Raw genomic sequence first — 112156 nt, forward strand, 5'->3', positions numbered from 1 at the left:
CTTCGATCACCGGCGCGTCGGCGCCGGGCGCGCCGGCTTGCAGGGCCGGCGCGGCTTCGGGGGCGGAGTGCATGAAGGTTTCCTCGTAAGGGCGGAGGGCGGGCCGGCGCGCGTCAGGGAAGGCGCGCCGGTCCCGGCGAGGCTGTCGGCTACAGCGTGGCGGGGGCGGCCAGCAGGGCGATGCAGTCGCCGGGCTCGACGCCGGCGAAGCTGCGCGCGCACACCACCATGCCGGCGCCGCCGAAATGCAGTTCGCGCGGCGGCTCCCACGGCGCGTAGGGATCGAACAGCCGCCCGGCCAGTTCGCCGGCGGCCACCTGCTGCCCCAGCGTGAAGCAGGGTTCGAACACGCCGTGGCGCGGCGCGAACAGGTAGTGCCGGGTGCCGTCCACGGCGATGAAGCGCGTGTCGTGGCGCGGCGGCGGCGGGTTGTTGCCGCGCGTCAGGCCGGTGGCGTGGAGCACGCGGCGCAGCCCGTCCTCGACGATGGCGAGACCTTCCACATTGCAGCTGCCGAAGCCGCCGAACTCGCCGCACAGGAACAAGGTGCCGTGGCGCTCGGCCGCCGCGCCGTAGGTCCGGTCCTCGCCGAGCAGGTCCATGATCATGGTGTGGGGCGCGGCGAACGCATTGACCAGCTTCAGGTACTCGGCGCGGCGCGCCGGGTCGGGCGGCAGCGCGGCCAGCAGCGTGGGCATGTGGTTGAACGAGGCGCCGCCGGCGTGCAGGTCGAGCACCACGTCGGCGCGCGGAAAGAGCTCGGTGTCCACGTAGTGGGCGATCATCGCCGTGACCGAGCCGTTGCGCTCGCCGGGGAACATTCGGTTCAGGTTGCCGCGGTCGATCGGCGAGGTGCGCGAGCCGTTCAGGAACGCCGGGAAGTTCAGCGCCGGGATCACGATCAGCCGGCCCTCGATCCGCATGGCGGGCATGCGCTGCAGCAGCTTCATCAGCGCCAGCGGGCCTTCGTATTCGTCGCCGTGGTTGCCGCCGGTCAGCAGCACCGTCGGCCCCGTGCCCTGCTTGAGCACGGCGACCGGCGCGGGAATGTGGCCGTAGGCGGAGCGGTCGTGCGAATAGGGGATGCGCAGCACGCCGGTCTGGAAGCCCTCGCGCTCGTAGTCGATCCCGGTCGAGATCAGTGTTTTCCTGGAAGGGGTGTGGTCGTTCGGTCGGCCTGGCATGCCTTGTCTCCGGTGGGGGATCGGGCGCGGCCGGTTGGCGTCTGGAGGGGCGGCCGCGCTGCATGTCATATTGATGACCGCGGCGGTCGACGACAAATGCCGTTTTCTGGCGCAGGCGATGCCTTCCAGGCATCAGCCCGGCGCGGCGCCGGCCTGTCGCATCGCTTCGACGGTCTGGATGAAGCGCGCAAGCGCGGGCGCGGGCGCATCGGCCTTGTGCGCGAACACGAGCGGCATCGGGATCGACAGGTCCGTGAACGCGGCGAAGCGGCACAGCGCGGGCGGGCGGCCGAGGTTGGCCGAATTGACGATGGCCGCGCCGACGCCGGCGCAGACCAGCGACAGCATGGCGGCCTCGGTCGAGACCTCCTGCACCACGTTGAGCGTGATGCCGCACGCCTGGCAGGCGCCGATCAGACGGTCGTAGTAGAGCGGATACGTGGCGCGCGGGAAGGTCACGAACGGCCAGTCCGCGATCTGGCGCAGCGCCACGCCGGGCAGCCCCGGCCGGGCGCGGGCGGTTTCCTGCGCCGGCAGGGGCCAGGCGAGCGGCGCGGCCAGCATGACGTCGTTCGTCGTCAGCGGCAGCGTGCCGAGCGGTTCGGCGAGCGGTCCGTACTGGTAGATGAAGCCGCCGTCGAGCGTGCCCGCGCGGATCTCGTCGAGCTGCAGCGGCGTGTTCATCGGCACCAGCTCGATGCGCACGTCGGGCACCTCTTCCTGGAAGCGGCGGAAGACGTGCGGCACGATGCCGTCCCAGCCGCTGTTCTCGACGAAGCCCAGGCGCAGGTAGCCTTGCACGCCGGCCGAGATGCGCTGCGCGCCGCGCGCGGCCACGTCGAGCTGGTTGAGCGCCGCGCGCGCATCGCGCAGGTAGGCCTGGCCGGCCGAGGTCAGCCTGAGGCCGCGCGGCGTGCGCTCGAATAGCGCGAAGCCGAGCTCTTCCTCCAGGTCGTGGATCTGGCGCGAGATGGCGGGCTGCGTGACGTGGACATGCTCCGCCGCCACGCGAATGCTCTCGTGCTCGGCCACGGCGATGAAATAGCGCAGATGTCGTAGTTCCACAGACTTACCCGTTGTTGAGTTGCGCCGGCGGCGGCCGGTCCACGGCAAACATGCCACAAAGCGCCGGCCCCGGAAAGGCCGGGCCGCGCGGCGCGGCGCATGCCCGGCGGGCATCGGCGGCCGGCGCACGCAGCCTGACGCGGGGCGCGGCCGGCAAGCCGACGACGGAACCGGAGGCATATGGTTGCGTTGCCATGCCGGCGCCGCGTTCAGCGCTGCGCGCCCGCCGCCGCCCGTTCGAGCCGCGGCACGAGGAAGTCGATGAACGCGCGCAGCTTGGGCGGCTGCACGCGCCCGCGCGGGAACACGGCGTGCAGGTCCGGGCAGCGCCCGAGCCAGCCCGGCAGCACCGGCACCACCAGCCCCTGTCCGGCATGCCGCGCCATGATGAGGTCGGTTGCCATCATCAGGCCCGCGCCGTCGAACAGCGGCGCCTTGAGCGCCTCCGGGTCGTCGGCCTCGATCACGGGGCGGATCGGGTAGTCGACGAGCTTTCCGGCCGCGTCCGCGCGGCGCATCGGCCAGGCATGGCCGCCGGCGCGCCGGGCCACGCGCGTGGACAGCGCCGCGTGCTCGCGCAGCGCATCCGGATGGGCCGGCGCGCCGTGCCGCGCGAGATAGGCGGGGCTGGCGTAGATGCGGTTCGGGAAGGTCGCGAGCCGGCGCGCCGCCATCGACGAATCCGGCAGGTCGCCCATGCGCAGGGCGAGGTCGATTTCCTCGCCGACCAGATCGAGCGTGCGGTGGCTGAGCACGAGGTCGATCTGCACGTCTGGGCAGCCGGCGCGGAATTCCGCCAGCAGCGGGCCGAGCAGGCTGACCGACAGCGAATACGACGCCGTGATGCGCAGCGTGCCGCGCGGCGCGCCGTGCAACTGGCCCACCGCGGCATCGGCGTTGGCCAGCATGGCGGGAATGGCGCGGCAGGATTCGTAATAGAGCGTGCCGGCCTCCGTCAGGCCGAGGCGGCGCGTGGTCCGGTGCAGGAGCTGCGCGCCGAGCCGCTGCTCGAGCTCGCGCAGCTTGCGGCTGACCGTGGTCTTGGGCAGGTCCAGCGCGGCCGCGGCGGCGGTGAAGCTCCCGGCTTCCACGACCTTGAGGAAGACCAGGGTGTCGTTCATGTCGGGCATGGTCGGGTCGGCGCGCGGCGTGGCAGGAGCGATGGCGGGTGACGCCGATTATGCCATCGGCGGCACAATGATTGCCGGAAACGACGGCTTATCGCGGTGGCGGACCGTTGTTATCGTTCCATTCATCGCCGATTCGGCACCAATATCAGATCCAGTGCGGCGCCTGACGAAGAGGCCGCCGCACAACCGGAACGAGACCCGCCATGCATTTCTCCCGCTTCCTGCTGCTTGCCACCGCTTCCATGTCCGTCCTCGTCGCCAGCCCCGCCGGCGCCGACGTGGCGCCTTCGCCGGACAAGCCGGCCAGCCCGGGATGGGTGGCGCGCCAGGCCCCCGGTTTCTATCGCTTCGCGCTCGGCGCGTTTCGCGTCACGGTGCTGTCCGACGGCACCGCGCCGCGCGACGTGCCGGCCATCACGAGCGACCCGCAAGCCGTGCGCGCGGCGTTCGCGGCCGCCCACCAGGCCTTGCCGGTCGAGATCTCCGTCAATTGCTTCCTGATCGATACCGGCGAGCGCCGCATCCTCGTCGACACCGGCGCCGGCGAACTGTTCGGGCCGCTGACGGGCCGCCTCGTCGACAACCTGCGCGCCGCCGGCTACGAACCCGGCGACATCGACGACATCCTGCTGACGCACATCCACGGCGACCATTCCGGCGGCCTCAGCATCGGCGGGCGGCGGGTGTTTCCGAATGCCGTGGTGCACGTGGACCAGCGCGACCCGGCCCTGTGGCTCAGCGCCGAGGCCGAGGCCCGCGCGCCGGCGGCGGCCCGCACGACCTTCCGCCAGTCGCACCAGACCGTGGACCCGTACGTGGCGGCTGGCAGGCTGCGCACCTTCGATGGCGCCACCCAGTTGTTTCCGGGTGTGCGTTCGGTGCCGCTGTACGGCCACACGCCCGGCATGAACGGCTATTTCATCGAGAGCCAGGGCCAGCGGCTATTGCTGTGGGGCGACATCATCCACGCCAGCGAGGCGCAGTTCCGCGATCCCGGCATCACCATCGACTACGACGTCGACCGCGCCGGCGCCGCGGCGGCGCGCCGCCGCATCCTGGCCGACGCGGCTAGGGAGGGCTTCATGGTCGGCGGCGCGCACGTGTCATTTCCGGGGATCGGCCATGTACGGGCCGAGCGGAGCGGTTTCAGTTGGGTGCCGGCTCCCTATAGCGTGACGCTCAAGGAGTGACAAAACGGGATCGTCGGCAATGGAGAGCATTGGAAGTAATGTAATGTGCACTTCGTTGCTTTCCTACATACGTACTATCACCTAATGCTGCGTTGCGACATTCCTTTTGCTACAATTAGGGAAAACCCGATGCGGGTTATCCCTTAAGGAGTGAATCATGACCAAGCAATCCGATATCAAGATGACCGACCAACTGGAACGCGAACTGATCGAACGCGAACTCGGCCCGCGCAGCCCCGGCTTCGTCGACGACGTGAAGAGCGCCGTCGCTGCCGTGCAGCGCGTCTTCGGCCGTCTGCAAAGCCAGGCACGCAAGGCAAAGATCGCCTACGCCAACGGCTGATCGCGGCAGTCGCGATCGTCGTCGGGAGCCAGCGGCTGTCGCTGCGCCCGGTAGTTAGTCTGAAGTCTGTTGTTTGCGATCGTCGGCGGTGTGGATAGTCGATCGTCGCTTGATGGCTGAGTTGTCGATCAGCTAGCTTTGTAGTGCTTTGCAGTATCGGTTTGACGGCCATGCGGCCGCGGCTTTGCGGATCGTGCCGAGGCACGGATCAATGCGGGCGCGGGCATCGGCGCCGTCGGACCCGGCGCGGACATTCCGCGCGGCAAGACCGGCCAACGCGTCGCTCGGGTGAGCGCAGCGCTTCTGGCCGGTTTTTTTATTTCGGGCCGCGTTTTATTTTGGGCCGAGTCGGCGCGGACTTCGCCGACCGCTTATATTTGACGCTCATTGCATCGGCAGCATCGCAGGCGGGAGGGCGCCCTGAATGGACAAATCGAAATACGCGGCCTACGAGCCTGCCGCTCCGTACTTCAACCTGGTGCGCGAGGCGCTGGGGGATCTGGTCGAGGGCGAGCACTTTTTCGACGTCATGACGAATGACACCGTCTACGAAGTGCTTTACGACATTCCCGGCTGGCCTCGCGTCATCCGGGGGCGGACCGACCTGATGGCTGCTTTCCGAGGTTACGTCGAACATATCGAACTTCAGTCGGCCGACAAGCTGATCGTGCACAAGGCCGATGACGGCCATGCCGTCGTCATCGAATACGAGGTGCACGGCGTGATCCTCGCGACGGGCGTGAAATACGACAACCGGTTCTGCTCGATCATCGCCATCGAGAATCGGAAGATCGGGCACTGGCGGGACTACATGGATTCCCTGGCGGCCTGGAACGCGCTGACTGCGGCGCGTTGACCGGCCCGGTTTCCCGGGCCGGCGCAGCCGCCGCAATCCTCTACGGCGCGGCCGCTCAGAGGCCGACGCGCGCCTCGCTCAGCGCCCACAGGCGATCCGCCGCGGCCGGGTCGACCGCGTAGGCCATCACGCCGGCGAGCCGCATGGCGTCGCGCATGTCCATGCTTTCGGGCTTCCCGTCCATGATGCTCGCCACTTCGACGTTTTCGCAGTAGACGCCGCCCATGCCGTCGAGCCGCGGGCTGGTCGCGCACCAGACGCTGGTCGCCGCGCCTTGCTCGACGGTCTTCAGTTGCCGCGACGGGTCGCGCACCGGGTTGCCGTTCGCGTCGAGCACACCGGCGGCGATCAGTTGCTCGCGCGAGATGTATTTGCCGAGGCCGGTGTCGACGATGGCGCCCGGGTGCAGCGAGAAGGCGCGGATGCCCTCGCCGCGGTAGCGCGCGTCCAGCGCCACCGCGAACAGGACGTTGGCCGTCTTCGACTGGCCGTAGGCCGACCACGGATCGTAGGGGCGGCGCTCGTAGTCGGGGTCGTCGAACACCACCGGCGAATAACGGTGGCCGAGCGAGGATACCGACACCACGCGCGCGCCCCTGGCCTGGCGCAGCGCGGGCAGCAGCCGCGCGGTGAGCTGGAAGTGGCCGAGGTGGTTGGTGGCGAACTGGGATTCGTAGCCGCGCGCGTCGCGGGTCAGCGTCGGCACGGCCATGATGCCGGCGCTGTTGACGAGGATGTGCAGCGGCTGCCCGGCGGCGAGGAAGCGGGCGGCGAACGCGTCGATCGAGGCCGGATCGAGCAGGTCCATCGGTTCCACTTCGACGTCGATGCCGGACAGCGCCGTCCGCGCCCGTTCCACGTCGCGGGCGGGCACGATGACGCGCGCGCCGGCCGCGCGCAGCACGCGCGCGGTCTCGCGGCCAAGGCCGGAATAGCCGCCGGTCACGATCGCGGTCTTGCCGGCAAGGTCGATGCCGGCGATGACTTCGCTGGCGGTGGAGGCGGCGCCGAAGCCGGAGCCGATCGGTTGTTGCGGGGTAAGCATGGTGTCCTTTCGGGAATGGAGGTGTAGCGGCAGTGTAGGCGTGGCGGCCTGTACGATGAATGCTCTAGAATCCCGAATACTTTCGTATTCGTTCAGAAATAATGACCGACCTGCTTTCCGACATCCTCAAGCTGGCCGACGCGCAGCCCGCCGTGGCCGGCGGTTTCTCCGCGGGCGGGGCGTGGGCGATCCGCTTCCCGCAGCCGGACAAGCTCAAGTTCTTCGCCTTGCTCAAGGGCGGCTGCTGGCTGCGCATCGACGGCGTGGCCGAGCCGGTGCGGGCGGAGCAGGGGGACGTGTTCCTGCTGTCCGGGCAGCGCGCCTTCGTGCTGGCCAGCGACCCGGACCTGGCGCCGCTCGACGCGGTCGGCCTCTTCACCGGCTGCGACAGCAAGACGGCGAAGCTCGGCGACGGCAACGACTGCGTGCAGATCGGCGGCCATGTCCGCCTGGACCCGGTCAACGGCGCGTGGCTGGCCGAGGCGCTGCCGCCGCTGATCCATATCCGGGCCGCGTCGCCGCAGGCGGCGGTGCTGCAATGGCTGCTCGACCAGATGGTGCGGGAGCTGGCGGCGGATCGTCCCGGCAACCGTCTCGCGTCGGCCTATCTGGCGCAACTGATGTTCGTGCAGATGCTGCGCGTGCACCTCGATACCTCCGACCATCTCGACGGCGGCTGGCTGCGCGCCATCGGCGACAGGCGGCTCGCGCCGGTCCTGCAGCTGATGCATGGCGAGCCCGGCCGGGCATGGCGGCTGGAAGAACTGGCCGGCGCGGCGGCGATGTCCCGCACCGCGTTCGCCACGCACTTCAAGGCAGTGGCCGGCACGGCGCCGCTGGCCTGGCTGACCGAATGGCGCATGCGCCTGGCGCGGCGGGCGCTGCGCGACGAGAGCACGCCGATCGCCGTGCTCGCCGCGCGTTTCGGCTACGCATCCGAGAGCGCTTTCAGCAATGCCTTCAAGCGCGTGACCGGCGATTCCCCGCGGCATTACCGGCGCGCGGGCAGGGCGTGTTGAAGGTGGCGAGGGATGGCGCAGAGGCGGCCGCGCGAGTGTGCTGCGCGCGCCGGGCGCGGTCAGGGGAAGCCTGTCGTGGGTCAAGCCGGATTCCGGGACCAGCCATATCCAGCCATTCCAGCCATATCGCCCGGCCGGCCAAAGCGCTGCCTAGTGGGACGATACGTAGCCCGAACCCGGATGCGCCGGCGGCACGGCGAAGCTCGCCTTCATGCGGCGCACTTCCATCGCCGGGGTCAGGCCGAACAGGCGCTTGAACTCGCGGTTGAATTGCGACGTGCTCTCGTAGCCCACCGCGTGGCAGGCGGCCGCGGCGGTCATGCCTTCCCGGACCATCAGCATCCTGGCCTGGTGCAGCCTCGTCGATTTCACGTATTGCATGGGCGAGGTCCGGGTGACGGCCTTGAAATGGCTGTGGAAGGTCGGCACGCTCATGCCGGCTTCCCGCGCCAACTGCGTCAGGTCGAGTTTGCCCGCGTAGCCGGCATGGATGCGCCGCAGCGCCTTGCCGATCTTGCCGAACTGCCCCTGCAACGCCAGCGCCGCGCGCATGGCCTGTCCCTGCGGGCCGGTCAGCACCCGGAAATACACCTCCCGCACCGCAGCCGGACCAAGGACCGCGGCTTCCAGGGGGCGGCTCAACACCGCCAGCAGGCGTTGCAGCGACGCCCGCATGGCTGCGTCCATCGGGCTGGACATCATGCTCCGCGGCGCCTGGGCCGGTTCGGCCAGGCCGGTGCGGTCGATCTGGAGCATCAGTTCGGCCGCGGCCTGGAAATCCAGGTGCATATAGACGGCCAGCAGCGGCCTGGCCGGCGTGGCATCCGTCTGCATGGTGAAGGGCACCGGCACCGAGACCGCCAGGTAATGCTGCTCGTCGTACAGATAGACCTCATCGCCAAAGTAGCCCCGCTTGGTCCCCTGGCAGACGAGGACGAGGCCGGGGTCGTACAAGACCGGAGTGTTCAGCAAGGGCCGGTCCGAGCGCAGGATGCGCACGTCCGGCAGCGCGGTCAGGTTATATCCTTCTTGCGGGGCCAGGGCACGAAGCAAAGGGATCATGCCGGCCCCCGAGGGGGCATGTGTGGCAACGTTCCGGGTCATAGTAATAGGCAATAAAACCAGAAAAACAGACCTGTCGTTGGGAGTCTGATCTGAATATTATGCACTTCTGACTGGATCTTCAGGAGTGCATACCGTGTCATCCCCCAAGACTTTCCTCATCACCGGCGTCAGCAGCGGCTTCGGCCGTGCCCTGGCCCGGGAGGCGCTGTCCGCCGGCCATCGCGTGGTCGGCACCGTCCGCAGCGCCGAAGCGAAGCAATCGTTCGAGGCTCTCGATCCGGCCCGGGCCTTCGGGCGCGTGCTGGACGTGACCGACTTCGACGCCATCGACGGCGTGGTGGCCGGCATCGAGGCGGAGATCGGCCCGATCGACGTGTTGGTCAACAACGCCGGCTACGGCCACGAAGGGGTGATGGAGGAGTCGCCGCTATCCGAAATGCGCCGTCAGTTCGATGTGAACGTGTTCGGCGCCGTGGCCATGATGAAGGCGGTGCTGCCCTGCATGCGGGAACGCCGGCGCGGGCACATCATCAACATCACCTCGATGGGCGGCTTCATCACCATGCCGGGCATTGCCTACTACTGCGGCAGCAAATTCGCCCTGGAAGGCATCTCCGAAGCCGTGGGCAAAGAGGTGAAGGACTTCGGCATCGCCGTGACGGCCGTTGCTCCCGGCTCGTTCCGCACGGACTGGGCCGGCCGCTCCATGATCCGCACGCCCCGGTCCATTCCCGACTATGATGCGCTGTTCGATCCGGTCCGCCAGGCCCGCGAAGAAAAAAGCGGCAAGCAGCTCGGTGATCCCGCCAAGGCAGCGCAAGCCATGCTGCGCATCGTCGATAGCGCGGCGGCGCCGGCCCACCTGCTGCTGGGCAGCGATGCGCTGGGACTGGTACGCCAGAAGCTGGCCGTTATGGCAGCCGGGATGGACGAGTGGGAAACGGTGACGCGCTCGACGGATGCCTGAACGCCGGGCGCTGGCGGCATACCCGCATCGGCATCGCCTAGGGAATCCACAGCGCCGCGCGGCGCAGATTGGACCTTACCACCAGCCGGTGAAAAGGCCGGATGGCCGTCAGGTAAGCGTGGCCCAGCCGATTATGGCAATACACGACCGTCGTCGCCACGAGCTGGTGTCCCTTGCCGCCGGGCAAGGCGCGCAGCAGCAACGACAAGCGAAAGTCCAGGTGGTGGTCGTCCTCCCCCATCACGATCTCGCTCGGGGAGCGCGACTGCACCCGAAAGAAGTCCACATATTCCCCGGGACGCGCCTGAGCCGACTGGCGCAAGGCGAGGGTCGTCTTCAGCCCCAGCCCGCGCACGGCGGTATCGCGCATCGTGAGCAGCGCTGCGATCCAGCGAGGCGGATGGGTCAGGGTCGCGGCGGCCCATCCGTCCAGGTCGAGCGGGCTGCCCGCGGGCAGGGTGACAGCAAAGGCGTCCGCGAGATCGGCCTCGCCGAAGCGCGCCGCCAGCGTGCTCTCTTGCGGCAGCCGGACAGCGGTGACGTGCAGATTGGTTTTCATGGGATCGGATCAATGTGCCGTTGCCATCGGTGTCTTGTCGGACACGACTTCTCGCGGCAACCACGGCTCGAGTTCTACCACGCGGTGATCCGGGAGCCCAGCCTTGATTGTGGGCAGGTGATCCGGTTCGGCGTCGACGGCCCCGGCATCGTTCGCCTCGCGGACCCGCATTGCTGCCGGCGGGTTTGGCCGGAAATGGATTCCCGCAGCCTGCCGCTCCGATTGACGCGGTGAAGTGCAGACCGCGCGGTCTGGCCGCGTTGCCGCCTTTTCGCCTTTTCCCGCCGCGCGGGCCGACCGGCCGTGGCCCGCCGATTGAGGTTGACTCCTGCTTTGTGGAATGTAGTATGTGATATATCAAAAAAATCATTCCATCCATCAGGCAGCGGGAGACGACAGCATGAAAATCTGTATCTATGGCGCCGGCGCGATCGGCGGTTATCTTGGCGCGCAACTCGCGCTGGCGGGCGCGGAGGTCAGCCTGGTGGCGCGCGGGCCGCATCTGGCGGCCATGCAGGCCGGCGGCCTGCGCCTGCGGATCGACGGCGAGGAGCGGGTGGCGCGCGTGCGCTGCACCGGCGATCCCGCCGAACTGGGGCCGCAGGACTACGTGTTCATCACGCTGAAGGCGCACTCGGTACCCGGTGTGGTCGACCTCATGCAGCCGCTGCTGGGGCCGGGCACGGCGATCGTGACCGGCGTCAACGGCATTCCCTACTGGTATTTCCACCGGCACGGCGGGCCACTGGCCGGCACCACGCTGCAGAGCGTGGACCCCGGCGGGCGCCAGTGGCACGGGTTCGGGCCGGAGCGGGCCATCGGCTGCGTGCTCTATCCCGCCGCCGAAATTGTCGCGCCCGGCGTGATCCGCCATGTCTACGGCAAGAAATTCCCGCTCGGCGAGCCCGATGGCAGCCGGTCCGCGCGCGTGGCGCACCTGAGCGAGATGATGGTGGCGGCCGGGCTGGAAGCGCCCATCCGCGACAATATCCGCGACGAGATCTGGCTCAAGCTGTGGGGCAACCTGTGCTTCAACCCGATCAGCGCGCTGACGCATGCCACGCTCGACATCATCACCGCCGACCCGGCCACGCGGGCCTTGTCGCGCGCCATGATGCTGGAAGCCAAGGACATCGCCGAGCGCTTCGGCGTGCATTTCCGCGTCGACGTGGAGCGGCGCATCGACGGCGCCGGCGCGGTCGGCGCGCACAAGACCTCGATGCTGCAGGACCTGGAGGCGGGGCGCGCGATGGAAATCGACCCGCTGCTCACGGTGGTGCAGGAAATGGGGCGGCTGGTCGGCCAGCAAACGCCGATGGTCGACGCCGTGCTGGGCCTCATCAAGCAGCGCGAGCGGATGGCGCAGTCGGCCCTGGCGCAGGCGGCCTAGCGTGGCCGTGCCGCGTGGGCCATGCAAGGTATGAAGACGGGTGGCGGCCATGTGATATACCATATACGCAACTCGGCCGCCGCCGTCCAAATGTGGCTGAATTTATGCCAATTGTGCATTTTTCTATGCATTCCGCGCATGCCATGCGGCTTTTGGTAAGCTAGGCGGCAAGCCGCCGGCGCCGCTTTCCGAGGGCGCCGCGGTGCTGGTATCAATATGAGCCCATCCATGTCTGCGCAAAGCCAATCCGCTGAACAGCCCACCGGGCTGACCCTGTCCCTCCAGCCCATCAACGCGGGCGCCAGCCTGCGCGACCAGGCCTACGCCATGCTGCGCCAGGCCATCGCCGACGCCGACATCTACCAGTCGGACGAGGAAATCCGGCTCGACGAGCGCGTCCTGAGCGAAGCGCTAGGCGTGAGCCGCACGCCGATCCGCGAGGCCATGACGCTGCTGGAACAGGAGGGTTTCCTGCGCACCGTGCCGCGGCGCGGCATCTACATCATGCGCAAGACCAAGCGCGAGATCGTGGAGATGATCCAGGTCTGGGCCGCGCTGGAAAGCATGGCCGCGCGCCTGGCCACGCTGCACGCGAGCGACGCGGAGATCGCCACGCTGCGCCATATGTTCGACAGCTTCCGCGACGCCACGCCGGCCGAGCACATCGAGGAATACTCCGACGCGAACATTGCCTTTCACCAGGCCATCGTGCAGTTGTCGAAGTCGCAGGTCATCATGGACGCGATCAAGAACATCTTCGTCCACGTGCGCGCCATCCGGAAGATGACGATCTCGCAGAGCGACCGCGCCTCGCGCTCGATCGTCGATCACCTGCGCATCATCGAGGCCCTGGAAAAGCGCGACACCGAACTGGCCGAGCGGCTGGTGCGGCAGCACTCGCTGGACCTCGCGGCCTATGTGGAGAAGCACTGCGATTTTCTGGACTGAGGCCGCGGCAGGCGGCTGCTATCCGGGATGGCTACGTTATCCCGGATAGCTTCGTCATTCCCGATATGGTCCGATTTGCCGAGGGTTTGCTCCCCTCGCCCACTTCGCGGGAGAGGGGAGAGAAGCGGCAGTCGTCGCGGGGTGTCGCCAAGCCAGCCGGCGGCGGCATCGCTGCCGACGTCTTCAGTCTTCGGCACTGCCGCCCCCGTCTTCACACGGCTGCCACCGCCATCGCTCACACCGCAGCCGTCACGACGCCCCCATCGCCTCCACCATCGTCTTGCCCAGTTCCGCCGGCGAGCGCGCCACGCGGATGCCGGCCGCGCGCATGGCGTCGATCTTGGCCGCCGCCGTGCCCATGCCGCCCGAGATGATCGCGCCGGCATGTCCCATGCGGCGCCCGGGCGGGGCGGTGGTGCCGGCGATGAAGCCCGCCACCGGCTTGACCTTGCCGCCGCTGCGCGCGTCTAGCAGGAAGCGCGCGGCGTCTTCCTCGGCCGAGCCGCCGATCTCGCCGATCATGATGATGCCTTCGGTGTCGTCGTCGGCCAGGAACATCTCCAGGCAGTCGATGAAGCTGGTGCCGTTGACCGGGTCGCCGCCGATGCCGATGCAGGTGCTCTGGCCCAGCCCGGCGGCGGTGGTCTGCGCCACCGCCTCGTAGGTCAGCGTGCCGGAGCGCGACACCACGCCGATCTTGCCGGGGCGGTGGATGTGGCCCGGCATGATGCCGATCTTGCACTGGCCCGGGGTGATGACGCCGGGGCAGTTGGGGCCGACCAGCCGGCTGCCGGAGCCCGACAGCGCGCGCTTGACGCGCACCATGTCGATGACCGGGATGCCCTCGGTGATGCAGACGATCAGGCCGATGCCGGCATCCACCGCTTCCAGGATGGCGTCGGCGGCGAACGGCGGCGGCACGTAGATGACCGAGGCGTCGGCGCCGGTGCGCGCCACCGCCGCGGCCACGGTGTCGAACACCGGCAGGCCGAGATGGGTCTCGCCGCCCTTGCCGGGCGTCACGCCGCCGACCATGCGCGTGCCGTAGGCCGCGGCCTGTTCGGAATGGAAGGTGCCTTGCGCGCCGGTGAAGCCCTGGCAGATCACCCTGGTGTCTCGATCGATCAGTACGGCCATCTTATTTCCCTCCCTTGGCATGCGCGGCCTGGACCGCGTCGACCACTTTCGCGGCAGCGTCGGCGAGGTGATCCGCCGACACGATGGGCAGGCCCGAGTCGCGCAGGATGGCCTTGCCCTGTTCCACGTTGGTGCCTTCGAGCCGCACCACCAGCGGCACGGTCAGGTCGATCTCGCGCGCGGCCGCCACCACGCCTTCGGCGATCACGTCGCAGCGCATGATGCCGCCGAAGATATTGACCAGGATGCCCTCGACCTTGGGGTCGTCGAGGATCAGCCGGAACGCCGCCGTCACGCGCTCGCGCGTGGCGCCGCCGCCCACGTCGAGGAAGTTGGCCGGCTCGCCGCCGTGCAGCTTGATGATGTCCAGCGTGGCCATCGCCAGCCCGGCGCCGTTGACCATGCAGCCGATGTTGCCGTCGAGCCTGACGTAGTTCAGTCCGTGGCGCGCGGCGGCGGTCTCGGCGGGGTCTTCCTCGGTCTCGTCGCGCAGCGCCTCGATGTCGGGGTGGCGGTAGAGCGCGTTGTCGTCGAAGTTGAACTTGGCGTCGAGCGCGATCACGTCGCCGGCGCGCGTGACCACCAGCGGGTTGATCTCCACCACCGAGGCGTCCAGCTCGACGAAGGCGCGGTACGCCGCCAGGATGAAGCGCGAGGCCGCGCCGACCTGCTTGCCCGACAGGCCCAGGCCGAACGCGAGGCGGCGCGCGTGGAAGGGCTGGATGCCGCTGGCCGGGTCGATCGCCACCTTGATGATCTTCTCCGGCGTGCGCGCGGCGACTTCCTCGATCTCCATGCCGCCCTCGGTGGAGGCCATCACCGTCACGCGCGAGGTGGCGCGGTCGATCAGCATGCCCAGGTACAGCTCGCGGGCGATGTCGCAGCCTTCCTCCACATAGAGGCGGCGCACTTCGCGCCCGGCCTCGCCGGTCTGCTTCGTGACCAGCACGGCGCCGAGCATCTGGCCGGCCTCGGCCCGCACCGCATCGACCGACTTGACCACGCGCACGCCGCCCTTGCCGCCGGGGTCGTTGCGGAAGCGGCCGGCGCCGCGCCCGCCCGCGTGGATCTGGGATTTCACCACCCAGACCGCGCCGCCGAGCTTGCGCGCGGCGCCGGCGGCTTCCTCCGGGGTAAAGGCAACCGCGCCGCGCGGCACGGCCACGTCGAACCGCCGCAGCAGTTCCTTGGCCTGATATTCGTGGATGTTCACGGGTCTCCTCGCTCTTGTGATGGCGCGGGGCCGGGCGCCGCGGATCGGCTGCCGGCCGGATTGCGCTGTGAAATATGGTATGTAATATATCAAAGAGAAACAAGGAAAATGCATCACACGAAAATGCGGCGAAAGAGGCGCGGCATTGCCGGACGGGAAGCGGCCGAGGCCAGCCCGAACCGATCCGAAACCGGCCCGAGGCTAGTTCGAAGCAGGCCGGAAGGGCTGGTGCGGGAATGGAATGAGTCCGCGCGGATTCAGCAATTCCGCTCATCATCCCGCCAATTCCGCTTAAATGCTGCGCCGCGTCGTCGAAACCTGCCGCCTGTACGGCAGATTTCTCTTGAGCTTCATTGATATATCACATACCGTATGTCATCAAGATCCGGCGAAAAGGATCGAGCGCGTCGCAGGGCGGACGCAAGAGGTACGCCGCGGCCGGCCGAGAGGCGGCAGCGCGGCGACAGACGATAGGCGAAAGGGTGTCGCGGCACCGCGCCGGCGGCAGGCGCGTGTCACAGCCAGTCGCAATCCAGTCAACGAGGAGACCAAGACATGTCTGCAGTCGTATCCACGCGGCCCGAGTCCACCACGGCCGAAGACACCCTGAAGCAGAAGACCCGCGACGCCGGCGTGATTTCCGGCGGCCACCTGGTGGCGCGGGCCCTGAAGAACGAAGGCGTCGACACCATCTTCACGCTGTGCGGCGGCCACATCATCGACATCTACGACGGCTGCGTGGACGAGGGCATCCGCATCATCGACGTGCGCCACGAGCAGGTCGCCGCGCACGCGGCCGACGGCTACGCGCGCCAGACCGGCAAGCTCGGCTGCGTCGTCACCACCGCCGGCCCCGGCTGCACCAACGCCGTGACCGGCGTGGCCACCGCGTTCCGCTCCGAAAGCCCGGTGCTCCATATCGGCGGGCAGGGCGCGCTGTCGCAGCACAAGATGGGCTCGCTGCAGGACCTGCCGCACGTGGACATGATGTCGCCCATCACCAAGTTCGCCGCCACCATCCCCAGCACCGAGCGCGTGGCCGACATGATCTCGATGGCCGTGCGCGAATGCTTCAACGGCGCGCCCGGGCCGTCCTACCTGGAGATCCCGCGCGACGTGCTCGACCGCGAGGTCGACCTCGCGCGCGCCGTGATCCCGCGCCCCGGCCACTACCGCGCCTCCACCCGCTCGATCGGCGACCCGAAGGACATCGAGCGCCTGGCCGACATCCTGGTCAACTCGGAGCGCCCGGCCATCCTCTACGGCCAGCAGGTATGGACCGCGCGCGGGCACGGCGAAGCCATCGCGCTGCTCAAGGGCCTGGACATCCCGGGCTATTTCAACGGCGCCAGCCGCGGGCTGCTGCCGCCGGGCGACCCGCACCACTTCGACCGCACCCGCTCGCAGGCCTTCGCCAACGCCGACGTGCTGATCATCGTGGGCACGCCGTTCGACTTCCGCATGGGCTACGGCAAGCGCATCAGCCGCGAGCTGACGCTGGTGCAGATCGACATGGACTACCGCACGGTGGGCAAGAACCGCGAGATCGACCTCGGCCTGGTGGGCGACCCCGGCGCCATCCTCGGCGCGGTGCTGCAGGCCGCCAGCGGCCGCATCAAGAACGACAAGCGCCAGGCGCGCCAGAAGTGGATGGGCCTGCTGACCGAGGCCGAGGCCACCGCCACCGAGAAGCTGATGCCGCTGTTCCGCTCGGACAAGTCGCCGATCCATCCGTACCGCGTGGCCTACGAGCTGAACGAGTTCCTGGGCGACGACACCGTCTACATCGGCGACGGCGGCGACGTCGTGACCATCTCCGCGCAGGCGGTGCGCCCGCGCCGCCCGGGCCAGTGGATGGACCCCGGCGCGCTCGGCTCGCTCGGCGTGGGCACGGGCTTCGCCATCGCCGCCGGGCTGGCCAACCCGGACAAGGAAATCCTCTGCTACTACGGCGACGGCTCGTTCGGCATGACGGCCTTCGACATGGAGACCGCCAACCGTTTCGGCGTGCCCTACCTGGCGGTGATCGGCAACAACTCGGCCATGAACCAGATCCGCTACGGCCAGCTCGCCAAGTACGGCGAGGAGCGCGGCAACGTCGGCAACCTGCTGTCGGACGTGCCGTTCTCGAAGTTCGCCGAGATGCTGGGCGGCTACGGCGAGGAGGTGCGCGACGCCAGCGCCATCGCCGGCGCGCTGCGGCGCGGGCGCGAGGCGGTGCAGCGCACCGGCAAGTCCGCCGTGATCAATATCTGGGTGGACCCGCGCGAATACGCGCCGGGCACCAAGAACCAGACCATGTACAAATAACCACGCGCGAGGAGACAACTCATGGACAAGGCACTGGACGGTGTGCGGATCCTGGACATGACGCATGTGCAGGCCGGCCCGTCGGCGACCCAGTTGATGGCATGGCTGGGCGCCGACGTGATCAAGGTGGAGTTGCCCGGGCGCGGCGACATCACGCGCAGCCAGCTGCGCGACGTGCCCAACGCGGACAGCCTGTACTTCACCATGCTCAACTCCAACAAGCGCAGCCTCACGCTCAACATGAAGACGCCGGAAGGCAAGGCGCTGCTGGAAGACCTGGTGCAGCGCTGCGACGTGCTGGTGGAGAACTTCGGCCCCGGCGTGCTGGACCGCGCCGGCTTCGACTGGGAGCGCCTGCAGACGCTCAACCCGCGCCTGATCTACGCCTCGATCAAGGGTTTCGGCCCGGGGCCGTACGCGGACTGCAAGGCCTACGAGAACGTGGCGCAGTGCATGGGCGGCGCGGCCAGCACCACCGGCACCGCCGAAGGCGCGCCGACCGTGACCGGCGCGCAGATCGGCGACTCCGGCACCGGCGTGCACTGCGTGGTCGGCATCCTGGCGGCGCTGCTGCACCGCGAGCACAGCGGACGCGGCCAGCGCGTGGAGGTGGCCATGCAGGACTCGGTGCTCAACCTGTGCCGGGTCAAGCTGCGCGACCAGCAGCGCCTGGCCGCGGGGCCGATGCGCGAGTACCCCAACAAGGCGTTCGGCGACTTCGTGCCGCGCGCGGGCAACGCCTCGGGCGGCGGCCAGCCGGGCGCGGCCTTGCGCTGCGCGCCGGGCGGCGCCAACGACTACGTCTACGTGATCGTGCAGCCGCAGGGCTGGGAGCCGCTGATGCGCCTGTGCGGGCGCGAGGACCTCATCACCCACGCGCAGTTCGCCACGCCGGAGGCGCGCCTCAAGTGCCTGGACGAGTGCTTCTCCATCATCGAGAAATGGACGCGCACGCGCACCAAGTTCGAAGTGATGGACGCCCTCAACGAGGTCGACGTGCCGTGCGGGCCGATCCTCTCGATGAAAGACCTGATCGAGGACAAGTCGCTCTACGAGCGCGGCTACCTGGTCGAGCTCGACCACCCCGAGCGCGGCCAGTACGTGCAGCTCGGTTGCCCCATCACGCTGTCGGCCTCGCCGGTGGAGGTGGAGCGCTCGCCGCTGCTGGGCGAGCATACCGAGGAAATCCTCGACTGGCTGGGCCGCACGCCCGCGCAGATCGAAGCCTTGCGCGCCGCCGGCGCCGTCTGAGCGCCCGGGTTTCCGGCGCTTCAGACACTTCCCCTGGCAAGTCCGCAAACCGCCCGCCCTCGCGCCCGCCGCGAGGGCGCGGGACGGTGCGTCCCGCTGCAACCCAAGCAACAGAACAGATGGAGACCTGACATGGCACACGACAAAGACGCGGTGCGCAAGATCCTCGCCGCGGTGAGGGCAGCGGGCCGCGATGCCCTCACCGCCCCCGAGGGCAAGCTGGTATGCGATGCCTACGGCATCAGCGTGCCGGGCGAAGGCGTGGCCCGCACGCCGACCGGCGCGGTGGAGCTGGCCGCGAAGATGGGCTACCCGGTGGTGCTGAAGATCGTCTCGCCGGACATCCTGCACAAGACCGAGGCCGGCGGCGTGCTGGTCGGCCTCAAGGACGCCGCCGAAGTGGAGCGCGGCTACCTGACCATCATCGAGAACGCGCGCCGCTACGACGCGCAGGCCGACATCGTCGGTGTGCAGGTGCAGCAGATGATCGCCGGCGGGCAGGAGGTCATCATCGGCGCCGTCACCGACCCGTCGTTCGGCAAGCTGGTGGCGTTCGGCCTGGGCGGCGTGCTGGTCGAGGTGCTCAAGGACATCACCTTCCGCATGGCGCCGGCCAGCGATGAGGACGCGCTGTCGATGCTCGACGGCATCGCCGCGGCCGAGGTGCTCAAGGGCGTGCGCGGCGCCGAGCCGGCCAACCGCGAGGCACTGGCCGGCATGATCCGGCGCGTGTCGGAGCTGGTCAGCGATTTCCCCGAGATCGCCGAGCTCGACCTCAACCCGGTGTTCGCCAGCAAGGACGGCGCGATCGCCGCCGACGTGCGCATCGTGGTCGATTTCTCGCCGCAGCCCGAGCGCTACCGGCCCACGCAGGACGAGATCGTGCGGCAGATGAACCGCATCATGCGGCCCGACGCGGTGGCCGTGATCGGCGCCTCGGCCGAGGACGGCAAGATCGGCAACTCGGTGATGAAGAACCTCATCAACGGCGGCTACCAGGGCAAGATCTACCCGATCCATCCCAAGGGCGGCGAGATCATGGGCATGACGGCCTACAAGAGCGTGCTGGACGTGCCGGGCACGGTGGACGTGGCGGTGTTCGCCATTCCCGCCAAGCTGGTGGCGGGCGCGCTTGAGGAAGTGGGGCGCAAGCAGATCCCCGGCGCGGTGCTGATCCCGTCCGGCTTCGCCGAGACCGGCAACGTGGCGGGCCAGGAAGAGATCGTGGCGATCGCGCGCAAGCACGACATCCGCCTGATGGGGCCGAACATCTACGGTTTCTACTACACGCCCAAGAACCTGTGCGCGACCTTCTGCACGCCGTACGACGTCAAGGGTAAGGCGGCGCTGTCGTCGCAGTCGGGCGGCATCGGCATGGCCATCATCGGCTTCTCGCGCTCGGCCAGGATGGGCGTGTCCGCCATCGTCGGCCTGGGCAACAAGTCCGACATCGACGAGGACGACCTGCTGACCTTCTTCGAGCAGGACGACAACACCGAGATCATTGCCCAGCACTGCGAGGACCTCAAGGACGGCCGCGCGTTCGCCGAGGCCGCGCGCCGCGTCTCGAAGAAAAAGCCGGTGGTGGTGCTCAAGGCCGGGCGCACCAGCCTGGGCGCGCGCGCGGCCAGCTCGCACACCGGCGCGCTGGCCGGCAACGACAAGATCTACGAGGACGTGTTCAGGCAGTGCGGCGTGATCCGCGCGCGCTCGCTGCGCGACCTGCTGGAGTTCGCGCGCGGCATTCCCAAGCTGCCCACGCCCAAGGGCGAGAACGTGGTCATCATCACCGGCGCGGGCGGCTCGGGCGTGCTGCTGTCGGATGCGTGCGTGGACAACAACCTGTCGCTGATGGCCATGCCGGACGACCTCGACGCGGCCTTCCGCAAGTTCATCCCGCCGTTCGGCGCGGCCGGCAACCCGGTCGACATCACCGGCGGCGAGCCGCCCTCCACCTACCAGAACACGCTGCGCCTGGGCATGGAGGACCCGCGCATCCACGCCATCATCCTCGGCTACTGGCACACCATCATCACGCCGCCGATGGTGTTCGCCCGGCTGGTGGTGGAGGTCAAGCAGGAGATGGCCGCGCGCGGCATCGAGAAGCCCATCGTGGCCTCGCTGGCCGGCGACGTGCAGGTGGAGGAGGCCGCCGAGTACCTGTACGAGCACGGCGTGCCGGCCTATGCCTACTCGACCGAGATCCCGGTCGCGGTGCTGGGCGCCAAGTACAAGTGGGCGCGCGGCGCGGGCAAGATCTGACCTGGGGCGGTGGCGCCGCGCCGCGCGGCGCCGCCGCGACGACAATGCGGCACGAAGGCGGGCGGCGGGCAGCCGCGCCCGCCGCAGGGAGTTGGCTGTGCAGACATGGATCCGCTTCCAGACCGGCGACGGCGAGACCGGCTTCGGCCGCATCGAGGGCGAGCGCGTGGTGGCATACGATGGCGCGGGCTACGCGGGCGGGCAGCCGACCGGCGCCACGCTGCCGGGCGAGGGCCTGCGCCTGCTGAGCCCGTGCGAGCCGGGCAAGGTGGTGGCGCTGTGGAACAACTTCCACGCGCTGGCGCGCAAGCTGGAAAAGCCGGTGCCGCGCCACCCGCTGTTCCTGATCAAGCCGGCCAGCTCGCTGGCCGGGCCCGGCGACGCCATCGTGCGCCCGCGCGGCTACGCCGGCAAGATCGTCTACGAGGGCGAGCTCGGCATCGTGATCGGCCGGCGCTGCCGCGACGTGGCGCCCGAGGACGCCGCCGCGCACATCTTCGGCTACACCGTGGTCAACGACGTGACCGCCTCGGAGGTGATCGCCGAGGACCCGAATTTCCCGCAGTGGTGCCGCGCCAAGGGCTTCGATACCTTCGGCTGCATCGGCCCGGCCATCGTCACCGGGTTCGACTGGCGCGCGGCGCGCGTGGTCACGCGGCTCGACGGCACCGAGCGGCAGAACTACCCGCTCGCCGACCTGATCTTCACGCCCGAGCAGCAGGTCAGCCTGATCTCGCAGGACCTCACGCTGATGCCCGGCGACGTGATCGCGTGCGGCACCTCGCTCGGCGTCGGCTCGATGAAGGACGGCGCCGTGGTCGAGGTCGGCATCGACGGCATCGGCGCGCTGGTCAACCACATGCGCGGCTAGCCGCGCCTGGTCAGCACCGCGCGGCCGCGGTGGCCGTGGCGGACTGCGCGCGCCGGCGCAGCCGCGCCAGCGAGCCGCCCTTCATGACCTTGCCGGGCAGGGCGTGGCCGACCAGCCGCTCGGCCAGCTGCGCGGCCTCCACCAGCTTGTCGAGGTCCAGCCCGGTCTCGATGCCCATCTCCTCGCACAGCGCCACCAGGTCCTCGGTGCAGACGTTGCCCACCGCCGGCGGCACGCCGCCGCTGGCGCTGCCGAAACCGGCGAACGGGCAGCCGCCCAGGCCGCCGATGGCCGCGTCGAACTGGCGCACGCCCATCTCCAGCGCCGCCACCGCGTTGGCCAGCGCCGCGCCGCGCGTGTCGTGCAGGTGGAGCTTGATCTCCACCTCGGGCCAGCGCTCGCGCACCGCGCCGACCAGGCGCCGCACGTGCAGCGGATTGGCCCAGCCCATCGTGTCGGCCAGCCGCAGCGCCGCGAGGCGGCTGCCGTTCTCGATCAGCAGCCGGTCGGTCCGCGCGATCAGCCCGATCACGTGCTCCACCGGCACGTCGCCCTCGAAGTTGCAGCCGAACGCCGCCATCACGCCGAGGCTGTCCGGCACCATGCCGGCCGCGCGGTAGGCCTCGATCCAGCGCGGCATGTCGGCGAAGGCGTCCTCGATGCCGCGGTTGGTGTTGCGGCGGATGAAGGTCTCGCTGGCGGTGATCGTCAGGCGGCCTTCCATCGCGATGCGCCGGCTGGCGCGGGCCAGCTCCAGGCCGCGCGTGTTCAGCCACAGCGCGCGCCACGTCATGCCGGCAATCTCGGGCAGCGCGGCGATCACCTCGGGCGAGTTCGCCATCTGCGGCACCGCGTCCGGCTTGACGAACGAGCCGACCTCGATCTCGCGCAGGCCGGCGGCGGCAAGCGCCCCGATGAGCTCGATCTTCTCGGCGACGGTGAGCACCTTCGGCTCGATCTGCAGGCCGTCGCGCGGGCCGACTTCGATGATGTGGACGGAACGGGGGTAGGTCGGGGCGGTCGTCATGCGGGGCTTCGGTGAACATGTGGGAAGGGCGGCGCGGCGAGGGCAATGCGGACGGAGGCAATGCACACAGCGAGCGCGCGATGCCTGCATGCTAGGCATCCGCGCGCGCGCTGGCAATGCGCGCCGCGCCGCGCGGCGCCGATATCCGCCCGCTGATATGTGCGCTGCCCGCCGCCGCGCGGGCGTAAATATCAGCTACGTGATATCGCACCGTGCAGGGCGCCGGATGCTTGCGACGCCCCTTCGCGCTGGCTATTCTGGCCTCCGTACCTGTTCTGCCATGCCCGATGCGCGGCATGGCCCCCCGGAAACGAAACACGATGCCAACTAACCAACCCTTATCCGGCTACACGATCGTCGAGATCGGCCACAGCGTAGCCGCGCCTTATACGGGGCTTATCCTCGCCAACCTCGGCGCCACCGTCATCAAGGTGGAGAACCCCGGCTCCGGCGACCATGCGCGCGGCTGGGGGCCGCCGTTCTTCGACGAGGCCGGCCCGCACTTCGTCGCCATGAACCGCAACAAGCGCAGCGCCGCCATCGACCTGGCCGACGAGACGCAGCGCCAGGCGCTGCGGCGCCTGATCCTGGAAGAGGCGGACGGCGTGATCTGCAACCTGCGCGCCGGCGTGGCCGACCAGTTCGGCGTGGGCCCGGCGTCGCTGCTGGAAGAGAATCCCGCGCTGGTCTATTGCGAGATCGGCGCGTTCGGCAGCGGCGGCCCGATGTCGCACAAGCCCGGCTACGATCCGCTGATGCAGGCCTACGGCGGCATGATGAGCATCACCGGCGAGAGCGCCGAGCGCCCGCCGATCCGCGTCGGCGTGTCGATCATCGACATGGGCGCGGGCCTGTGGGGCGCGGTCGGCATGCTGTCCGCGCTGCTCGAGCGCGAGCGCACCGGCCTCGGCGGCCTGGTCGAGACCTCGCTGTTCGAAACCGCGCTGGCCTGGACCACGGTGCCGGTCACGCGCGCGCTGATGAAAGGCGGCCCGCAGCTGCCGCAGGGTTCGGGCGCCGCCGGCATCGTGCCTTACCAGGCGTTCCGCACCCAGGACGGCTGGCTGGTGATCGGCGCCGGCAACGACAAGCTGTTCGCCAAGCTGGTCGGCGCGCTGGACCTGCCCGCGCTGGCCGAGGACGAACGCTTCCGCACCAACCGCGGCCGCGTGCAGAACAAGGATGCGCTGATCCCCGCGCTCGAGGCGCGCGCGATCACGCACACCAACGCCAGCCTCGGCGCGCTGCTGGACGCCCACGGCGTGCCGAACGCGCCGGTGCAGACCATCGAGCAGATCGTCGACGACCCGCAGACGCAGGCGCTCGGCATGATCCAGGAAGGCCCGGCGGGCTCCATGCCCACGGTCGGCCTGCCGCTGCGCTTCGACGGCAAGCGCAGCGCCTACCGCAGCGCCGCGCCGCGGCTCGGCGCCCATACCGGCGAGGTGCTGGACGCGCCCGCCGGCGACCAAGACAAAGACAAGGACCGCGAGGATCGCGCATGACCGGAACCCACGAATCCTACGAAACCATCGAGACCACGCTGACCGAGAACGGCACGCTGGTGGTCACGCTGAACCGCCCGCAGGCGAGCAACGCCACCAACACCCAGATGGGGCGCGAGATGCGCGACATGTGGGCGCGCGTGGCCGCGCCCGGCAGCGGCGTGCATTGCGTCATCCTGACCGGCGCCGGCCGCACCTTCAGCGCCGGCGGCGACCTCAAGGAACGCAACGGCATGAGCAACGAGCAGTGGCAGCAGCAGCACGCCATCTTCGAAGCCAGCCGGCGCGGCCTGATCGAATGCCCGGTGCCGGTCATCGCGGCGGTCAACGGCCCGGCCTACGCGGGCGGCTGCGAGACCGTGCTGGCCTGCGACTTCGCCTACGCCGTGCGCTCGGCGCGCTTCGCGCTGACCGAGGTCACGCTCGGCATCATGCCCGGTTCGGGCGGCACGCAGTACCTGCCGCGCGTGGTCGGCCAGCCCAGGGCGATGGAGATCATCCTGACCGGGCTGCCGTTCTCGGCCGAGCAGGCGCGCGAGTGGGGCATGGTCAACGCATTGTTCGACGATGCGCAGTCCATGCTGGACGCCGCGCTGGCGACGGCCGCGCGCATCGCGCAGAACGCGCCGCTGTCGATCCGCCAGGCCAAGAAATCGATCCGCACCGGCCTGCAGCTCGACATCCGCAGCGCGTTGCAGTTCGAGGTCGAAGCCTACAATCGGCTGGTCGGCACCGAGGACCGGCGCGAAGGCGTGCGGGCGTTCCAGGAGAAGCGCAAGCCCGTGTTCACGGGGCGCTGAGCCGCGCGGGCCCGCGCGCGAGCCGGGCCGCGGCAAGACAGACACAGAGTTGGCCAGAGAGACAGAGAGAGACAACACGATGCAAGACGTACAGCCGAATCACGATGCCGTCACGCTGGAGCTTGGCGAGGACTACAAGGAAATCCGCGAAGCCGTGCGCCGCGTGTGCGCCGATTTCCCCGACACCTACTGGCGCGAGATCGACGACGCCGAGGCGTACCCGACCGCGTTCATCGACGCGCTCACGGAAGCCGGCTTCCTGGCCGCGCTGATCCCCGAGGAATACGGCGGCACCGGCATGCCGCTGCGCGCGGCCGCGGTCATCATGGAAGAGATCTGCGCCGCCGGCTGCCACGCCGCGGCCGGCCACGCGCAGATGTACATCATGGGCACCATCCTGCGCCACGGCAGCGCCGAGCAGAAGCGCAAGTACCTGCCGCAGATCGCCGCCGGCAAGCTGCGCCTGCAGGCCTTCGGCGTGACCGAGCCGACCACCGGCTCCGACACCACGCAGCTCAAGACGCGCGCCACGCGCACGGCCAACGGCTACGTGCTCAACGGCCAGAAGGTGTGGACCTCGCGCGCTCTGCACTCGGACCTGATGCTGGTGCTGGCGCGCACCACGCCGGCCAGCGAGGTCAAGAACAAGGTGGACGGCATCTCCACGTTCCTGATCGACATCCGCACCTCGCTCGGCAAGGGCCTCGACATCCGCCCGATCCCGACGATGGTCAACCACCACGCCACCGAGGTGTTCTTCCAGGACCTGGAGATCCCGGCCGACAGCCTGGTCGGCGAGGAAGGCAAGGGCTTCCGCTACATCCTCGACGGCATGAACGCGGAGCGCATGATCACCGCCGCCGAGGCGCTCGGCTCCACGCGCTGGTTCGTGCGCACCGCCACCGCCTACGCCAGCGAGCGCAAGGTGTTCAACCGCCCGATCGGCGCCAACCAGGGGATCCAGTTCCCGATCGCGCAGGCGCACATCCAGTCCGAGGCGGCCGACCTGATGATCCGCCGCGCCACCGCGCTGTTCGAGGCCGGGCTGCCGTGCGGCTCGGAGGCCAACATGGCGCGCTACCTCGCCGCGGAAGCGCTGTGGAACGCCGCCGAGGCGTGCATGCAGACCCACGGCGGCTTCGGCTTCGCGCGCGAGTACAACATCGAGCGCAAGTGGCGCGAGGCGCGCCTGGCGCGGATCGCGCCGGTCTCGACCAACCTGATCCTGGCCAACGTCGCCCAGCACGTGCTCGGGCTGCCGCGGTCGTATTGACACGGCGACGCCGCGCCGGCCGGCGGCCGGCGCGGGAGCCGCAAGAGCAAAACCAAGCCAGGAACGGGGACACAGACATGGCAGCGCCTGGGAACCAGGACAAGAAAAAACCGGACGGCACCGGATCGTTCAGCCGCTCGCTCGAGGTGCTGGAGCTGTTCTCGATCGAGCAGCGCCCGCTGACCGTGGGCACCGTGGCGGCGCGGCTCGGCTATCCGCAGTCGAGCACCTCGGTGCTGCTCAACCAGCTCGCGCAGCGCGGCTACCTGACGCACCAGCGGGCCGACCGGACCTATTTCCCGACCGCGCGCGTGATGTTCCTCGGCATGTGGATGCAGCACCATTTCCGGCATGGCGAGAACCTCGGGCGCATGGTCGAGGCGGTGGCCGCGGCCACCGGGCGCATCGTGCGGCTGGGCATGCAGAACGGCCTGCAGGTGCAGTACGTGCGCACCGAGGCCGGGCGCCCGGTCAACCTGGACCTGCTGCCGGGCCAGCTGCGGCCGCTGTGCCGCTCGGCGGTGGGCAAGACGCTGCTGATTCCCAAGACGCGCGACGAGGTGCAGCGGCTGGTGCGCCATATCAACGCGGTGGAGACCGATTATGAGGAACCTGTCGATTTCGAGGCGCTGTGGGCCGAGCTGGAAACCAGCCGGCGCACCGGTTTCGCCGAGAGCGTGGACGGCGTGCTGCGCGGCAATTCCGCGGTGGCGATGCTGATTCCGTCGCAGGGCTGGGACGTGCCCCTGGCCATCAGCGTGGTGCTGCCCACCAGCAAGCTGGAGGCGCTGCGCGGGCCGACGCTGGCGGCGATGCACGACGCGATCCGCCGCTTCCTGTTCGGCAACTGAGCGATAGCGGGGCGGCACCCGAGCGATATCCGGGCCATACCCGAGCGATACCCGAGCGATACCCGATTTTCCCCGGCCTCCGGCCGGTTTTCCCGATCCCGCCGTGCGGACAGCGATGCCCGCGCCGGCCACCCCTTTGTCTTGCCGCTTGCAAGGGCCGTGTCGTCGGAAGCTGAAGAAGCGGCATTAATGGAAGGAGACATCTCATGAAACGCATGCACCTGAACCGGGCCCTTGGCCTCCTGCGGGCCGGCCTCGCCATCGGCGTGGCGCTGCTCGCGCTGCCGGGCGCGGCCAGCGCGCAGGGCGGAGGCTATCCGCGCCAGCCGATCCGGCTGGTGGTGCCCTATCCGCCGGGCGGCGGCGCGGACTCGCTGGCGCGCCTGGTCGCCGCCAAGGTGGGCGAGAACCTGGGCCAGACCATCATCATCGACAACCGCCCCGGCGCCAACACCTCGCTGGCCACCGAGATCGTGGCGCGCCAGCCGGCCGACGGCTACACGCTGCTCTACGTGGCCAGCTCGTTCGCCATCAACCCCAGCCTCTACAAGCTGAACTACTCGACCGAGAAGAACTTCACGCCGGTGGCGTTCGTGGCGCGCGTGCCGCTGATCGTGCTGGCCAACAACGCCTATCCGGTGCGCAACGTGCGCGACATGATCGCCGCGGCCAAGGCCAAGCCCGGCGCCGTGACGTTCGCCTCCTACGGCGCCGGCAGCCCCGCGCACCTGGCCGGCGAGCTGTTCGAGCAGATGACCAACACCGCGATGCTGCACGTGCCCTACAAGGGCAGCTCGCCGGCGCTGACCGACCTCATGGCCGGGCAGGTCAACCTGGCCTTCAGCAGCATCGAGCCCGCGCTGCAGCTGCTGCGCGCCGAGAAGGTGCGCCCGATCGCGGTGACGACCGCCAAGCGCATCCAGGCGCTGCCCGACGTGCCGACCATCGCCGAGTCCGGCGTGACCGGCTTCGAGGCGATCGGCTGGAACGGCATCGTGGCGCCGGCCGGCACGCCGCGCGACATCGTCAAACAGCTCAACGCGGCGGTCAACACCGCGCTGCAGTCGCCGGACCTGAAGGAGAAGTTCGGCACGCAGGGCGTGGAGATCGACCCCAAGACGCCCGAGGCGTTCGGCGCCATGATCCGCAGCGAGAGCGCGAAGTGGGCGGCCGTGGTGAAGAAGGCCGACGTCAAGCTCGACTGAGGCGGGGAGCCATCATGGCATTGACGCTCGAACTCGGCGAATTCGTCGCCGGCGTGGCCGCGCGCGGCGCGCCGGCCACCGCGCACGCGGTGGCCAAGACCGGCTTCATCGACAGCATCGCCACCATGATCGCGGGCCGCGGCGAGGACGCGGTGCGCACCGCGTTCGGCGCGCTCGCGCCGCTGCCGGACGGGCCCGCGCGGCTGTGGTTCGGCGCCACGCGCACCGGCGCCGCCGAGGCCGCGCTGCTCAACGGCATGGCCGCCCACGCGCTGGACTTCGACGACGTATCGCTGCGCGGCCACCCGAGCGCGGTGCTGGTGCCGGCCATCGTGGCGCTGGCGCAGCAGCGCGACGCCTCGGGCCGGGCCATGCTGGACGCCTACGTGGCCGGTTTCGAAGCCTGGGGCGAACTGGTCGACCGCGAATCCGGCATCCACCACATGAAGGGCTGGCACCCGACCGGCGTGTTCGGCGCGGTCGGCGCGGCCGCCGCGTGCGCGTGCCTGATGGGGCTGGACGCGCGCCAGGCCAGCCACGCGCTGGGGCTGGCCGCGTCGCAGAGCGCGGGGCTGATGTCCAACTTCGGCTCGATGGCCAAGCCGTTCCATGCCGGGCGCGCGGCGCAGGCCGGCGTGCTGTCGGCGCGGCTGGCCGCGGCCGGCTTCACCGCCTCGCCCGACGCGCTGGAGCATCCGCAGGGTTTCCTGGCGGCGATTTCCCCGGCCGGCGACGTCGACCGAGAAAGCCCGGCCGACACGCTCGGACGGCAATGGCGCATCGAGGCGCGCGGCCTCAACCTCAAGAAATACCCGACCTGCTACTACACCCACCGCGCCATCGACGCGCTGCTGGCCCTGCTCGCGCGCGCGCCGCTAGACCCAGCCGAGGTGGCGAGCGTCGACGTGACCATGAGCCGCGAGCACGCCACCGTGCTGCGCAACCACCGTCCCGCCGACGCGCTGGCGGCGAAGTTCAGCATCGAGTTCGCCGTGGCCTCGGCGCTGGTGGCGGGCAAGGTCGGCATGGCGCAGCTCGACGACGATTTCGTGCGCAGCGCGCCCGTGCAGGCGCTGTTCGGGCGCGTGCACGTGTCGTTCGCCAGCGCCTACGACCCCGACACGCCCGGCGCCGCCTTCGCCGACCAGGTGGTGGTGCGCATGCGCGACGGCGCCGTGCACGCCAGCGAGCCGGTCCACCACGCGCTCGGCCACGCGCGGCGCCCGCTGCCGCCGGCCATGCTGCGCGAGAAATTCCTCGACTGCCTGCAGGCGGGCGGAGCCGGGGAGGGCGGGGAGGCCTTGTTCGACCAGTTGCTGTCGCTAGAGCGGCAATCCGCCAACGGCCTGCAGGTCCTGAGCGGACTTGCCGGCCCCGGCACCCACCACCACACATCAACGGAGCATCCATGCGGTTCCTGAGCTTCACCCGCGGCGCGGCCGCGGGCTTCGGCGCGCTCGCCGGCGACGGCGTCATCGACCTTTCCGCCCGCCTCGGCGGCCTCGACTTCGGCGAGGCGCTGCGCGTGCACGGCGCCGACGCGCTGCGCGACCTCGCCGCGCGCCACGCCGCCGACTTCCCGCTGGCCGGCGCCGACGGCATCGGCGCCTACCGCCCGGTGGTGGCCGATCCGCGCCAGATCTTCTGCGTCGGCCTCAACTACCACGAGCACCGCGTCGAGGCGGGCCGCGCCGAGACCGCGTTCCCGACCATCTTCCTGCGCCTGGCCGGCTCGCAGACCGGGCACGGCCAGCCGCTGGTGATCCCGCGCGAAAGCGAGCGCTTCGACTACGAAGGCGAGATCGCCATCGTGATCGGGCGCGGCGGGCGGCGCATCGCGCCCGGGCAGGCGTTCTCGCACATCCTCGGCTTCTCCTGCTACAACGATGGCTCGCTGCGCGACTGGCAGGCCCACACCACGCAGTGGGCGCCGGGCAAGAACTTCCCCGACACCGGCGCGTTCGGCCCGTGGCTGGCCGATACCGACGAGATCCGCGAAGGCGACGTGCTGACGCTGGAGACGCGCATCAACGGCGAGGTGCTGCAGCAGGCGGACACCAGCATGCTGATCTTCGCGATCCCGGAGATCATCGCCTATGTGTCGAGCTTCACCGCGCTGCTGCCCGGCGACGTGATCGTCACCGGCACGCCCGGCGGCGTCGGCTTCAAGCGCCAGCCGCCGCGCTTCATGCGCGCGGGCGACGTGGTCGAGGTCGAGGTCGGTGGCATCGGCACGCTGTCCAACCCGGTGCGCCAGGAAGCGTGAGCGGGCCGCGGGATTCGCTGGCCGCGGAGCTGGCCGCGCTGCGGCGCGAGGTGCGGGCGTCCGGCGCGCAGGCGTGGCGCGCCGCGCGTGCCGGGCATGGCGGCGGCGGTCATGGCGACCACGGCGACCACGGCGACCACGGCGACCACGGCGACCACGGCGCGGCGCTGTCGCGCGTGCTGGAAACCTGGATCGCCAACACCAACGCGCGCCAGAAGGTGGTGTGCTTTGCCTGCGCGGCCGAGTTCGGCGTGCTGCTCGACGCCGCCTGCGAGCAGGAATGCATGCGCGTGGCGCGCGGCTCGTCCGCGCTCAACGCGCTGTTCTGGGCGGCCATGCGCCGCGTCGGCCGGATCCGGCGGCGGCGCCCGCCGCGCTGAATTGCCGCCGGCGCGGCCGGCGGCGGAGCGCCTCTAGCGGTCCATCCAGCTGACGTGCGCGGCCACCACGCGCCAGCCCTGCGCCTGCCGCACCCAGGTCTGGGTCTGCCGCCCCACGCGCGCCTCGCCGTCGCGGCGGAAGGTCTGGCTGGCGGTGGCGAACGCGCTGCCGAAGGTGGTGATATGGCGGGACAGCACCTCGCGCGCCAGCCCGGCGGCCGGGCGCGCCGCGCGGAACGCCTCGATCTCGGCGTAGCCGACCAGGTTTTCCCCGGCGCCGTAGCGCAGGGTGCGCGGGTCGTGCCAGAACCACTGGCCGAGCGCGCCGAGGTCGTTGCCGACCAGCGCGCGCTCATAGGCTTCTACGGCCTCGGCGACCTCCGCCATCACGGCGGGGTCGTCGACGCGCATCGGCGCGCGCCGCGACGCGCGCGCCCGGGGGGCCGCGGGCGCCATGCGGCGCCCGTTCTTCTTCGATGGTCTCTTTTGCATGATTTCCGGGAAACCGGCTGTGGAAGGTGCTGGCATACAGCACGGTCCGTACCAGCCGTGCTGCCGGGGCGGCGGCGCGCGCGGTGCCGGCTCGCCGTTTGCGCGGGGACGTTCCCGCCCGGGCCGCCGGCGCGCGGCCTGCGTGGCGCCTTGCGCGTGTTTCCGCGCCGTCCGGCGCGCTTTGACGACTTTCGGCGGCTTTCGGCGCTTCCCGGACGCCCCGCCAACGCCCCTTTCATTCGGCTTTCACGCGCCCGGCGACCCGCCAGCAGGGCGGCACGGAGCCATTTCGCCATTTACGTGGCATACCACTCAATTCACCAAAACGACGCCATCCGCACAGGCGCAGTGCGCGCGCCGGCGCGCCCAATCCACCTTGGTGCCGGCGGCGCGCGGCGGCGGCGCGCCGCGCGGGGGCGCCGGCCAGCCGCCGCGCGAATCCGGCCAAGGGTTGGCGGGCGGCAGGGGGTGCGCGGGGGGATGCCCGGCACGGTATTTGCGGTACACCACGCATTCCCGCGATTACCACCCCCGCACCAACCTACTAAAGCGGAGCGACAAGCATGAAATCGAAGCAAGGCAAGGCAACTTTCCCAGCTTTCCTGATGGCAATGGCCACCGCGGCCGCCGTGTTCGGCCTGGGCGCCGGCAGCGCATGGGCGCAGGCCGCGCCGACCCTGGCGGCGGGCACGCTCAAGGTCGGCATGCAAGCGACTTATCCGCCATTCGAATACTACGAGGGCGACAAGATCGTCGGCGCCGACGCCGAACTGGCGCGCGCGCTGGCCAAGCAGCTCGGCGCCGAGGCCAGCTTCGCCGACACGCCGCTGTCGCAGCTCATCCTGGGCCTGAACGCCAGCCGCTACGACATCATCATGTCGGCCATGTACGTGACGCCCGAGCGCAGCGCGCAGGCCGCGGCGATTCCCTACGCCCAGACCGGCTCGGCCATCATGGTGGCCGCCGCGACCGGCCTCAAGCCGCGCACCATGCAGGACCTGTGCGGCATGCACCTGGGCATCGTGCAGGGCACGGCCTGGGTGGGGCAGCTGCACGCGGTCTCCGACAGCTACTGCAAGCCCAACGGCAAGGCCGAGATCCAGATCAGCGAGTTCGCTTCGACCTCGCATGTGTTCCAGGCGCTGCTGTCGAACAACGTGCAGGCCGGCATGCAGGTGGCGGCCACCGCCAAGGCGCTGGCCGACAAGTCCGCCGGCCGCGTGGTGGTGACCTCGACCGAACTGATCAATCCCCAGACCATCGGCATCTTCGTGCGCAAGGACAACAAGGCGCTCTTCGAGGCCGTGTCGCGGGCCCTGGCGTCTCTCAAGAAATCCGGCGAGTACCCGGCGCTGCTGCAGCGCTACGGGCTGGCGCTGCCGCCGGCGGACAAGGCGTCCTGACGGACCGCGCGATGCCCGCCCGGCACCGTCCCGCCGCTGCTGTCGCTGCAGCAGCCGCGCCGGCGGCCCGCCGCCGCGCGCGGCACTCCCTGGAGAGACCCCATGCATTTTGATCTTGGATACATGCTGACGTTGTTCGCGATGCCGGCATTCTGGAAGGCCAGCCTGACCGTGGTCGAGCTCAGCGGGCTGGCATGGCTGTTCGCGGTGGTGCTGGGCTTCCCGCTGGCGTGCGCGCGGATGTCGGGCGCGCGCATGCTGCGCGTGCCGGCGGCGCTCTACATCTGGCTGTTCCGCAGCCTGCCGCTGCTGGTGCTGATCGTGTTCGTCTACAACATGCCGCAGTTGCTGCCGGCCACCGGCGGCGTGCTGTCGAATCCGTTCATCTCGGCGCTGATCGCGCTGGCGCTGACCGAGACCGCCTACATGGCGGAGATCCACCGCGGCGCGCTGCTGTCGGTGGCCAAGGGGCAGTACGAGGCCGCCGCCGCGCTGGGCATCCGCCCGGTCGGCACGCAGCGCCTGGTCATCCTGTCGCAGGCGCTGCGCATCGCGCTGCCGACGCTGGGCAACCAGTTCGTGTCCTGCGTGAAGCTGACCTCGCTGGCCTCGGTGATCTCGCTGAGCGAGCTGCTGCTGGTGGGCGAGCGGCTCTACGCGCAGAACTTCCTCGTGATGGAGACGCTGCTGGCCTGCGCGATCTACTACGTGCTGATCGTCACGGTGTTCGGCTGGGCCATGAAGTACGTGGAGCACCGCATGAACACCGCCGGCCGCAAGCCCGCCACGATGAGCGCGGAGCAGGTGGCGGCGCTGCGCGGCACGCTGCCGGCGCCCGCGGCGGCGGCCGCGCCCGCGTCCGGCAAGGGCGCGCCGCCGGCCCTGGCCCTCAAGGGCCTGCACAAGCGCTACGGCGAGCACCACGTGCTCAAGGGCATCGATCTCGACGTGCGCGCCGGCGAGGTGGTCTCGATCATCGGCCCGTCGGGCTCGGGCAAGACCTCGCTGATCCGCACCATCAACGCGCTGGAGCGCATCGACGGCGGCGAGATCATCCTGTTCGGCAACACCTTCATCACGGCCACCGACCGCGCCGACATCCCGCGCGTGCGCCGGGGCGTGAAGGACATCGGCATGGTGTTCCAGGGCTTCAACCTGTTTCCCCACCGCACCATTCTCGAGAACGTCACGCTGGCGCCGAACTACCACGGGCGCGGCGGCCGCGCGCTGACCGCCGCGCGCGCGCTGGCGCTGCTCGACAAGGTCGGCCTGCTGGCGCACGCCCACAAGTATCCGCACCAGCTCTCCGGCGGTCAGCAGCAGCGCGTGGCGATCGCGCGGGCGCTGGCGATGGAGCCGGCCATCATGCTGTTCGACGAGCCGACCTCGGCGCTCGACCCCGAGCTGGTCGGCGACGTGCTGGCGGTGATCGGCAAGCTGGCGCGCGAGGGCATGACGATGGTCATCGTCACGCACGAGATGGACTTCGCCATGTCGATCTCGGACCGCATCGCCTTCATGGAGGGCGGCACGGTGCAGCTGTTCGCCTCCCCCGCGGAGATCCGGCAGCAGCCCGGCGCCGGGCGCGTGCGCCGCTTCATCGGCCTGGGCGACGCGCCGTGCGGCGACGCGGGCGCCGTGGCGTCGATCGCGCCGCTCGCGCCGGTCGTCCCGGTCGCCGCGCCGGTCGCCGCCGAGCGCGCGGCATGAGCCCGCCGCTCCGCTCCCGCCTGCCGGCCCGGCGCAGCGCCGGGCGCCGCGGGCCAACCGTTTTCATTGCCACCGGAGCGCCGGCACGACGCTCCAATTCTTGAAGGACACCTACCGTTATGAATGATCGACACATGGTTCTCGGGATGCTCGCCTACGCCACCGGCCAGCACGCGGCGTCGTGGCTGCAATCCACCGCGCCGGCCGACGCCACCACCAACATCGAGTACTGGCGCAGCGTGGCCGCGCTGGCCGAGGAGGGCATGCTCGACCTGTTCTTCCTGGCCGACAGCCCCGGCGCGCGCACGGAGAAGCTCAACGACTTCTCGCGCTTCCCGTACATGATGAACATGTTCGAGCCGATCTCGCTGCTGTCGGCGCTGGCCGGCACGACCAAGCACATCGGCCTCGGCGCCACCGGCTCGACCAGCTTCTACGAGCCGTACAACCTGGCGCGCCTGTTCGCCTCGCTCGACCACCTCTCGCACGGCCGCGCCGGCTGGAACGTGGTGACGACCGCGAGCGACTACGCCGCGCGCAACTTCGGCCTCGACAAGCTGCCGCCGCACGGCCAGCGCTATGCCCGCGCGCGCGAGTTCTTCGACGTGGTGATGCGCCTGTGGGATACCTGGGAGGACGACGCCTTCCTCGCCGACAAGGCCAACTGCCGCATGTTCGACCCGGCGAAGTTCCACATCACCGACTACCACGGCGAGCACTTCAAGCTGTACGGCGGCCTCAACATCCGGCGCACGCCGCAGGGCCGCCCGGTCATCATCCAGGCGGGCTCGTCCGAGGAAGGCAAGTCCTTCGCCGCGGAAGCCGCCGAAGTGGTGTTCTCGTCGGACCCGACCTTCGAGGAGGCCAGGCAGTTCTACGCCGACGTCAAGGGCCGCATGGCGCGCTTCAACCGCGACACCAGCCAGCTCAAGGTACTGCCGGGGCTGTCGGTGATGGTCGGCAGCAGCAAGGCCGAGGCCGAGGACAAGTACCGCGAGCTGCAGAGCCTGATCCATCCGGACGTGGGCCGCATGCGGCTGGGCATGGACCTGGAGGCGGACCTGACCGGCCTGCCGGTGGACGAGCCGATCCCCGAGCACGTGATCCCGCAGAAGGCCAACCTGCACCAGGCCTATTTCCGCCAGATCACCGCCATGATCCGCGAGCAGAAGCTCACGCTGCGCCAGATCTACTCCAGCTACGACCGCGGCAAGGTGACGCTGTGCGGCACGCCGGAGCAGATCGTCGACCACATGGAGGAATGGGTGGACGGCGGCGCGGCCGACGGCTTCATGCTGGCCTTCCACGTGATCCCGAACGACACCACCGACTTCGTGCGCAAGGTCGTGCCCGAGCTGCAGCGGCGCGGGCGCTTCCGCAAGCAGTACACGGGCACCACGCTGCGCGAGCACCTCGGCCTGGAGCGGCCCGCGAACCGCTACGCGCGCTAGGCATGCGCTGCGCGGGCGGCCGTCCCCGCGCGGGGCGCCGGCGCGTGCCGGCGCCCGCCATGATGTCCGCAGTCAGATTCGATCGAAGGGAAAATGTCATGTCCACCGATACCGTACTCACCCCGGCCGCGCAGGCGGGGACACAGGCCGCCGCCAGGGCCGTCACCGTCGCGGCGTTCCGCGACGCGATGGCCGACCTCGGGGCGGCCGTGCACATCGTCACCACGGATGGCCGCGCCGGGCGCGCGGGCTTCACCGCCTCGGCGGTCTGCAGCGTCACCGATTCGCCGCCGAGCGTGCTGGTCTGCATCAACCGCACGTCCTCGGCCTACGCCGCGACCATCGCCAACGGCGCCGTGTGCATCAACACGCTGAGCGCGGACCAGAAGCCGCTGTCGGCGGCGTTCTCGGCCAAGGCGTCGATGGACGAGCGCTTCGCCAGCGGCGAGTGGTCCGGCGCGCCCGGCAGCGCCCCGGCGCTGCGCGGCGCCATCATGTCGATCCATTGCCGCATCGACAGCGCGGTGCAGGTCGGCACGCACGACATCCTGCTGTGCGAGGTCGACCGCATCGAGAGCAACGCGCACGCCGGCATCCTGATCTACTACAACCGCCGCTACCACGACATCGCGCGCGAGTGAGCGCCGCGCGCGGGGCCGCGGCGGGGCAGGGGCCTCAGTCCTGCGGCAGGCGCAGCGGCACCACGTTGTCGGCGTTGTTGGCCTTGACCAGGCGGATCATCAGCAGCATGAAGATGTCGCGCTCGGCCGGCGACAGGTGGTCGATGGTGCGGTCGTGCGCGCGCTGCACCGCGGGCGCCATCTTCCGCAGCAGGCGCTTGCCCTGCGTGGTCAGCTTGACGAGCCGCTGGCGCCGGTCGTGGATGGCCTGCGCGCGGTCGACCAGGCCGCGCGCGTGCAGGCGCGGGATGACCTCGGCCACGCTGGAGCGTTCCAGCCCGATCTCGATCGCGAGCGTGTTCTGGTCGATCTCGCCGAGCGCGTCCAGCGTGCTCAGCAGGCTGTACTGGACCGGCGTGATGTTGAATTCCCCCGCCTCCTCGGCGAACAGGAAGCCGTGGATCTGGTGCATGCGCCGGATCAGGAAGCCGGGGCGCTTGAACAGGGGCGTGCTCGCCTGCAGGACGTCGAGCTCGGCCCGGACCAGATCGGTGATGAATGTCTCGATAGTCGTGGTTGACATGGAATGCTGTAAGCCGAAATTGGGAGCCCGGGTTCTTGTCCGGGACGTGATTCGTCGGATCGGATGGCGCAGGCCGCGCTGTCCGCGCCGGTGCGCCGTGCCACTGCCGAAAAGCAAAATCCGGGCCGCTTGGTGCCGTACATGGTACTGCATGCGCTCGCCAGCAACCCCGCCGCGGGCATCAAAAAGGTGCGCCCGCGCCGGCGCGCCCCACAACTTGGTGCAGCGCGCACGCCAGAGATGCGGGGTATAACCCGTATCAAACCGTTTTTCCCGAGAATCTCCGCGGATGCCGGCCCTGCGTTTATCGGCACGGTATTTGCGGTACACCACACATCTTGTCACCGGAACCGCATCTCATGCCTCAAATTCTGCTCAAGGGTGGCCGCGTCATCGATCCGGCCGCGGCGCTCGACGCCACGCTCGACATCCTCGTCGACGGCAACACCATCGCCGCCATCGGGCCGGACCTCGCCGCGCAGGCGCCGTTCGCCGACGTCATCGACTGCGCTGGCCAACTGGTGCTGCCCGGGCTCATCGACACCCACGGCCACGTGTACCAGTACGTGACCGGGCGCTTCGGCCTGAACGCCGACCATTGCGGCGTGCAGTCGGGCGTGACCACCATCATCGACCAGGGCGGCGCGAGCTGCATCACGCTGCCGGGCTTCCGGCGCTTCGTCGCCGAGCCGGCCGCCACGCGCGTGCTGTCGTACATCTCCGCCTACCTGGTGGGCGGGCTGGAGGGACACTACTATCCCGACCTCTACAACCCCGCCTGCCTCGACGCGGCGGCCACCGTCAAGAGCGCGCTGGCCAACCCGGACCTGGTCAAGGGCGTCAAGGCGCATGCCGAGATCGGCGGTTTCGCGCGCTGGGGCCTGGACGTCATGCGCATCGCCTCGCGCATCGGGCGCGACGCCGCGCTGCCGGTCTACATCCACTTCGGCCAGCTGTGGCCCAAGCCCGAGCAGGGCGGGCGCGAGGTGAACCCGGACTCGATCTTCAACCAGGTGGTGGACATGCTCAAGCCGGGCGACATCCTGGCGCACCCGTTCAGCCGCCACCCGGGCGGCTTCGTCGAGGAAAACGGCCGCCTGCACCCGCTGGTGCACGAGGCGGTGGCGCGCGGGCTCAAGATCGACGTGGGCCACGGCTCGCATTTCAGCTTCAAGACGGCACGCATCGTGCTTGATGCCGGTGTCATTCCCGATACGCTTGGCGCCGACATGCACGGCTACAACACGCACGTTCCCGCTCCCGCCGGCACGCCGGACAGCCACCCGGACGAGGAGCATTCCTTCCTCGGCCGCACCCAGTTCAGCCTGGTCAGCGCGATGAGCAGCATGCTCGCGCTCGGCCTGCCGCTGAACCACGTGGTGGCGATGGCGACCGCCAACGCGGCGCGCATGGCCGGCATGGAAGGCGAGATCGGCACGCTCAAGGTGGGCGGCGCCGCCGACATCAGCGTGCTCGACGACCGCCGCGGCCGCTGGGTGCTGGAAGACAACGAAGGCACGCAACTGGTGACGGACCGCATGCTGTCGCCGCTGTTCTGCCTGCGCGACGGCATCCGCCACGACGCCACTTCGCCGACGCTGCCGCTGGCACGCGCGGCCTGACCGAGCAAGGAGAGAGCCGATGAACCGGCAAGGCAAGGCGAAGGCCCACGACGGGCCGCAGGGCATCGGCGCGTCGCTGCCGCGCAAGGAAGACGAGCGCTTCATGCGCGGGCGCGGCGAGTACGTGGGCAATATCCGCATGGTGGGCATGCTCGACGTGGCCTTCGTGCGCAGCCCGGTCGCGCACGGCCACATCGTCGGCATCGAGAAGCCGGCCGGCTTCGAGCACGCGGTGTACACCATCGCGGATCTCGACGGCGTCGCGCCCATCGTCGCCAATTCGGGGCTGCCCGGCTTCAAGCCCTCGGAGCAGCCGGTGCTGGCGCAGGGCAAGGTGCGCCAGGTCGGCGAGACCATCGCCATGTGCGTGGCGGCCACGCGCGCGGCGGCCGAGGACATCGCCGCGCAGGTCTTCGTGGATTTCGAGGAACTGCCCGCGGTGGTCGACATGCTGGCCGCGCGCAGCGCGCCTCCGGCGCTGGTGCACGAGCACTGGGGCGACAACGTGTTCCTCGAGGCCTTCGTCGACGCGCATCCCGAGGTGGATCTCGAGGCCATCCGCCGCGACGCGCCGATCCGCGTGCGCCGCCGGCTGCGCACCGCGCGCCAGAGCATGGCGCCGATGGAAGGGCGCGGCGTGGTGGTGCACTGGGACAAGCGCCTGTCGCAACTGATCGTGCACACCTCGGCGCAGATGCCGCACATCACGCGCACGGGCCTGGCCCACTGCCTGGGCCTGGACGAGGGGCAGGTGCGCGTGATCGCGCCGGACGTCGGCGGCGGCTTCGGCTACAAGGGCATCCTGCTGCCGGAGGAAGTCTGCTGCGGCTGGCTGGCCATGCGGCTGGAAAAGCCGGTGCGCTGGATCGAGGACCGCCGCGAGCAACTGACGGCCAACGCCAATTGCCGCGAGCACGCCTACGACATCGCCGCCTACGCCGACCGCGACGGCCGCCTGCTGGCGGTGGAGTGCGAGGCGCACGTGGACTCGGGCGCCTATTCGTCCTACCCGTTCTCGGCCTGCCTGGAGGCCGCGCAGGTCGGCAGCATCCTGCCGGGGCCGTACAAGATGGAGCGCTACCGCTGCCGCACGTGGTCGGTGGCCACCAACAAGCCGCCCATCCTGCCGTACCGCGGGGTGGCGCGCACCGGGGTCTGCTACGCCATCGAGACCATGATGGACGCGATCGCCGTGCAGGCCGGCATCGAGCCTTACGAAGTGCGGCTGCGCAACCTGGTGCAGCCGCACGAGATGCCCTACGACAACATCACCAACAAGCATTTCGACAGCGGCGACTATCCCGAGGCGGTGCGGCGCGCCATGCGCGCCATCGACCTGCCCGCGGTGCGCGCGCGCCAGCAGCGCGGCGAGGCCGACGGCAGGCGCATCGGCTTCGGCATGGCGGTGTTCTGCGAGCAGGGCGCGCACGGCACCTCGGTCTACCACGGCTGGGGCATCCCGATGGTGCCCGGCTACGAGCCGGCCGTGATCCGGCTGACGCCGGACGGCGTGCTCGAAGTGCGCGCCGGCGTGCACTCGCACGGGCAGAGCATGGAGACCACGCTGGCGCAGATCGCCCACGAGGTGCTCGGCATCGACACCGGGCGCGTGCGCATCGTGCTGGGCGACACCGGCGTCACGCCGTATTCCACCGGCACCTGGGGCTCGCGCTCGATCGTCATGGCGGGCGGCGCGGTGGGCCAGGCGGCCAAGGAACTCAGGCAGCGCCTGCTCAAGATCGGCGCGTGGCTGCTCGGCGCGGTGCCGCAGGACGTGCGCTGGGAGGATGGCGCGGTGGTGGGCGCCGGCGGGCGGCGCACGCTGGCGGAAATCGCGCGCACCTGGTATCTGGCGCCGCAGTTGCTGCCGCCTGACGTGGACCCGCGCGGCCTGGAAGTGTCCACCTCCTACCAGGCGCGGCGCGACACCGGCACCTTCAGCTACGCCTGCCACGCGGTGGTGGTGGCGGTGGATACCGAACTGGGCCACACCGAGATCCTCGACTACGCGATCGTCGAGGACGGCGGCGTGCTGATCAACCCGATGGTGGTCGACGGACAGGTGTTCGGCGGCGCCGCGCAGGGCATCGGCACGGCGCTGTATGAAGCCATGCCGTACAGCGCGGACGGCCAGCCGCTCGCTTCGACGCTGGCCGACTACATGCTGCCGGGCGCCACCGAGGTGCCGGCCATCCGGATCGAACACATGGAGACACCCGCGCCTTACACCGAATTCGGCCAGAAGGGCATCGGCGAGAGCGGCGCCATCGGCTCGCCGGCGGCCATCGCCAACGCCGTCAACGATGCGCTGCGCGCGCTTGGCGCCGAGGTGCTGGAGCTGCCGGTATCGCCGCGCGTGGTGGTCGAGGCGCTCAGCCGTGCCCGCGCCGCGGCGGGAGTCGCAGCATGAAGCCGCCGGTATTCGACTACGCCCGCCCGCTGACCTGCGCGGACGCGTTCGCCCATCCCGACCTGGCCGACGGCATGGCCAAGTTCGCGGCCGGCTGCCAGTCGCTCGGGCCGATGATGAACCTGCGCCTGGCCCAGCCCGGCATGCTGGTGGACCTGCGCGCCATTGCCGCGCTGCGCGAATGCGGCGCGCAGGGCGACGCGGCCGTGCTCGGCGCGTGCATCACCCATGCCGAGATCGAGGACGGCAAGGTCGACGACGGCACGCAGGGGCTGATGCCCCACGTGGCGCGCGGCATCGCCTACCGCGCGGTGCGCAACCGCGGCACGCTGGGCGGCAGCCTGGCCCATGCCGACCCCGCCGCCGACTGGATCAACACCATGTGCGCGCTCGACGCCGAGTTCCTGGTCAGCGGCCCGCGCGGCGCGCGCACGGTGGCCAGCGCCGACTGGATGCTCGGCGCCTTCACCACCGCGCTGGAAGGCGACGAGATCCTGACCGGCGTGCGCTACCGGCGGCTGTCGCCGGCGGCGCGCTGGGCCTACTACAAGTTCAACCGCAAGCCCGGCGAATTCGCCGAGGCGATCGCCATCGTGATCGACGATCCGGCCGCCGGCACGTGCCGCGCGGTGATCGGCGCCATCGACGGCGCGCCGCACCGGATCGACGACGCGCGCGCGCTGCTCGCGCCGGGCGCCGATGCCGGCTTGCCCGGGCGCCACGTCGAGGCCGCCGGGCTGGACGCGGACAGCTATGAATTCCAGGTGCACCGCGTGGCGCTCGAGCGCGCCATCGCCATTGTGCAGCGCCACGGCAGGAACCCGCTATGAACGACCTCACCGATCTTTCCGACCTCACCGACCCCGCTGCCTCTGGCGGCCACGACGCCGTGACCGTGCCCGTGATCGAGCACGCCATCGAGCTGACCGTCAACCGCGCCCGCGTGCGGGCCACGGTGGAGCCGCGCACCAGCCTGGCCGATTTCCTGCGCGAGCAGCAGATGCTGTGCGGCACCAACATCGGCTGCGAGCAGGGTGTGTGCGGCGCCTGCACGCTGCTGGTCGACGGCGCGCCCGCGCGCTCCTGCATCACGCCGGCGGTGGCCTGCGCCGGCGCGAGCGTGCAGAGCATCGAAGGCTTCGACGACGACCCCGCCATGCGCGAGCTGCGCGAGGCCTTCCGCGCCGAGCACGCGCTGCAATGCGGCTACTGCACGCCCGGCATGCTGATGACCGCGCGCGACATCGTGACCCGGCTGCCCGATGCCGACGACGCGCGCGTGCGGCTGGAGCTGTCCGGCAACCTGTGCCGCTGCACCGGCTACGTCGGCATCGTGCGGGCCATCCGGCGCGTGCTGGAGGCGCGCCGCGCGCGTGCCGCCGCGCCGGCTGTGCAACTCGCCGGCGCCTGATTCAGGAATTCACAGGGAACCATGATGGAAATCGAACAAAGCTTCACCGTGCCATACCCGCGCGCCAGCGTGTGGGCCTGCTTCCATGACGCGCCGGGCGTGGTCGGCTGCCTGCCCGGCGCGTCGCTGCTCGCGCCGCCCGAGGGCGGCCTGCTCAAGCTGGCGATGGCGGTCAAGCTGGGCCCGATCGCCGCCTCGTTCAGCGGCGACGGCGAGATGCGGCTCGACGAAGACGCCTTCCGCGGCAGCGTCAGCGGCGGCGGCGTCGATCGCAAGAGCGCCTCGCGCGTCAAGGGCGTGGCGGCCTTCGCGCTGGAAGAGGCGGCGCCGGGACAGACGCGCGTCGACGTGAAGGTCGACTACACGATCGCCGGCAGCCTCGCGCAGTTCTCGCGCGGCGGCCTGGTGAAGGACCTCGCCACGCGCATGACCGAGGCCTTCGCCGCCAACCTCAAGGCCAGGCTCGACGCCAGCGCGCCGGCGGCGGCCCCCGCGCCGGCGGCGCCCGTGCCCGCCGGCGACGCATCGCCGGCCGCGGCCAGCGCGCCGGCGCCGGCGCCCATGTCTGCGCCGGCCGCGGCCGCGCGCCAGCCGATGCCCGCCAACGCGCCGCTCAACCTCGGCAACCTGTTCTGGAAGATCCTGTGGGCACGGCTGCGCGGCCTGTTCGGCGCGGGAAGCCGCTGATGATGCCCGCGACATCGATGCCGGACACATCCGCCGCGGCCGGCCGCGCCAACGACGCCGCGCTGCAACGGCTTTACGCCGTGCGGCCGCAGTGGCAGGGCGTGCGCAGCGCGCGCGACGCCGTCGGCCTGCCGGACCGCACGCTGCTGCACGCCGGGCCGCCGTTCGCCGACCCGCGCGCGCCGTCGGCGCCGGTGCTGTCGTCGGCGGTGCTGTGCTGCCTGTACGAAGGCTGGGCGGACACCGAGGCCAAGGCCGAGGCGCTGATCGCATCCGGCGCGGTGACGCTGGCCAGCGCGCAGTCGTTCGACGTGGTGACGCCGCTGGCCGCGGTCATCTCGCCGCGCACCGCGCTGGTGGAAGTGGCCGACGCCGGCAACCCCGCCAACCGCGCGTGGTCGCTGCTGGGCAGCGGCGCGGGGCCCCAGATCCGCTTCGGCAGCCGCGATCCGGCCGTGCTGGCGCGCCTCGGCTGGCGCGACGACGTGCTGGCGCCGGCGCTGGCGGCGACGCTGGCGCGCTGCCCGGTCGACCTGATCCCGCTGGCCCGCCACGGCGTGGACGGCGGCGACGACCTGCACGCGCGCACCGCGAGCGCCACCGCCGCGCTGATCCGGCACCTGGCGCCGCGCGTGCACGACGAGGAGGTCATGGCGGTGCTGGCGCGCACGCCGCTGTTCTTCCTCACGTTGTGGATGGCGGCCTGCCACACCATGACGGCGGCGGCGGCGCACGGCGCCGCGCCCGAGGCCACGCTGGTGGTGGCGCTGGCCGGCAACGGCAGCGAGGTCGGCGTGCGGCTGGCGGGCCGCGCGTCGCGCTGGTTCACCGCGCGCGCGGACGCGCCGGACGGCCCGCGCCTCGACGCGGCCTGCACCGTGGCCGCCGCGCCGATGACCGGCGACAGCGGCGTCATCGATGCCGCCGGTTTCGGCGCGCAGGCGCTGGCGCTGGCCCCCGAGCCGGCGGCGGCGTTCTCGGCGTGGCTGCCGCCGCGCTGGCAGGAGAGTCAGGCGCGCCTGTACGCGGGCCGGCATCCGGCCTTCGCCGACCTGCATTGCGGGCTGGATGCCGCGCGCGTGGCGGCCGGGCAGGCCGCGCCGCTGGCCGCCATCGCGATGATCGGTGCCGATGGCCGCACGGGCCTGCTGGGGCGGGGACTGTTCACGGCGCCGGCGGCGCTGTTCGCGTCGGCATTGCCGGGCGCGGCGGCGCAGCACGGCGCGTAGCGGGGCGGCGCGGCAGCCGGGCCGCGTGACGGCGAAGAGCGCCTTGCGCGGCGCCGCGATGGCGCGGTTGCGCGCTCAGAGCGGCAGCGTCATCAGCAGCGTCAGCGCCGAGGTGTCGCGCAGGCCGGCCCGCGTGGCCAGCCGGCGCAGGGCGGCCAGCGCCGCGCCGCCCGCCTCGCCAAGCCGGCTGGCGAGGTTCAGCCGCGCCAGCACGCGCGTGGCGAAGCGCAGCATGAAGGGCACCTGCCTGCGGCAGAACGCGACCTTGCGCACGTAGCCGTCGACTTCCCACAGCCACGTGGTGTTGGCCGGGAAGTAGGCGATGTCGCCGGCGCGCAGCGCGTGCGTGCGCCCGTCGGCACTGGTGACCTGGACCTTGCCTTCCAGGATCACCACGGTTTCTTCCCAGCCGTAGTACCACTGGAAGGTGCCGGAAGTGCATTCCCACAGATTGGTGCAAGCCAGCCCGTCGACGGCGCGCGAGTGCAGCGCCGCGCGCGACTGCGGCTCGCCGGCGCGGATCCAGGCCGGGTCGATGGGGCAGCTCTGCATCGGCAGGTCGCGCGTGTTGGCGAACGCGCCTGCGCGGCGCCGCGCGGGCGTGCGTTCCGGCGCAGCGGTGCCGGACATCGTTTGCGAGCCCATGTCAGCCTCCCGTTGTCTTGACTGGTAGGCCGAATTTAGCGGGCGGCGGGCGCGCGTTAAGTGCGCAAGCGCACTTTCGGGCGAGCCCGCCCGGCGGACACGCTCGGCGCGGCGGCGCGGCTCAGTTGGCCCGGCCGGCCAGCGCGCGCAGGTACTCGTTCTTCTTGTCGAGAATCAGCTTGCCGAGGAAACCGGCGTCGTAGGCCTTGAGCAGGTGCGCGTGGTATTGCTCGAGATAGCGCGCGATGCGGCTTTGCTCGCATTCGATGCCGCACAGCCAGGCGAAGGTCTCGCCGTCCCAGCGGAAACGCAGGCCGAGTTCGGTGAAGGCGGCGTTGTAGGCGGCAAGCTGGGCGTCGTCGGCCGCCGCGGCGGCGCTGGTGGCGGCATGGCTGGCGGGGCGGACTGCGGACTGGACCTGGTTCATGATCGGACTCCTCGGGCGCTTGGCAGTGGTGGGCCTGCACCGAAGCATAGGGTTGCCGATCAATTAACGATAATTAAAGTTAAATCGAGTAACCATAAGTCATTGTTTATGGTTTGGGCGCCGGCCGCCGGCGCGGCCGGATCAGCCCGTCCACGCCGGTGATGCGCTGGATCAGGCTGGCGCCTTCTTCCATCAGGAAATGCTTGAAGGCGAGCGCCACCGGCGGCAGGCGCTTGTTCTTGCGGTGCACCACGTACCAGTTGAGCATTACCGGGAAGCCCGCGATGTCGAGCACGGCGAGGTTGCCGGTCTGCAGCTCGAGCCCCACGGTGTGGGCCGACAGGAAGGCGATGCCCATGTTGGCGATCACGGCCTGCTTGATGGTCTCGGTGCTCTTGATCTCCATCGCGATGCGCATGTTCGACAGCCGCCCGGCAAAACCCTCCTGCATGGAGTTCCAGGTGTCGGAGCCTTTCTCGCGCGCGACGAAGGCTTCGTCGGTCAGCGCCGACAGCGGGATGTTGCGCTTGCCCACGAGGTGGTGGCCGGGCGCGGCGACGATGACATAGGGGTGTGGCGCGAACGGCTCGCTGATGGTGTCCATGCCCTCGGGCGGGCGCACCATCACGGCGAGGTCGGTGAGGTTGCCGGCGAGCTGGTGCAGCAATTCCTCGCGGTTGTGCACCGCAAGGTTGAGCGTCACGCCGTCGTGGCGCTGCATGAACTGTGCGAGCAGGCGCGGGAAGAAGTAGTCGCCGGCGCTGATCACGGCCACGTTGAGGCGTCCGCCGGAGATGCCCTTGAGCTGCGACATGGCATCTTCCGCTTCGCGGAATTGCTGCATGATGCTGCGGCTGTAGTGCAGCATCTCGGTGCCCGCCGGCGTGAGGTAGATCCTCTTGCCCAGTTGCTCGAACAGCGGCAGGCCGACGTGCCCCTCGAGCTGGCGCACCTGCGTGGAGACCGCGGGCTGGGTCAGGTGCAGCTCTTCGGCCGCGCGCGAAAAGCTCAGGTGGCGGGCGACGGTCTCGAAAACCTTCAGCTGGCGCAGCGTAGCGTTCTTCATGCACGGGTCCGCCCGATATATAAGGGATCGTCAATGATCATAATAAAAAACTTTATGTCGTGCCGTACTTAGTTTGAACTAGCATCAGTCCACGGATGCAACGTGCCGCAATGTCAGGCGCGCTCGATCAGTAGTGACCAAGGGCTCCCCCAGCAGAGACGCCCATCCCTCGCGCCGCAGAGCGCGACAGCACTATGCAGGAGACACGACATGACGCACGACAACACGGCGGCCTCCGCCCACGGCCGTTCCGGCTGGCTCCGCAATCGCTGGTTCCAGCTCGCGATCGGCGTGGTCTGCATGGGGCTGGTGGCCAATCTCCAATATGGCTGGACGCTGTTCGTCGGACCGATGAACGCCAGGCATCACTGGGGCGAATCGGCCATCCAGGTCGCCTTTTCCATCTTCATCGTGACCGAGACCTGGCTGGTGCCGCTCGAAGGCTGGCTGGTCGACAAGCTCGGGCCGCGCCCGGTGGTGGCGGCCGGCGCGCTGTGCGCGGGACTCGCCTGGGTCATCAATGCCTATGCCACCAGCCTGCCGCAGCTCTACTTGGCCGCGGTGATCGCCGGCATCGGCGCGGGCGGGGTGTACGGCACCTGCGTGGGCAACGCGCTCAAGTGGTTCCCCGACCGGCGCGGCCTCGCGGCCGGGCTGACCGCGGCCGGCTTCGGCGCGGGCTCGGCGCTCACCGTGATTCCCATCGCCAACATGATCCAGCGCTCGGGCTACGAGCATGCCTTCATCACCTTCGGCATCCTGCAGGGCGTCTGCATCCTGCTGATGGCGCTGCTGCTGGTCAAGCCGCGCCCGCCCGCGGGCGCCACGGCGAGCAAGGCGGTGCTGACCAACCCGCTCGAATTCACGCCGGGGCGCATGGTCAGGACGCCGGTGTTCTGGGTCATCTACGCCTCGTTCGTGGCGGTGGCCGCGGGCGGCATCATGGCCACCGCGCAGCTCGGCCCGATCGCGCGCGATTTCGGCTTTGCCTCGATGCCGGTGACGATGCTGGGCTTCACGCTGCCGCTGCTGACCATGACGCTGTCGATCGACAACCTCTGCAACGGGCTGACGCGGCCGCTGTGCGGCTTCATCTCCGACCGCATCGGGCGCGAGAACACCATGTTCTTCATCTTCATCGGCGAAGGGCTGTCGCTGCTCGGGCTGATGGAGTTCGGCCACAACCCGTACTGGTTCATGACGTTCGCCGCGCTGACTTTCCTGTTCTGGGGCGAGATCTTCTCGATCTTCCCGGCGCTGTGCGCCGACACCTTCGGCAGCAAGTTCGCCGCGGCCAACGCCGGCACGCTCTACACCGCGAAGGGCACGGCGGCGATGCTGGTGCCGCTGGCGTCCGTGCTGTCCGCGCGCGGCGGCTGGGACGCGGTGTTCACGGTGGCGGCGGTGGTGACTATCGTCGCTGGCCTGTCCGCCAAGCTGGTGCTGGCGCCGATGCGCCGGCGCTTCATCACCGGCCACGCCGGCGAGGCCGTGCCGGTGGGCACGGACAGCACCGCCTATCTCGCCGCGCTGTCGCCACGCAAGAGCGAATAGGCGAGCCACCCGGGGCACCACCGCACCAGCAGCAGCCCGGCCCTCGCGGCCGGGCATCGCGCATACAGAAGGAGGCATCATGAATATCTCGCTTCCGCAGCTCAAGGCATTTGCCGCCGTGGCGCGCCAGAAAAGCTTTACCCGCGCCGCCGCCGAACTCGGGCTCACGCAGTCGGCCATCAGCCGCAGCGTGCGCGAACTGGAGGACGAGATCGACCAGCGCCTGTTCGACCGCACCACGCGGCAGGTCGAGCTCACCGATGCGGGCGAGCATTTGTCGCAGCGCATCTGCCACCTGATCGAGGAAGTCGAGCAGACCCTGCGCGAAAGCCAGGGCACTGGCAAGGCCTGCCAGGGCACGGTGCAGATCGCCTCCGACCCGGTGCTGTCCTCGATGTCGGTGCCGGGCTGGCTGGCGGGCTGCCGCACGGCCTGGCCCGGCATCGGCATCTGCCTCAAGGACCGCACGCACGATGCCGTGCTGCAGTGCGTGCGCAGCGGCGAGGTGGACTTCGGCATCGCCACCAACCCGGAGCCCGGCGACGATCTCTATTGCGAGGCGCTGTGCGCCGACCCGTTCCATGCGGTGCTGCCGTCGCAGCATCCGCTGGCCATGCGCGAGGCGATCGGGTGGGGCGACCTCAACGACGCGAACGTGCTGATGCTCGACCAGAGCTCGGGCATCCAGCCGGCGGTGGAACAGGCCTTCGGCGTGTATCACGTGCGGGCGGGATCGCTCCAGGTGCTGGGCCACTTTGCCGCGATCTTCGGCATGGTGGCGCTGGGGCTGGGCATCGGCATCGTGCCCTCGCGCGCGCATGCGGCCGGCCTCAACCCGGCGGCGGTCATGCGGCCGCTGCGCCCGCAGGTCACGTCGACGGTGATGCTGGTGCGGCGCAAGAGCCGGTCGCTCAAGCCGAATGCGGCCGCCATCTGGGATACGTTGCGTGGCATGGAGTATGAGCAGGCGCGGGTGGTCCGGGCGGGGTAGTGGTTGGGGGCTCTGGCTCTGAGTTGGTTGTCAGGGCTGGTGGCTTGATGGCTTGTGCCGTGCTGGTGCTTGTGACGGGCTGGCGCTGAGGGCGAGGGCGAGGGCGAGGGCGAGGGCGAGGGCGAGGGCGAGGGCGAGGGCGAGGGCGAGGGCGAGGGCGAGGGCGAGGGCGAGGGCGAGGGCGAGGGCGAGGGCGAGGGCGAGGGCGAGGGCGAGCGGGATGCTGCCGGCCCCCGAAACGTCCAGGTCTCACGGCTTGTTGCCATGTTGCATCATCACAAAATTTCTTATGATATATTACATACAGGATATTTACACATAGTGCGACGCAGCATATAATGAAAACTCCTACTCACCATCCATACCGGAGTTTTCTGATGGACAGCGTTCTTCTCCTCGGTCTTGCCCTTGGCCTGATTACCTTCGGCGTCGGCATGACCTTCCTGATCGCCACCCGCGTGCCCACGCCCGTGCTGGCCCGCGCGCAAGAGCATGGCCGTTTCGCGGGGCTGGGCGCTTCGCAGGAAACCACCGGCGTTGGCCGTCCGCGTCCCGCCGCCAGCGTGGCGCCGCAACTGGCCCGTGCGTGATGTGCCGCCGGCAGGGCGGGACCGGCGGGCCATGCGGCCGCCGGCCCGGCCCGCCACGTGCTGCAGCCGATGTTCCCCGGGACGCCTGTCCGGCCATCGCGCATCGATGACGCCCCGCCGGATTCGCGCGGGATGCTGCTTCGGATTCGTGCCTTCGCAACTGCCTTGCCCCTCCATACATTGAGAACATCCGGCGCTTTTGCCGCCTGACTTGTTCTAGGGACTTTCCCCAATGCGGGGAGATGGCTCCCGGTTTCCCGACATCCCTGGTTTTTCCCCCGGACGCCGCCTCGCGCGTTTTCGCCCGCGCCATTGATCACGCGCCGCGTCCTAAGTCATTGATCCGACAGCACTGCCGCGCACGCCGCCGGCCGCGGTTGATGCGTGCCGCGCACCAGTGGATCGGCTCTCGTTTTTTCGGATTTTTCTCGCCGCCCGCGTTGCGTTCCGGGCCGCATCGGTGTGGCCGAAAAGTGGCTTGACTATATTGATATATCACATACTGTATAGCACTGAAACGACCACCCAGGCAGCCGGAATGCCGCGCCGGACAAGGGCGCCCGGGCAGAGGGCGCGGGCCGGCGAGCCGGAACCAGGCATTCCGATGCGTCCCGCAAAGCGGTGTCCCCGGACACCCTTCCCAAAACAAAAGGCGGCACCGCCGCCATCAGGAGACACCACATGGAACATCAGCAAAACGCGCCCGAGTCCCGCTTTGCCTCGCCTTGGGTACAACTCTGTTTTGGCGTCATCTGCATGGCGATGATCGCCAACATGCAGTACGGCTGGACCCTGTTCGTCAATCCCATCGACGACAAGTACCACTGGGGCCGCACGGCGATCCAGGTGGCCTTCACCATCTTCGTGGTGACGGAAACCTGGCTGGTGCCGATCGAGGGCTACCTCGTCGACAAGTACGGCCCGCGCCCGGTGGTGGTGGGCGGCGGCCTGCTGTGCGCGGCGGCATGGGCGCTGAACTCCGTGGCCTCGTCGCTGCCGCTGCTCTACTTCGCCGCCGCCGTGGGCGGGGTGGGGGCGGGCGCGGTGTACGGCACCTGCGTCGGCAACGCGCTCAAGTGGTTCCCCAACCGGCGCGGGCTGGCCGCGGGCATCACCGCGGCGGGGTTCGGCGCCGGCTCGGCGCTGACCGTGGTGCCCATCGCCAACATGATCAAGACCAGCGGCTACGAAGCCACCTTCCTGTGGTTCGGCCTGGGCCAGGGGCTGGTCGTGTTCTTCCTCGGCATGGCGCTCTATCCGCCTTCGGCCAGGGTGCTCGGCCAGGTCAAGGACGCGGTCAAGACCGCCGCCTACAACGCCTCGCCGCGCCAGGTGCTGTCGTCGCCGATCTTCTGGGTCATGTACGCCATGTTCGTGATGATGGCGGCGGGCGGGCTGATGGCCACGGCGCAGCTCGGCCCCATCGCCAAGGACTTCGGTCTCGACGGCACGCCGGTGTCGCTGCTCGGGCTGACGTTGCCGGCGCTGACGTTCGCGCTGACCATCGACCGCGTGCTCAATGGCCTGACGCGGCCGTTCTTCGGCTGGATCTCCGACAACATCGGCCGCGAGAACACCATGTTCCTGGCGTTCGCGGTCGAGGCGGTCGGCATCCTGCTGCTCGCCAGGTATGGCCAGAACCCGGTTGCCTTCGTGGTGCTGACCGGCGTGGTGTTCTTCGCCTGGGGCGAGATCTACAGCCTGTTCCCGGCCACCTGCGGCGACACCTTCGGCCCCAAGTTCGCCGCGACCAATGCCGGGCTGCTCTACACGGCCAAAGGCACGGCGGCGCTGCTGGTGCCGTTCTCCAGCGTGATCACCGCCGCCACCGGCGACTGGCACGCGGTGTTCATGCTGGCCTCGGGCATGGCCGCGCTGTCGGCGCTGCTGGCCATGTTCGTGCTCAAGCCGATGCGCGAGGCGCATGCGCGCAAGTACGTGCATGCCAATGCCGCCGCGCCGATGGGCTACCGGGCGGTGCCGGAGGATCTGACCTAAAGCCTGCCGGATGGCGGAAGGGCGGAAGGGCGGAAGTCCTTCGGGACTTCGCCGGACATCCTCGCGGTGTTCCTGGCTGGTGCTGCTGCCTTGATGACCGGTGCTGCCCTGGGGAGGGCAGCGCGGGTTCTTCGTAGAGTGTGCAATTAACGGCCGGGAGAGCAGACCACCTCCGGATTACGGGGTTCGCGGCCATGCCGCGAACCCCGTTTTGCTGGCAGGCAGATGGCGGGGATTGGAGGGGGCTGCCGGGGTGGCCGGATGTTTCCGGGTGATTTAGGCGTGAGCTTCGGCGGCCACGGCGCCGGGCGCGCGCGCGCTCCGGGCCGGTTCGCACTGGCCACGCACGAACGCCACCGCCCGCGCGATCACCGCCGCATCGTGCAGCACGCGCCGGTGCCCCAGACCCTCGGTCGTCATCAGGCTGGCGCCGGGCCAGGCGCCGGCGATGGCCGCGCCGTTTTCCCAGTCCACCTCCTTGTCCTGCCGGTCGTGGATGACCAGCGTGGCCGGCACCCGCCGCGCATGGCCGAGCGCCGGCACGTTGAAGGCGGACCACGGCATGCCCAGCCAGTCCTCGCTGTTGCGCTGCATGCGGTCCAGCACCGCCGGCGCGATGCCGAGCTGCCACGCGAGCGCCGCCGCCGCGCGGCGCATGTCGGCAGGCGGGCCGATCATCACGGCGGCTTCGAGGTGGAGTCCTTCGCGCACGGCCAGCGCCAGCGCGGCGCCGCCGAGCGAATGGGCGACGGCGGCATGGATCGGGCCGGCATGCCAGGCGGTGGCGAGCAGCGCGCGCGACATCTCCACCACGGAGCTTTGCCGCGGGCCGCGCGCGCCGGCATCCGATTCGCCGTGCGAGAGCGCGTCGAACGCCACCACGCGCAGGCCGGCGGCGAGCAGGGGGCCGACCAGCGCGTGCCATTGCCCGGCATGGCCGCCCCAGCCGTGCGCGAGCAGCACGGTCGGCCCTGCGCCGCCCCAGCGGTACACGCGCACGCGCCGGCTCGCGCCCTGGCCGGTCACGAGCGCCCAGTCCGTGCGTGCCTGCGCCAGCACGTCGCGCGCGGCGGCATCGGGGCCGTTGCCGCGCGGCGGGCTGAACCAGGTCCGCTCCAGCGCGCGGGCGGCGCCCGCCGGATGGACCAGGCTGGCGAGCTGCCAGCAGAGGCGCATCCAGCGCATGGCGGGGCGGAATGCCGGCGCGGCACGCCGCCTGGCGGGGGAGGGATTCAACGCTTGTGTCACGGCCCAATCTCCAACGAAGACCTGCATCATGGCCGGCGGTCCCGCTCCGGGCATCCTCGGGTGCCCGGAAAGACCGACCAGTCGTGCTATTTTTAGTCCCGGGAAAAGACGGTCGTTGCCGTCTTTTCCCGGTCGTTTCTTTCGTCAACTGCCGCCGGCAGACCTGGCCGGCGGCGGCAAGGCAGGCGCTACCTGCGCGGCGGCTGCGCCAGTTCGGCGCGCCGCAGCAGCGCTTCGAACGCGCGGCGCGCCATGCTCTCGGTGTCTTCGCGGCCCAGCAACTTGTAGGAGAGCTGGAAAGACATGCCGATGCCGACCATCTCGAAGGCAAACTGGCGCGGGTCCTGCGCCGGCGAGACGTCGCCTTCCTCGATGGCATCGCCGACCGCGCGGGCGATGAGGCGATGCCAGTCCTTGAGCGACTGCACCACCAGGTCGCGCGTGGGCCCGGGCCGGTCGCGGTATTCCTGGCTCAGCGCGATGAACAGGCAGCGGCCTTTGTTGATCGGGCCGCCCAGCCATGCCATGTAGCCGTCGAACAGCGCCTGCAGCCGGCGCGTGCCGCGCGGCTGCCGCAGGGCGGGGTGGACGACGATCTCGGCGAAGCGCTCGGCGGCCAGCGCCAGCACGGCCTGCTGCAGGGCTTCCTTCGACTTGAAGTGCGCGTACAGCCCGCTTTTCGACATGCTGGTGTCGGCCGCCAGCGTGGCGAGCGACAACTGCTCGAAACCGACCTGGGCGGCAGTGTCGAGCGCTTGTTCGATGATCGCGGCGCGGGTGATCTGGCCTTTTTGCATCGGTCGAGAATAGCACGACCGGTCGGTTTGTCAATGTCACACTTGTGCGCTCTCGTCAACCTAAACCGGAGTCACCCGTTATGTCAGCACGGAGGCAGTAGATTGTGCTTTATCGGGCCTACGGGCAGGTGCAAATCCGCTTTGGCCGGGCACTCTCAAGAAATCTGCACAAAGTGTTCCCCTGATTACATACGGAACGCTTTGCGTGCTCTATACTCGAATGCACGTCCGCGCACTTTTATTTTCACTGGTGACTGGAGACCGACATGAACAGTACAGCCGTGCCAAGAGGCGCTAGCGAACCGTTCCGGCAACTGCGGGCGTTGCGCCGAGCGCGAAAGCTCAAGCAGGAAGACGTCGCCCGTAAGGCCGGCATTTCCCGGGAGGCTTACCTGCGGGCCGAATCGGGTCAAGCCGACCCCCGCATGTCTACCTTCCTCGCGGCCTGCGAGGCGCTCGGCCTGGAAGTGGTGCTGGCTCCCCAGCATCTCGCTGCCGACGTCAACGCATTCATAGCCAGCCGCAACGGCGGCGTCACGGCCGCCTCGATGGCCGGCCAGGCGCCCGCCGCGCCTTCCGCTCCCGCCAGCCCCGCGCCGTCCAATCCGGTCGGCGCCGGCTTCGCGGCGAGTTCCGGCGAAGGTCACAAGCCCGCCTGACCATGCACGCCGCCCCGGCCTGATCGCAGGCCGGGGCGGCGTTGTCTGTTCCGGCGCAGCAGGCATCCCCCGGCCTGCTGTTCGCGTCTGCGCGGCCGCCTCGAACGGTCTTCCCGCTGGCCGCGCGGCCAGCGCGCGCTGTCGCCGGTGCGCCGGCGTTCCCCGCAGGGACGGCATCCGTCCCGCCTGCCAAGGCTCGTCCGTCTTCGGGCCTTTCGTGCATTTCCTGCGCTTCCTGCGCTTCCTGTCTTTCTCCTCCCGATCAGCCCTCCGTGCCGCGGCGCGATGCCCGCCCGGCGCGTTTGCCGCTGCGTGTTTTTCGTTGCCTGTGCCCGCGGCGCGCCTTCAATGGCGGTAGCGCCGGCGGTTTGACAGCCCCAAAGGCTACGATTACGATATAGTAAATAGATTACGTATTGTGTAATTCCTGGTGGCGGTCCTGTCTCGCCGGTCCGGTCGGACGCGGCAAGGGCAGGGCCGCCGCGGGCGTAATCCCCGGCCGCCACAGTCCCCTGCAGCGCGCACCTGCCTGGCAAGGCGCGAAGTGCTGTGTCCCGTAGGCGGCCGGTCCACCAAGAGAAAGAGAGGAGCACAAGCATGAGCAAGGCCTTTGCATCGCAGGCGGACCTGCAGGACAAGCAGGTCACTTTCACGCGGCTGTCCGAGAATGCCTATGCCTACACGGCCGAAGGCGATCCCAATTCCGGCGTGATCGTCGGCGACGACAGCGTGCTGATCGTCGACACCACCGCCACGCCGGCGATGGCCCAGGACCTGATCGCCCGCATCCGCGCCATCACCGACAAGCCGATCAAGCACGTGGTGCTGTCGCACTACCACGCCGTGCGCGTGCTGGGCGCCTCCGCTTATTTCAAGGAGGGCGCGCAGAACGTGATCGCCAGCCGCGGCACCTACGAGATGATCGTGGAGCGCGGCGAGGCCGACATGAAGTCCGAGATCGAGCGCTTCCCGCGCCTGTTCGCCGGCGTCGAGACCGTGCCCGGCCTGACCTGGCCCAACGTGGTGTTCGAGCGCGAGCTCACGCTGTTCCTCGGCAAGCTCGAAGTCCGCGTCATCCATCCCGGCCCCGGCCACACCAGGGGCGACACCATCGTGTGGATTCCCTCGCAGAAGATCCTGTTCTCCGGCGATCTGGTCGAGTTCGACGCCGCCTGCTACTGCGGCGACGCGCAACTGGAGGAATGGCCGGCCACGCTCGAGGCGCTGCGCGCGCTGGCGCCGGCCGCGCTGGTGCCCGGGCGCGGGCCGGTGCTGACCACGCCCGAGATGGTCGGCCGCGGGCTGGACTACACGCGCGACTTCGTCAGCACGCTGCTGCAGCGGGGCAGGGAAGCGGTGGCGCAGAAGCTGGACCTCAAGGGCGCGATGGCCCACACGCGCGCGGCGATGGACGACAAGTTCGGCCACGTCTTCATCTACGAGCACTGCCTGCCGTTCGACGTGGCGCGCGCCTACGACGAGGCCAGCGGCATCAAGCACCCGCGCATCTGGACCGCCGAGCGCGACAAGGCCATGTGGGCCGCGCTGCAGCACTGAAGTCGCGCGGGAGACGGTCCCTGGCGGCGGCGCATGCCGCCGCTTCGCCGCAAGAGCCGCGCCAGCGGCCAAGGCTGGAGGATGGAGACATGACGGAAACGAACTATCAGACGCAGCGCTTCGCGTACCAGCCGTGCGCCGAGCAGCGCGCGCCGCAGCCCGGCGCCGGCGCGCATCCCGTGCATCCGGTGGCGGTGATCGGGGCCGGCCCGGTCGGCCTCGCCGCGGCGATCGACCTGGCCCAGCAAGGCGTGCCGGTGGTGCTGCTGGACGACGACTGCACGCTGTCCGTGGGCTCGCGCGCGATCTGCTTCGCCAAGCGCACGCTCGACATCTTCGACCGCCTCGGCTGCGGCGCGCGCATGGTGGACAAGGGCGTGAGCTGGAACGTCGGCAAGATCTTCTTCGACGAGGAACTGGTCTACAGCTTCGACCTGCTGCCCGAGGCCGGCCACGCCCGGCCGGCCTTCATCAACCTGCAGCAATACTACGTGGAAGGCTACCTGGTGGAGCGCGCGGCCGAGCTGCCCGGCATTGCCATCCGCTGGCAGCACCGCGTGGCGGGCCTCGCGCAGGATGGCGACGCGGTGACGCTCGACGTGGAAACGCCGGACGGCCGCTACGCCCTGCGGGCGCGCTACGTGGTGGTGGCCGACGGCGCGCGCAGCCCGGTGCGGCAGTGCATGGGCCTGGAAAGCAAGGGACGCACGTTCCGCGACCGCTTCCTGATCGCCGACGTGAAGATGAGCGCGCCGTTCCCGAGCGAGCGCTGGTTCTGGTTCGACCCGCCGTTCAACCGCAACCAGTCGGTGCTGCTGCATCGCCAGCCCGACGATGTCTGGCGCATCGACTTCCAGCTCGGCTGGGATGCCGATCCCGAACTGGAAAAGCAGCCCGAGCGGGTCATCCCGCGCATCCAGGCGCTGCTGGGCGAGGATGCGGCCTTCACGCTGGAATGGGTCAGCGTCTATACCTTCTCCTGCCAGCGCATGGACCGTTTCCGCCACGGCCGCGTGCTGTTCGCGGGCGACGCCGCGCACCGCGTCTCGCCGTTCGGCGCGCGCGGCGCCAACAGCGGCGTGCAGGACGCGGAGAACCTGGCCTGGAAACTCGCGCTGGTGCTGGCCGGCCACGCGCCCGACGCGCTGCTCGACAGCTACGCCGGCGAGCGCGAGTTCGCCGCCGACGAGAACATCCGCCATTCCACGCGCGCGACCGATTTCATCACGCCCAAGACGCCGGTGAGCCGCGTGTTCCGCGACGCGGCGCTGAGCCTGGCGCGCGACCATGCGTTCGCGCGCCGGCTGGTCAACAGCGGGCGCCTGTCGGTGCCCGCCGTGCTGCACGGCTCGGTGCTCAATACGGCCGACGATGTGGACGCTGCGGGCGCGCCGCCATTCGCCGGCTTCATGGTGCCCGGCGCGCCGTGCGCCGACGCGCCGGTGCGCGAGGGCGGCCGCGACACCTGGCTGCTGCCGCGGCTCGGCAACCGCTTCGCCCTGCTGCTGTTCGTGGGGCCGGCGGGCTTGCCGCCGGCCCTGCTCGATGCCCTGCGCGCGCTCGCCGCCGGCCCCGTGCCGCTGGCGCTGGTCTGCGTGGCCACGCCGGCCGACGCGGCGCAAGGCCCGGTGCTGCCCCCCGGCGCCAGCCTGCTGGAGGATACTCAAGGCTGGCTGGCGCGCCGCTACGACGGCCGGTCCGGCACCGTCTACCTGCTGCGCCCCGACCAGCACGTGTGCGCGCGCTGGCGCGCCTTCGAGCCCGCCCGCGTGCAGGCCGCGCTGCGGCGCGCGCTGGGCTGGCCGGAGGGCGCCGGCGCGGCTGCCGATGCCGCCGCATGACCCGTTCCGGAGATACGCCGATGCCGCTCAACACCGAACCCAATCTCGCCCGTCCGGACGACTTCTACGAGGCCCTGATCGACATGCACCGCGACCTGTCCGACGCCCAGAGCCAGTCCGCCAACGCGCAACTGATCCTGCTGCTCGCCAACCACATCGGCGACCTTGCCATCCTGCAGGAAGCCATGACGCACGCCCGCGCGGGCGTGCTCGCACGGGCTGGCCGACAGCCCGCCGCCGACCCGGCGGCCGCAGCCTGACGCTGCGCGGCCAGCCATTTCCCGTATCCAGAGGAAAGACCCGAGGAAGACCCAGCCCATGACCCAGACCCAATTGAACGTGGCGGCGCGCCCGCACGAGGCAGCCGCACTGGCCTACCAGTCCGGCTTCGCCAACGAATTCGCCACCGAGGCGCTGCCCGGCGCGCTGCCGGAGGGGCGGAACTCGCCCCAGCGCGCGCCCTACGGGCTCTATGCCGAGCAGCTCTCCGGCACCGCCTTCACCGCGCCGCGCGCGCACAACCGCCGCAGCTGGTGCTACCGCATCCGCCCGGCGGCCATGCACGAGCCGTTCACGCCGCTGGCGCAGACGCGCATCGTCAGCCGCTTCGACGCGGTGCCGCCGTCGCCCAACCAGATGCGCTGGAGCCCGCCGCCGATGCCGTCCGCGCCGACCGACTTCATCGACGGCATCGTCACGATGGCCGGCAACGGCGGCCCCGAGGCCATGAGCGGCTGCGGCATCCACCTGTACCTCGCCAACAAGTCGATGGATGGCCGCTTCTTCTACAACGCCGATGGCGAGATGCTGATCGTGCCGCAGCAGGGCCGGCTGCGGCTGGCCACCGAGATGGGCGTGCTCGAGGTCGAGCCGCAGGAGATCGTGGTGGTGCCGCGCGGCGTGCGCTTCCGCGTGGCGCTGCCGGACGGCGAGGCGCGCGGCTATATCTGCGAGAACTACGGCGCGCTGTTCCGCCTGCCCGACCTCGGCGTGCTCGGCGCCAACGGCCTGGCCAACCCGCGCGACTTCCTCACCCCGCACGCCTGGTACGAGGACCGCGAAGGCGATTTCGAGCTGGTGGCCAAGTTCCAGGGCAACCTGTGGCGCGCGCCGATCCGGCATTCGCCGCTCGACGTGGTGGCCTGGCACGGCAACTACGCGCCCTACAAGTACGACCTGCGCCGCTTCAACACCATCGGCTCGATCAGCTACGACCACCCGGATCCGTCGATCTTCCTGGTGCTGCAAAGCCCGTCCGACACCCCGGGCGTGGACACCATCGACTTCGTGATCTTCGGCCCGCGCTGGCTGGCGGCGCAGGACACCTTCCGCCCGCCCTGGTTCCACCGCAACATCGCCAGCGAGTTCATGGGCCTGATCGAAGGCGTCTACGACGCCAAGGCCGACGGCTTCTCGCCCGGCGGCGCCAGCCTGCACAACTGCATGAGCGGCCACGGCCCGGACGCCGAGACCTTCGCCAGGGCCAGCGCGGCGGACACCTCGCAGCCGCATCACATCGGCGATACGATGGCGTTCATGTTCGAGACGCCGGCCGTGATCCGGCCGACGCCCTACGCGGCCGAGTCCGCCCAGCTCCAGCATGACTACTACACCTGCTGGCAAGGCCTGAAGAAGCACTTCGACCCGGCCCGCCGCTGATCCCTCGTCCAGTTTTCCCGGGGCGCCCGCGCAGCCTGGCCGCGCGGGCGCCCCGGCGCATCGCCATTTCCTTCCGGAGCCCCCGATGACCACCATCCCGCATAGCTGGATCGAATCCGCCAACGACGGCGTCACCCATTTCCCGCTGCAGAACCTGCCCTACGGCGTCTTTTCCACCACCGGCCAGGGCCCGCGCGCGGGCGTCGCCATCGGCGACTTCATCCTCGACCTCGCCGTGCTCGACGGCGCCGGCCTGCTGCCGCCGGCCGTCAGGGGCGTGTTCGGCGGCGCCACGCTCAATGCCTTCATCGCGCTCGGCAAGCCGGCCTGGACCGAGACCCGCCAGCACCTGACCCGCCTGCTGTCGGCCGGCGACGACACCCTGCGCGGCAAGTCGGCCCTGCACGAGCAGGCGCTGGTGCCGATGGCCTGGGCCACGCTGCACCTGCCGGTGGACATTCCCGGCTACACCGATTTCTATTCCTCGCGCGAGCACGCCACCAACGTCGGCCGCATGTTCCGCGACCCCGACAACGCCTTGCTGCCCAACTGGCTCGAAATCCCCATCGGCTACAACGGCCGCGCCAGCTCGGTGGTGGTCAGCGGCACCGCGCTGCACCGCCCCAAGGGCCAGATCAAGCCGCCCGACGCGCCGCGCCCCGTGTTCGCGGCCTGCCGCAAGCTGGACTACGAACTGGAGATGGCCTTCATCGTCGGCAAGCCCTCGGCGCTGGGCGAAGCCATCAGCACCGCCGACGCGCCCGCGCACATCTTCGGCATGGTGATCCTCAACGACTGGAGCGCGCGCGACATCCAGCAGTGGGAATACGTGCCGCTCGGGCCGTTCAACAGCAAGGGCTTCGGCACCTCGATCTCGCCGTGGGTGGTGACGATGGACGCGCTGGAGCCGTTCCGCCGCGACAATCCCGTCCAGTCGCCCGAGCCGCTGCCGTACCTGCGGCAGCCGCACGGCAACGCCTACGACATCGCGCTCGAAGTGGCGCTGCGCCCCGAAGGTGCCGAACACGCCACCACGGTCTGCCGCACCAACTTCAAGGCCATGTACTGGACCGTGGCGCAGCAACTGGCCCATCACACCGTTTCCGGCTGCAACGTGCGCGTGGGCGACCTGATGGGCTCCGGCACCATCAGCGGCACCGCGCCGGACGCCTTCGGCAGCCTGCTGGAGTCGACCCGCAACGGCGCCGAGCCGCTGGCGCTGGACGGCGGCGCCCGGCGCGGTTTCCTCGAGGACGGCGACGAGGTGGTGATGACCGGCTGGTGCCAGGGCGACGGCTACCGCGTGGGCTTCGGCGAGGTGAGCGGCAAGATCCTGCCGGCGAACTGAGTGGCGCGCCGCCGCGGGCTTGCCCGGCCCGGGGGCGGTCCGTCCGCCCGCTATCCTGGCGCCGGGCCGCCCCCGGCGGCAGGCTGCCGGGGGCGCTGAAGCGGGAAGGCGCAGCCTCCGTCCCCCCTCGTTCCGGTGGTTACATTTGCGAACTTTCTTAACGCTCTGGCATCCCCCGCGGCTGTTCCTTTGTGCGAGAATTCGGGCCTGACAAAAAATGCGGGCCAAAGTTCGTCCTGTTTTCCGCGTCACCGATGTATTGCCATTCCGGGGTGCTTGTGGCTGCGGCCCCGCCCCGAGGTCAGTTTGGCAAGCCTTTCGCCGTTAATACGGAAATGCGGACCGCGGTCCCCGGCCATGCCGGGGCCGGGCCCGGAAAAACAGGCGGCGAAAAGCACCCACAAAAGCAGAACTCATCGCCGGCGGGCAGGTTGCCGGACAGGTGGCAAACAGGAGGCAGCCAGCGGCATCTGCCGGCAACGGGGCGTAACGAAGCGTCAACAAGACGTCAACGGAGCGATATGCGCGCTCCGCGCGTCTGGCGCGGTCGCCGACAGCCACCCCGGGCGGGCGGTGTGCCGGCGGGCCATTTTTTCCACCCAACGCGAACGGCAGGGCAATGGAATTCGGTATTCGCGCATGGGCGGCATGTGCAGCACAACTCGACACGCAGCAAGCCTGGCTGGCCTGGAGCCGCGCGCCCTGGCTGCCGGCCGGCGAAGAACTGCCGGCGCTCGGCCCGATGGCGCCGATGCTGCGCCGGCGCGTGACCGCGCTCGGCCGCGCCGCGCTGCACCCGGCCTACGCCTGCCAGCCGGGCGTGGAGGGCATGCCGGTGATCTTCGCCTCGCGCCACGGCGACACCCTGCGCCCGCTGCAGATGCTCGGCAACCTCGCCGACGGCGAGGCGCTCTCGCCCACGGCGTTCGGCCTGTCCGTGCACAACGCCATCGGCGCGCTGTACTCGATCGACCGCGGCGACCCCGCCAACCTGCAAGCGCTGGCCGCCGGCCGCGACACCGTGGAGGCGGCGCTGGTGGAAGCCTGCGGCCTGCTGGCCGACGGCGCCCCCGAAGTCCTGCTGGTCCAGTACGAGGCGCCGCTGCCGGCGCCCTATGCGGTCTTCGCCGACGAGCCCGAATGCCTGTTTGGCTGGGCCTGGCGCGTGGCCGGCCCGCGCGCCGGCGAAACCGTGTTCAGCCTGGAGGCGACCGACGCCGTGCCGGCCACGCCGCGGGAGCCGCTGCTGCCCCACGGGCTGGACGTGCTGCGCTTCGTGCTGGCCGGCGACGCCGAACTGCACCATGCCGGCGAGCGCGCCGGCTGGAGGTGGCGGCGTCATGGTTGAGCGCCTGGACCGCGCTTGGCGCGTGTGCGCCACCGGCCTGTGCTTCTCCAGCTTCGGCGTGGGCGGGCTGCTGCTGCGCGTGCTGGTGTTCCCGCTGCTGACGGTGCTGCTGTGGTCGCCGGCCAGCCGCCAGCGGGTCTGCAAGCACGTCGTGCGCCACGCCTTCCGCCTGTTCCTGCTGCTGATGCGCGCGGTCGGCGTGATCCGCTACGAAGTGCTGCACCCCGAGCGGCTGCGGCGCAGCGGCCTGCTGATCGTGGCCAACCATCCCTCGCTGATCGACGTCATCTTCCTGGTCGCGCTGACGCGCCAGGCCGACTGCGTGGTCAAGTCAGGGCTGGCGCGCAACCCGTTTACGCGCGGGCCGGTGCGTGCCACCGGCTACGTCTGCAACGATTCCGGCGCCGGCATGGTGGACGACTGCATCGCCTCGCTGCGCGCGGGCAACAACCTCGTCATCTTTCCCGAAGGCACGCGCACCCCGGCGCGCGGCCCGCTGCGGCTGCAGCGCGGCGCGGCCAACATCGCCGTGCGCGGCGGCTTCGCGCTCACCCCGGTGGTGATCCGCTGCGAGCCGCCCACGCTGGCCAAGGGCGACAAGTGGTACCGCGTGCCGGTGCGCCGGCCGCGCTACGTCATCGACGTGCGCGAGGACGTCGGCGTGGAGCGCTGGGTGCGTCCGGGGCTGGACGACGCGCTGGCCGTGCGGCAACTGACACAATCGCTATCCGAGTTTTTCTCCAGGGAGGTCCGCCGTGAAGGCGCTTGAACACGAAATCAAGGAACTGATCATTTCATCGCTGTCGCTCGAAGATATCGGCCCGGCCGACATCGACGCCGGCGCGCCGCTGTTCATCGACGGCCTGGGCCTGGATTCGATCGACGCGCTCGAACTCGGGCTGGCGCTGCAGAAGCGCTACGGCGTGACCATGAACGGCGACAAGGACGAGATGCGCGAGCGCTTCGCCAGTGTCGCGGCGCTGGCCGCCTTCGTGGCATCGCAGCGCGCCGGCCGGACCCCGGCCTGATTCCGCCCGCCCATCCCGTTAGCCCATCAAGCACAACCGACAAGGGAGCCCCTCATGACCCATGATGAAATCTTTGCGCGGGTGGCCACCGTGCTCGAGGAAACCTTCGAGATCGAGCGCGCGCGCATCCGCCCCGAAGCGCGCCTGTACGAAGACCTGGACATCGACAGCATCGACGCGGTCGACCTGCTGGTCAAGCTCAAGCCCATGCTCAACAAGCCGATCAAGCCCGAGCAGTTCAAGGCGGTGCGCACCGTGCAGGACGTGGTGCAGGCGCTGGCCCTGCTGATCGACTCGCCCGCCACGGCCTGAGCCGCATGCGCTGGCGCAAACTGCTGCTCGGCGTGCTCACGCTGTGCTATCCGGTGGCGATCTACGCCGGCCTGCAATACTGGCCGCCGCGCGTGCTGGCGCTGGCGCTGGTGGCGCTGGCGCTGCTGCGCGCGCTGACCAGCCGCCAGGCCGGCTGGCGCTGGCTGGCGGTGCTGGCCGCCGGGCTGGCCGCGGTGGTGGCGGCCTCCAACCACGCCTTGCCGCTCAAGCTCTACCCGGTGCTGGTCAACGCCGCCATGCTGGCCGTGTTCGGCTGGAGCCTGCGCCATCCGCCCAGTCTGGTCGAGCGGCTGGCGCGCCTGCGCGAGCCGGACCTGCCGCCCGCCGGCGTGGCCTACACGCGGCGCGTGACCCAGGCCTGGTGCGTGTTCTTCGTCTGCAACGGCACGGCGGCGGCGCTTACCGCGGTGCTGGCCAGCGACCGCATCTGGGCGCTCTACAACGGCGGCATCGCCTATGGCCTGATGGGCGCGATGTTCGCCGGCGAATGGCTGGTGCGCCAGCGCGTGATGGCGGGAGGGCGGCATGGCTGAGTGGCTTGGCATCGGCGGCCTGATGGGGGCGCTGCCGGCGCGCGCGCACGTGGTGGCGCATGGCGAGGACGGCAGCCTGGACGCGCCCGCCTTCGTGGCGCGCGCGGCGGCCTGGCGCGAAGCCTTCGCGGCGGCGCCCGGCGCGAGCGTGGCGCTCTATGCCGAATCCACCGCCGAATCCACCGCCGAGTTCGCCGCCGCGCTGTTCGGCGCGTGGCATGCCGGCAAGCACGTGGTGCTGCCCGGCGACACGCGCGCCGAGACGCTCGCCGCGCTGGACGGGCACGCCGCGGTCCGCGCCGGCGACCTGCCCGGCGGCATCCGCCCGCGGCAGCACGCGGCCTGCGCCGCGCCCGAATGGCCGCGCCTCGATCCGCGCGCGACGCGGGTGACGATGTTCACCTCCGGCTCCACCGGCGCGCCCGGCGCCATCGTCAAGCACCTGTCGCAACTGGAAGCGGAAGTGCAGGCGCTGCAGGCCGCGTTCGGCGCCGCGGTGCCGGCGCGGGCGCGCGTGCTGGCCACGGTCTCGCACCAGCATATCTACGGCCTGCTGTTCTGCGTACTGTGGCCGCTGGCCGCGGCGCGCGCCATGCCGGCCGCGCGGCTGGCCTTCCACGAGGAAATCGTGCGCGCCTGCGGCGACGGCGCGCCGGCCGTGCTCGTGACCAGCCCGGCGCACCTGCGGCGCATGCCGCCGGCGCTCGGCTGGGCGCCCGCGCGCGCCGCGCTGCACGCGGTGTTCTCGTCGGGCGGCCCGCTGCCGCCCGAGGCCGCGGCCGACGCGCTGCGCCATCTCGGCCACGCGCCCGTCGAAGTGTTCGGCAGCTCCGAGACCGGCGGCATCGCCTGGCGCCAGCGCGCGCGCCACGACGAGCGCTGGACGCCGCTGCCGGGCGTGCAGTGGCGCCTGCAGGACGGATTTCTCGCGGTGCGCTCGGCCCATCTGCCGGACGACGGCTGGCATCTGTGCGCCGACCGCGCGCAGCCGGCCGGCGACGGCGGCTTCGCGCTGGCGGGGCGCGCCGACCGCATCGTCAAGATCGAGGAAAAGCGCGTCTCGTTGACGCAGGTCGAGCAGGCCCTGCAGCAGTCCGCGCTGGTGCGCGAAGCGCGCGTGGTGCTGCTCGAGCTCGACAGCGGCATGCGCCTGGGCGCGGTGGTGGTGCCCAGCGAAGGCGGCGCCGCCATGCTGGCCGGCGCCGGCAGGGCGGCGTTGCTGGCCGCGCTGCGCGCGGATCTCGCGCCCGCCGTGGACGCGCTCGCGCTGCCGCGCCGCTGGAGCTTTGCCGAGGCCTTGCCGTGCAACGCGCAGGGCAAGACCACCGAAGCCATGCTGCGCGACGTGTTCCGCCGCGTGCTGCCGGTGGCGCGCTGGCAACCGTCGCAGGACGCGCTGTCGGCCAGCGCCGAGCTGGAGATCGGCGCGGACCTCGCCGTGTTCGACGGCCATTTTCCGGGCAGCCCGATCGCGCCCGGCGTGGCCCAGGTCGACTGGGTCATGGCGCTGGCGCCCGAGCGCCTGCCGGTGCCGCCGCGCGCGCAGTTCCGCCGCCTCGAGACGCTCAAGTTCCAGGCCGTGATCGTGCCCGGCAGCACCGTGCAACTGGCGCTGACCTGGCAGCCCGAGCGCAATGCGCTGGCGTTCCGCCTCAGTTCGGCGCAGGGCCCGCACGCGAGCGGGCGCATCGTGTTCGGAGACGCGCATGTTTAAGCCAGTGGTGCTGGTGCCGGTCTACAACCACGAGCGCGCCATCGGCGCGATGGTGCAGGCCATCCTGCGGCATCCGCTGCCGTGCCTGCTGGTGGACGACGGCAGCAGCCCCGCGTGCGAGCGCGTGCTGCGCGAGATCGCCGCCGCGCATGCCGGGCGCGTGCACCTGATCCGCCTGCCCGAGAACCAGGGCAAGGGCGGCGCCATCATGGCCGGCTTCGAGGAAGCCGCCCGCATGGGCTTCACGCACGCGCTGCAGATCGATGCCGACGGCCAGCACGACGCCGGTTGCATCCCGCAGTTCGCGGCGCTGGCGCAGACGCGCCCCGAGGCGATGGTCTGCGGCTACCCGGTCTACGACGCATCGGTGCCGCGCGTGCGGCTGCTGGCGCGCTACCTGACCCACGTGTGGGTGTGGATCAACACGCTCTCGCTCGCCATCCGCGATTCGATGTGCGGGCTGCGCGTCTATCCGCTCGGCCCGGCGCTGGCGCTGGTGCGCGAGGTGCGGCTGGGCCGGCGCATGCAGTTCGACACCGAGGTGCTGGTCCACCTGGTCTGGCGCGGCGTGCCGATCGTCAACGTGCCCACCCAGGTCACGTATCCGTCCGACGGCGTCTCGCATTTCCAGGTCTGGCGCGACAACGCGCTGATCTCCACCATGCACGCGCGGCTGTTCTGCGGCATGGTGGCGCGGCTGCCGCGGCTGCTGTGGCGCAAGGTGCGGCCGGCATGAGCGCGCCGCGAGACACCGCGCCGCCGGGCCGCATGGCGCGCCACTGGAGCCAGATCCGCGAGTCCACCTGCGTGTGGGGCGTGTGGTGCCTGTACGGGCTCTACCGCCTGTGCGGCCGCGCGCTGTTCCGCGCCGTGCTGTACCCGGTCGTGACCTATTACTGGCTGGCCAGGCCGCTCGCGCGCCGCGCCTCGCTCGACTACCTGCGGCGCGTGCAGGCCGCCACCGGCGCGGTGCTGCCGGCCGGCGCCACGCCGGGCCTGCGCCACAGCCTGCGCCACCTGTTCTCGTTCGCCGACACGCTGCTCGACAAGCTGCTGGCCATCGGCGGCGGCTACCGCTACGGCAACGTGCGGCGCGAAGGCGCCGAGGTGATGCTGCGGCAGATCGCCAGCGGCCAGGGCGGCATCATCGTGACCGCGCACATGGGCTGCCTGGAGTTGTGCCGCGTGCTGGCCAACCAGCGCCAGGGCCTGCGCCTGACGGTGTTGGTGCATACCGCGCACGCGGCGCAGTTCAACCGCATCCTGTCGCGGCTCGATCCGCGCTCGGGGCTGCAACTGTTCCAGGTCGACGACATCTCGCCGGCCACCGCGCTGCAACTGGCCGAGAAGGTGCGCGCCGGCGAGTTCGTCGCCATCGCCGGCGACCGCGTGCCGGTGCACGGCGGCCGCACCGTGACGGTGCCGTTCTTCGGCGCGCCGGCGCGTTTCCCGGTCGGTCCCTACGTGCTGGCCGCGCTGATGGAATGCCCGCTGTTCGCGATGGGCTGCGTGCGCTCGGGCGACGGCCACCTGCTGCGCTTCACCGAACTGGCGCGCGAGGTGCGCCTGCCGCGCGCGCGGCGCGAGGCCGTCCTGAGCGGCCACGCCGCGGACTATGCGCAATGGCTGTCGCGGCTGCTCGCCGAGTCGCCCTACGACTGGTTCAACTTCTACGATTTCTGGGGGCAGGGCGGCGGCGTGGCCGAGGCCGCGCGCGCCGGCGCGCCGCATGCGCCGAACGCACCAGACGCACCAAACGCACCAAACGCACCAGGCGCGGCACCGGCGCCGCGCGGCGACTGACGTCCCGCCCCCATCACGCAACCGCCATGTCTCCAGACCTCAGCCACGAGATCACGCTCAGCCCCGCCTTCCACGACCTCGACCCGATGAACGTGGTGTGGCACGGCAACTACGTGCGCTATTTCGAGCAGGCGCGCTGCGCGCTGCTCGAGCGTTTCCATTACGACTACCCGGCCATGCGCGACTCCGGCTACGCCTGGCCGGTGGTGGACATGCGCGTGAAGTACGTCGGCCCGCTGACCTACGGCCAGCCCTTCGTCATCCGCGCCACCATCGTCGAGTGGGAGAACCGCCTGAAGATCGACTACCTGGTGCGCGACGCCGCCACCGGCCGGCGCCTGACCAAGGGCTACACCATCCAGGTGGCGGTGGACATGCGCAGCGCCGAGATGTGCTACGTGTGCCCGCCGGTGCTGTGGGAGCGGCTCGGCGTGCCGGCCGCGCCGGACGGGGAGGGCCAGGCATGAAGCGCCGCGCCTTCCTGCTGGCCCTGTGCGGCGCCATGCTGGCCGCCCCGCGCCTGGCCGGCGCGGCCGCGCCCGACCTGCTGGCCGCGGTGGCCGCGCGCCTGTCCGACGCGCCGGTGATCCACGGCCGCTTCGAGCAGACCCGCCGCCTGTCCGGCTTCGCCAACCCGCTGGTGTCGCGCGGCGACTTCGTGCTGGCGCGCGAGCGCGGCGTGGTGTGGAGCACGCGCGAGCCGTTCGCCTCCAGCCTGCTGGTGACGCCGGAGCGGCTGGTCATGCGCGGCGCCGACGGGCGCGTGCAGCAGCAGATGCAGGCCGACGCCCAGCCCGCCATGCGCGTGGTCGGCGAATCGGTGATCGCGGTGCTGCGCGGCGACCTGCAGACCCTGTCGGCGCGCTTCGAGGTGGCCGGCAAGCTGGCCGGCAAGAACGGCTGGTCGCTCACGCTCACGCCGCGCGACGCCGCCATGCGCCGCGTGTTCGCGCGCATCGAGCTGGCCGGCGACCGCTTCGTGCGCGACGTGCGCCTGGAGGAAGCGGGCGGCGACAGCACCCACGTCAAGCTGATCGACCCGAGCGCGGCCACCCGGCTGGCCGCCGACGAGGAGCCGGGCTTTGAATAATGCAGGCAACGCCAGCATGGCCACCGGCAAGCCCCTGCGCGGCCTCAGCCCCCTGGAGCGGGTGCTGGCCGTGGGCTGGCTGCTGCTGGTGATCGCGCTGGCGGCGCACCAGTTGCAGTTCTGGCGCGCCTCGCGGCTCGACACCGACGTGATGGCGCTGCTGCCCACCAGCCAGCGCACCGCCACCGCCGACCGCGTGCTGCGCCGGCTGGCCGATGGCGTCTCGCGCGAGATCGTGGTGCTGGTCGGCGCGCCGGACTGGCCCGCCGCGCGCGCCGCGGCGCAGCGCTTCAGCGCCGCGACGCAGCCGCGGGCCAGCCTGCTGCAGCCGGTGGACCGCATCGCTAGCTTCGACCTGGACGCGGCGCTGGCCTTCTACCGGCCCTACCGCGACCGGCTGCTGACCGACAGCCAGCGCGCCATGCTCGGCCACGCCGACGCGGACGCGCTGGCCCGGCAGGCGCTGACCCGCCTCTACCAGCTTTCCACCGGCCCGCGCCTGACCGGCTGGGCCGCCGACCCGCTCGGCCTGTGGCAGGACTGGTGGCTGTCGCGCGCGGCCATGACGCGCGTGCACGAGCGCGACGGCCTGGCCGCCCTCAGCGCCGAGGGCAAGGAATGGGTGCTGCTGACCTACCGCATCAGCAAGCCCGCGTTCTCCGTGAGCGGCGACACCGATTACGCCGACCTGCTCAGGCTCGCCACGCGCGCCGCGCAGCAGGGCGGCGGCGTGCAGGTGGTGGCGGCCGGCATCCCGCTGCACGCGGAAGCGGCCGCCGCGCAGGCCAGCGTGGAGATGAACGTGATCGGCTGGGGCTCGCTGGCGGCGGTGCTGCTGCTGGTGTGGCTGGCCTTCCGCTCGCTGCGCCCGATCATTCTGGTCGGGCTGTCGCTGCTGGTGGGCACGGCGGCGGCGGTGTCCGTCACGGCGCTGGTGTTCGAGCGCGTGCATCTCATCACGCTGGTGTTCGGCGCCAGCCTGGTGGGCGTGGCGGAGGATTACGGCATCCATTATTTCGTCTCGCGCCAGGCCAGCCCGGGCGCCACGCCGCCGCAGGTGATGCGCCGGCTGCTGCCGGGCATGGCGCTGGCGCTGTCGACCAGCGCGGTGGCCTACCTCGCGCTCGGCATCGCGCCGTTCCCGGGGCTGCGCCAGATGGCGCTGTTCTCGGCGGTGGGGCTGGTGGCGGCGTTCCTGACCGTGGTGTTCTGGTTCCCGCTGCTCGACCGCGGCCAGTTGCGCCAGACCCGCCTGTCGTCCTGGCTGACCGCCAGCCTGGCGCGCTGGCCGCGCGTGGGCGCGGAGCGCCGCTCGCTGCTGCTGCTCGGGCTGCTGGCGCTGTTCGTGGTGCCGGGCCTGTGGCAGGTCCGCGTGGCTGACGACGTGCGCCAGCTGCAAAGCTCGCCGCCGGCGCTGATCGAGGCGCAGCGCGCCGCCGGGCGGCTGCTCGGCACGCCCAGCCCGGCGCAGTTCCTGCTGGTGCGCGGCGCCACGCCGGACCAGGTGCTGGCGCGCGAGGAACAGATCAAGCAGGCGCTGGCCGGCGTGGTCGCGCGCGGCGGGCTGGACGGTTTCGTGGCGATTTCCGACTGGGTGCCCTCGGCCGCGCGCCAGCGCGCCGACGCGGCCCTGGCCGACGGCCTGGAAGGCGCCGTGCGCGAGCGCGTGGCGCGCGCGGTCGGCGGCGCCGTGGGCGCGGCCGGCGCCGCGCCGGCCGGGCAGGTGCTGACCTTGCCGGCGTGGCTGGCCGCGCCGGTCTCGGACACGCTGCGCCACCTGTGGCTGGACCGCGAAGGCGACGGCTACGCCAGCGTCATGCTGCTGCGCGGCCTCGACAAGCCGGCCACGCTGGCGCTGATCGAGGCCGCCGCGGCCACCGTGCCGGGCGTGGAGTGGGTCGACCGCGTGGCCGACCTGTCCGCGCTGCTCAAGCATTACCGCGTGCTGATGACGTGGCTGCTGGCCGCCGGCGCCGCCGCGGTGGCGCTGCTGCTGGCGTGGCGCTACGGCCGCGGCGCGTGGCGCGCGCTGGTGCCCACGCTGCTGGCGGCGCTGTTCAGCGTGGCGCTGCTGGGCTGGCTGCACGTGCCGCTGCAATTGTTCTCGGTGCTGGCGCTGGCGCTGCTGCTGGGCGTGGGGGTGGACTACGGCATCTTCCTGCTCGAGCATCCCGGCGACGGCGAGTCATGGACGGCGATCGTGCTCGGCGCGGCCAGCACGCTGCTGGCGTTCGGCCTGCTCGCGCTGTCGTCCACGCCGGCGCTGCATGCATTCGGCATGACCATGCTGTCCGGCGTGGGCGCGGTGTGGCTGCTGTCGCCGTGGTTCCGGCCGCGCGCCGCGCCGCACGGCGGCAGGTAGGGAACAAGAAGCAGCAAGAGGCAGCAAGCGGGAAAGAAGCAGGAAAGAAGCAGGAAAACAGACCAACGAGATCGACAAGATCCAACCACAGGAACAGGGTTACGAATGCATACCGAACAGGTGGACGTCCTTATCATCGGCGCGGGGCCGGCCGGCTCCGTGGCCGCGGGCCTGCTGCGCAAGCGCGGCATCGGCGTGCTGGTGCTGGAGAAGGAAACCTTCCCGCGCTTCTCGATCGGCGAGAGCCTGCTGCCGCAGAGCATGGCGTATATCGAGGAGGCCGGCATGCTGCAGGCCGTGGTGGAGGCGGGCTTCCAGTACAAGAACGGCGCGGCCTTCGCGCGCGGCGAGCGCTACACCGAATTCGATTTCCGCGACAAGTTCTCCGCCGGCTGGGGCACCACCTACCAGGTCCAGCGCGCGCGCTTCGACGACGTGCTGATCCGCGAGGCGCAGAAGCAGGGCTCCGAGGTCCGCTTCCGCCACCAGGTCACGGCGGTGGACGTCGAGGGCGAGCAGCCCCGCGTCACCGTGCGCGGCGCCGACGGCAACGTCTACGGCGTGCAGGCGCGCTTCCTGCTGGACGCCTCCGGCTTCGGCCGCGTGCTGCCGCGCCTGCTGGACCTGGAGTCGCCGTCCAACTTCCCGGTGCGCAGCGCCATCTTCACGCACGTGGAAGACCGCATCCCGCCCGGCACCTTCGACCGCAACAAGATCCGCATCGGCGTGCATCCCGAGCACGTGGATGTGTGGTACTGGACCATCCCGTTCTCGGACGGGCGCTGCTCGCAGGGCGTGGTGGCGGAAAAGCGCTTCCTCGACCAGTACGGCGGCACCGAGACCGAGCGCCTCCAGGCGCTGGTCGGCGAAGAGCCGGGCCTGGCGAAGCTGCTGGCCAACGCCGCGTGGGACACCCCGGCGCGGCAGATCGTCGGCTACTCGGCCAACGTCAAGTCGCTGTGGGGCAAGGGCTACGCGCTGCTCGGCAACGCCGGCGAGTTCCTCGACCCGGTGTTCTCGTCGGGCGTGACCATCGCCTTCAAGTCGGCCAGCCTCGCCACCGCCTGCCTGGCGCGCCAGTTCGCCGGCGAGGCGGTGGACTGGCAGGCCGAGTACGGCACGCCGCTCAAGCAGGGCGTGGACTGCTTCCGTACCTTCGTCGAGGCGTGGTACGAGGGCAGCTTCCAGAAGCTGATCTTCCACCCCGACGCCACGCCGGACATCCGCCGCATGATCTCGGCCATCCTGGCCGGTTATGCGTGGGACCGCGGCAACCCGTTCGTGACCGAGTCGCGCCGCCGCCTGGCCGTGCTGGAGCAGCTTTGCGCGTGACCGTTTTCCGCTTTGCGCCACGCATGGCCGCCGCGCCGCTGGCCGCCGCGGCCGTGCTGCTGGCGGGCTGCGCCGCGCCCGGCCCGGTGCCGCCCGCCGGCATCGAGGCCGCCAGCCGCGCGCCGGTGCCGCTGCTGCGCCTGCCGCCGGCCTCGCTGGGCCGCGCGCTGATGCTGCAACAGCAGATCACGGTGACGTACCGCACGCCGCGCGGCGAGGAGCACCGCGAGATCCAGGCCCTGCTCGAAGCGGACGCCGCCCACACGCGGCTGGCCGCGCTGGCCGGCGGCCAGGTGCTGGCGCGGCTGGACTGGGACGGGCGCGACCTGCGCGTGGCGCGCTCGCCGTGGGCGCCGGCCGAACTGGTGCCGGAGCGTATCCTGAGCGAGATGCAGTTGTCGCTGTGGCCGGTGGCGGCGATCGCCGCGGCCTTGCCGCCCGGCTGGCGGCTCGACGCCGTGGCCGGCCGCCGCGTGCTGCGCGCGGGCGGCGAGACGGTGGCCGAGATCCGCTACCCGGACGCGCAGACCATCGAGTTCGAGCAGTACCGCGACGGCTACCGGCTGACCATCCGCACGCTGCCGGCGGCCACGCAAGGAGGGCCGGAATGAACGATGTCTTTATCCATGCACTTGGCGTCACCTGCGCGCTCGGCGACGGCGCGGACGCCGTGCGCGCCGCGCTCTGGCGCACCGACGCCGCGCCCGGCGGCGAAGTCACCGAGCGCTACAGCGCGGGCCGGCCGCTGCACCTCGGCACGGTCGATGCCGCGCTGGCGCTGCCGCAAGGCACGCCGCTGGTGCACCGCACGCGCAACAACGCGCTGCTGCATCACGCCGCGCTGCAATGCCTGCCGCAGCTGCAGGCGGCCATTGCCCGCTTCGGCCCGGCGCGCGTGGCGGTGGTGATGGGCACCAGCACCTCGGGCATCGCCGAGGGCGGCGAGGCGGTCGATGCGCGCAGCGTCGGCGGCGCGTGGCCCGAGGGCTTTCACTACGGGCAGCAGGAGCTGGGCTCGCCGGCGCAGTTCCTGGCCGGCGCGCTGGGCGTGACCGGGGTGGCGTATACGCTGTCCACAGCCTGCTCGTCGAGCGCCAAGGCGCTGGCCGCGGCGGCGCGGCTGCTGCGCAGCGGCGCCGCCGACGCGGTCATCGCGGGCGGCGCCGACACCTTGTGCGCGTTTACCGTGGCCGGCTTCAGCGCGCTGGACTCGGTCTCGGCCGCGCGCTGCAACCCGCTGTCGGTCAACCGCGCCGGCATCAACCTGGGCGAGGGCGCCGCGCTCTTCCTGCTCTCGCGCGAGGCGGGCGAAGTGCGGCTGGCCGGCTGGGGCGAGACCTCCGACGCGCACCACATGTCGGCGCCCGATCCCAGCGGCGCCGGCGCGCAGGCCGCCATGCGGCAGGCGCTGGCGCGCGCCGGCCTCGCCGCCGGCGACATCGACTACCTCAACCTGCACGGCACCGCCACGCCGCAGAACGACGCGATGGAGGCGCTGGCCTGCGCCGCGCTGTTCGGCGAGCGCGTGCCGCTGAGTTCGACCAAACCGATGACCGGCCACGCGCTCGGCGCCGCCGGCGCCATCGAGGCCGCGCTGATGTGGCTGACGCTGGCCGGCAACCCGCGGGGCCGCCTGCCCGCGCACTGGTGGGACGGCGCCGCCGACCCGGCGCTGCCGCCGCTGCGCGTGGTGGCGCCCGGCGAGGCGCTGGGCCGCGCGCCGCGCTACGTGATGAGCAATTCCTTCGCGTTCGGCGGCAGCAACAGCGCCGTGATCCTGGGGGCGGGCTGAGCATGAGCGAGACCATCGCAAGCCGCCGCGCCGCCTTCCCCGGCCTGCCGCCGATTGCCGACGTGGTGCCGCATGCCGGCGCCATGCGCCTGCTCGACGAGCTGCTCGGCGCCGACGAGGAGCGCGCGGTGGCGCGCGCCACGGTGCGCGCCACGCAACTGTTCGTCGACGAGGCCGGCATGCCGGGCTGGGTCGGCATCGAGTACATGGCGCAGACCATCGCCGCCTGGGCCGGCGCGCGCGACTGGCGCGCGGGCCGCGAGCCGGGCATCGGCTTCCTGCTCGGCTCGCGCCGCTACGAGTGCGACGTGCCGGCGTTCCCGGTGGGCAGCGTGCTGACCGTGCAGGTCAGCGCCGAGCTGATCGGCGACAACGGCCTGGGCATGTTCGCCTGCGCGCTGTCGCTCGACGGCCGCGAAGTGGCGCGCGCCAACGTTTCCGTTTTCCAGCCCGCCGACGCGCGGGCGTTCTTGCAAGGACAACAACCATGACGAACCGGACCGTGCTCGTCACAGGGTCATCGCGCGGCATCGGCCGCGCCATCGCGCTGCGCCTGGCGCGCGAGGGCTGCGATGTGGTGGTGCATTGCCGCGCGCGGCGCGAAGAGGCCGAATCGGTCGCCGACGCGGTGCGCGCGCTCGGCCGCGGCGCGCGCGTGCTGTGCTTCGACGTGCGCCAGCGCGAGCAGGCCGCCGCCGCGCTGCTGGCCGACATCGAGGCGCACGGCTGCTACTACGGCGTGGTGTGCAACGCCGGCATCGCGCGCGATGCCGCCTTCCCGGCCATGACCGGCGAGGAGTGGGACGAGGTGATCCACACCAACCTCGACGCCTTCTACAACGTGCTCAATCCCGTGGTGATGCCGATGGTGCAGCGGCGCAAGCCGGGCCGCATCGTCACGCTGTCCTCGGTCTCCGGGCTGGTGGGCAACCGCGGGCAGGCCAACTACAGCGCGGCCAAGGCCGGCATCATCGGCGCCACCAAGGCGCTGGCCATCGAGCTGGCCAAGCGCAACATCACCGTCAACTGCGTGGCGCCGGGCCTGATCGACACCGAGATGGTGGAGCCGCACGTGCTGGAGGAAGCGCTGCGCATGATCCCGGCGCGCCGCATGGGCACGCCGGACGAGGTGGCCGCCACGGTGGCCTTCCTGATGTCCGCCGACGCCGGCTACATCACGCGCCAGGTGATCTCGGTCAACGGGGGGATGTTCGGATGAAGCGCGTCGTCGTTACCGGAACCGGCGCGGTCAGCGCGCTGGGCAATGACTGGGCCACCGTGCGCGAGCGCCTGGCGCAGGGCCGCAATGCCGTCGTGCACATGCCCGGCTGGCAGGAATACAAGGGCCTGAACACGCAGCTGGCGGCGCCCGTGCCGCCGTTCGCGCTGCCCGCGCACTACACGCGCAAGGCCACGCGCGCGATGGGGCGCGTGGCGGTGATGTCGGTGCTGGCCAGCGAGGCCGCGCTGCGGCAGGCGGGCCTGCTCGGCGATCCGCTGGTCACCGGCGGCAGGCTCGGCATCGCCTACGGCTCGTCGACCGGCACGCCGGCGGCGGTGGCCGACTTCGGCCGCATGATGAACGAGCGCACCACCGAGGACATCAGCGCCACCACCTACATCCGCATGATGCCGCACACGACGGCGGTCAACATCGGCGTGTTCTTCGGCATCACCGGGCGCATCATCACCACCTCCAGCGCCTGCACCTCGGGCAGCCAGGGCATCGGCTACGCCTACGAGGCCATCCGCAGCGGGCGCCAGGTGGCGATGCTGGCCGGCGGCGCGGAGGAGCTCGACCCGACCGAGGCCGCGGTGTTCGACACGCTGTTCGCCACCAGCACCTGCAACGACGCGCCGCACACCACGCCGCGCCCGTTCGACAGCGAGCGCGACGGCCTGGTGCTGGGCGAGGGCGCCGGCACGCTGCTGCTGGAGGAGCTGGAGCACGCGCAGGCGCGCGGCGCGCGCATCCTGGCGGAGCTGGTCGGCTTCGGCACCAACAGCGACGGCGCGCACGTGACCCAGCCCCAGGCCGGCACGATGGCGCAGGCCATGCGCCTGGCGCTCGAGGACGCCGGGGTGGCGCCGTCGGCCATCGGCTACGTCAACGCCCACGGCACCGCCACCGACCAGGGCGACATCGCCGAGTCGCACGCCACCGCGGAAGTGCTGGGCGGCGCGGTGCCGGTCAGCTCGCTCAAGAGCTACCTGGGCCATACGCTGGGCGCGTGCGGCGCGCTGGAAGCGTGGATGACCATCGAGATGATGCGCGAGGGCTGGTTCGCGCCCACCATCAACCTGGCCACGCCGGACCCGCGCTGCGCGCCGCTCGACCACATCATGGGCGCGGGCCGCCGGCTCGACATCGACTACGCCATGAGCAACAATTTCGCGTTCGGCGGCATCAACACCTCGCTGGTGTTCCGCCGCTGGCGCGGGTAGCCGGACCCGGGCGGCTCCCCGGCGGGGCCGCCCGCGTTTTTTCCTGATCGACAAAACCAACAAAGGAAGGTCAATGAAGCACGCTCTCCCGATCCTGGCCGCGACCGCAGCGGTTGCCATGCTGCTGTCCACGCCCGCCGCGGCGCGCGACACCAGGTACATGCTGCCGTTCAAGGATGTGCTGGACATGCCCGAGGCGCAGGAAAAGCTCGACGGTTCGGTCAAGTTCTTCCTGGCCGGCCAGGGCAAGCCCAAGGTGCTCGAAAGCAAGGAGGAGGACGTGTCCAACCGCAAGACCAACAGCTTCGGCAAGAGCGACGAGGAAGCCTGCCGCTGGGCCGCGCTGTCGGCGCTGATCGCGTTCCAGGACAAGGCCAGGTCGCTCGGCGTCAACGCCGTGGTCAACGTGGTGAGCTACTACAAGAAGACCGAGGTCGCCAGCGCGACCGAGTACGAATGCCACGCCGGCGCCGTGGTGGCCGGCGTCGCGCTCAAGGGCACCTACGCCCGCGTCGCCGCCCGGTGACGGGCGACGCCGCCCGCGGCTGAAGCGCGCCATGCCGCCAATCGTGCAACCTGGGGCGGTCCACGTGCGGGTGGCGGACGTGGATGCCACGGCGGCGCTGGCGCCGCCGCCCGCGCGCTGGATGAGCGCGCAGGAGGCGCGCCGGCTCGGCGAGCTGCGCGCCGGCCCGCGCGCCGCGCAGTTCGTGGCCGGGCGCTGGCTGGCGCGCGCGCTGCTGGCGCAGGCCTGCGGCGGCGCCTGGCAGGACTGGTCGCTCGACGCCGCGCCGGACGGCCCGCCGCGCGCCAGCGGGCCGGTGCCCGCGCATGTCTCGATTTCCCATTCCGGCGGCCTGGTCGCCTGCGCCGCGGGCCATGCGCCGCTCGGGCTCGACCTCGAATGCGTGCGTCCGCGCCGCGGCCTCGACGCCCTGATCGGGGCGGTCAGCAGCGCCGCCGAGCGCGCCGCCATGCCGGCCCTGCTCGCCGCCGACGAGGCCGCGCGGCTGGCCGCGTTCTTCGAACTCTGGACCCTCAAGGAAGCCTGGCTCAAGCGCGCCGGCGGCGCGCTGTTCCAGACCATGCTGGGCCACGCGGTGGCCGTTTCTCCGGCTGTGTCTCCGGCCGTCTCTGCGGCCATCTCGTCGGACGGCGGCGCCGGCCACGCCGCCAACGCCTGCACCTGGCAGTACGGCGGCGCCATGCTGGCGCTGTGCGCCGGGCCGCCGCCCGCGCTCGCCGGCGCCTTGCCGGCGGGCCTGCGCTACTGGCGCCTCGCCGCCGCGCAAGCGGCCTGACCGTCACGCCGCCGGCAGGGTCGCCGCAGTGGCGTCGGCGACCTTCCTACATCCGGATCGCGTGCCTTCGGGTAGACTGGGCAGTGCGAGCGCCCTCCGCCCATGCAACCGGCTCACCGAGATTCCCGGATTCCCGACTACGCGAGGAGAATGTCCCCCATGCATGCAGTCCCGTTGCTTGACAGCAGTGCCAACGATAGCCCTGCCGAAGCGCCCCTTCGCGACCTGCGCCGCGTCGCGATCCACCCCGATCACTGGTATCCGCTGGCCTGGTCGCGCGAAGTCAAGCGCGGCAAGGCGCACGGCGTGCGTTTCGCCGGCGAGCCCATCGTGCTGGTGCGCACGGAGTCCGGCTCCGTGTTCGCGCTCGAAGACCGCTGCGCGCACCGGCAGGTGCCGCTGCACGAAGGCGTGGTGGCCGGCGAATCGATTCGCTGCTGCTATCACGGCTGGACCTACGATTGCACCGGCAGCTGCATCGACGTGCCCTACCTGGGCCGCGAGCGCCTGCCCAACGGCGTGCGCGCCTATCCGTGCCGCGAGGCCGAGGGCCTGATCTTCGTCTTCCCGGGCAGCGCCGTGCTGGCCGACGAGACCCCGCTGCCCGCGCTCGGCTCGGTCGCCGACAAGGCCTACAAGACCCGCCGCTTCGGCCGCGAGGTCAAGTGCCACTACTCGTTCATGCACGAGAACCTGATGGACATGAACCACCAGTTCCTGCACCGCCGCCAGATGGGGCAGATGCGCGCGCGCTCGCTGGGCCGCCGGCGCGGCGACGGCTGGGTCGAGGTGGACTACACCTTCTCGCGCGAGGAAGGCAAGCAGCCGGTGGGCGAGGCGCTGGTGTTCGGCAGCGGCAAGGGCGGCGGCCAGAACAACAAGGACGTGATGACGGTGCGCACCAGCTATCCCTACCAGACGCTGCAGATCCGCACCGCGGAAGGCACGCTGGTGATGGACCTGTGGATCGTCTACGTGCCGCTCGACGCCGAGCAGCGCACCAACCGCACCTTCGGCCTGCTGTCGATCAAGAAGCCGGGCATTCCCGGCGCGCTGGACCTGGCCTGGCCGCTGCTGGTCTGGTTTACCGAGCGCATCTTCAAGGAAGACCGCGAGATCGTCGAGATGGAGCAGGCCGCGCACGATGCCCAGGGCGCCGACTGGAACCACGAGGTGTTCCCGGTCATCAACGAGCTGCGCGACCTGCTGCGCCAGAACGGCGGGGCGGAGACGCCGCGCGCGGCCTGATCCCGGGCGCTACTTGGAGAAGCGGTTGCGCTCGTCGCGCTCCAGCGTGGAGCAGGCGGTGCGCAGCATGGCCGAGAAGCGCGTGAGCGCCGGCTCGATGCGGTAGGCCGGGCCGGCGATCGAAATCCCGTAGCACTCGCCCGACAGCCGCACCGGCCACGCCAGCGCGCCCACGTCGGGCAGCGACTCGCCCAGGTTGACGAAGCAGCCGCGCTCGGCCGACGCCTTCAGCTCGGCCTCGAGCTGGGCCGCGTCGGCCACCGTGCGCGGCGTGAAGCGCTCGAAGCCCAGTTGCGCGATCAGCGCGCGGCGCTCGTCCTCGGGCATCGCCGACAGCAGCGCCTTGCCGATCGAGTTGGCATGCAGGTCGCGCCGCTCGCCCGCGGTGGCGATGTAGCGGATGGCGTGCGGGGACTCCAGCACGTCCAGGTACACCACCCATTTCCCTTCGTGCAGCTTGCCGATCACCACCGTCTCGCCGGTGGCGGCGCGCAGCTCGTTCATGGTGCCGTGCACGCGGTCCAGCACCGGGTCGTGCCGCGCGATCTGCTGGGCCATCGCCAGCAGGCGCCCGGTCGGGTAATAGCCCTGGCGGCGCCCGGTCTCGTAGAGATAGCCCAGCGAGGTGAGGGTGCGGATCAGCGCCAGGCAGCTCGACGCCGGCACCGCCAGCAGCCGGGCCAGCTCCGAGAGCGAGAGCGCGCGGCGCTCGCGCGCGAACGTTTCGATGATCTCGAGCACGCGCAGCGCCGTCTTCACGTTCATCGGCGGCGCCTTGTTGTCGTTGGCGGTCATGGCGTTGCCCGGTGCGCGCGCCGGGCGGGTCGGAAAAGAAGCGCTAATCATAGTGCATCGGCCGGCCATGCGCGGCCACGGCCGGCGTGCCGTTACTGCGTGGCGGCCGGCGCCGCGCCCGTGCCGGCGGTTCCCGGCAGGCTGGTGCGCAGGCCGCCGCCATCCTGGCTCGCGCCGCCGGTTGCCGCGCCGTTGGCTCCGCTGCTGGTCCCGCCGTTCGTGCCATCCGCGGCGCCGTCCTGCGAACGCTGGCGGCCGCGTCCGCGGCCGCGCATGCCGCCGCCACTGCCGCCCACGGGCGCGGCATGGTTCTGCCGCAGTTCCTGGTTGATGCTGTCCACCGTGCGCGGCCCCGGCGTCATGCGCGCGAAGTTGCTGTTGATCGCGTTGATGGCCTCGTCGCCGGTGGCGGGCGAGCCCTGGGCGAACACGGCGGCCGGCAGCGACAGCGCGGCCGTCAGGCAGATCAGTCGGAGCGGTTGGGCGATGCGGGTCATGGCGGTCCTCCGGGGCGGGCTGGCAAGCGATCCGGCGGATGCTAGCAGCGCGCGCGGACGCGCCGCAACGTCGGCAACGTACCGTTGCGTTTCAGCGCGCGCCGGCGTGTTTCAACGTATTACGCAGGCGGCGCCCGCTGCCCTTGCGCCGCTAGAGCTGCGCCGCGTGGTGCCGGATGTGATCCTCGATGAAGGTCGAGATGAAGTAGTAGCCGTGGTCGTAGCCCGCGTGGCGGCGCAGCGTGAGCGGCTGGCCGGCGGCGGCGCAGGCGGCCTCCAGCGCTTCCGGGTGAAGCTGCTCGGCGAGGAATTTGTCGGCCAGGCCCTGGTCGACCAGGATGCCGCCCGGGAAGGGCGCCGCGCCCTGGCGCGACATCAGCGCCGCGGCATCGTACTGCGCCCAGGCCGCGCGGTCGTCGCCGAGGTAGCGGCTGAAGGCCTTCTCGCCCCACGGGCAACGCGTGGGCGCGGCGATCGGCGCGAACGCGGACACCGAGCGGAAGCGCTGTGGATGGCGCTGCGCCAGCACCAGCGCGCCGTGCCCGCCCATCGAGTGGCCGAACACGCCGACGCGCTGCGGGTCGGCCGGCAGTTCGCCGGTGACGATGCCGAACAGTTCCTGCGTGACGTAGCTCTCCATGCGCCAGTAGCGGCTCCACGGCGCCTGCGTGGCGTCGAGGTAGAAGCCCGCGCCCGCGCCGAAGTCCCACGACTCGGCCTCGCCGGCGATGCCGGTGTCGCGCGGGCTGGTATCGGGCGCCACCAGGATCAGGCCGTGCTCGGCGGCGAAGCGCTGCGCGCCGGCCTTGATCATGAAGGTTTCCTCGGTGCAGGTCAGGCCCGCGAGGTAGAACAGCGCGGGCAGGCGCCGCGCCGGCGCGGCCAGCGCCGCCGCCGGCAGGAACACCGAGAAACGCATCGGCAGGCCGATGGCCTGCGAGGCATGCCGGTAGAAGCGCTGCACGCCGCCGTAGCAGCCGTGCTCCGAGAGCAGTTCGAGCGTGCTCATGGCCGGCCTCAGTACAGCACCACCGAGCGGATCGACTCGCCGCGCTTCATCAGGTCGAAGCCTTCGTTGATGCGCTCCAGCGGCAGCGTGTGGGTGATCAGGTCGTCGATGTTGAGCTTGCCTTCCATGTACCAGTCCACGATCCGGGGCACATCGGTGCGGCCGCGCGCGCCGCCGAAGGCCGAGCCCTTCCATTCGCGCCCGGTCACGAGCTGGAACGGGCGCGTGGAGATTTCCGCGCCGGCCTCGGCCACGCCGATGATGATCGACTTGCCCCAGCCCTTGTGGCAGCACTCCAGCGCCTGGCGCATGACCTTGGTGTTGCCGATGCACTCGAACGAATAGTCGGCGCCGCCGTCGGTGAGCTGGATGATGTGGTCGACCACGTTCTCGACCTCGTTCGGGTTGATGAAATGCGTCATGCCGAACTTGCGCGCCATCGCCTCGCGGCCCGGGTTCAGGTCCACGCCGATGATCTTGTCGGCGCCCACCATCTTGGCCGCCTGGATCACGTTCAGGCCGATGCCGCCGAGGCCGAACACCACCACGTTGGCGCCGGCTTCGACCTTGGCCGTGAACAGCACCGCGCCCACGCCGGTGGTCACGCCGCAGCCGATGTAGCAGACCTTGTCGAACGGCGCGTCCGGGCGGATCTTGGCCAGCGCGATCTCCGGCACCACGATGTGGTTGGCGAAGGTGGAGGTACCCATGTAGTGGAAGATGGGCTTGCCGTCGATGGAAAAGCGCGAGGTGCCGTCCGGCATCAGGCCCTTGCCCTGGGTGGCGCGGATGGCCTGGCACAGGTTGGTCTTGCGCGACAGGCAGAACTTGCACTGGCGGCATTCCGGCGTGTAGAGGGGGATCACGTGGTCGCCGGGCCTGAGCGAGGTCACGCCCGGGCCCACGTCGGTGACGATGCCGGCGCCCTCGTGGCCGAGGATGGCCGGGAAGATGCCTTCGGGGTCGGCGCCCGAGAGCGTGTAGTAGTCGGTATGGCAGATGCCGGTGGCCTTGATCTCCACCAGCACTTCGCCGGCGCGCGGGCCGTCCAGGTCGACGTCTTCCACGGTCAGCGGGGCGCCGGCTTTCCAGGCGATGGCGGCTTTGGTCTTCATGATCGGTTTTCCTTGTCGTGTGGCGGCGGCCGGCTGGCCGGCACGGTGTGTGTCGGGGCGCAACGAGCCCGGCGCCGGCATGGGGAGGCGCGGCGCCGGGGCGATTCGTTCGTCAGGGGAAGACTATACGACCATCCGGCTGGCCGTTGGCGCCCGAGGCGGCGGATTTGGCCCGCGCCGCCCCCAGATTGGCCGGAATCGCGGGCTGGCCGCGGGCGAGGGCCGGAGTGCTCCCGATTGACCGCCGGCGAGGCAACCGCTTAAATGACCGGCTCATGACAGACGATCCGACGCCGCCGCCAGCCATGCCTCCCGCCTCGCGCGCCTCTCCCGTGCAGCGCGCGCTGTGGATCCTGCGCGCCCTGTCCGACCCGCAGGTGCGCCGCCTGTCCGACGTGGCGCGCGCCACCGGCCTCGATCCGGCCACCGCCTCGCGCCTGCTGGAGCTGCTGGTGGCGGAGGGCTTCGTCACGCGCGATGCCGGCCGCCGCTTCGGCATCGGCCCGGAGATCTTCCAGCTGGCCGACGTGGCGCAGCGCCGCGTGGACCTGCGCGCGCTGGCGCGGCCGAGCCTGGAGCGGCTGGTCGAGGTATTCGGGGACACCGCGGTGCTGACACTGGCCAGCCGCGGCGAATCGGTGGTGGCGGACATCGAACTGGGCACCTTCCCGATCCGCGCCAACTACGTGGAGATCGGCACGCGGCGTCCGCTCGGCGTGGGCGCCGGCAGCCTGGCGGTGCTGGCGTGGATGCCCGAGGCCGAGCGCGCCGCGCGCTTCCGCCTGGGCAAGAGCCAGCGCGCGCGCTATCCGCGCCTGAACGCCGAGGTGATCGGCGAGCAGATCGACGCGGCGCGCGGCCGCGGCTACGCGCTGTTCCTGGACTGGGTGGTGGACAAGATGGGCGGCATCGCCGTGCCGCTGCTGGACTACGAGGGCCGGCCCATCGGCGCCTTGAGCGTGGCGGCGCTGAGCGAGCGCATCCTGGCGCGCGAGGCGAAGATGGCGCGCGTGCTCAAGGAGGAAGCGCGGCGCGTCACCAGCGCGTGGGCGCGCCGCGTGCTGGTGGACTGAGGTGCGCGGCGTGCTCAGCCGGCCGGCCCGCGCAGCAGCGGCGCCAGTTCTTCCGGCACCTCGACCTCGAAGCGCAGCACCGCGCTCGCCAGCGCCTTGCCGTAGTTGTCGAGTGCCAGGCTGCGCGAGACGCCGCCGCCCAGCGCGCCATGCGCCACGAAGTTCAGCACCTGCAGGCCGTCGGCCTCGAAGCGCTCCACCTTGCCGCTGACCACGCCGCCGTACAGCGCCTTGAAGGCGGCGGCGGTGAGCTGCGCCTTGAGATGGGGATAGAAGGCAGGGTCGTAGGCGATCACCGCCGTGTTGGAAATGTCGCCCTTGTCGCCGGAGCGGGTATGCGCGAGGCGCCTCAGTGAAACCTTCATCGCGGGTTGCCTCAAAGGTAGTGGATGTCGGAGCTGACCTGCTCGCGCGGCACCAGCGCGGACCACACGCCGATGATCTCGCGCGTGCGTTCCTGGTGCGGCACGCGCTTGCCGGTGGAGGCCAGCCCGCACACCGCCATGCTGTCGATCTCGCGGCCGACCTTGGCGGCCTCGGCGCGCGTGCGCGTGCGCGCGGCCACGCGCACGGCGATCTCGTTGGGCTCGCAGGCCGGCGCCGGCGAGGCGTCGCCGTGGATGGCATTGACGCCGAGGAAGTCGATGCGCAGCGCCTCGGCCCGCAGCCCGGCCAGGCGGAAGCGGTGCTCGAGGATGGTCTTGGCCAGGCGTGCCTTTTCCAGGCAGCCGGGACCGGCGTAGAAGAACATGTCCTCGCCGATGAAGCCCTCGGTGCAGCCCAGCGAGACCTTGAGCGTGGGCGTGCGCGGCGCACCGCCCACGCCGCTGATGCGCACCTGGTCGGGCGCGACCTGCTCCAGCCGCGCCGTGGTGAAGTCCACCACCACGTCCGGCGTGATGTAGCGGCGCGGGTCGTGTACCTCGTAGAACATCTGCTCCTTCACCGTCTGCAGGTCGATGCGCCCGCCGGTGCCGGCCACCTTGGAGATCACGGCGGTGCCCCCGGCGTCCACCTCGGCGATGGGGAAGGCCAGGTTCCACGGCTCGGGCACGTCCTTGTAGCCGGGGTCGCCGAAGTAGCCGCCGGTCACCTGGGCGCCGCATTCGAGCAGGTGGCCGATGGCGCTGCCGCGCGCCAGCAGCGCCGTGTCGTCGGCGCGCCAGCCGAAGCTGTGCATCATCGGCGCGAGGAACAGCGAGGGATCGGCCACGCGCCCCGTGACCACGATCTGCGCGCCGGCTTCGAGCGCGCGCACGATGGGCGCGGCGCCCTCGTAGGGCTCGGCCGAGATCAGCGACTCGCGCAGCGTGGCGATGGGCGCGCCGCTCTCCAGGATGTCCAGCGCCTGGTCGCAGATGGTGCCGGTCAGGTCGGTGGTGGTGATCGCGGCGATCTTCACGCGCGGCAGGCCAAGCTCCTCGCACAGCTGCGCGATGCGCCGCGCCGCGCCGAGCGGGTTGATCCAGCCCTGGTTGCTGACGATGCGCGTGCCCTGCGCGATGCAGTGCGGCAGCACCGCGCGCATGCGCTCGTCGAGATAGGTGTCGTAGCCTTCGAAGCTGGCGTCGCGGCGCTTGCGCACCTGCGCCGCGGAGACCGTGGCTTCCGCCATCGTCTCGAAGCAGAGAAAGTCGAGCCGGCCGTGCTGCGCGCTCAGCGCCGCGGGTTCCACGCGGTCGCCCCACCAGCCCGAGCCCGAGCCGATGCGGATGGTCCTTGTTGCCATGAGGGATTCCTTGTCTGTGGGGCGGCCGGCTATTGCGCCTGGATGCCCGCGTTCTTGATGACGCGCGACCATTTCTCGGTATCGGCGCGGATCACCGCCGCGAAGGCGGCGGGCGTGTCGCCGCCCGGCACCGCGCCAAGCTGCTCGACGCGCTGCCGCACCTCCGGCGTGGCCAGGATGCGCGCCACCGCCTGCTGGATGCGCGCCACCAGCGCGGCCGGCGTGCCGGCCGGCGCCAGCAGGCCGAACCAGGAGTTCACCACGTAGCCGGGCAGGCCCGATTCCGCCACCGTCGGCACGTCCGGCAGCACCGGCGCGCGCTGCGGCGTGGTCACGGCCAGCGCGCGCACCTTGCCGGCCTGGATCTGCGCCAGCGCCGAGGGCAGGTTGTCGTACATGAGGTTGACCTGGCCGGCCAGCAGGTCGGTCATGGCGGGCGCGGCGCCCTTGTATGGCACGTGCTGCATCTTCACGCCGGCCATGCTGTCGAGCAGTTCGCCGGAAAGATGCGGCGAGCCGCCGGTGCTGGTGGACGCATAGTTGAGCTTGCCCGGTTGCTGCTTCGCCAGCGCGATCAGCTCGGCCACCGACTTGACCGGCAGCGTGGCGTTGGTCAGCAGCACATTGGGCGAGTTGGCCACCAGCGTGACCGGCGCGAAATCCTTGCCCGAGTCATAGGGCATGCGCGCGTAGATGAACTGGTTGGTGACCTGCGTGCCGAGCGTGCCCATCAGCAGCGTGTAGCCGTCAGGCGCGGCCTTGGCCACGGCTTCGGCGCCGATGTTGCCGCCGGCGCCGGGCCGGTTGTCCACCACCACGGTCTGGCCCAGCGCCTCGCCGAGCTTGAGCGCGACCAGCCGCGCGAGGATGTCGGTGGTGCCGCCCGGCGTGAACGGCACCACCAGCCGGATCGGCCTGGACGGATAGGCTTCGGCCGCGTGAGCCGCGCTGGTCGGCAGCGCGGTCAGCGCGAGCGGGGCGCACAGGGCGGCACAGGCCAGCGCGGCCAGGCGCAGGGTGGCGCGTCGGTTCATGGTTGTCTCCTCGCAGGCGCCGCCGGGATGGCGGCGCATGGTGGTATTGCCGCGTGCGTCGGTGCGCCGCGGCGTTTTGTTTATTGAAAACTGCTGGCGGTGATCTTATTCACGTGCCGGTTTCAGCGTCAAACAATGACTGGAAATTTTCATTGAATGAAAATGCCGGACGGAGGCGCGCCGCGCGGGCGGGAGGGGGAGGAACGGGCGGGGAGATATGTGGCCGGCGGCGGGAAGACGGCGCGTCCGCGCAGCCCCGAGGGCCGCGCGGTGGCGCGTGTGCCAGCTTAGTAGGACGGATACGGCTGCTGGTACTGCTGCGGATAGGGTTGCTGCTGGTAGTACGGCACGGCCTGCACCGGCTGCGGGCCGCACGGCACGTAGGCGCGGTCGTAGTTGCTGTAGCAGTAGCCCGGGGGCGGCGCGTAGGCCGGCGCGGGCGCGGCGGCCATCACCGGCTGGCTGGCCACGGCCGCGCCGACGGCCAGGCCGACCAGCGCGCCGATGGCCAGCACCGCGGCGGCACCGCCGCCGCCGCCACGGCCATGATCGCGCCCGTGCGCCGAGGCGGGACCGGCCGCGAGCAGCGAGGCGGCAAGCAGGCCGGCGCCGATGGCACGGACTGCACGGCTGGCACGAGTGGGATTGCGCATGACTGGCTCCTGATCCTGATGGCGGCCGGCGCAAGCGCGCTGGCCATGAAGTCATGCTAGGCCCAAGGTGTCACTGCAATATTACGGCGCGGTTAGCAGATGTAACGCCGGCCCGACCCGTGCCGCCCCCTGCGCGCGCGCCGGGCTCAGGGCGCCGGGCGCGGCGGCGGGGACGGCTGCGGCCCAGCGGCGGGCGCCGGCACGGCCGACGGCTGGGCGCCCGGCGACGGCTGCGCCTTCTTGTGGTGATGCCGGTGCTTGTGCTTGTGTCGCTTGTGCGGCGCGGGCTGCGCCGGCAGCGGCGTGGCGGTGGCGCGCTCGCCCTGCGGCCGTTGCGGCTGGGGCGGCGGCAGTTGCGCGTGGGCGATGCCGCCCAGGGCGAGGGCGGCGAGGCTGGCGCCGAGCACGGCTGCCCTGGCGAGGATCCGGTGTGTTTTCATGGGGAATCTCATTGGTGCTTGCTGTCGGGTTGGTAATATTCCGTCACCATTATCGGCGTTCGCCGGGGTGGCGGGGAGCGGGAGGCGGCTAAAAGAGGCCAAAAGAAGCCAAGAGAAGCCGGTTCGCGGACCAGCCCCCGTGTTCTGGCGATGTTCATGGCGGGCAGATGCCGCTGTCCGGCAGTACGTCGAAGGCCAGCACCTGCATGACCTGCCGCGGGTTGAAGTTGTCGTCCGACACCATCGCCAGCGTGGCGCATCCGCGCCCCGTCTTCGGTCCCCAGGCCAGTCCCTCCAGGTTGTCCAGCCGCGGCAGCGCCAGCTTGCGCAGGCCGGACACCAGCCGCTTGCGCGCCGGCACGTAGTCCGCGCCCGCCAGCGCGGGCAGGCCGCGGATGTCGCTGGCGCCGCGCAGGTCCATCTCGTACAGGCGGATGTCGTTGGCGAAGCTGCCGTCGGGTTGGCGCACCGCGGCCCGCTCGAGCACCAGCAGGCGGTGCGCGTCCACCGCCAGGATCTCGGTGACGCCATTGTTGGCCGGCACGTCCTGCCCGGGCATCGCGGGGATGGCATCGATGGGGTAGGCGACCTGCCGCAGCACGCGGCCGTCGCGCGCGAACTCGGTGATGCGCGCGACGGCGCCGTGGCCGCGCGCGGGTTCCGGGCCGTCCTGCTGCAGCGGGCCTTCCATCGCCACCCACAGCGAGCTGCCGTCATGCGAGAAACTCAGGCCCTCGAAGGTCAGGTTGTCGCGCGAGCCGTAGCCTGCCTGCCGGCACATGGCGAACATCGCGGGCGCGGCGATGCGGGACAAGTAGCGGCCGTCGCGCGCCACGTGGATGACGGCCGGGTCTTCCTTGAGCGAGCAGTCGCCCTCGGTGGCCAGCCACAGGCTGCCGTCCTGTGGATCGACGCGCACGGCTTCGAAGTCCGGCACCTCGCCGCGGCCCTCGAGCCATTGCCGGCGGCCCGGAAAAACGGTGCCGTCGGCTTGCCGCGGCACGATCACGCCGTCGAGCGCAAGCGCGTGGAACCCGTTCGCGTCGTAGCGCATCGTGGCGGTGTAGAGGCGCGCCGGGCCGAGCGCCGAGCGGTCGTCGCTGACCAGGAACCACGTGCCGGAGCGGGCGTCGTAGTTGATCCCGGACAGGCCGCCGACGATGGTGTCCCGGAACGGCTGGCGCAGGGCGATGCGCTGCTCGCCGAGCAGCGCCAGCGCGGCCGGGCCCGGCGCGGGAGTGAGTGCGGGGGCGGGCGGACCGGCGCAGCCCGCGGCGGCCAGGACCGTGGCAAGCGCAGCGGCAGGCAGCCACGCGCGCGCGGCCTTGCGCAAGGCCCGCAATCTCATGCGCCGCCGGGCCGCCCGGGCGCCGCTTCCAGCCGCGCGGCCGGCGGCTCGGTGCCGGCGCGGCCTTCGTGCCGGCAGCCCAGCCACCAGCCCAGCCAGGCCCAGCCCAGCGCCAGCACGGCGCCGGTGAGCGCCACCACGGCGGGATGGCCGGAGAAGGCGTCGATGGCCGTCTTGATCCATGCGCTGACGGCGTCGCCGGCGCGGTAGACCGCGGTGTCGATGACGTTCTTGGCCTTGTACTTGGTCTCGGCGTCCACCACCGTGAACAGCATCTCGCGCCCCGGACGCAGCAGCGCGTATTCGCCCACGCGGCGCAGGATCATGACCGCCGCCAGCACGCCGAAGGCGGGCCACAGCGCCAGCGCGAGGAAACCCAGGCCGGTGGCCAGCGGCACCACGCCGAGCAGCATGGTCACGCCGTAGCGCCGGGCGATGCGCCCCGAGAAAAACACCTGGACCAGGATGGTCAGGCCCTGCACCACGGCGTCGATGGCGCTGAACACCTGGGTCTGCTGCGTGCGGCTGGGGAAGGTCTGCGCCACCAGCCGGGCCTGCTCGAAGTAGAGGAAGGTGCTGGCGGTGGCCAGCAGGATCACGAACAGGCCGATGCCGAGCAGGTAGCGCGAGCGCGCCACCAGCGTCAGCCCGGCCCACAGGCCGCCGCCGATGGGCCGGGCCGGGTCCTGCGGCAGCACCGGGTCGTCCGCCACCGGCACGCCCGCGCCGGCGCGCCGGCGCCAGCCGAACAGGAAGCCCGCGCCCGGCAGCGTGGCCGCCAGCAGCGCGGCCGACAGCAGCATCAGCCCGGTCAGGCCGATGCGCGGCACCAGCCAGCCGCCCAGCACCGGGCCGGCCAGCCCGCCCGCGCTGGCGCCCGCGGCCAGCAGCGCGAACAGGCGCCGCGCCTGGCCCGGGCGGAACACGTCCGCCATCAGGCTCCACGCCACCGACACCACGAACAGGTTGAACACCGACAGCCACACGTAGAACGCGCGCGCCAGCCACAGGTTGTCGGGCGCGGCGCGCGTGGCCAGCGCGAAGCCCACCAGGTTGGCGACGAAGAACGCGTACACCCACGGCACGAAGCGGCGGCGCGGCAGGCGCGCGCTGCACAGGCCGTAGATGGGAATCGCCACCAGCATCACCACGAAGGTGGCGGTAAACAGCCACTGCAGGTTCCGCACGCCGCCGGCGATGCCCATCGTCTCGCGCACCGGGCGCAGCATGAAATAGCTGGCGAACAGGCAGAAGAAGAACAGGAAGCCGGCCACCACGGCGCTGCCTTCGCCGGGCTGGATGCCGAGGCCGCGGCGGGCTGCCAGGGTCGGTGCGCTCATGGCCGGTTCAGGCCAGCAGCGCGGCGATCTGCGCGCGCTGGCCGGCGTCGGGCATGCGGCCGAAGCCGGCGCCGAGATTGTCCTGCATGTTCTTCGGCTTGGAGGTGGCGGGGATGGCCGCCGTCACCGCCGGATGGCTGACGATGAATTTCAGGAACAGCTGGCCCCAGGAGGCGCAGTCGAGCTCGGCCGCCAGCGGCGGCAGCGGCCGGTCCCTGACCGCGCGGAACAGCCGCCCGTCCTGGAACGGGCGGTTGACCAGCACCGCCACGCCGCGCTCCTGGCACAGCGGCAGCAGCGTGCGCTCGGCATTGCGCTCGGCCAGCGAGTAGTTGAGCTGGACGAAGTCCAGGCGCTCGGCGCGCACGATCTGGATCAGCGCCTCGTGCGCGTCCTCGCGGTAGTGGGTGATGCCGACATAGCGCGTCTTGCCCTGCTCCTTGAGCTGGCGCAGCAAGCGCAGGTTGTCGCGCCAGTCGATCAGGTTGTGCACCTGGAGCAGGTCCACGCTGTCGCTGCGCAGGTCGCGCAGCGATTGCGCCCACTGCGCCTGCGCCGGACTGCCGGCCGAGGTGGAAATCTTGGTGGCGAGGAACACCTTGGCGCGGGCCTGCGCGCTGCGCAGCAGGTCGCCGGTGACGGCCTCCGCGCTGCCGTAGCTGGGCGCGGTATCGATGACGGCGCCGGGCGTCTGCAGCAGCAGCGCCAGCACCTCGGCCAGCGGGGCGCGCTCGCTTGCCTCGGTGCCCACGTTGAAGGTGTCGGAGGTGCCCATGCCGATCACGGGCAGGGTCTCGCGGCCGCCGGGAATCAGGCGGCGCAGCGGGCCCGGCGCATGCGGCCCCGCGGCGGGCCAGGCGCTGCCGGACAGGCCGGTCAGGGCCGCGGCGAGACAGGTGCTGTGGCGAAGGAACCGGCGTCGATCGGATGACATGGCGATCTCCCTGCTTGCTGGGGCTGGCCGACATCTTCTCACAGATGGCATGGCCGCTGCTGGGCGCGGCGAGCGGGTGGAAGGTGGCCGGCAAGCGGGCAGGATGGCGTGGAAACAGGGCTGGAACGCGGAGCCGGCGGCGGGGCATTCTCATGGTTAACCCGCCCCGGTCCCCGCTCACTCATCCGGGCGCGGGATTGCCGCCTATCATTGTTCTGGATCCGCCGCAGGGGATCCGCCGCCCGATTGCCGGCGGCGGCATGGTGGCGGTTGTGGCGAGGCAGCCTGCACGGGTGGCTGCCAGGCGGGGCCCGGTACAGAGGGGGCAGCCGGGGCAGTACATGAGTCGACCAGCGCGGAGCCGCTGGCGGACAGGGGCAAGCCGGACCGGCTGCCGGCCGTCGCCCGGGACAGGGCGCGGCGGCGGTCGCCGGCCGGACCCATTCGTTTTTCAGGCGGGTAGTCCGGGGGGACGATGGAAACCCATGAGCAAAAGCGCCTGGTCAACGCTTACATCGAGCGTTACAGCCGCTACGATCCGGCCATCGGCCGGCATGAAGTGCGTTCGTTCTGGGTCTGGCAGGCCTGCGACTGGCTCTGCGTCAACGACCCCGACCAGTTGTGGGCGCTGGTGCTGGAGATCCTGACCCGCACCGGCAACGAGCGCGTGCTCGGCGCCCTGGCCGCCGGCGAACTCGAAGACCTCATCGAATATCACGGCCCCGCGTTCATCGGCCGCATCGAGCGGCAGGCCGCGCGCGATCCGCGCTTTCGCCGCCTGCTGTGCGGCGTGTGGCGCAGCTCCACGCCCGAGGTCTGGGCGCGCATCCTGGCCGCCAGCGACGGCAATTTCAACGACGTGCCGCAGCGCGCGATGTGGATCTGCCATGACCGGCGCGCGGGTCCGGAGCCGCTCGGGCCGGCCTCCGGCAGCGCCGCGGCGGCCACGGCCGCCGAGGGGCCGGGCGAGGCGGGCGCGCGCAAGGTGGCGGCGCGCGTCGTGCCGGGCGCGTTCCAGCCCATTTCCGCCGCCGAGGCGCGCGCCGCCGCGCCGGACCCGGTGAAACAGGCGCATGCCGGGACACCCGTGCGCCACGGCGTGCGCGCCGTTTCTCCCGATCCCTGATTCCCGACCGCAGGCCCCGGATCCGCCCTGGATCCAGGCGCGCACGGTCGGGTTCGGGTTCCGGCTGGCCATGCGGCCGTACTGATTTCAATATTTAAATAACTGTCGAAATAATGGCTGGACGATGCTCCGCTGCACCCTGGTCCCGCGCGGCACGGACGTGGATGCGCGCAGGACCAGCCACGGGCCGGGCCGCAAGCCCGCTCCGTGGCGGGGGCGCTCAGGCGCCCGGGGTTTCCGCCGCGCGCTTGTCGGCGTCGCGCAGGCGCTTCACTGCCTTGCCCAGCAGGCCGCCTTCGCTGTCGGCGATGGCGCCTTCCAGCGACTGCAGCGCTGCCGTCACCTGCGCGCCGTGCGCGGCGGAGAATACTTCGTCCGCGACCAGCGCATCAGCTTCCTTGCGGGCCCGCTTGCCCAGCTTGCGGGCGAACTCGGGGTCCAGCTGGCCTTGGGCGGTCGCGTTGGCGATATGGTCGAGCAGGGCGATCAGGCCTTGCGCCGTGGTAGTGGCCGGGATTGACTCCTCGACCTTCCTTGGCTTTTTGGGCATCGTTTTATTCCTCCAGTTAGGGTTCGATTCTATAGCGGGGGAGGGTAGCCATCCTGCTTCCCCGTATGAAGAGATTGTGACAACTGTCATAAAAGCATGGGATGGCAGGGCGGGACACCGCAGGCATGCAGCGTAGCGCATTCCGGCGCGAAGCGCTGCTTTGGCTGGCCGGGCAGGGAAACGCGGCGCCTTCACGCCGCGCCGCGGGTGCCGTCCGTCATGGCGCCCGCGCGCGCCGTGCCGCGGCGGCGCTCATGCGCGGGTCTTGCCGAGCAATTCGGCGATCTCGCGCGTGGTGCCGGTCTCGCCCAGCCGCGGGAAGATCCGCGCGACGCTGTTGGCGTGCGCGTCCGGGTGCATGTCGGTGATGGCGTCCAGCGCCAGCGTGACGTTGTAGCCGAGTTCGTGCGCCTGCCGCGCGGTCGACTCCACGCCGATGCTGGTGGACACGCCGGCAATGACGACCTGCGTGACGCCCAGGCCCTTGAGGTGCGCGTCGAGGCCGGTGCCGGTAAACGCCCCCCAGGTCCGCTTGGTCACGAGGTGGTCGCCCGGCTGGCGGTCCAGTTCGGGCACGAGGTCGGCCCAGCCGGGCGGAAGCTGCCCGAAGTTGCGCGTCTGCTCGGCCCGCCCCGGCGCGCCGCCGGCCACGTTGACCAGCACCACCGGCAGGCCGTGGCCTCGGAAGGCGGCGGCCAGCGCGCCGGCGTTCTTCACCACCTCGCCGATGGGATGGACCGTGGGGTAGGACACGATGCCCTGCTGCAGGTCGATGACGATGAGGGCGGTGCTGGGGTCGAGCGTGGTCGTTGTCATGGCGTTTCCTTGGGAAGGGGGGGCGGCGAGTGCGGTGTCGTGCGTCGGGCGGCGGCGTCAGGACTCCACCAGCCGCGCCAGCAGCGCGACGGCCGCGGCGAGCGCGTCCTGCTCGGCCGGCGCGAGCCGGGTCTCGATGGCATGGAACAGCCAGTCCTCGCGCGCCGCGCGGCCGGCCCGGACCGCCTCGGCGCAGGCCGGCGTGAGCGACAGGACGGTCTGCCGCCCGTCGCTGGGATCGGGCGCGCCGCTGACGAGCCCGGCCGCCTTGAGCACGGCAACCGTCTCGCCCATCGATTGCGGGCGCATGCCCTCGGCCCGCGCCAGCGCCGATACCGTCGCCGGCCCTTCGCGCTCCAGCCGCAGCAGCACGCGCAACTGGGTCCAGGTGAGATGGCTGAAATGCGACTTCTCGCGCAGCCGCCGGGTCAGCTTGCCCAGCACCACGCGCAGTTCGGCGGCCAGGGCGTGCGCGGCGTCGGAATCCGTGTGCGGGGCGGTCATGTCGGTCGCGGGAAATTATGAAGGTTAGCTGTGAAGGCTACCTTCATATATGGCCGGCAGTCAAGGCGGCGCGGTAAACGGCGCGCAGTGGCGAAGCGGGGGAACTATGGAGCGCGGGACCGCGTGCCGGTCAGAGGCTGGAAGCGATGTCCAGCCCGGCCAGGGCGACGATGGCGCTCATGGCCAGCATGGCCGTCGAGTGCTGCCCGAAATAGACCAGCGCGGCTGCCGACCAGCTTGCCGTGGCGAATGCTGCAAAACGTTTCATGCTCTGAACGCCGGGGGCGGCGGCCTGCGGATGAATTCGAACGGAGGCGGAAAAAAATAAACCCGCCCCGAAGGGCGGGTTGAATCCATGTCGTTGGAGACAAGGAGGAGACAGGTGTAAGTATAAACCCTAATCCAATCCTGTCTAGTGGGCGGATTGGAGTGTTTGCTCAAAAACATCGTTGTGGCGGTGCATCATTCACATTTGCTCGCGAAGAATCGGCTTTGAGTCACTTCTTGCGTGTTGCCTGTCGTGCCGTTCCGACAGGATTCGGGGTGCGGGGACGGGGCATGCGGCTTTCCCAGCATGTCCAGCCCCGCCACGGCGTCACTGCGCCGGCAACATCGCTACTCCACCGTCACCGATTTCGCCAGGTTGCGCGGCTTGTCGATGTCGGTCCCGCGCGCGAGCGCGGCATGGTAGGCCAGCAACTGCATCGGGATCGTGTGCAGGATCGGCGACAGCGGCCCGTAGTATTCCGTGAGGCGCAGCACTTCGATGCCGGGGCTCGGCGCGATGCCGCAGTCGCTGTCGGCGAAGACGAACAGCCGCCCGCTGCGCGCGCTGACCTCGTGCATGTTCGACTTGAGCTTTTCCAGCAGGCGGTCGTTGGGCGCGACCGCGACCACGGGCATCTCGTCGCTGACCAGCGCCAGCGGGCCGTGCTTGAGCTCGCCGGCCGGATAGGCCTCGGCATGGATGTACGAGATTTCCTTCATCTTCAGCGCGCCTTCCATCGCCACCGGGTAGTGCATGCCGCGGCCCAGGAACAGCATGTTCTCGCGGCGCGCCAGCAGTTCGGACCAGGCCATGATCTGCGGCTCCAGCGCCAGCACCTGGCGCATGGCGTCCGGCAGGTGGCGCAGCGCGCGCAGGTGGTGCTGTTCGTCCTGCGCGGAAAGCCGCCCGCGGATCTGCGCCAGCGTCAGGGCGAGCAGGAACAGCGCCACCAGCTGCGTGGTGAAGGCCTTGGTGGAGGCCACGCCGATCTCCACGCCGGCCCGCGTGATGAAGGGCAGCGCGCATTCCCGCACCAGCGCGCTGGTCGGCACGTTGCAGATCGCCAGCGTGTGGCGCATGCCCAGTTGGCGGGCCACCTCGAGCGCGCCGAGCACGTCGGCGGTCTCGCCGCTCTGGGATACCGCGACGACGAGCGCGTTCGGGTTCGGCACGCTTTCGCGGTAGCGGAACTCGCTCGCAATCTCCACGCTGACCGGCAGCCCGGCCAGGCTCTCGATCCAGTACTTGGCCGTCAGCGCGGCGTGATAGCTGCCGCCGCACGCCAGCAGCAGCACCGAGTCGACCGCGTTGAACACGCGCCACGCCTTGTCGCCGAACAGCTCCGGCATGACCGCGGTGACGTCCTGCAAGGTGTCGGCCACCGCCTGCGGCTGCTCGAAGATCTCCTTCTGCATGTAGTAGCGGTACGGGCCGAGATCGGCGCTGCTGCCGTGCGCCGCCACCCGCGCCACGGGGCGCTCCACGCGCTGGCCGGCGGCATCGACGATCCAGTAGCGGTGCAACTGCACGTCCACCACGTCGCCGTTCTCGAGATAGGCGATGCGGTCCGTGACGCCGGACAGCGCCATCGCGTCGGACGCCAGGAAGTTCTCGCCTTCGCCCACGCCGACCACCAGCGGCATGCCGCTGCGGGCACCCACCAGCCGGTGCGGCTCGTCGCGGCACAGCACGGCGATGGCGAAGCTGCCGCGCAGCCGCGCCACGGCCGCCTTCACCGCCTCGAACAGGTCGCCGTCGTACAGGTGGTCGATCAGGTGCGCGATCACCTCGCTGTCGGTCTGGCTGGCGAAGACGTAGCCGCTGGCCTCCAGGCCCGCGCGCAGTTCCTCGTGGTTCTCGATGATGCCGTTGTGCGACAGCGCGATGCGCGCGGCTTCCTCGCGCGGCGAGAAGTGGGGGTGCGCGTTGCCCGTGACCGGCTTGCCGTGCGTGGCCCAGCGCGTGTGCGCGATGCCGGTGTAGCCCGCCAGCGCCTGCCGGGCGATGTCGGCCTGCAGGGCGGCAACGCGGTCCACGCTGCGCGCGCGCACCAGTTGCCGGTCCTGGTGCAGCGCCACGCCGCAGGAGTCATAACCGCGATACTCCAGCCGCTTCAGGCCCTCGACGAGATTGGGCACGATGTCGCGCTGCGCGACCGCCCCGACAATTCCACACATATCCGTTTTTCCCTCATGATCGGCCCGAGGCCGGGCCAGCGGTTAGCATGGTAGAGGGATCGGTATGTAATTTTCTTTCTTAAATCTATAAACAATGAAATAATCAATCATCATCAAATAGTGATGAAATTTTATTTCATCAGGCCTCGCGGAGTCCCCATTGCCCGGCACCTTCCTGGACGAGCTCGACCTGCGCATCCTCCGCATCCTGCAGGCCGACTCGGCCATCTCGAACACCGACCTCGCCGAGCGCGTGCACGCCTCGGCGCCCACCTGCCTGCGGCGCGTGCGCAGGCTCAGGGAAAGCGGCGTCATCCAGCGCCAGATCGCCGTGCTGGATCCGCGCCAGACCGGCACGCCGCTGACCGCCATCATCGAGATCAGCCTAGACCGCCAGACCGCCGAGGACCACGACGCCTTCGAGGCCTATATCTGCGCCGAGGCCGCGGTCACGCAGTGCTACCGGGTTTCGCCGGGGCCGGATTTCATCGTCACGGTGGAGATGGCCGACATGGCCGCCTACGATGCGTTCGCGCGGCGGCTGTTCGCCGGCGCGTCCAACGTGCGCAACGTGCGGACGTTTTTCTCGACGCATCGGGCCAAGTTCGAGGCGAACGCGCCGGTGGCGGGAAGATAGAACCGGGAAGCCGGCGGGCCGCGATGCCTGCCGGTCAGCGCGGCTCCGGCGTTGAACGAGCCGGGGCGGCCGTTCGGCCGGCGCCGTGCATCGGCGCGAGTTTCCGGTCAGGCCGCGATCCGGCCGCGGCTCCCGGCGCCAGTCCCGGTAGGCGATGTCAGGCGCTGGGCGGCCGGATGCCGCCGGCGTTCATGCCGCGGCGTCGTCCGGTTCGGGATCCGCGGGCGCCGGGGCATCCGAAATCCACCGCAGAATATCCCGCCAGCTGACGATGCCGACCGGCCGGAACTGCGCGTCCACGATGGGGATGCATGAGATCCGATGAGCGAGAAACAGCGCGATGGCATCGGGGATCCTGGCCTCGGGGCGCAACGTGATCGGCTTGCGCGTCATGATCTGGTGCACGCGCTTGTTGAGGGTGTTGAGGTCCCTGGCCGACTCCACGTTGCTGCCGATGAACGGGCTCACCGCGCGCAGCAGGTCGCGGTCCGATACGACGCCATGCAGTCTCTCGTCTTCGACGACGAGCAGGTGATGGAACTTCGCCTCGTCGAAAATGTGCTTGACCGTTGCCAAGGTATCGTCGAACACCACGCTGACGATCTTTCTGGACATGATGCTATCGATGGTCACAACTGGCTCCGTGTTTGTCTTTTTCCCATGCGGGGTCGCCATTGCCCCGCGCGTGGCGCCGGTGGCCGGGCGGCCATTCTCGCTACGCGGGGCGGGGGCACAACCTGGGCCAGGCCGGGCGGACAGGGGGCGCAACCCGTGTCCGTCCTGCCCGGCGCCATTCCGCGACTACCTCCTGCAACGCTCGCAGGCTGTTCAGCATTGTGTTGTCGGCTGCGACCCCGGCTTTCTTTAGCGAGCCGTCCCGCTTCATGAGGGTGACGGGGACGCGGCGCGGCGCCGGGCGCATCATTTTCGGCCGGCATGTCCACTTCGTCTCCCAGGCCCGACCGGGCCAGGATCGGCTTCGGGATCGGCACCCCTTGCGAATTGCCCGTTCTGCGCATCGCCGCTTTCACCGGGGCACCGTCATGACGGGAACATGCCGGCACGGCACGCATGGACACGCGACATTGCCGGGCGGCATCGGAGGCGCGGCCGACGGCCGCGGCAAACGCTCGCCCGGCCTTTCCAGTCACGCCAGGATCGTCTGCAGGCGCGCCAGCGCGTCTTCCACCACTTCGGCCGGCACGCGCTCGACCTTCCTTGCGCCCCGCGCTTCAAGGTCCAGCGTGCGCACCATGTTCACCAGCGCGACGCCCTGGGTCTCGGTGCCGGACCCGGACAGCGGCACGGCGAAGCCGGCGAAACGGGCAACGTCGCCACCCTGCGTGATCGGCGCGACCAGCGCGACGCCGAGCGCGTTGAAGGCGGCGGGCGACAGCACGAGCGCGGGGCGGAAATCTCCCTGCTGCTCGCGGCCGGCCGTGGGGTTCAGGCTTACCCGCACGATGTCGCCCCGGTCGAACCTGGCGGACTTCACCATGCTTCGTGGCCGGCCGGCCCGGCGTGGTGCCAGGCAGCCAGGTCCGCGGGCATCGGCGCGGCGGGATCGCACTGCGCGACCAGTTCTTCGAGTGCGTACCGGGGCCGGGCGGGCTTGAGCAGGACGCCATCCTGGCGCACGTCGACAGTGAGCTTGTCGCCTAGGGCGACCTTGAGTTGTTCGAGCAGCGCGGCGGGCAGCCGCACGGCCGCGCTGTTGCCCCATTTCTGAATCGACAGTTCCACGGCAGGCTCCAGTAGATGTATAGCCATTGTAGATACGCTGGTTGTGGTGGTCAAATTTCGTATCTACGTTGTAGATACGTCGCCTCGCGGGAAGGCATGGCCTGTTTATCCGCGATGCGCGAGTTGCCGGCAAGGCGACAAGTCTCATTGATTGCGGCCGGCCGCCATTGGCTTGCGCTGCCCACGGAGGGATGTCGAAGGCGAAGGGCAGCCACGGAAACGAACGCCCGCGCAGCGAAAAAGGGGGAGGGAGGAAGGAGACGGGAGGGAGCGCGGCCCGGTCGCAGCCCGGGCCGCGAAGCCGAAGCGGGACGAGCGCCCCGCCTCGGGCAACGCCAGCCGGGATCAGACCACCGTGGCCAGCGCCAGCGTCAGCAGCAGTGCCACCACCGAGATGATGGTCTCGCACACGGACCACGTCTTGAAGGTCTGCGCCACGGTCATGTTGAAGTATTCCTTCACCAGCCAGAAGCCGCCGTCGTTCACGTGCGACAGGATCAGCGAGCCGGCGCCGGTGGTCAGCACCAGCAGTTCGGGGCGGGTGCCCGGCACGCTGGCGGCGATCGGGGCGACGATGCCGGCGGCGGTGGTCATGGCGACCGTGGCCGAGCCGGTGGCGATGCGGATCAGCACGGCCACCAGCCAGCCCAGCAGCAGCACGGAGACGTGCGCGCCGGTGGCGACGTCGACGATGGCGTTGGAGATGCCGGAGTCGCGCAGCACGCGGCCGAAGCCGCCGCCGGCGCCGACCACCAGCACGATGATGGCGGTGGGCGCCACGCATTCGTTGGTGAACTTGAGGATGTTCTCGCGGTTGAAGCCGCGCGCCTTGCCGAAGGTGTAGAAGCTCACCAGCGCGGCGATCAGCAGCGCCATCACCGAGTTGCCGATCAGCTTGAGGAAGTCGTTGGCGAAAGTCTTGGGCGCGGTGAGCAGGTCGGCCCAACTGCCGATCAGCATCAGCGCCACCGGCAGCAGGATGGTGAAGATGGTGATGCCGAAGCCGGGCAGTTCATGCGTGCCCTTGCTCTCGTCCTCGGTGAACTGCGCGGCCAGCGGGTTGACGTCGGGCAGCTTGACGTAGCGGTCCATCAGCCGCGCGAACAGCGGGCCGGCGATGATGGCGGTGGGGATGCCCACGATCAGCGCGTACAGGATGGTCTTGCCGATGTCGGCGCCGTAGGCGGTCACGGCCAGCAGCGCGGCCGGGTGCGGCGGGATCAGGCCGTGCACGACCGACAGGCCGGCCACCATCGGGATGCCGACCAGCACCATCGAGGTGCCGGTGCGCTTGGCCACGTTGAAGGCGATCGGCACCAGCAGCACGAAGCCGACCTCGAAGAACACCGGCAGGCCGACGATGAAGGCGATCGTGACCATCGCCCAGTGCACGTTCTTCTCGCCGAAGAAATCGATCAGCGTGCGCGCGATGCGCTCGGCGCCGCCCGATTCGGCCATCATCTTGCCGAGCATGGTGCCCAGCCCGATGACCAGCGCGATGTGGCCGAGCGTGCCGCCGACGCCGGCCTCGAACGACTTGACGATGTCGCCCATCGGCATGCCCACGGCAAAGCCGAGCAGCACCGAGACGACGACCAGGGTGATGAAGGGATTGAGCTTGAACTTCGCGATCAGCACGACCAGTGCGATCACGGCGATCAGCGCGTACAGCAATAGTGTGGTTCCGGTGACGGCGCCCATATTGTCTCCTTGCTGCGGGGTCCGCCGGAGGGTCCGGCGGGGCTCTCCCGCGTCCGTTATGAAAATGGCCGCGCAGGCGGCCGGTTGAGGTGTTTGCCGGAAGGCGCTGGTCAGGCCGCCGGCTTCTTGTAGGCGATGCAGTCGATCTCGACCTTGCAATCCACCACCATGCTCGATTGCACGCAGGCGCGTGCCGGCGGGTTGGCGCCGAAATATTCCCTGAAGATCCTGTTGAACGAGGCGAAGTCGCGCGCGTCGTCCAGCCACACGCCGCAGCGCACCACGTGCTCGGGGCCGTAGCCGGCCTCGGCCAGGATGGCGAGCACGTTCCTGATGGCCTGGTGGGTCTGCGGCACGATGCCGCCGTCGATGACCTCGCCGGCCACCATCGGCACCTGGCCCGACACGTGGAGCCAGCCGTCGGCGGCGACCGCGCGGGCAAAGGGCATGTGCTGGCCACCGGAGCCGGTGCCGCCTTCCACGCCGAATCGTCTGATTTCCATGAAGACTCCTGAAGCGGATTGCTGAAATCGGGTTGCGGCGCCGCTAGCCGGCCACGTCGCCGGCGCGCCGCGCGCGCGGCAGGAAGCGGCCGGCGCGCGCGCCGGTGGCCGCGCGCCGCCGCCAGGACAGCGCGCCGTTGACCCACACCGCGGCGATGCCTTCGGCCGGCTGCATGGGGTCGGTGAAGCTGGCCGCGTCGCGGATGGTGGCGGCGTCGAACAGCACCAGGTCGGCCCAGTAGCCTTCGCGCACGAAGCCGCGCTGCGCCAGGCCGAAGCGTTCGGCCGACAGGCCGGTCATCTTGTTGACGGCCACGGCCAGCGGGAACAGTTCGCGGTCGCGCGCGTAGTGGCCCAGCACGCGCGGGAACGCGCCCCACAGGCGCGGGTGCGGCAGCGGGTCGTTGGGCAGGCCGTCCGAGCCGATCACGGTGGCGGGGTGGCTGAGGATGCGGTCCACGTCGGCGTCTTCCATGCCGTGATAGACCGCGCCGGCCGGCTGCAGGCGGCGCGCGGCGTCTTCCAGGCTGGTCTGCCACCCGGCGGCGATGTCGGCCAGCAGGCGGCCGCCCATGCCGGGATGCGGCCCGGACCACGTGACCATGATGTCGAAGTCGCCGGTGACCTGCTTGAGGTCCAGCGTGGAGGAGCTGGCGGTGTAGGGATAGCAGTCGCAGCCGACCGGCTGCCAGCGCTGCGCGCGCTCGAGCGCGTCGAGCACTTCGCCGCTGCGGCCCCAGTTGGCCACGCCGGCGCATTTCAGGTGCGAGATCACCACCGGCACGCGCGCGTGCCGGCCGATGCGGAAGGCTTCGTCCATCGCCTCCAGGATCTCGGCGAACTCGCTGCGCAGGTGGGTGGCGTAGAGCGCGCCGGCGCGCGCCAGCGGCTCGGACAGCGCCAGCACTTCGTCGGTGGTGGCGCTGAACGCGCTGGCGTAGGCCAGGCCCGTGGACAGGCCCAGCGCGCCGTGCGCCAGCGCCGCCTCCAGCTGCGCGCGCATGGCGGCGATCTCCGCCGGCGTGGCGGCGCGGTCGAGCCGGTCCATGTGGTTGCTGCGCAGCGCGGTGTGGCCGACCAGCGCCGCCACGTTGACGGCGGGCCGCGCGTCCCGCACGGCCTGCACGTAGCTGCCGAAATCCGGGTAGCGGAAGGCTTCGGCGCCGCCGAGCAGGTTCATCGGGTCGGGCGGCTCGCCGCGCAGCGCGACGGGCGCGGCGCTGATGCCGCAGTTGCCGACGATCACGGTGGTCACGCCCTGCGAGAGCTTGGGCGTCATCTCCGGCTGGCGGACGACGTTGGTGTCGTCGTGCGTGTGCACGTCGATGAAGCCGGGCGCGAGCACCAGGCCGTCGGCCGCCACCACCTGCGCCGCGCCGGCGGGGTCGATGCCGCCGCCGTCCTCATCGTCGTCCAGCATGGCGATGCGCGCGATGCGCCCGGCGCGCAGTGCCACGTCGGCGCGGCGCGCCTCGGCGCCGGAGCCGTCGAGCACGGTGGCGCCGCGGATGAGCGTGTCGAACGGCGGCAGGCCGGACGGCGCGGTGTCGGTCGAGGCGGGCATGTCAGTCTCCGAGCGGCTGGCGGCTGTCCGCGGCGCCGGGGCCCGCGCTGCCGCGGTGCGCGTCGAGCACGAACTTGAGCCGGCGCAGCCGGTCCTGGCTCTGCTCCTGCTGCAGCAGCGCGAGCTGGGTGGACAGCACGTCCATCACCAGCAGCATGGCGTAGCGCGAGGCCGAGGGCTTGAAGATGAAATCGGTTTCGAGCGTGCGCACCGGCAGCAGCACGTCGGCGCGCGCGGCCAGCGGCGAGCCCAGCGCGGTCACGGCCACCAGGCGCGCGCCGTACTCGCGCGCGATGTCGCAGCTGGCCAGCATCTCGGGCACGCTGCCGGTGGCGGAGAAGGCGAGCACGACGTCGTCCTTGTGCAGGGTGGCCGCCACCATCTTCTGCAGCAGCGCATCCTGGTAGCTGGCCACGGGGCGGCCCAGGCGGGCCAGGCGGTAGCGCGCCTCGTCGGCCATGAAGGACGAGCCGCCACCCATGCCGAAAGCGTAGACCATGCGCGCGTCGAGCAACAGGCGCGCGGCGCGCCCGATGTGGTCGGGGTCGATCAGCTTGCGGTTGACTTCCAGTGAGTCCAGGATGTCGGCATGGATGCTGTCGGCCAGCGTGGCCGGGGCCGGCTCGGCCGTGCGCGCGCCCTGCGCCTGCAGGAAGCGCTGGCCCACCGCGGTGGCCTGCGCCAGGCGCAGCTTCAGGTCGCGCACGTCGCGGCAGCCGATGGCCTTGGCAAAGCGCGTCACGCTGGCTTCGCTCACGCCGGCCTTGCGCGCCAGTTCGTTGATGCTGGTCGCGGCCGCGCCGGCCAGGTCCTCCAGGATCACCTGGGCGACCTTCTGCTCGGCCAGGCGCAGCGTGGGGCCGCGCTCGGCGATGCGGGAAAGGATGTCGAAGGACGCGGACATGGACGGGAGCGTAGGGCGAAGCGTAAGGGCGGAACGTGCGCGCATCCGCCGGCGCAGGCAAGGTTCGGCACGCCGCGGATGTTACTTTATAACAAGGGTGAAATATCGTAATTTCAAGGCTATCATTACGTCAATCGGAATTTTGCGCAGTGATGACAGAGATGCATGAAATAAAGTACCAGACCGGTATGATCGATCCGCTCAACAAGGCGCTCGGCAAGCTGGAGGCGCCGCTGGCGCCGGCGGCCGCAGGCCAGGTCGGCTGGCAACTGCTGGCCGAGGACCTGAGCCTGCCGGCGGCGGTACTGTATGAAGAGCGCCTGGCCCACAACCTGGCGTGGATGCGCCGCTTCATGCACGAATACGGCGTGCAGCTCGCGCCGCACGGCAAGACCACGATGGCGCCCAAGCTGTTCGCGCGCCAGCTCGAAGCCGGCGCCTGGGGCATCACGCTGGCCACCGCGCACCAGACCGCCGCGGCCCATGCGCACGGCGTGCGCCGCGTGCTGATGGCCAACCAGCTGGTGGGCCGCCGCAATATGGAGATCGTCGCGGACCTGCTGCGCGATCCCGGCTTCGAGTTCTTCTCGCTGGTGGATTCGCCGGAACTGGCGGATCAATTGGGCGCGTATTTCAGCGGCCGTGGCCAGACGCTGCAGGTCCTGCTGGAGCTGGGCGTGGCGGGCGGACGCACCGGCGCGCGCGACGCGCGCCAGCAGGCCGCGGTGCTGGCGGCGCTGGCGCGCTGGCCCGGCGCGCTGTCGCTGGCCGGCGTGGAAATCTACGAAGGCGTGCTGAAGGAAGAGGCCGACATCCGCGCCTTCCTGCAACGCACCGTGGCGGTCACGCGCGAGCTGGCCGCGGCCGGCCGCTTCGGCCGCAGCCCGGTGATCCTGTCGGGCGCGGGCTCGGCCTGGTACGACGTGGTGGCGGAGGAATTCGCGCGCGCCGAGATCGGCGCGCCGCTGGACATCGTGCTGCGCCCGGGCTGCTACCTGACGCACGACGTGGGCATCTACCGCGCCGCGCAGGAGCGCATCCTGGCCAGCAACCCGGTCGCGCAGAAGATGCGCGAGGGCCTGCTGCCGGCCTTGCAGCTGTGGGCCTACGTGCAGTCGGTTCCCGAGCCGGAGCGCGCCATCGTCGGCATGGGCAAGCGCGACGCGGCCTTCGACGCCGGCATGCCGGTCCCGGCGCGGCTGTACCGGCCCGGCGCGCCCGCGCCGCAGGCGGCGCCCGCGCACTGGGAGGTGAGCGGCATGATGGACCAGCACGCCTACCTGCGGATCCGCGCCGGCGACGACATCCGCGTGGGCGACATGATCGCCTTCGACATCTCGCATCCGTGCCTGACCTTCGACAAGTGGCGCCACATCCCGGTGCTGGACGGCAGCCTGCGCGTGACCGACATCGTCCAGACCTTCTTCTGACCGCCACGAACGGAATCACGGAACCACGGAACCTCCTGAAGGACGCCCGCACCATGAGCATCGACATCCTGGCTTTCGGCGAAGCGCTGGTGGAGTTCAACCAGCAGCCCGACGACCCCGCCCGCTACCTGCAGGGCTTCGGCGGCGACACGTCCAACTTCTGCATCGCCGCGGCGCGCCAGGGCGCGCGCACCGGCTACATCAGCGCGGTGGGCGACGACAGCTTCGGCGAGCGCCTGCTGGCGCTGTGGACGCAGGAGCGCGTCGACACCCGCCACGTGCGCGTCGACGCCGGCGCGCCGACCGGCGTGTACTTCGTCAGCCACGACGCGCACGGCCACCGCTTCGACTACCTGCGCAGCGGCTCGGCGGCCAGCCGCTACCACCATGAATACCTGCCGCACCACGCCATCGCCGAGGCGCGCTACCTGCATGTGTCCGGCATCAGCCTGGCCATCAGCACCAGCGCCTGCGACACCGCGCTGGCGGCGATGGAGCACGCGCGCAAGGCCGGCGCCAAGGTGACGCTGGACACCAACCTGCGGCTGCGCCTATGGACGCTGGCGCGCGCGCGCGGCATCATGCGCGAAGCCTTTTCGCTCACCGACGTGTGCCTGCCGAGCTGGGACGACATCACCGTGCTGACCGGCCTCGACGACCGCGACGCCATCGTCGACCACCTGCTCGGCTACGGCATCGGGCTGGTGGCGCTCAAGCTGGGCGAGGAGGGCGCCTACGTGGCCACGCCCGAGGCGCGCTCGCTGGTGGCGCCGTACCCGGTGCGGGCGCTCGACGCCACCGGCGCCGGCGACTGCTTCGGCGGCAGCTTCGTGGCGCGCCTGGCGGCCGGCGACGATCCGTTCGAGGCCGCGCGCTATGCCAACGTGGCCGCGGCGCTGTCCACCACCGGCTACGGCGCGGTGGCGCCGATCCCGGCCACCGAGACCGTGCTGGCCCGGCTGGCGCAGTCGGTTGCCGTGATTGCCTGATTTTTCCGGTCTTTCCCGCTTCGCGCGGACTCCGCGCGCGACCGGTTCGCTGTTTTTTCGTGCCCTCGTCGGCTTGTCCGACCTACCTGACTGAATATCCGTCATGCAAACTCAATCCTCCCTGATCGAACGCTTCGCCGGCGTGCCGGTGATCCCGGTGCTGGAATTCTCCTCGGTCGACGAAGCGCTGCACGTCAGCGAAGCGCTGATCGGCGGCGGCCTGCCGGTGCTGGAAATCACGCTGCGCACGCCGGTGGCGCTGGACGCCATCAAGGCGGTGGCCGCGGCCTTCCCCGAGGCGGTGGTCGGCGCCGGCACGGTGCTCACGCCGGCCCAGCTCCAGGCCGTGGGCGAGGCCGGCGTGCAGTTCGCCGTGTCGCCCGGGCTGACCCCGGCGCTGGCCGTGGCCGCGCAGGGCGCCGGCGTGGCGCTGCTGCCGGGCGTGGCCACCGCCAGCGAGGCGATGGCCGCGCTCGAAGCGGGCTTCCAGTTCCTCAAGTTCTTCCCGGCCGAGGCCGCCGGCGGCATCCCGATGCTCAAGTCGCTGTACGGCCCGCTGGCCCAGTTGCGCTTCTGCCCCACCGGCGGCATCGACGCGGCGCGCGCGCCGTCCTACCTGGCGCTGCCCAACGTGGTGTGCGTGGGCGGCTCGTGGGTGGTGCCCAAGGATGCCGTGGCCAAGGGCGACTGGGAGCGCGTGCGCGCGCTGGCGCGCGAGGCGGCCGCGCTGCGCAAGCCGGCCTGAGCGGCCGTAAGCGTCCCCGGGTGGCCGCCGCCTTGGCCGCCGCTTTGCCGGGCACGTCGGACAAAGGCGGATAGCCGCGCCTGGCGCGAGCTCCTAAGCTTCCGGTATCGGGTCCTGGATGGCCCGCGGCTGGAGGCGGCATGCTGGTGCGATTCACGGTGACGGCGGCGGGGGCGGTGGCGCGAGAGCGCCGCGCCGGCCCGGCATGGATCGCCCGCCTGGCGCGCGCGCTGGCCTGCGCGCTGGTGCTGGCCACCGAGGGCTGCGCCAGCCTGCCGCGCGACGTGCCGCGCCAGCCGAGCGCGGCGCTGGCCGATCCCGCCGCCACCGCGCTGGGCCGGCTGGTGGCGCAGAGCGCGCCCGACCCGGCGCTGTCCGGCTTCCACGTCATCACCTCGGGCGAGGAAGCCTTCGGCACGCTCGTGACGCTGGCCGACCGCGCCACGCGCACGCTCGACCTGCAGTACTACATCATCGACGCCGACGAGTCCTCGCGCGAGATCCTGCGCCACGTGCGCGCCGCCGCCGGGCGCGGCGTGCGCGTGCGCGTGCTGGTCGACGACCTGCACAGCGACGGCAAGGACCGCGCCTTCCTGCGCTTCGCGCGCCACCGCAACATCGAGGTGCGGATGTTCAACCCGTTCCCGGCCGGGCGCTTTTCCAGGCTGACGCGCATGATGTCGTCGGCGGCGGACATCCGCCGCATCAACCGGCGCATGCACAACAAGGCGTTCATCGCCGACAACGCGCTGGCCATGACGGGCGGGCGCAATATCGGCAGCGCCTACTTCCTGCGCGCGCCGGACACCAATTTCGTGGATCTCGACGTGATCGCCGCCGGCCCCGCGGTGCGGCGGCTGTCGGCGGCGTTCGACCGCTACTGGAACAGCCCGCTGGCGATTCCGGTGGAGGCGCTGGCCAGCCCCGAGGAACTGGCGGCGTCGGCCGAGCCCGCCAGCGCGGCGAGCCCGGAGCCGGGCCTGGCCGACCCGCGGGCGGAGTCCGGGCGCGGCGAGTCCCGGGGCGCGGCGCCGCCGGCGCGCATCGATCCGCGCGCGAGCTTCCTGGCGCGGCAGCTCGCCGGCGGCGGCAAGCTGCCGCTGGAATGGGCCGCGGCCAGCGTGATGGTCGACACGCCGGACAAGGCCTCGCCCGACAAGGCGCCCGAAGGCGAGGACACGATGGTGCGGGAACTGGGCCGCATGCTGGGCGGCGCGCAGCAGGAAATCATCCTGATCTCGCCGTACTTCGTGCCCGGCGATGCGGGCGTGGCATGGATGGCGGGCCTCGTCGGGCGCGGCGTCAAGGTGCGGGTGCTGACCAATTCGCTGGCCGCCACCGATGCGCCGATCGTGCACGTGGGCTACCGCCGCTACCGGGCGGCGCTGCTGCGCGCCGGCGTGGAGCTGCACGAGCTGAAGTCGCGCCCCGGCCGCCCGCAGCGGGCGGTCGGCGATTTCACGTCCTCGCAGGCCAGCCTCCACGTGAAGGCCGCCATGGCGGACCGCGCCAACCTGTTCGTCGGCTCGATGAACTTCGATCCGCGCTCGGCCAGCCAGAACACCGAGACCGGCCTGATCATCCGCAGCCCGCGCCTGGCGCAGCAGGTCGCGCAGTTGTTCGCCGGCGCCATCGACGACAACAGCTATCTGCTGCGCTTGTCCGACACGGGCGCGGTGCAATGGGTGGATGGCAAGGGGAAGGATGCGGCCGTGCTCGATGCCGAGCCGGACACCACGTGGTCCAGGCGGCTGTGGATCGACGTGCTGGCGCCGTTTACTCCGGAGGAACTGCTGTAGCCGGAGGAACTGCTATAGCCGGAAGCGCCGCCGCGGTCCGGGGAACCGCTGCCAGGCCGCGGCAACAACGCAAGAAGCCGGCGCGATGCGCCGGCTTCTTGCCGCCGGGTGCCCGTGCGGGCGCCCGCGCGTCCGGCTTACTTGCTGCGGTCGGCAGCGCCTTCGAGCTTCTGGCCACCCTTCTGGATGTCCTGGCCGAGGCCTGCCATCGTATTGCAGCCCGCCAGCAGGGTGGCAAGCAGAACGCAGAAGATCCATCCTTTTTTCACGCCAGACTCCTTTTGGTCGATTTGTCCGCCGCAATTTTACCGTTGTTGGCGCACTTCATTGGGGTACCCGGCACGGCATTTTGTAACTTTTTCACGGTGCGCCGCCGCGCTGCCGCGAGGCCGCGGCCTATGGCTGCGCCAGCAGCTCGCGCACTCGCGCGCGGATGGCCGCATGCGTCTGCGCCAGCCAGTGCGCGGGGAAGGGCTGCGCGAGCAGGTAGCCCTGCACGCTGCCGCACCCCAGGCGGCGCGCCCCGGCCAGCTGCCCGCGCGTCTCGATGCCCCTGGCGCAGACCGCCAGGCCCAGTTGCCCGGCCAGTTCGCAGGCGGCCCGCATGTGCGCCGCGGCGGTGTCCTCGCGTCCGGGCCGGCCAGCGCCGCCGGGGGCGCGCGCATCGAGCATCAGCAGGTCCGGCCGCAGGCGTTCCAGGGCCGCGTGCAAGGGCTCGCCGCCCGGCGCGCCGGCGCGATCGCACAGCGCGATGCGCAGGCCGGCGTCGCGCAGCGCGGCGAGCCTGCCGGCGGCCGCGCGGTCGCCCGCCGGCACGGCCGCCGCGGGGATTTCCAGGCGGACCCGGGCGGGGTCGAGCCGCAGGCGCTCCAGCGCGCGCAGCAGCGTGCTGGTCAGCGGCGGGTCGTGCAACTGCGCGCCGGAAACCGGGAAACTCAGCTCGAACGGCTCGGCGATGCCGGGGCTGGCCAGCAGCGGCAGCGCGCTCTCCATCAGCCAGCGTGCCACGTCGCCGATCAGGCCCCGCGATTCCAGCGCGGGCAGGAAGTCCTGCGGCGCCACGCGCCCGAACTCGGGGTTCTGCCAGCGCAGCCTGACCGTGTAGCCGGCGATCTCGCCGCCGGCCAGCATGGCCCGCGGCTGCAGGTTCAGCGTGAGCTGGCCGCGCGCCAGCGCGTGCGGCAATGCCGCCAGGACCGGCGAGGAGAGCGGGGACGGCGCCGTGCCGTCGGCGCCGGCAATGCCGTCGCCGCCGCGCTTGCGCACGCGCAGCATGGCGTCGCAGGCCTGGCGCACGGTGCGTTCGGCGGGCTGGGCGGGGTCGTCCGGCGCGACGCCGATGCTGGACGACAGGAACAGCTCGAAGCCGTCCTGCCGGAACGGCCGGGCGAGCGCGCCGGCCACGGCGCGCGCCAGGCGCAGCGCGGCCTCGCGCGCGTCGGCGGCCCGCGGCGGCAGCGCCGCGATGGCGCCGATCTCCGCGTCGCCGAACCAGGCCAGGTCGGCGCCGCGGGCCAGCGCCGCGACGCGCGCGGCCGCCTGCGCGCGCAGGCCGGCGGCCAGGCCGGGGCCCAGCGTCTCGCTGGCGTGGCTGAAGCGGTCCAGGTGGATGACCAGCACCGCCAGGCCGGGCGCCGCGCCCGGCCGTTGCCGGCGCGCGGCCAGCAGGGCGGCGAAATCGCCGGTGTCGGGCAGGTCCGCTTCCGGCTTGCCGACGATGCCGTCTGCGTCTGGGTGCATGGGAGGGGTGTTGGTGGATCATGCCGCCGCGCCGCACTTGGCTCGGCATAACGAAGATCATACGGCAGGGCGGGCGCGGCCCGAAGCGCGGCGGATGCCGGGATCGTGCGCTGGCGCGCGGACTTGACGGCGATCAAGTCTCGCCGGCGGCGCCCCACGGTGGTGCGGAGCGGGCCGGCGAATGCGGGAGGGGATGCGGAAGGGGCAAGAGGAACGGAGGGCGGGCGCCATGCCCGCCGCGCGGTCAGCCGGTGGTCTCGGCGTCGGCGCCGTCCTCGGGCGGCACCACGGAGGCCAGCACCTTGTCGATGCGCTTGCCGTCCATGTCGACGATCTCGTACTTCCAGTCGCCCCAGCGCACGGTGTCGCCGGTCTGCGGCAGCCGGCCCAGCAGCAGCAGCAGCATGCCGGACAGCGTGTGGTAGCGCTCCTTGTCCTCTTCCGGCACGTGGCGCAGGACGAGGCGGTCCTTGAGCTCGGGAATCGGGATCAGGCCGTCGAGCAGCCAGGAGCCGTCCTCGCGCTGCACCGCCCATTCCTCGCCGGCGCTGTCGGGCTTGAACTCGCCGGTGATGGCCTCGATCAGGTCCTGCAGCGTCACCAGGCCCAGCACTTCGCCGTACTCGTCGATGACGAAGGCCATCTGCCCGCCCGAGGCGCGGAAGTTCTCCAGCAGCTCCATGCCGGTCACGCTCTCCGGCACGAACACCGGCGCCTGCAGCACCGCGGTCAGGTCGGTGGGCTCGCCGCGCAGGCGGCGCGCCAGCAACTGGCGGGCGCTGACCACGCCCAGCATGTCGTGCATGCCGCCGCGCACCACCGGGAAGCGCGAGTGGTCGGACTCCTCGATGCGGCGCAGGTTTTCTTCCAGCGGCACTTCCACGTCCAGGCACACCACGTCGCCGCGCGGCACCATCAGCGAGGTGAGCTGGCGGTCGTCGAGGCGGAACACGTTGCGCACCATCGTGTGCTCGTTCTGCTCGATGACGCCAGCCTCCGAGCCTTCGACCAGCAGCGCGTGGATTTCTTCCTCGGTCACGGCCGGGCCGCGGCCGCTCGTCACGCCGAGCAGGCGCAGCACCAGGCGCGTCGAGCTGGACAGCAGCTTGACGAACGGCGTGGAAGCCACCGCCAGGAACGAGATCGGGCGCGCCACCAGGCGCGCGATGCTTTCGGGTGCCATCTGGCCGAGCCGCTTGGGCACCAGCTCGCCGAGCACGATGGAAAAGTAGGTCAGGCCGGCCACCACGATGGCGGTCGCCACGTAGCCGGCGGTGACGGTCTGCATGCCAAAGCCCTGCAGCCAGACGCCGAGCGGCTGGGCCAGCGTGGATTCGCCGACCACGCCGTTGAGCACGCCGATCGAGGTGATGCCGATCTGCACGGTGGAGAGGAAGCGGGTGGGATCTTCGCCCAGCTTGATCGCCTCGATGGCGCCGCGGTCGCCTTCCTCGATCCGTTTTTGCAGACGAGCCTTGCGGGCCGTCACCAGCGCGATTTCCGACATGGCGAACAGTCCGTTGAGCAAAATCAGCGCCAGTAATATGGCAATTT

110 protein-coding genes (2 of these 110 cut by a window edge) are annotated in these 112156 nt (G+C 70.8%); 66 read left to right on the forward strand and 44 right to left on the reverse strand.

The window, feature by feature from the left end; all coding sequences use genetic code 11:
* The 4 genes from KF708C_RS09015 to KF708C_RS09030 all read right to left on the reverse strand — a co-directional run.
* Positions 1-73: the start of an MFS transporter gene (locus KF708C_RS09015; RefSeq protein WP_059411529.1), read on the reverse strand. Its footprint begins 1310 nt before the window's first position; only the first 73 of its 1383 coding nucleotides appear in the window; the start codon lies at positions 71-73; the stop codon falls past the left edge of the window.
* A 76-nt stretch (positions 74-149) separates the two neighbouring features.
* Entirely contained in the window at positions 150-1184 is a 1035-nt protein-coding gene (locus KF708C_RS09020; RefSeq protein ID WP_059411530.1) for a succinylglutamate desuccinylase/aspartoacylase family protein, read from the reverse strand.
* Between the two features lie 132 nt (positions 1185-1316).
* Positions 1317-2249, reverse strand: a complete 933-nt coding sequence (locus KF708C_RS09025) for a LysR family transcriptional regulator (protein ID WP_020201098.1) — start codon at positions 2247-2249, stop codon at positions 1317-1319.
* Between the two features lie 209 nt (positions 2250-2458).
* Positions 2459-3370 (reverse strand): LysR family transcriptional regulator, encoded by a 912-nt coding sequence (locus KF708C_RS09030; RefSeq protein WP_231586408.1) that lies wholly within the window; start codon positions 3368-3370, stop codon positions 2459-2461.
* Between the two features lie 212 nt (positions 3371-3582).
* On the opposite strand from KF708C_RS09030, the gene KF708C_RS09035 reads away from it, so the two are divergent.
* The 3 genes from KF708C_RS09035 to KF708C_RS09045 all read left to right on the forward strand — a co-directional run bounded on the left by KF708C_RS09035 (position 3583) and on the right by KF708C_RS09045 (position 5768).
* The gene (locus tag KF708C_RS09035) at positions 3583-4569 is read left to right on the forward strand and encodes an MBL fold metallo-hydrolase (protein WP_059411532.1); all 987 of its coding nucleotides are present in this window, start codon (positions 3583-3585) and stop codon (positions 4567-4569) included.
* Positions 4570-4726: 157 nt separating this feature from the next.
* Positions 4727-4912 (forward strand): hypothetical protein, encoded by a 186-nt coding sequence (locus KF708C_RS09040; protein WP_020201101.1) that lies wholly within the window; start codon positions 4727-4729, stop codon positions 4910-4912.
* Positions 4913-5336: 424 nt separating this feature from the next.
* Complete coding sequence (locus KF708C_RS09045; RefSeq protein WP_059411533.1) at positions 5337-5768, forward strand: nuclear transport factor 2 family protein; 432 nt, start codon at positions 5337-5339, stop codon at positions 5766-5768.
* 55 nt (positions 5769-5823) lie between these two features.
* Here the strand turns inward: KF708C_RS09045 and KF708C_RS09050 are convergent, their stop codons facing one another.
* Positions 5824-6813 (reverse strand): oxidoreductase, encoded by a 990-nt coding sequence (locus KF708C_RS09050; RefSeq protein WP_020201103.1) that lies wholly within the window; start codon positions 6811-6813, stop codon positions 5824-5826.
* 101 nt (positions 6814-6914) lie between these two features.
* Here KF708C_RS09050 and KF708C_RS09055 point away from each other — a divergent pair, with 101 nt between their 5' ends.
* The gene (locus tag KF708C_RS09055; RefSeq protein ID WP_059411534.1) at positions 6915-7832 is read left to right on the forward strand and encodes an AraC family transcriptional regulator; all 918 of its coding nucleotides are present in this window, start codon (positions 6915-6917) and stop codon (positions 7830-7832) included.
* A gap of 150 nt (positions 7833-7982) precedes the next feature.
* Here KF708C_RS09055 and KF708C_RS09060 read toward each other — a convergent pair whose 3' ends face one another.
* Positions 7983-8894, reverse strand: coding sequence for an AraC family transcriptional regulator (locus KF708C_RS09060; RefSeq protein ID WP_020201105.1), 912 nt, complete (start codon positions 8892-8894; stop codon positions 7983-7985).
* A gap of 136 nt (positions 8895-9030) precedes the next feature.
* Here KF708C_RS09060 and KF708C_RS09065 point away from each other — a divergent pair, with 136 nt between their 5' ends.
* On the forward strand, positions 9031-9864 hold the full coding sequence (locus tag KF708C_RS09065; RefSeq protein ID WP_059411856.1) for an oxidoreductase: 834 nt from the start codon (positions 9031-9033) through the stop codon (positions 9862-9864).
* Positions 9865-9901: 37 nt separating this feature from the next.
* On the opposite strand, the gene KF708C_RS09070 is transcribed toward KF708C_RS09065, so the two are convergent.
* The gene (locus KF708C_RS09070) at positions 9902-10423 is read right to left on the reverse strand and encodes a DUF2867 domain-containing protein (RefSeq protein WP_059411535.1); all 522 of its coding nucleotides are present in this window, start codon (positions 10421-10423) and stop codon (positions 9902-9904) included.
* A gap of 400 nt (positions 10424-10823) precedes the next feature.
* On the opposite strand from KF708C_RS09070, the gene KF708C_RS09075 reads away from it, so the two are divergent.
* Positions 10824-11813: a 2-dehydropantoate 2-reductase gene (locus KF708C_RS09075; RefSeq protein ID WP_059411536.1), complete on the forward strand. Its 990-nt coding sequence runs from the start codon at positions 10824-10826 to the stop codon at positions 11811-11813.
* 228 nt (positions 11814-12041) lie between these two features.
* Positions 12042-12761 (forward strand): GntR family transcriptional regulator, encoded by a 720-nt coding sequence (locus KF708C_RS09080; protein WP_059411537.1) that lies wholly within the window; start codon positions 12042-12044, stop codon positions 12759-12761.
* A gap of 249 nt (positions 12762-13010) precedes the next feature.
* Here KF708C_RS09080 and sucD read toward each other — a convergent pair whose 3' ends face one another.
* Together sucD and sucC are read right to left on the reverse strand one after the other, a co-directional pair.
* Entirely contained in the window at positions 13011-13898 is an 888-nt protein-coding gene (gene sucD / locus KF708C_RS09085) for a succinate--CoA ligase subunit alpha (RefSeq protein WP_059411538.1), read from the reverse strand.
* A gap of 1 nt (position 13899) precedes the next feature.
* Complete coding sequence (gene sucC / locus KF708C_RS09090) at positions 13900-15111, reverse strand: ADP-forming succinate--CoA ligase subunit beta (protein WP_059411539.1); 1212 nt, start codon at positions 15109-15111, stop codon at positions 13900-13902.
* Positions 15112-15666: 555 nt separating this feature from the next.
* Between sucC and KF708C_RS09095 the strand changes: the two genes are divergently transcribed.
* From KF708C_RS09095 to KF708C_RS09110, 4 genes are all read left to right on the forward strand, one after another.
* Complete coding sequence (locus tag KF708C_RS09095; RefSeq protein ID WP_059411540.1) at positions 15667-17421, forward strand: thiamine pyrophosphate-binding protein; 1755 nt, start codon at positions 15667-15669, stop codon at positions 17419-17421.
* A 21-nt stretch (positions 17422-17442) separates the two neighbouring features.
* Positions 17443-18672, forward strand: a complete 1230-nt coding sequence (frc, locus tag KF708C_RS09100; protein WP_020201113.1) for a formyl-CoA transferase — start codon at positions 17443-17445, stop codon at positions 18670-18672.
* A 132-nt stretch (positions 18673-18804) separates the two neighbouring features.
* Complete coding sequence (locus KF708C_RS09105) at positions 18805-20934, forward strand: acetate--CoA ligase family protein (protein ID WP_059411541.1); 2130 nt, start codon at positions 18805-18807, stop codon at positions 20932-20934.
* A gap of 97 nt (positions 20935-21031) precedes the next feature.
* Entirely contained in the window at positions 21032-21805 is a 774-nt protein-coding gene (locus KF708C_RS09110; protein WP_059411542.1) for a fumarylacetoacetate hydrolase family protein, read from the forward strand.
* A gap of 10 nt (positions 21806-21815) precedes the next feature.
* Here the strand turns inward: KF708C_RS09110 and KF708C_RS09115 are convergent, their stop codons facing one another.
* Positions 21816-22832 (reverse strand): hydroxymethylglutaryl-CoA lyase, encoded by a 1017-nt coding sequence (locus KF708C_RS09115; RefSeq protein ID WP_059411543.1) that lies wholly within the window; start codon positions 22830-22832, stop codon positions 21816-21818.
* Between the two features lie 320 nt (positions 22833-23152).
* Here KF708C_RS09115 and KF708C_RS09120 point away from each other — a divergent pair, with 320 nt between their 5' ends.
* The 8 genes from KF708C_RS09120 to KF708C_RS09155 all read left to right on the forward strand — a co-directional run bounded on the left by KF708C_RS09120 (position 23153) and on the right by KF708C_RS09155 (position 31112).
* Positions 23153-24337 carry a CaiB/BaiF CoA transferase family protein gene (locus tag KF708C_RS09120; RefSeq protein WP_020201117.1) on the forward strand — a complete coding sequence of 395 codons (1185 nt, stop codon included), beginning with the start codon at positions 23153-23155 and terminating at the stop codon, positions 24335-24337.
* A complete protein-coding gene (locus KF708C_RS09125; protein ID WP_020201118.1) occupies positions 24334-25137 on the forward strand; it encodes an enoyl-CoA hydratase/isomerase family protein in 804 nt (267 codons plus the stop codon). The genes KF708C_RS09120 and KF708C_RS09125 overlap by 4 nt, the downstream gene beginning before the upstream one ends.
* Positions 25138-25216: 79 nt before the next feature.
* Positions 25217-26410 carry an acyl-CoA dehydrogenase family protein gene (locus tag KF708C_RS09130; protein ID WP_059411544.1) on the forward strand — a complete coding sequence of 398 codons (1194 nt, stop codon included), beginning with the start codon at positions 25217-25219 and terminating at the stop codon, positions 26408-26410.
* A 77-nt stretch (positions 26411-26487) separates the two neighbouring features.
* Complete coding sequence (locus KF708C_RS09135) at positions 26488-27261, forward strand: IclR family transcriptional regulator (protein WP_020201120.1); 774 nt, start codon at positions 26488-26490, stop codon at positions 27259-27261.
* A 206-nt stretch (positions 27262-27467) separates the two neighbouring features.
* Positions 27468-28466 (forward strand): tripartite tricarboxylate transporter substrate binding protein, encoded by a 999-nt coding sequence (locus tag KF708C_RS09140; RefSeq protein ID WP_059411545.1) that lies wholly within the window; start codon positions 27468-27470, stop codon positions 28464-28466.
* Between the two features lie 14 nt (positions 28467-28480).
* Entirely contained in the window at positions 28481-29887 is a 1407-nt protein-coding gene (locus KF708C_RS09145; RefSeq protein ID WP_155887939.1) for an MmgE/PrpD family protein, read from the forward strand.
* Positions 29875-30732, forward strand: a complete 858-nt coding sequence (locus KF708C_RS09150) for a fumarylacetoacetate hydrolase family protein (RefSeq protein ID WP_059411546.1) — start codon at positions 29875-29877, stop codon at positions 30730-30732. Before KF708C_RS09145 ends, KF708C_RS09150 begins: the two co-directional genes overlap by 13 nt.
* Positions 30729-31112 (forward strand): hypothetical protein, encoded by a 384-nt coding sequence (locus KF708C_RS09155; protein ID WP_059411547.1) that lies wholly within the window; start codon positions 30729-30731, stop codon positions 31110-31112. The genes KF708C_RS09150 and KF708C_RS09155 overlap by 4 nt, the downstream gene beginning before the upstream one ends.
* A 33-nt stretch (positions 31113-31145) precedes the next feature.
* On the opposite strand, the gene hpxZ is transcribed toward KF708C_RS09155, so the two are convergent.
* Entirely contained in the window at positions 31146-31523 is a 378-nt protein-coding gene (gene hpxZ / locus KF708C_RS09160) for an oxalurate catabolism protein HpxZ (RefSeq protein WP_029043207.1), read from the reverse strand.
* A 644-nt stretch (positions 31524-32167) separates the two neighbouring features.
* Here hpxZ and KF708C_RS09165 point away from each other — a divergent pair.
* From KF708C_RS09165 to KF708C_RS09180, 4 genes are all read left to right on the forward strand, one after another.
* On the forward strand, positions 32168-33007 hold the full coding sequence (locus KF708C_RS09165; RefSeq protein WP_231401548.1) for a transporter substrate-binding domain-containing protein: 840 nt from the start codon (positions 32168-32170) through the stop codon (positions 33005-33007).
* A gap of 102 nt (positions 33008-33109) precedes the next feature.
* Entirely contained in the window at positions 33110-34717 is a 1608-nt protein-coding gene (locus KF708C_RS09170; protein ID WP_231586409.1) for an amino acid ABC transporter permease/ATP-binding protein, read from the forward strand.
* Between the two features lie 119 nt (positions 34718-34836).
* Positions 34837-36168: an LLM class flavin-dependent oxidoreductase gene (locus tag KF708C_RS09175; RefSeq protein WP_231586410.1), complete on the forward strand. Its 1332-nt coding sequence runs from the start codon at positions 34837-34839 to the stop codon at positions 36166-36168.
* Between the two features lie 98 nt (positions 36169-36266).
* Positions 36267-36809 (forward strand): flavin reductase, encoded by a 543-nt coding sequence (locus KF708C_RS09180; RefSeq protein WP_020201129.1) that lies wholly within the window; start codon positions 36267-36269, stop codon positions 36807-36809.
* A 34-nt stretch (positions 36810-36843) separates the two neighbouring features.
* Here the strand turns inward: KF708C_RS09180 and KF708C_RS09185 are convergent, their stop codons facing one another.
* The gene (locus KF708C_RS09185; RefSeq protein WP_059411550.1) at positions 36844-37371 is read right to left on the reverse strand and encodes a MarR family winged helix-turn-helix transcriptional regulator; all 528 of its coding nucleotides are present in this window, start codon (positions 37369-37371) and stop codon (positions 36844-36846) included.
* 359 nt (positions 37372-37730) lie between these two features.
* Between KF708C_RS09185 and KF708C_RS09190 the strand changes: the two genes are divergently transcribed.
* The 6 genes from KF708C_RS09190 to KF708C_RS09215 are packed head-to-tail and all read left to right on the forward strand — an operon-like array spanning position 37731 to position 44730.
* Positions 37731-38993 (forward strand): amidohydrolase/deacetylase family metallohydrolase, encoded by a 1263-nt coding sequence (locus KF708C_RS09190; RefSeq protein WP_020201131.1) that lies wholly within the window; start codon positions 37731-37733, stop codon positions 38991-38993.
* Between the two features lie 19 nt (positions 38994-39012).
* Positions 39013-41403 (forward strand): xanthine dehydrogenase family protein molybdopterin-binding subunit, encoded by a 2391-nt coding sequence (locus KF708C_RS09195; RefSeq protein ID WP_059411551.1) that lies wholly within the window; start codon positions 39013-39015, stop codon positions 41401-41403.
* Positions 41400-42233 carry an FAD binding domain-containing protein gene (locus KF708C_RS09200; RefSeq protein WP_059411552.1) on the forward strand — a complete coding sequence of 278 codons (834 nt, stop codon included), beginning with the start codon at positions 41400-41402 and terminating at the stop codon, positions 42231-42233. Before KF708C_RS09195 ends, KF708C_RS09200 begins: the two co-directional genes overlap by 4 nt.
* Positions 42230-42814 carry a (2Fe-2S)-binding protein gene (locus tag KF708C_RS09205; RefSeq protein ID WP_231586411.1) on the forward strand — a complete coding sequence of 195 codons (585 nt, stop codon included), beginning with the start codon at positions 42230-42232 and terminating at the stop codon, positions 42812-42814. Before KF708C_RS09200 ends, KF708C_RS09205 begins: the two co-directional genes overlap by 4 nt.
* A 21-nt stretch (positions 42815-42835) precedes the next feature.
* The gene (locus KF708C_RS09210) at positions 42836-43501 is read left to right on the forward strand and encodes an SRPBCC family protein (protein WP_231586412.1); all 666 of its coding nucleotides are present in this window, start codon (positions 42836-42838) and stop codon (positions 43499-43501) included.
* Positions 43502-43518: 17 nt separating this feature from the next.
* Positions 43519-44730: an oxamate carbamoyltransferase subunit AllG family protein gene (locus tag KF708C_RS09215; RefSeq protein WP_231586413.1), complete on the forward strand. Its 1212-nt coding sequence runs from the start codon at positions 43519-43521 to the stop codon at positions 44728-44730.
* Positions 44731-44805: 75 nt separating this feature from the next.
* Here the strand turns inward: KF708C_RS09215 and KF708C_RS09220 are convergent, their stop codons facing one another.
* The 3 genes from KF708C_RS09220 to KF708C_RS09230 form a co-directional block, all read right to left on the reverse strand.
* The gene (locus KF708C_RS09220; RefSeq protein ID WP_231586414.1) at positions 44806-45375 is read right to left on the reverse strand and encodes a cupin domain-containing protein; all 570 of its coding nucleotides are present in this window, start codon (positions 45373-45375) and stop codon (positions 44806-44808) included.
* A gap of 121 nt (positions 45376-45496) precedes the next feature.
* Entirely contained in the window at positions 45497-45802 is a 306-nt protein-coding gene (locus tag KF708C_RS09225; protein ID WP_059411555.1) for a hypothetical protein, read from the reverse strand.
* 106 nt (positions 45803-45908) lie between these two features.
* Complete coding sequence (locus KF708C_RS09230; protein ID WP_020201139.1) at positions 45909-46868, reverse strand: LysR family transcriptional regulator; 960 nt, start codon at positions 46866-46868, stop codon at positions 45909-45911.
* A gap of 210 nt (positions 46869-47078) precedes the next feature.
* On the opposite strand from KF708C_RS09230, the gene oxlT (KF708C_RS09235) reads away from it, so the two are divergent.
* The 4 genes from oxlT (KF708C_RS09235) (at position 47079) to oxlT (KF708C_RS09250) (ending at position 52001) form a co-directional block, all read left to right on the forward strand.
* Positions 47079-48422, forward strand: coding sequence for an oxalate/formate MFS antiporter (gene oxlT / locus KF708C_RS09235; protein ID WP_059411556.1), 1344 nt, complete (start codon positions 47079-47081; stop codon positions 48420-48422).
* Positions 48423-48501: 79 nt separating this feature from the next.
* On the forward strand, positions 48502-49413 hold the full coding sequence (locus KF708C_RS09240) for a LysR family transcriptional regulator (RefSeq protein ID WP_020201141.1): 912 nt from the start codon (positions 48502-48504) through the stop codon (positions 49411-49413).
* 377 nt (positions 49414-49790) lie between these two features.
* Entirely contained in the window at positions 49791-50003 is a 213-nt protein-coding gene (locus KF708C_RS09245; RefSeq protein ID WP_059411557.1) for a hypothetical protein, read from the forward strand.
* 681 nt (positions 50004-50684) lie between these two features.
* A complete protein-coding gene (gene oxlT, locus KF708C_RS09250; RefSeq protein ID WP_029043213.1) occupies positions 50685-52001 on the forward strand; it encodes an oxalate/formate MFS antiporter in 1317 nt (438 codons plus the stop codon).
* Between the two features lie 276 nt (positions 52002-52277).
* On the opposite strand, the gene KF708C_RS09255 is transcribed toward oxlT (KF708C_RS09250), so the two are convergent.
* Positions 52278-53186 (reverse strand): alpha/beta fold hydrolase, encoded by a 909-nt coding sequence (locus KF708C_RS09255; protein ID WP_059411558.1) that lies wholly within the window; start codon positions 53184-53186, stop codon positions 52278-52280.
* Positions 53187-53437: 251 nt separating this feature from the next.
* Positions 53438-54046 carry a TetR/AcrR family transcriptional regulator gene (locus tag KF708C_RS09260; protein ID WP_020201145.1) on the reverse strand — a complete coding sequence of 203 codons (609 nt, stop codon included), beginning with the start codon at positions 54044-54046 and terminating at the stop codon, positions 53438-53440.
* Positions 54047-54312: 266 nt separating this feature from the next.
* Here KF708C_RS09260 and KF708C_RS34440 point away from each other — a divergent pair, with 266 nt between their 5' ends.
* The 26 genes from KF708C_RS34440 (at position 54313) to KF708C_RS09390 (ending at position 79439) form a co-directional block, all read left to right on the forward strand.
* Complete coding sequence (locus tag KF708C_RS34440; RefSeq protein WP_029043214.1) at positions 54313-54705, forward strand: helix-turn-helix domain-containing protein; 393 nt, start codon at positions 54313-54315, stop codon at positions 54703-54705.
* Positions 54706-55302: 597 nt separating this feature from the next.
* Complete coding sequence (locus KF708C_RS09270; protein ID WP_020201147.1) at positions 55303-56262, forward strand: MBL fold metallo-hydrolase; 960 nt, start codon at positions 55303-55305, stop codon at positions 56260-56262.
* A gap of 89 nt (positions 56263-56351) precedes the next feature.
* A complete protein-coding gene (locus KF708C_RS09275) occupies positions 56352-58103 on the forward strand; it encodes an FAD-dependent oxidoreductase (RefSeq protein WP_059411559.1) in 1752 nt (583 codons plus the stop codon).
* 20 nt (positions 58104-58123) lie between these two features.
* Positions 58124-58363, forward strand: coding sequence for a DUF2783 domain-containing protein (locus tag KF708C_RS09280; protein WP_020201149.1), 240 nt, complete (start codon positions 58124-58126; stop codon positions 58361-58363).
* A 58-nt stretch (positions 58364-58421) separates the two neighbouring features.
* Positions 58422-59762: a homogentisate 1,2-dioxygenase gene (gene hmgA, locus KF708C_RS09285; protein WP_020423661.1), complete on the forward strand. Its 1341-nt coding sequence runs from the start codon at positions 58422-58424 to the stop codon at positions 59760-59762.
* Between the two features lie 85 nt (positions 59763-59847).
* Entirely contained in the window at positions 59848-61110 is a 1263-nt protein-coding gene (gene fahA / locus KF708C_RS09290; protein ID WP_059411560.1) for a fumarylacetoacetase, read from the forward strand.
* A 619-nt stretch (positions 61111-61729) separates the two neighbouring features.
* Positions 61730-62458, forward strand: a complete 729-nt coding sequence (locus KF708C_RS09295; RefSeq protein ID WP_059411561.1) for a beta-ketoacyl synthase chain length factor — start codon at positions 61730-61732, stop codon at positions 62456-62458.
* Positions 62451-63227: a lysophospholipid acyltransferase family protein gene (locus KF708C_RS09300; RefSeq protein WP_059411562.1), complete on the forward strand. Its 777-nt coding sequence runs from the start codon at positions 62451-62453 to the stop codon at positions 63225-63227. The genes KF708C_RS09295 and KF708C_RS09300 overlap by 8 nt, the downstream gene beginning before the upstream one ends.
* Positions 63214-63486 (forward strand): phosphopantetheine-binding protein, encoded by a 273-nt coding sequence (locus tag KF708C_RS09305; RefSeq protein ID WP_020201154.1) that lies wholly within the window; start codon positions 63214-63216, stop codon positions 63484-63486. Before KF708C_RS09300 ends, KF708C_RS09305 begins: the two co-directional genes overlap by 14 nt.
* Before the next feature lie 54 nt (positions 63487-63540).
* The gene (locus KF708C_RS09310) at positions 63541-63798 is read left to right on the forward strand and encodes an acyl carrier protein (protein ID WP_020201155.1); all 258 of its coding nucleotides are present in this window, start codon (positions 63541-63543) and stop codon (positions 63796-63798) included.
* A 5-nt stretch (positions 63799-63803) separates the two neighbouring features.
* A complete protein-coding gene (locus KF708C_RS09315; protein ID WP_059411563.1) occupies positions 63804-64352 on the forward strand; it encodes a hypothetical protein in 549 nt (182 codons plus the stop codon).
* Positions 64345-66066, forward strand: a complete 1722-nt coding sequence (locus tag KF708C_RS09320) for an AMP-binding protein (protein WP_059411564.1) — start codon at positions 64345-64347, stop codon at positions 66064-66066. The genes KF708C_RS09315 and KF708C_RS09320 overlap by 8 nt, the downstream gene beginning before the upstream one ends.
* Complete coding sequence (locus KF708C_RS09325; protein ID WP_059411565.1) at positions 66059-66802, forward strand: glycosyltransferase family 2 protein; 744 nt, start codon at positions 66059-66061, stop codon at positions 66800-66802. The genes KF708C_RS09320 and KF708C_RS09325 overlap by 8 nt, the downstream gene beginning before the upstream one ends.
* A complete protein-coding gene (locus KF708C_RS09330) occupies positions 66799-67869 on the forward strand; it encodes an LpxL/LpxP family acyltransferase (RefSeq protein WP_059411859.1) in 1071 nt (356 codons plus the stop codon). Before KF708C_RS09325 ends, KF708C_RS09330 begins: the two co-directional genes overlap by 4 nt.
* 26 nt (positions 67870-67895) lie before the next feature.
* Positions 67896-68336 carry an acyl-CoA thioesterase gene (locus KF708C_RS09335; RefSeq protein WP_020201160.1) on the forward strand — a complete coding sequence of 147 codons (441 nt, stop codon included), beginning with the start codon at positions 67896-67898 and terminating at the stop codon, positions 68334-68336.
* A complete protein-coding gene (locus KF708C_RS09340; protein ID WP_059411566.1) occupies positions 68333-68959 on the forward strand; it encodes a LolA family protein in 627 nt (208 codons plus the stop codon). Before KF708C_RS09335 ends, KF708C_RS09340 begins: the two co-directional genes overlap by 4 nt.
* Complete coding sequence (locus KF708C_RS09345) at positions 68952-71321, forward strand: MMPL family transporter (protein WP_231586415.1); 2370 nt, start codon at positions 68952-68954, stop codon at positions 71319-71321. Before KF708C_RS09340 ends, KF708C_RS09345 begins: the two co-directional genes overlap by 8 nt.
* A gap of 105 nt (positions 71322-71426) precedes the next feature.
* A complete protein-coding gene (locus KF708C_RS09350; RefSeq protein ID WP_059411568.1) occupies positions 71427-72653 on the forward strand; it encodes an NAD(P)/FAD-dependent oxidoreductase in 1227 nt (408 codons plus the stop codon).
* A complete protein-coding gene (locus KF708C_RS09355; RefSeq protein ID WP_231586416.1) occupies positions 72650-73264 on the forward strand; it encodes a DUF3261 domain-containing protein in 615 nt (204 codons plus the stop codon). The genes KF708C_RS09350 and KF708C_RS09355 overlap by 4 nt, the downstream gene beginning before the upstream one ends.
* A complete protein-coding gene (locus tag KF708C_RS09360) occupies positions 73261-74445 on the forward strand; it encodes a beta-ketoacyl-ACP synthase (protein WP_020202870.1) in 1185 nt (394 codons plus the stop codon). Before KF708C_RS09355 ends, KF708C_RS09360 begins: the two co-directional genes overlap by 4 nt.
* Positions 74446-74447: 2 nt before the next feature.
* On the forward strand, positions 74448-74936 hold the full coding sequence (locus KF708C_RS09365) for an ApeP family dehydratase (protein WP_059411569.1): 489 nt from the start codon (positions 74448-74450) through the stop codon (positions 74934-74936).
* The gene (gene fabG / locus KF708C_RS09370; RefSeq protein ID WP_020202868.1) at positions 74933-75664 is read left to right on the forward strand and encodes a 3-oxoacyl-ACP reductase FabG; all 732 of its coding nucleotides are present in this window, start codon (positions 74933-74935) and stop codon (positions 75662-75664) included. Before KF708C_RS09365 ends, fabG begins: the two co-directional genes overlap by 4 nt.
* On the forward strand, positions 75661-76890 hold the full coding sequence (locus tag KF708C_RS09375; RefSeq protein WP_020202867.1) for a beta-ketoacyl-ACP synthase: 1230 nt from the start codon (positions 75661-75663) through the stop codon (positions 76888-76890). The genes fabG and KF708C_RS09375 overlap by 4 nt, the downstream gene beginning before the upstream one ends.
* 73 nt (positions 76891-76963) lie before the next feature.
* Entirely contained in the window at positions 76964-77416 is a 453-nt protein-coding gene (locus KF708C_RS09380; protein WP_020202866.1) for a hypothetical protein, read from the forward strand.
* Positions 77417-77447: 31 nt separating this feature from the next.
* Positions 77448-78191: a 4'-phosphopantetheinyl transferase family protein gene (locus KF708C_RS09385; protein ID WP_156173768.1), complete on the forward strand. Its 744-nt coding sequence runs from the start codon at positions 77448-77450 to the stop codon at positions 78189-78191.
* 159 nt (positions 78192-78350) lie between these two features.
* The gene (locus KF708C_RS09390) at positions 78351-79439 is read left to right on the forward strand and encodes an aromatic ring-hydroxylating oxygenase subunit alpha (protein WP_029043577.1); all 1089 of its coding nucleotides are present in this window, start codon (positions 78351-78353) and stop codon (positions 79437-79439) included.
* 9 nt (positions 79440-79448) lie between these two features.
* On the opposite strand, the gene KF708C_RS09395 is transcribed toward KF708C_RS09390, so the two are convergent.
* The 4 genes from KF708C_RS09395 to KF708C_RS09410 form a co-directional block, all read right to left on the reverse strand.
* Positions 79449-80204 (reverse strand): IclR family transcriptional regulator, encoded by a 756-nt coding sequence (locus KF708C_RS09395; protein WP_029043576.1) that lies wholly within the window; start codon positions 80202-80204, stop codon positions 79449-79451.
* Between the two features lie 122 nt (positions 80205-80326).
* The gene (locus tag KF708C_RS09400) at positions 80327-80731 is read right to left on the reverse strand and encodes a hypothetical protein (protein ID WP_059411571.1); all 405 of its coding nucleotides are present in this window, start codon (positions 80729-80731) and stop codon (positions 80327-80329) included.
* 151 nt (positions 80732-80882) lie between these two features.
* Entirely contained in the window at positions 80883-81740 is an 858-nt protein-coding gene (gene fghA, locus KF708C_RS09405) for an S-formylglutathione hydrolase (protein WP_059411572.1), read from the reverse strand.
* A gap of 8 nt (positions 81741-81748) precedes the next feature.
* Positions 81749-82855 carry an S-(hydroxymethyl)glutathione dehydrogenase/class III alcohol dehydrogenase gene (locus KF708C_RS09410; RefSeq protein ID WP_059411573.1) on the reverse strand — a complete coding sequence of 369 codons (1107 nt, stop codon included), beginning with the start codon at positions 82853-82855 and terminating at the stop codon, positions 81749-81751.
* A 275-nt stretch (positions 82856-83130) separates the two neighbouring features.
* Here KF708C_RS09410 and KF708C_RS09415 point away from each other — a divergent pair, with 275 nt between their 5' ends.
* Positions 83131-83928: an IclR family transcriptional regulator gene (locus KF708C_RS09415; protein WP_231401603.1), complete on the forward strand. Its 798-nt coding sequence runs from the start codon at positions 83131-83133 to the stop codon at positions 83926-83928.
* A gap of 14 nt (positions 83929-83942) precedes the next feature.
* Here KF708C_RS09415 and KF708C_RS09420 read toward each other — a convergent pair whose 3' ends face one another.
* The 8 genes from KF708C_RS09420 to KF708C_RS09455 form a co-directional block, all read right to left on the reverse strand.
* Positions 83943-84293: an AtuA-related protein gene (locus KF708C_RS09420; RefSeq protein WP_020202858.1), complete on the reverse strand. Its 351-nt coding sequence runs from the start codon at positions 84291-84293 to the stop codon at positions 83943-83945.
* 11 nt (positions 84294-84304) lie between these two features.
* Positions 84305-85657: an acyclic terpene utilization AtuA family protein gene (locus KF708C_RS09425; RefSeq protein ID WP_059411574.1), complete on the reverse strand. Its 1353-nt coding sequence runs from the start codon at positions 85655-85657 to the stop codon at positions 84305-84307.
* A gap of 29 nt (positions 85658-85686) precedes the next feature.
* The gene (locus tag KF708C_RS09430; protein ID WP_020202856.1) at positions 85687-86691 is read right to left on the reverse strand and encodes a Bug family tripartite tricarboxylate transporter substrate binding protein; all 1005 of its coding nucleotides are present in this window, start codon (positions 86689-86691) and stop codon (positions 85687-85689) included.
* A 287-nt stretch (positions 86692-86978) separates the two neighbouring features.
* On the reverse strand, positions 86979-87344 hold the full coding sequence (locus tag KF708C_RS09435; protein ID WP_020202855.1) for a hypothetical protein: 366 nt from the start codon (positions 87342-87344) through the stop codon (positions 86979-86981).
* A 146-nt stretch (positions 87345-87490) separates the two neighbouring features.
* Positions 87491-87784 (reverse strand): hypothetical protein, encoded by a 294-nt coding sequence (locus KF708C_RS09440; RefSeq protein WP_063826836.1) that lies wholly within the window; start codon positions 87782-87784, stop codon positions 87491-87493.
* Between the two features lie 154 nt (positions 87785-87938).
* Complete coding sequence (locus tag KF708C_RS09445) at positions 87939-89117, reverse strand: esterase-like activity of phytase family protein (protein ID WP_231586417.1); 1179 nt, start codon at positions 89115-89117, stop codon at positions 87939-87941.
* Between the two features lie 11 nt (positions 89118-89128).
* Positions 89129-90472 carry an NTP/NDP exchange transporter gene (locus KF708C_RS09450; protein ID WP_059411576.1) on the reverse strand — a complete coding sequence of 448 codons (1344 nt, stop codon included), beginning with the start codon at positions 90470-90472 and terminating at the stop codon, positions 89129-89131.
* A gap of 7 nt (positions 90473-90479) precedes the next feature.
* Complete coding sequence (locus tag KF708C_RS09455) at positions 90480-91406, reverse strand: aldo/keto reductase (RefSeq protein ID WP_059411577.1); 927 nt, start codon at positions 91404-91406, stop codon at positions 90480-90482.
* Between the two features lie 475 nt (positions 91407-91881).
* Here KF708C_RS09455 and KF708C_RS09460 point away from each other — a divergent pair, with 475 nt between their 5' ends.
* Positions 91882-92532, forward strand: coding sequence for a DUF6869 domain-containing protein (locus tag KF708C_RS09460; RefSeq protein ID WP_059411578.1), 651 nt, complete (start codon positions 91882-91884; stop codon positions 92530-92532).
* 220 nt (positions 92533-92752) lie between these two features.
* Here KF708C_RS09460 and KF708C_RS09465 read toward each other — a convergent pair whose 3' ends face one another.
* From KF708C_RS09465 to glmS, 5 genes are all read right to left on the reverse strand, one after another.
* Positions 92753-93082, reverse strand: a complete 330-nt coding sequence (locus KF708C_RS09465) for a hypothetical protein (protein WP_020202849.1) — start codon at positions 93080-93082, stop codon at positions 92753-92755.
* 252 nt (positions 93083-93334) lie between these two features.
* Positions 93335-93898, reverse strand: coding sequence for a cysteine hydrolase family protein (locus tag KF708C_RS09470; RefSeq protein ID WP_059411579.1), 564 nt, complete (start codon positions 93896-93898; stop codon positions 93335-93337).
* 57 nt (positions 93899-93955) lie between these two features.
* Positions 93956-94402 carry a MarR family winged helix-turn-helix transcriptional regulator gene (locus KF708C_RS09475; protein ID WP_059411580.1) on the reverse strand — a complete coding sequence of 149 codons (447 nt, stop codon included), beginning with the start codon at positions 94400-94402 and terminating at the stop codon, positions 93956-93958.
* 130 nt (positions 94403-94532) lie between these two features.
* The gene (locus tag KF708C_RS36375) at positions 94533-94670 is read right to left on the reverse strand and encodes a hypothetical protein (RefSeq protein ID WP_020202846.1); all 138 of its coding nucleotides are present in this window, start codon (positions 94668-94670) and stop codon (positions 94533-94535) included.
* Between the two features lie 347 nt (positions 94671-95017).
* On the reverse strand, positions 95018-96847 hold the full coding sequence (gene glmS / locus KF708C_RS09480; RefSeq protein ID WP_059411581.1) for a glutamine--fructose-6-phosphate transaminase (isomerizing): 1830 nt from the start codon (positions 96845-96847) through the stop codon (positions 95018-95020).
* Positions 96848-97007: 160 nt separating this feature from the next.
* Here glmS and KF708C_RS09485 point away from each other — a divergent pair, with 160 nt between their 5' ends.
* Positions 97008-97484, forward strand: a complete 477-nt coding sequence (locus KF708C_RS09485; RefSeq protein WP_020202844.1) for an Lrp/AsnC family transcriptional regulator — start codon at positions 97008-97010, stop codon at positions 97482-97484.
* A gap of 189 nt (positions 97485-97673) precedes the next feature.
* On the opposite strand, the gene KF708C_RS09490 is transcribed toward KF708C_RS09485, so the two are convergent.
* The 7 genes from KF708C_RS09490 to KF708C_RS09520 all read right to left on the reverse strand — a co-directional run bounded on the left by KF708C_RS09490 (position 97674) and on the right by KF708C_RS09520 (position 103899).
* Positions 97674-98099, reverse strand: a complete 426-nt coding sequence (locus tag KF708C_RS09490; RefSeq protein ID WP_231586418.1) for a CBS domain-containing protein — start codon at positions 98097-98099, stop codon at positions 97674-97676.
* Between the two features lie 532 nt (positions 98100-98631).
* Positions 98632-98982: a type II toxin-antitoxin system ChpB family toxin gene (locus KF708C_RS09495; protein WP_059411582.1), complete on the reverse strand. Its 351-nt coding sequence runs from the start codon at positions 98980-98982 to the stop codon at positions 98632-98634.
* Entirely contained in the window at positions 98976-99227 is a 252-nt protein-coding gene (locus KF708C_RS09500) for an AbrB/MazE/SpoVT family DNA-binding domain-containing protein (RefSeq protein WP_020202841.1), read from the reverse strand. The genes KF708C_RS09495 and KF708C_RS09500 overlap by 7 nt, the downstream gene beginning before the upstream one ends.
* Positions 99228-99572: 345 nt before the next feature.
* A complete protein-coding gene (locus KF708C_RS09505; protein WP_029043574.1) occupies positions 99573-100928 on the reverse strand; it encodes a GntP family permease in 1356 nt (451 codons plus the stop codon).
* 110 nt (positions 100929-101038) lie between these two features.
* Positions 101039-101431 carry a RidA family protein gene (locus KF708C_RS09510; protein WP_020202839.1) on the reverse strand — a complete coding sequence of 131 codons (393 nt, stop codon included), beginning with the start codon at positions 101429-101431 and terminating at the stop codon, positions 101039-101041.
* A gap of 43 nt (positions 101432-101474) precedes the next feature.
* On the reverse strand, positions 101475-102995 hold the full coding sequence (locus KF708C_RS09515) for an N-acyl-D-amino-acid deacylase family protein (RefSeq protein ID WP_370552801.1): 1521 nt from the start codon (positions 102993-102995) through the stop codon (positions 101475-101477).
* A 1-nt stretch (position 102996) separates the two neighbouring features.
* The gene (locus tag KF708C_RS09520; RefSeq protein ID WP_059411583.1) at positions 102997-103899 is read right to left on the reverse strand and encodes a MurR/RpiR family transcriptional regulator; all 903 of its coding nucleotides are present in this window, start codon (positions 103897-103899) and stop codon (positions 102997-102999) included.
* 161 nt (positions 103900-104060) lie between these two features.
* On the opposite strand from KF708C_RS09520, the gene KF708C_RS09525 reads away from it, so the two are divergent.
* The 4 genes from KF708C_RS09525 to KF708C_RS09540 all read left to right on the forward strand — a co-directional run bounded on the left by KF708C_RS09525 (position 104061) and on the right by KF708C_RS09540 (position 108862).
* Positions 104061-105329: an amino acid deaminase gene (locus tag KF708C_RS09525; RefSeq protein WP_059411584.1), complete on the forward strand. Its 1269-nt coding sequence runs from the start codon at positions 104061-104063 to the stop codon at positions 105327-105329.
* 53 nt (positions 105330-105382) lie between these two features.
* Positions 105383-106318: a sugar kinase gene (locus tag KF708C_RS09530; RefSeq protein WP_059411585.1), complete on the forward strand. Its 936-nt coding sequence runs from the start codon at positions 105383-105385 to the stop codon at positions 106316-106318.
* 103 nt (positions 106319-106421) lie between these two features.
* Positions 106422-107063: a bifunctional 4-hydroxy-2-oxoglutarate aldolase/2-dehydro-3-deoxy-phosphogluconate aldolase gene (gene eda, locus KF708C_RS09535; protein ID WP_020202834.1), complete on the forward strand. Its 642-nt coding sequence runs from the start codon at positions 106422-106424 to the stop codon at positions 107061-107063.
* A gap of 140 nt (positions 107064-107203) precedes the next feature.
* Positions 107204-108862, forward strand: coding sequence for a phospholipase D family protein (locus KF708C_RS09540; protein WP_059411586.1), 1659 nt, complete (start codon positions 107204-107206; stop codon positions 108860-108862).
* 137 nt (positions 108863-108999) lie between these two features.
* On the opposite strand, the gene KF708C_RS09545 is transcribed toward KF708C_RS09540, so the two are convergent.
* The 3 genes from KF708C_RS09545 to KF708C_RS09555 form a co-directional block, all read right to left on the reverse strand.
* Positions 109000-109131 (reverse strand): entericidin A/B family lipoprotein, encoded by a 132-nt coding sequence (locus KF708C_RS09545; RefSeq protein ID WP_020202832.1) that lies wholly within the window; start codon positions 109129-109131, stop codon positions 109000-109002.
* 127 nt (positions 109132-109258) lie between these two features.
* Positions 109259-110602, reverse strand: coding sequence for an EAL domain-containing protein (locus KF708C_RS09550; protein WP_059411587.1), 1344 nt, complete (start codon positions 110600-110602; stop codon positions 109259-109261).
* Between the two features lie 244 nt (positions 110603-110846).
* Positions 110847-112156, reverse strand: partial view of a hemolysin family protein gene (locus tag KF708C_RS09555; RefSeq protein WP_029043569.1) — the 3' portion only. The gene runs 4 nt beyond the window's last position; only the last 1310 of its 1314 coding nucleotides appear in the window; the start codon falls outside the window, past its right edge; it ends in the stop codon at positions 110847-110849.

The sequence above is a fragment of the Cupriavidus basilensis genome, from assembly GCF_000876015.1.
Lineage (GTDB): Bacteria > Pseudomonadota > Gammaproteobacteria > Burkholderiales > Burkholderiaceae > Cupriavidus > Cupriavidus basilensis_B.

Coding starts and splice junctions, on each gene's coding strand:
- KF708C_RS09020 (WP_059411530.1), bottom strand. CDS start 1,184: ATGCCAGGCCGACCGAACGACCACACCCCTTCCAGGAAAACACTGATC.
- KF708C_RS09030 (WP_231586408.1), bottom strand. CDS start 3,370: ATGAACGACACCCTGGTCTTCCTCAAGGTCGTGGAAGCCGGGAGCTTC.
- KF708C_RS09035 (WP_059411532.1), top strand. CDS start 3,583: ATGCATTTCTCCCGCTTCCTGCTGCTTGCCACCGCTTCCATGTCCGTC.
- KF708C_RS09040 (WP_020201101.1), top strand. CDS start 4,727: ATGACCAAGCAATCCGATATCAAGATGACCGACCAACTGGAACGCGAA.
- KF708C_RS09045 (WP_059411533.1), top strand. CDS start 5,337: ATGGACAAATCGAAATACGCGGCCTACGAGCCTGCCGCTCCGTACTTC.
- KF708C_RS09050 (WP_020201103.1), bottom strand. CDS start 6,813: ATGCTTACCCCGCAACAACCGATCGGCTCCGGCTTCGGCGCCGCCTCC.
- KF708C_RS09055 (WP_059411534.1), top strand. CDS start 6,915: ATGACCGACCTGCTTTCCGACATCCTCAAGCTGGCCGACGCGCAGCCC.
- KF708C_RS09060 (WP_020201105.1), bottom strand. CDS start 8,894: ATGATCCCTTTGCTTCGTGCCCTGGCCCCGCAAGAAGGATATAACCTG.
- KF708C_RS09070 (WP_059411535.1), bottom strand. CDS start 10,423: ATGAAAACCAATCTGCACGTCACCGCTGTCCGGCTGCCGCAAGAGAGC.
- KF708C_RS09075 (WP_059411536.1), top strand. CDS start 10,824: ATGAAAATCTGTATCTATGGCGCCGGCGCGATCGGCGGTTATCTTGGC.
- KF708C_RS09080 (WP_059411537.1), top strand. CDS start 12,042: ATGTCTGCGCAAAGCCAATCCGCTGAACAGCCCACCGGGCTGACCCTG.
- sucD (WP_059411538.1), bottom strand. CDS start 13,898: ATGGCCGTACTGATCGATCGAGACACCAGGGTGATCTGCCAGGGCTTC.
- KF708C_RS09095 (WP_059411540.1), top strand. CDS start 15,667: ATGTCTGCAGTCGTATCCACGCGGCCCGAGTCCACCACGGCCGAAGAC.
- frc (WP_020201113.1), top strand. CDS start 17,443: ATGGACAAGGCACTGGACGGTGTGCGGATCCTGGACATGACGCATGTG.
- KF708C_RS09105 (WP_059411541.1), top strand. CDS start 18,805: ATGGCACACGACAAAGACGCGGTGCGCAAGATCCTCGCCGCGGTGAGG.
- KF708C_RS09115 (WP_059411543.1), bottom strand. CDS start 22,832: ATGACGACCGCCCCGACCTACCCCCGTTCCGTCCACATCATCGAAGTC.
- KF708C_RS09120 (WP_020201117.1), top strand. CDS start 23,153: ATGCCAACTAACCAACCCTTATCCGGCTACACGATCGTCGAGATCGGC.
- KF708C_RS09125 (WP_020201118.1), top strand. CDS start 24,334: ATGACCGGAACCCACGAATCCTACGAAACCATCGAGACCACGCTGACC.
- KF708C_RS09130 (WP_059411544.1), top strand. CDS start 25,217: ATGCAAGACGTACAGCCGAATCACGATGCCGTCACGCTGGAGCTTGGC.
- KF708C_RS09135 (WP_020201120.1), top strand. CDS start 26,488: ATGGCAGCGCCTGGGAACCAGGACAAGAAAAAACCGGACGGCACCGGA.
- KF708C_RS09140 (WP_059411545.1), top strand. CDS start 27,468: ATGAAACGCATGCACCTGAACCGGGCCCTTGGCCTCCTGCGGGCCGGC.
- KF708C_RS09145 (WP_155887939.1), top strand. CDS start 28,481: ATGGCATTGACGCTCGAACTCGGCGAATTCGTCGCCGGCGTGGCCGCG.
- KF708C_RS09150 (WP_059411546.1), top strand. CDS start 29,875: ATGCGGTTCCTGAGCTTCACCCGCGGCGCGGCCGCGGGCTTCGGCGCG.
- hpxZ (WP_029043207.1), bottom strand. CDS start 31,523: ATGCGCGTCGACGACCCCGCCGTGATGGCGGAGGTCGCCGAGGCCGTA.
- KF708C_RS09165 (WP_231401548.1), top strand. CDS start 32,168: ATGAAATCGAAGCAAGGCAAGGCAACTTTCCCAGCTTTCCTGATGGCA.
- KF708C_RS09170 (WP_231586409.1), top strand. CDS start 33,110: ATGCATTTTGATCTTGGATACATGCTGACGTTGTTCGCGATGCCGGCA.
- KF708C_RS09175 (WP_231586410.1), top strand. CDS start 34,837: ATGAATGATCGACACATGGTTCTCGGGATGCTCGCCTACGCCACCGGC.
- KF708C_RS09180 (WP_020201129.1), top strand. CDS start 36,267: ATGTCCACCGATACCGTACTCACCCCGGCCGCGCAGGCGGGGACACAG.
- KF708C_RS09185 (WP_059411550.1), bottom strand. CDS start 37,371: ATGTCAACCACGACTATCGAGACATTCATCACCGATCTGGTCCGGGCC.
- KF708C_RS09190 (WP_020201131.1), top strand. CDS start 37,731: ATGCCTCAAATTCTGCTCAAGGGTGGCCGCGTCATCGATCCGGCCGCG.
- KF708C_RS09195 (WP_059411551.1), top strand. CDS start 39,013: ATGAACCGGCAAGGCAAGGCGAAGGCCCACGACGGGCCGCAGGGCATC.
- KF708C_RS09200 (WP_059411552.1), top strand. CDS start 41,400: ATGAAGCCGCCGGTATTCGACTACGCCCGCCCGCTGACCTGCGCGGAC.
- KF708C_RS09205 (WP_231586411.1), top strand. CDS start 42,230: ATGAACGACCTCACCGATCTTTCCGACCTCACCGACCCCGCTGCCTCT.
- KF708C_RS09210 (WP_231586412.1), top strand. CDS start 42,836: ATGATGGAAATCGAACAAAGCTTCACCGTGCCATACCCGCGCGCCAGC.
- KF708C_RS09215 (WP_231586413.1), top strand. CDS start 43,519: ATGCCGGACACATCCGCCGCGGCCGGCCGCGCCAACGACGCCGCGCTG.
- KF708C_RS09220 (WP_231586414.1), bottom strand. CDS start 45,375: ATGGGCTCGCAAACGATGTCCGGCACCGCTGCGCCGGAACGCACGCCC.
- KF708C_RS09225 (WP_059411555.1), bottom strand. CDS start 45,802: ATGAACCAGGTCCAGTCCGCAGTCCGCCCCGCCAGCCATGCCGCCACC.
- KF708C_RS09230 (WP_020201139.1), bottom strand. CDS start 46,868: ATGAAGAACGCTACGCTGCGCCAGCTGAAGGTTTTCGAGACCGTCGCC.
- oxlT (WP_059411556.1), top strand. CDS start 47,079: ATGACGCACGACAACACGGCGGCCTCCGCCCACGGCCGTTCCGGCTGG.
- KF708C_RS09240 (WP_020201141.1), top strand. CDS start 48,502: ATGAATATCTCGCTTCCGCAGCTCAAGGCATTTGCCGCCGTGGCGCGC.
- KF708C_RS09245 (WP_059411557.1), top strand. CDS start 49,791: ATGGACAGCGTTCTTCTCCTCGGTCTTGCCCTTGGCCTGATTACCTTC.
- oxlT (WP_029043213.1), top strand. CDS start 50,685: ATGGAACATCAGCAAAACGCGCCCGAGTCCCGCTTTGCCTCGCCTTGG.
- KF708C_RS09255 (WP_059411558.1), bottom strand. CDS start 53,186: ATGCGCTGGATGCGCCTCTGCTGGCAGCTCGCCAGCCTGGTCCATCCG.
- KF708C_RS09260 (WP_020201145.1), bottom strand. CDS start 54,046: ATGCAAAAAGGCCAGATCACCCGCGCCGCGATCATCGAACAAGCGCTC.
- KF708C_RS34440 (WP_029043214.1), top strand. CDS start 54,313: ATGAACAGTACAGCCGTGCCAAGAGGCGCTAGCGAACCGTTCCGGCAA.
- KF708C_RS09270 (WP_020201147.1), top strand. CDS start 55,303: ATGAGCAAGGCCTTTGCATCGCAGGCGGACCTGCAGGACAAGCAGGTC.
- KF708C_RS09275 (WP_059411559.1), top strand. CDS start 56,352: ATGACGGAAACGAACTATCAGACGCAGCGCTTCGCGTACCAGCCGTGC.
- KF708C_RS09280 (WP_020201149.1), top strand. CDS start 58,124: ATGCCGCTCAACACCGAACCCAATCTCGCCCGTCCGGACGACTTCTAC.
- hmgA (WP_020423661.1), top strand. CDS start 58,422: ATGACCCAGACCCAATTGAACGTGGCGGCGCGCCCGCACGAGGCAGCC.
- fahA (WP_059411560.1), top strand. CDS start 59,848: ATGACCACCATCCCGCATAGCTGGATCGAATCCGCCAACGACGGCGTC.
- KF708C_RS09295 (WP_059411561.1), top strand. CDS start 61,730: ATGGAATTCGGTATTCGCGCATGGGCGGCATGTGCAGCACAACTCGAC.
- KF708C_RS09300 (WP_059411562.1), top strand. CDS start 62,451: ATGGTTGAGCGCCTGGACCGCGCTTGGCGCGTGTGCGCCACCGGCCTG.
- KF708C_RS09310 (WP_020201155.1), top strand. CDS start 63,541: ATGACCCATGATGAAATCTTTGCGCGGGTGGCCACCGTGCTCGAGGAA.
- KF708C_RS09315 (WP_059411563.1), top strand. CDS start 63,804: ATGCGCTGGCGCAAACTGCTGCTCGGCGTGCTCACGCTGTGCTATCCG.
- KF708C_RS09320 (WP_059411564.1), top strand. CDS start 64,345: ATGGCTGAGTGGCTTGGCATCGGCGGCCTGATGGGGGCGCTGCCGGCG.
- KF708C_RS09325 (WP_059411565.1), top strand. CDS start 66,059: ATGTTTAAGCCAGTGGTGCTGGTGCCGGTCTACAACCACGAGCGCGCC.
- KF708C_RS09330 (WP_059411859.1), top strand. CDS start 66,799: ATGAGCGCGCCGCGAGACACCGCGCCGCCGGGCCGCATGGCGCGCCAC.
- KF708C_RS09335 (WP_020201160.1), top strand. CDS start 67,896: ATGTCTCCAGACCTCAGCCACGAGATCACGCTCAGCCCCGCCTTCCAC.
- KF708C_RS09340 (WP_059411566.1), top strand. CDS start 68,333: ATGAAGCGCCGCGCCTTCCTGCTGGCCCTGTGCGGCGCCATGCTGGCC.
- KF708C_RS09350 (WP_059411568.1), top strand. CDS start 71,427: ATGCATACCGAACAGGTGGACGTCCTTATCATCGGCGCGGGGCCGGCC.
- KF708C_RS09360 (WP_020202870.1), top strand. CDS start 73,261: ATGAACGATGTCTTTATCCATGCACTTGGCGTCACCTGCGCGCTCGGC.
- KF708C_RS09365 (WP_059411569.1), top strand. CDS start 74,448: ATGAGCGAGACCATCGCAAGCCGCCGCGCCGCCTTCCCCGGCCTGCCG.
- fabG (WP_020202868.1), top strand. CDS start 74,933: ATGACGAACCGGACCGTGCTCGTCACAGGGTCATCGCGCGGCATCGGC.
- KF708C_RS09375 (WP_020202867.1), top strand. CDS start 75,661: ATGAAGCGCGTCGTCGTTACCGGAACCGGCGCGGTCAGCGCGCTGGGC.
- KF708C_RS09380 (WP_020202866.1), top strand. CDS start 76,964: ATGAAGCACGCTCTCCCGATCCTGGCCGCGACCGCAGCGGTTGCCATG.
- KF708C_RS09385 (WP_156173768.1), top strand. CDS start 77,448: ATGCCGCCAATCGTGCAACCTGGGGCGGTCCACGTGCGGGTGGCGGAC.
- KF708C_RS09390 (WP_029043577.1), top strand. CDS start 78,351: ATGCATGCAGTCCCGTTGCTTGACAGCAGTGCCAACGATAGCCCTGCC.
- KF708C_RS09395 (WP_029043576.1), bottom strand. CDS start 80,204: ATGAACGTGAAGACGGCGCTGCGCGTGCTCGAGATCATCGAAACGTTC.
- KF708C_RS09400 (WP_059411571.1), bottom strand. CDS start 80,731: ATGACCCGCATCGCCCAACCGCTCCGACTGATCTGCCTGACGGCCGCG.
- fghA (WP_059411572.1), bottom strand. CDS start 81,740: ATGAGCACGCTCGAACTGCTCTCGGAGCACGGCTGCTACGGCGGCGTG.
- KF708C_RS09410 (WP_059411573.1), bottom strand. CDS start 82,855: ATGAAGACCAAAGCCGCCATCGCCTGGAAAGCCGGCGCCCCGCTGACC.
- KF708C_RS09415 (WP_231401603.1), top strand. CDS start 83,131: ATGACAGACGATCCGACGCCGCCGCCAGCCATGCCTCCCGCCTCGCGC.
- KF708C_RS09420 (WP_020202858.1), bottom strand. CDS start 84,293: ATGAAGGTTTCACTGAGGCGCCTCGCGCATACCCGCTCCGGCGACAAG.
- KF708C_RS09425 (WP_059411574.1), bottom strand. CDS start 85,657: ATGGCAACAAGGACCATCCGCATCGGCTCGGGCTCGGGCTGGTGGGGC.
- KF708C_RS09430 (WP_020202856.1), bottom strand. CDS start 86,691: ATGAACCGACGCGCCACCCTGCGCCTGGCCGCGCTGGCCTGTGCCGCC.
- KF708C_RS09435 (WP_020202855.1), bottom strand. CDS start 87,344: ATGCGCAATCCCACTCGTGCCAGCCGTGCAGTCCGTGCCATCGGCGCC.
- KF708C_RS09440 (WP_063826836.1), bottom strand. CDS start 87,784: ATGAAAACACACCGGATCCTCGCCAGGGCAGCCGTGCTCGGCGCCAGC.
- KF708C_RS09450 (WP_059411576.1), bottom strand. CDS start 90,472: ATGAGCGCACCGACCCTGGCAGCCCGCCGCGGCCTCGGCATCCAGCCC.
- KF708C_RS09455 (WP_059411577.1), bottom strand. CDS start 91,406: ATGTCATCCGATCGACGCCGGTTCCTTCGCCACAGCACCTGTCTCGCC.
- KF708C_RS09460 (WP_059411578.1), top strand. CDS start 91,882: ATGGAAACCCATGAGCAAAAGCGCCTGGTCAACGCTTACATCGAGCGT.
- KF708C_RS09465 (WP_020202849.1), bottom strand. CDS start 93,082: ATGCCCAAAAAGCCAAGGAAGGTCGAGGAGTCAATCCCGGCCACTACC.
- KF708C_RS09470 (WP_059411579.1), bottom strand. CDS start 93,898: ATGACAACGACCACGCTCGACCCCAGCACCGCCCTCATCGTCATCGAC.
- KF708C_RS09475 (WP_059411580.1), bottom strand. CDS start 94,402: ATGACCGCCCCGCACACGGATTCCGACGCCGCGCACGCCCTGGCCGCC.
- KF708C_RS36375 (WP_020202846.1), bottom strand. CDS start 94,670: ATGAAACGTTTTGCAGCATTCGCCACGGCAAGCTGGTCGGCAGCCGCG.
- glmS (WP_059411581.1), bottom strand. CDS start 96,847: ATGTGTGGAATTGTCGGGGCGGTCGCGCAGCGCGACATCGTGCCCAAT.
- KF708C_RS09490 (WP_231586418.1), bottom strand. CDS start 98,099: ATGTCCAGAAAGATCGTCAGCGTGGTGTTCGACGATACCTTGGCAACG.
- KF708C_RS09495 (WP_059411582.1), bottom strand. CDS start 98,982: ATGGTGAAGTCCGCCAGGTTCGACCGGGGCGACATCGTGCGGGTAAGC.
- KF708C_RS09505 (WP_029043574.1), bottom strand. CDS start 100,928: ATGGGCGCCGTCACCGGAACCACACTATTGCTGTACGCGCTGATCGCC.
- KF708C_RS09510 (WP_020202839.1), bottom strand. CDS start 101,431: ATGGAAATCAGACGATTCGGCGTGGAAGGCGGCACCGGCTCCGGTGGC.
- KF708C_RS09515 (WP_370552801.1), bottom strand. CDS start 102,995: ATGCCCGCCTCGACCGACACCGCGCCGTCCGGCCTGCCGCCGTTCGAC.
- KF708C_RS09520 (WP_059411583.1), bottom strand. CDS start 103,899: ATGTCCGCGTCCTTCGACATCCTTTCCCGCATCGCCGAGCGCGGCCCC.
- KF708C_RS09525 (WP_059411584.1), top strand. CDS start 104,061: ATGCATGAAATAAAGTACCAGACCGGTATGATCGATCCGCTCAACAAG.
- KF708C_RS09530 (WP_059411585.1), top strand. CDS start 105,383: ATGAGCATCGACATCCTGGCTTTCGGCGAAGCGCTGGTGGAGTTCAAC.
- eda (WP_020202834.1), top strand. CDS start 106,422: ATGCAAACTCAATCCTCCCTGATCGAACGCTTCGCCGGCGTGCCGGTG.
- KF708C_RS09540 (WP_059411586.1), top strand. CDS start 107,204: ATGCTGGTGCGATTCACGGTGACGGCGGCGGGGGCGGTGGCGCGAGAG.
- KF708C_RS09550 (WP_059411587.1), bottom strand. CDS start 110,602: ATGCACCCAGACGCAGACGGCATCGTCGGCAAGCCGGAAGCGGACCTG.